The organism is Acinetobacter sp. 826659, from assembly GCF_000588515.1.
GTDB classification, from domain to species: domain Bacteria; phylum Pseudomonadota; class Gammaproteobacteria; order Pseudomonadales; family Moraxellaceae; genus Acinetobacter; species Acinetobacter pittii.
Genome location: NZ_JFYD01000006.1, coordinates 1 through 115343 on the forward strand (window position 1 = coordinate 1; position 115343 = coordinate 115343).

The following is a 115343-nucleotide window of genomic DNA, read 5'->3' on the forward strand; positions in this document are numbered from 1 at the left end:
TTTTTTAAGTAGACCAGAATTATGGCAAGAATGGCAAAAGTTGTTGAACTTCCGTCTATTGCAAAGATTAATAAAAGCCAAGGAAAGATAAGTGCTCAACTGACGCAAGCTTTGCGTGAAGCTGTACAAAGTGGTGATTTACAGCCTGGCGATCCATTGCCTTCTTCACGAGAACTGGCTCAAACACTTGGGGTCGCACGAGGAACGATTATTGAAGCTTATGATCAGCTTTTAGCTGAAGGTGTGTTTGACTCTCAACCACGAACTGGCACTTATGTGTCTCATGCTTTGGTTAAAACGTCTGGAATACAACATTCATCAAAAGAAAATAAGCCTAACTCGATACCTCTGACCAAATCAGCACGTTCTTATGCCAAAGTACTTGATGAATTTAAGCCACTTCCCCATGTTCCTTTTGCGGTATCTGTCCCCGTCGGTCGTACTCAACCAAGTGATATCTGGCGTAAATTTGGTAATAAATATAGATCACGGGGAGCAGGTGTTCCTTCAGGATATGGTGAACCTCAAGGGGTATTATCACTAAGAATTGCTATAGCCGACTATGTACGTCGATCCCGCTCTGTCCACTGCGAACCTGAACAAATTGTAATTACTCCCGGTATTCAGCAATCACTTTATATTTGCAGCCAGATTTTATTTGAAGCAAAAGATGAAGTTTGGATTGAAGATCCAGCTTATCGGGGGACAACGGCCATTTTTGAGCATACTGTACAAAACATTCGTATGGTACGTGTTCCTGTTGATGAAGAAGGCATTCAGGTTGAAACCGGAATTAGATTTTCGAAAAATGCACGTGCTGCTTTTGTGACACCGTCTCACCAATATCCACTTGGCATGCCGATGAGTCTTGCAAGACGTACAGCTTTATTGGCTTGGGCAAAACAGCAAAATGCTTGGATCATTGAAGATGACTATGACAGTGAACTTCGCTATAACGGACAGCCCTTCCCATCTTTGCAAGGCATGGCACCCGACCAAGTCATTTATCTTGGCACTTTCAGTAAAGTCCTATTTCCATCACTTAGACTTGGTTATGCAGTATTGCCTAAAGAGTTGGTAGCATCTTTTTGTGGACTCAGAGTATTAATTGATCGACACCCACCTGCTGCCGACCAGCACGTTTTGGCAGCTTTTATTCAAGAGGGTTATTTGGAACGACATATTCGACGCACTCGAAATGTCTATGCAGAAGTCCGAGAATACATTATTGGCTTGATTGAAAAATACATACCTCAAGAACTGGCTTGGTTACAGCCGGGCGATCAAGGCATGCATATGGTGTTATGGCTTGCTCAGCATATTAATGATATTGACGTTGCAAGCTCGGCAGTCGATGCAGGCATTGCCATTAAAGCAATTTCACCGACATTTTCACAAGAACAACAACGTCCGGGTTTAATTGTTGGCTTAGGTGATTTTGAACCGGAGCTGATGAGACAAGCCATCAAAAAACTATCAAGAATTATTCAACAACATGACAAATCAAGTTAGATAAAATCTACAACAGCAACCATAGATGAATCGCAAATGGCCCAATCAGCACCATTAAAATACCAGCAATGACCATGGTTAAACTGGCAATTACACCTTCTTCGCTATTGCGTTGCTGTGCTCTAACTGTACCAAAACCGTGGGCTGCATTTCCGAAGGCTGCCCCATTGGCCACATTAGAACGAATTTTAGTAATCGCTAAAATTGCATCACCACAAATCATACCGACCAAACCCGTAATGACAGTAAATAAAGAAACCAATGCTGCCGAACCGTGAATATCTTCCGCTAAAATCATGGCAAATGGTGTGGAAATAGAACGTGCCATCAAACTATTGGTCACTTCAGGGCTAAAGTGGAACCACTGCGCCATCTCATAGGCTGACATCACACCTACACTCATGCCCACAATAATTGCAATCGAAAGGACGCCAAGGTTTTTACGAATCGTTTCCCGATAACGATAAATCGGTACAGCGAAAGCAACTGTTGCAGGCCCTAATAAATTAACAATCCACTGCGTATCTTCTGCATAAGTTTGATAGGAAATTCCAAAAATCGTCATCAAAATAATGGTGAGTACAGGTACACTAATCGCGGGTGATAACCAAAGTTTTGGATTTTTCTGATAGATTCGCTTTGCCACAACATAGGCTGACAAAGTCCAGATCAGACAAAGAATTGACCAGATATTCATGTCATTTTCTCTTAGATATGCTTATGTTGAAGACGTTTTCGAGCCTGTAAATAAGCCTTTAAACGATTGTAGTAGTGAATCGTCAGGCACGTACTGAGCATGACCGAAATGGTCCCAACCGCAATGCTCAACACAATTTGCCAGCCTTCGGTCATAAACAAGGTTTTATACTGCACTACAGCGACCACAACGGGCACGAAAAACAGCAACAGTTCACCTAAAACAACGGTTGCTCCTATTGCCACCTGATCCATTTTGATAATTTTAAAGAACAGGCATAAAAGCAATAAAAACATACCTAAAATGCCTGCTGAGACAGGTACGCCAAGCTTTTGATGTAAGAGATATCCGACCCACCAAAATCCAGCCAAAATCAAAATTTGTTTAACTAAAACTAAAAGTGAAGGTTGTGTGGGTGTTCCAGAAGCAGATTCAGTACTCATTTTGCAAATTAAATGGTTAACTACACCATTATGCTATCTTGGTTAAAGCTGCTAAATATGAATTATTCATGCTAATATTATTCTAAAATGGAATAATTTATTCTTTATTATGCTTTCTCTAAAATCACTACAGTGCTTCGTTACGCTGGTAAAAACTAAAAGTTTTACCCGTACTGCTGAAGAGTTGTATCTGACTCAACCCACTATTAGTAAAATATTACAGCAGCTTGAAGAGCAGCTTCAGGTACAGCTTTTGGTTAAACCTGATCATGGACGAAAAAGACAAATTGAACTAACTGAAATTGGAGAACGCATTTATCAACATGCGATCGAGCTTCTTCAGGCAGAACAGAACATCTTTCTTGAAATTGAAAACTACCAACAACTAAAAACAGGAACTTTAAAACTTGGCGTTCCGCCTTTAGGTTCGCAGCTTTTAACAACTGCCCTATTTGATTATCATCAGCAATTACCAGATATTGAATTGGCTTTTATGGAAGTGGGTTCACGTGGTATTGAACAAGCCTTACTCAATAACGAGTTAGACGTTGGCGTTTTATTGCAGCCCTTTGATACACAAATTTTCAATAGCATTGAGCTATGTAACTACCCTTTAATGGTTCTTTTACGTCGGGATGCGACTTGGGCAACCCGCAAAAAAATAAATCTAGAAGAGCTACAACACCAATCGTTTTTAATGTTTCCTGAAAATTTCTCTTTAAACAGTATTATTCTCGATGCCTGTAAGCAGCATGGTTTTTACCCAACCATTGCTTGCCGTACCAGCCAATGGCATCTCTTGGCAGACATGGTACTACAACGCATGGGAATCGCGCTTCTTCCTCAATATTATACTGACATGCTTGACCCCACTTTATTTGCAGCAGTGCCACTCGAAAAACCAAATATTCAGTGGCACTTAGTAATGGCTTGGAAAAAGAATCTTCCTGTCTCACCAGCGGTACAGGCGTGGCTGAACATTGTTCGTCAACATTTCCAGCACATTAAGCCCTAACTTTGAACACTGAAATGGCTTAATTCAAAAACCGATAAAGCTTTTCCACAAAAAAGCTACCCAATCGTGGACTAGCTCACTTAGACTAGATCCGATTGTTTTATGACATGGACAATAACAATGAATAATGAACATTTTAAGCTGTACACAGATTCACAATTTCTAAGCCCCTACGCGTTTACAGTTTTTGTAGGGCTACATGAAAAACAAATTCCATTTGAAATAGCGACCATCAACTTAGGCCAGCAAGGCCAGTTTGAAAAATCTTACGTAGCAAAGTCTTTAACTGCTAAAGTGCCTGTACTTGAGCATAACGATTTTGCCTTATCAGAATCTTCTGCCATTTTGGAATATCTTGAAGAGCTTTATCCAAACATATCTATTTATCCAAAAGATATTCAAGCACGTGCAAGAGCAAGACAAATTCAGGCATGGCTCCGATCAGACTTAGTGGCACTAAGAACTGAGCGTCCAACCGATGTTATTTTTATTCAGCCCAAGTCCACTCCACTTTCAGAAGAAGGCAAAAAAGCAGCCGATAAACTTTTCTTTGTTGCAGAAAAACTTCTTGCGTCTGATACCGAATTTCTTTTTGGTTCATGGAGCATTGTGGATGCTGAACTTGCCCTGATGTTGCAACGCCTTATTCAAAATGGTGATGCTGTACCAGAGCGCCTAAAAAACTATGCATTACAGCAATGGCAACGACCGACCGTACAAAAATGGCTTGCCTTGCGACATAACTAAGCCCTTTATTTACACCAAACATGAGATAAAAAATGAGTGATTCAAACTATATTCCTCCACAAGTTTGGCAATGGACTGGAGAGAAAACCGATTTAAACCAACCTACCTCAGGTGCGCGTTACGAGCATACACTTTCAGTAGGGAAACATCCGCTCCAGCTCTACTCTTTAGCAACGCCTAATGGTCAAAAAGTCACTATTTTATTAGAAGAGCTTTTAGCTCTAGGACACCAAGATGCTGAATATGATGCATGGCTGATTAAAATCGGTGAAGGACAGCAATTTGGTAGTGGCTTTGTAGAAGCTAATCCAAACTCTAAAATTCCAGCATTGGTTGACCATAGCCAAAACCCGCCATTAAGAGTATTTGAGTCTGGCTCAATTTTGCTTTATTTAGCTGAAAAATTTAAGGCTTTCATTCCCACTGATATTGCTGCACGTACTGAATGTCTCAATTGGTTATTCTGGCAAATGGGCAGTGCACCTTACTTAGGTGGTGGTTTTGGACATTTTTATGCTTATGCCCCTGTTAAAATTGAATATGCAATTAACCGCTTTGCCTTGGAAACGAAACGTTTACTTGATGTGTTAGATCAGCATCTAGCAAAGCATGAATATTTAGCTGGTTCTGAATATAGCATCGCTGATATTGCGGCGTTCCCTTGGTATGGCGGTCTTGTTAAAAACTGGGTGTATAACGGCGCGGAGTTTTTAGGTGTCGATCAATATAAAAATGTTCAGCGCTGGGCAGATGCGATTTTAGCGCGCCCAGCGGTACAACGTGGCCGTATGGTCAACCGTACCTTTGGTGATTTAGCCACACAGTTGCATGAACGTCATGATGCGAGCGATTTTGAGACCAATACTCAAGATAAATTACAGAATCAGTCTTAAAAATATCATTCAGTTTTTTGACTTACCCGCAAGATATTTCATTTTTGCGGGTATTCAAAGTTAGCAAAATAACCCGTATATAACTCACTCAGCCAAGCGACAAAAACGCGTACGCGTGGCGAGAGCTGCCGATGCTGCGGATATAAAGCAGAAACTGACATCTTCGGGATTTCCCACTCAGATAAGACCTCAACCAGTTGCCCGTCTTTTAATTCATTCGCCACATGATAGCGCGGGACCTGAATTAAACCTGCCCCACGTAAAGCAGATAATACATAGTTTTCAGCATCATTTACCGCGATCCAGCTTTTTAAAAAATAATCTTGTTTTTTACCGTTCACCATCAATTCAAATGGATAATTCCGCCCGCCTGATGTCGAAAAGAAATTAACACAATAATGTGATAACAAATCCTCTGGTTGTTGTAGTGTTCCATATTTATTTAAATAGTCAGGACTTGCACAAATGACTTGTGGCATATCGACCAAATGTCTAGCAATTAAAGTGGAATCATCCAAACGCCCCGCTCTCACCACACAGTCTATCCCTTCCCGAATCAGATCAACCAAGCGATCACCCGTACTAATTACGAATTCAATGTCGGGGTACAACTCGTGAAATTGATCAATATTAGGTAAAACAATTTTGGTCGCATGCGCACCGGATAAATCGACACGTAGCAAACCACGGGGCTGTGCAATTACATTGCGTAAAGACGATTCGGCATCATCGAGTTCCGATAATATTTGTGTACAACGCTCATAAAATGCCTGCCCATCTAGTGATGGTCTTACATGCCGAGTCGTCCGCTCTAGCAAACGGCACTGTAAATTATTTTCTAGCTCCTTAATGGCATTACTTGCTGTAGCGCGTGGGATATTCAGCTGATCGGCTGCCTGACTAAAACTACCCAGCTCTACGATGCGGGTAAAAAGTTGCAAGGTATCAAATTTATCCATGGTACTCGCTTTTAACCCTATCTATTATTAACAAATATGGAATTATCTTATCCAATTATGAAGATTTATCCCATATTTCTATATTATTAAAATAAGCCATACCTATTCAAACAGGCAATCTAAAAATGAATATTTCAAGAAAAACAGCTCTGGCTACTGGTGCTTCACGCGGTATTGGTCGCGCTATTGCTGAGCGTTTAGCTCAAGATGGCTTTTATGTCATTGTTAACTATGCTGGCAATAAGGTTCATGCCCAAGCCACTGTAGATCATATTATTGAGCAAGGTGGTCAAGCCTCTGCTATTCAAGCGGACGTCGCAAATGAACATGAAGTGAGTCGTTTGTTTCAAGAAGCTAAAGCCATTAACGGTCAATTGGATGTTGTGGTTCATAGTGCTGGTATTATGCCTATGGCAAAAATTACACCTAAAGGTCTGCCAGATTTCGATAAAGTAATTCATACCAATTTACGTGGTACTTTTTTAATATTGGCGTATGCAGCCGAAACAGTTCTGGATGGTGGCCGGATTATTGTCCTTTCAACGAGTGTAATTGCTAAATCTTTTCCGGCATATGGTCCCTATATTGCTTCAAAAGCAGGTGTCGAAGGCTTGGTACATGTGTTAGCAAATGAGTTACGTGGACGCAATATCACTGTAAACGCCGTTGCGCCCGGTCCGACAGGTACTGACCTTTTTTACAATGGAAAAACTGAAGAGCAAGTAGCGGCTATTGCAAAACTTGCTCCATTGGAACGAATCGGAACACCTGAAGAAATTGCTGGCGTAGTGGCCCTGCTGGCTGGCCCAGATGGGGGCTGGGGAAATTCTCAAGTCATTCGAGTAAATGGTGGATTTGCTTAATTTTAAAAACCGTGCGGATTATTTTAATCTGTACGTTTTTTTACTAAATAATAAAATTTCTTAAATCTATTTTATTTTAATAACTTTATAAGATTAACTAATACTGTTTTATATAAAATATTCACCGCTCTTATTTATCAAAATAATATATATAAATAGATATTCCTTATTTTTGCTTATATTTAAAACCGCGTAAATTGAACCTTAACAATCTAAATCAAAGATAAGGATATATTCAATGAACGCTAAATTAAATACTGAAACTCCGCAAAGTTTTATCTCAAATGGTTCAAATACATCCTTTTCAGCCGAAGAAATTCTTTATAAAGCACAGCAATATGCACAAGAACACGAACTAAATTTTAGTGGCAGTTTATCACCTGTTGATGCATGGCAACTCGTACAACAAGGAGAAGCCGTTTTAGTTGATGTACGTACTAATGAAGAACGTAAATTTGTAGGTTATGTCCCTGAAAGTGTTCATGTCGCTTGGGCAACAGGCACATCGTTTAACCGTAATCCACGCTTTTTAAAAGAACTCGAATCAAAAGTTGGTAAAGACAAAACCATTCTTTTGTTATGCCGTAGTGGCAACCGTTCAGCACAGGCAGCAGAAGCCGCATTTAATGCAGGTTTTGAGCACATTTATAACGTTCTTGAAGGCTTTGAAGGTGATCTAAATGAACAGCAACAGCGTAATCAGAAAAATGGCTGGCGCATCCACCAACTTCCTTGGCAACAAGACTAATACTTCAATCAATTTTCAGTGAATCAAGGAAAGTTTGTGACTCAATGGAACATTAATGCGGTTGTACAAGGTTTACAACAAGCAAGGCATGACTGGCGTCAGCAGCAGCACAGAACCAAAGAATTTGGGGGCCGCGAACTTCCATCTAAAGAAGCTTTAAAGGCCATTTTAGATGACCTGTGCGGGATTTTATTTCCAATGCGTTTAGGCCCTGCTGACTTACGCCAGGAAACTGAAGATTCTTATATCGCCTATACTTTAAATCGGGTGCTAACCGCCTTACATGCTCAAGTACAACTGGCTTTAAATTATGAAGCAAAACGACATTTGAGTCATTCAAGCCCAGTGCAGCAGCCACAAGAACTTGCTCAAACTATTGTGCAGGATTTTGCCAACACTTTGCCCTCTATACGGCGCCTTTTAGACGGCGATGTGCGAGCGGCTTATGAAGGTGATCCGGCAGCACATAGTGTAGATGAAGTATTACTCTGCTATCCGGGCATATTTGCGATTATCTATCACCGAATTGCCCATCAGCTCTATGCTCAAGTGCCTTTATTGTCTCGCATTATTTCGGAGTTGGCTCACTCCGCAACAGGTATTGATATTCATCCGGGTGCGCAAATCGGTAAAGGATTTTTCATTGATCATGGTACGGGTGTGGTGATTGGCGAGACTTGTGTGATTGGGGAACGCGTTCGTATTTATCAGGCCGTGACCCTTGGAGCAAAACGCTTTGAAACCAATGATGATGGTGGTTTGAAAAAAGACTATATACGCCATCCGATTGTTGAGGATGATGTCGTGATTTATGCAGGTGCCACTATTTTAGGCCGTATTACCATTGGTCGAGGGTCAATTATTGGGGGGAATGTTTGGCTAACCCATAGTGTTGCTGCAGGTAGCCAGATTTTACAGTCACCGAATGAGTCTTATCAAAAAAATCATATTGTCGGTTAAAAACTATAGATGTGAAATAAATAGATAAGGAGATAAATAAACAAAGAACGTGCAGATTAATAAAATGCTTATTTCTAGTTTAAATATATTTTTATTTAGAAAATAGATAACTCATTAATAAGCTCAGTATTTAAAAAATTTATAACGCGATTTTAATTTTAAAACCAGAACTAATTCTAGTTTATATGCATCCTAGAATTTTTATTTTCAAAAAGCCAATGCAATAAGGAAAAATGATTCATGGCGAAAAATACAGACAAAGCCCAACTTGCACTTGGGGACCACGCAGCTCGCCAACTGGCCAATGCAACAAAAACAGCTCCCCAACTTTCTACAATTACTCCCCGATGGCTGACTCACTTACTTCAGTGGATTCCTGTTGAAGCAGGTATTTATCGCCTAAACCGTGTCAATAATACTGATGATATTCAGGTGGCTTGCACACAACGTGATGAAGCAACTTTGCCACAAACTTTTGTCGATTATGATCCAGAGCCGCGCGAATACTTTTTAAATGGTGTATCTACTGTTTTAGATGTACATACACGTGTTGCTGACCTTTACAGCAGCCCACACGACCAAATTAAAGAACAGCTCCGTTTAACGATTGAAACCATTAAAGAACGTCAAGAAAGTGAGCTTATCAATAACCCTGAATATGGTTTACTGGCAAGTGTGACAGATGACCAACGTATTTCAACTTTAAATGGCCCACCTACTCCAGATGATCTTGATGATTTGCTGCGTAAAGTTTGGAAAGAACCGGGTTTTTTCCTAGCACACCCTGATGCGATCGCAGCATTTGGACGTGAATGTACACGCCGTGGTGTACCACCTCCAACGGTTAGTCTGTTTGGTTCGCAGTTCATTACATGGCGCGGAAATCCACTCATTCCATCAAATAAAATTCCTGTAGAAGATGGCAAAACTAAAATCTTGCTGCTTCGTGTTGGTGAAAAACGTCAAGGGATTGTTGGTTTGTTTCAACCGGGCCTTGCTGGTGAACAGTCACCGGGTCTGTCAGTACGTTTTATGGGAATCAACCGTAATGCGATTGCATCATATCTAATCTCATTATATTGCTCACTTGCAGTATTAACAGACGATGCGTTGGCAGTATTAGATGATGTGGAGGTGGACAAATATCATGACTACCCAGTTAACTACAAGTAATCTGCAAGGTAGTTCAACGGGGCCTGAAGTGACTGGTGCTAACCCAACAGCCAACTTCCCTGATGAGTCCACCATTGCTCGACTTGCTAATGAGTTTTTTTCAGCAGTGCCAAGCTCAAGCAGTTCAGCTTCTCCATCGGGCCTTAACTTGGATTTACCTGTCGGAGCGCCACCGCACCCACCACAACCGGGTGAACCATTTTCTGCACTCGGTGGACGTGCGCCCAATATCGCCTTTCAGAAAAGTCTCAATCCGGAATATCCTGAGCATATTCCAAATTTGCCCGACTACCCTGAACGCCGAATTGTAGCGTCTGCACCTGTGGTTGGTGGAGCTAATTTGCCACGCCCACCATTTGAACCACATTTGCCACAAGCTGCTCATAGTGAACCCAATGTGCCACGCATTGAACCAAACTTACCAACGGGTGCAGGTGAATCACCTTATTATTTTTTAAATGATTTTTCTGCTCCCAATGCAGCAGAACCGTCTGTTAAAGGTGTTGAAGATAATTATTCGGTTGCACAGCCTTTTCAATTGCCACATGGTGACCAGCTGAAATCATTGCTTACGGAAGATCGTTTTGCAACGAACACACCTACCCAAAGTTCGGCAAGCTCTGGATTTTATTTTTTAGACTTGCCTCAAAGTGGACAAAGTTATAGTCACTATCAACCATCGCAACCCACTTTTGTAGCAAGCAGTGCGCAACCATTCGATGTGCATGCCATACGTCGCGATTTCCCAATTTTACAGGAACGCGTCAACGGTCGACCTTTAGTCTGGTTTGATAATGCAGCGACCACACAAAAACCGCAGCGCGTGATTGATCGGATTGCTTATTTTTATCAGCATGAAAACTCGAACATTCACCGTGCTGCCCATGAGTTAGCGGCTCGTGCAACCGACGCCTATGAGCATGCAAGAAATGTAGTTGCCCGATTTATTGGTGCACCCTCTTCTAAAGAAATTATCTTTGTTCGAGGAACAACCGAAGGCATTAATCTGATTGCAAAAACATGGGGTGAGCAAAATATTGGTGAAGGTGATGAAATTATCGTTTCTCACTTAGAACACCATGCCAATATTGTGCCTTGGCATCAACTCACTAAAAAAACTGGAGCGAAATTACGAGTCATTCCTGTGGATGACACGGGCCAGATTATTTTAGAAGAGTTGCCAAAACTGATTAATGAGCGCACTAAACTGCTGTCGATTACTCAAGTTTCGAATGCATTAGGAACAGTCACACCTGTTGCTGAAGTCATTAAAATTGCGCATGCCAAAGGTGTACGTGTTTTAGTTGATGGTGCTCAATCTGTTTCGCACATCCCTACCGATGTACAAGCCCTTGATGCAGACTTTTTTGTGTTTTCTGGACATAAAGTGTTTGGTCCAACGGGCATTGGCGCGGTCTACGCAAAACCAGAACTGCTTGAAAGCATGCCTGTTTGGGAAGGCGGTGGTAACATGATTCAGGATGTTACCTTCGAACAGGTGGTTTACCAACCTGCACCAAACAAGTTTGAAGCTGGAACTGGAAACATTGCCGATGCTGTTGGTTTAGGTGCTGCGCTTGAATATGTCGAAAGTCTAGGCATCCATAACATTGCTCGCTATGAACATGATCTACTCGAATATGGTCAAAATGCACTGAGCAGTGTGTCTGGTTTACGTCTGATCGGAACAGCACATCACAAAGCCAGTGTGATGTCCTTTACTTTACAAGGCTATTCAACTGAACAAGTCGGCAAAGCTTTAAATCAACATGGTATTGCCGTCCGTTCTGGCCATCACTGTGCACAGCCAATTTTACGTCGTTTTGGTGTAGAACAGACCGTGCGTCCGTCTTTGGCTTTTTATAATACGACTGAAGAAATTGATTTATTGGTGTCGGTGTTACATCAACTGACGCGTAATAGGCGTACGAGTTAAATTTATTTCTAGACTAGAAGAGACTGCTTTTGAGCGGTCTTTTTTATAATTAATTTGCCATCATTAAAATTCAATTTTTCAATAAGGAAACTATTAAAACTCAAATAGTCCTAGCACTACATGTACTCGAGCAAAAGTCGTCTGCAACCTGCGTAGCATCAAAAAGATTCTGTTTCTGTGAAATACTAGTTAAATGAAATAAGTCGGCAGGTTTTGCAGATGACAATGCTTTTGTTTACTTTGAGCGAAACCAAAGTAAGTCCAGCCGAAGGCGACTGAAGAAATTAAAACTTTAAGCGATAATACCCTGTCGTGCTATGCAATAGTTCGCAGATGACTTTAGGTTGAGCTAAAAATTATGAGTGGTTATCACGGCGGAGTCTTACCGTTTTATCTCCAAAGAAAGTAGCTAATTCCGTTACTTTTTTAAAAAAGTAACCAAAAACTTTCTCATCCACAGAACCTGTTCTCTGTTTTCATTTTTCAAATAATATTGCAAATACATTATCTTTATAAATTATGGGCAGGCTGTGGATGAAATTTAGCACTAGCAAATGCAAGTATGGACTCCATTATTGTGCTAGTCTAAAAATTTGCAGATGACTTTAACCAGAGGAAATATTAATAGATATTCAACTTAATTAAACAATCCCCAAATCAATCTCAATGCAATCCCAATCAACAACACTCCCATTACCCGCTCAAAATAAACCCCAAACTCCAAAAATCTTTTACGTACAATAGGCTGTGCAAACAGCACACTCACTACCATAAACCAGATGGCATTGACCATACACATCCACACTCCATAAAAGACCTGAACTTTCATTGGTGTGGTCGTACTTACAATCGTCGTAAAAATTGCCAGAAAAAAGATAGTGGCTTTTGGGTTTAACGCATTGGTAAGAAAACCCATAGTAAAAGCTTTAAATAAACTCGGCGTGTCACTGTCTGCTGAACCATTAATCTCAATATTGGTATTCGGCTGGCTACGTAAACACTGCCATCCTAAATACACTAAGTAAGCTGCCCCCGCTGTTCTGATCAGTGACATGAGCCATTCGCTTTGCTGAATCAAGAAGCCAATACCAACCAGTGTATAAAACACATGCACTGAAATCCCAACGCCAATACCAATTGCGGTCAGACATCCAATTAAGTAGCCATAACGTACACTTTGTCTTACCGTAATCACAAAATCTGGTCCCGGTAAAATCACCGCCATAAAGTGAATAAGAGCTAGCGTTAAAAACTCATGTCCATACAACTGCCACATAACAATTTAGTTTCCTGAAAATCACCTAAAAGATTGTATTGCGATTTTTTAGACGCGATAATCCAATTAAAATCCAAATAACTTTTGCCTTATGAGCACAAATCAAAGTCTGGTTCTGTTAAATGAAATGGCGACTTTCGTTAAGGTTGTCGAGTCAGAAAGCTTTTCTGAAACTGCCCGCCAGCTTGGCACCACGCCTTCTGCTGTTAGCCGCGCGATCGCCCGTTTAGAACGTGCTTTAGGCACCCGCTTACTCTATCGGACCACACGGAAACTTCGTTTAAGTGAAAGTGGACAGCAGGTCTATCAACGTTGTTTAGATATGGTGAATGCGGCACAAGCAGTCATGGAAAGCTCGGGTCAATTTCATGTCGAACCAGAAGGTATTATTCGTATGAGTGTTCCAAAAGCTGTGGGACATTTTATGATTCATCCGCATTTACCCGATTTTTTAGAACGCTACCCGAAAATTGATATACAAATGCTTTTAGAAGATCGGTATGTAGACCTGATTGATGATGGCGTTGATTTAGCACTTCGGATTACAGAGCAACCACCGGGTGGCCTTATGGGCCGAAAGCTGATTGATATTGATCACTTAGTTTGTGCTACGCCTGAATATTTAGCAAAGCATGGCACTCCGAACCACCCTCATGATTTAAAGCAGCATGAATGTATTTACTTGGGCGAACAAGCCAGTGACTCAAAATGGAAATTTCAGCAAGGAAATAAATCGATAAGTGTCGCCGTGCGTGGCCGCTATGCTGCAAATCATACGGGTGTGCGTTTGAGTGCTGCATTACAGCATTTAGGTATTGCAAGCTTGCCGTACTTCGTTGCACGCCATGCTCTACAACAAGGTACCTTAGTTCAGGTTTTACCAGATTGGTATTTTAAAACCTATTACAGTGGTGGGCTGTGGTTACTCTACCCACCGACACGGCATGTCCCGCCTAAATTGAGTGTGTTTATTCAATATTTGGCAGATAAACTAGCAGCAGAGCCGACTTTAAAAATTTAGACGGCTCTTAGCTCGAGTAAATACTATCTAGAGTTCTAATCATTAGAGGTTATTAGCACGATTACTCAACCAATAAATCTTTTGGATTAATCGTATCGCCATAGACAGGTTTTAACGTTTTTTCATAAGCCTGATGAATCACACCTTCTTTCGCCAGTTTCTCTAAATCTTGGTTCAACCAGTCCAATAACTCTTTGTCACCTTTTTTCACTGCTGGTGCAATTAAGTCCTGCTCACCTAAATTAGTAATGCCAACGGTGTAATTTGGATTTTCTTTAGCCCAAGCTAAAACCAGCAAGTTATCATGTGCAAGCGCAGCACCACGACCATCTTTTAAAGCATCAAAAGTTTCAGTGTTTTGCTCATACTTTTGTAGTTTAATTTCAGGATGAGTCTTGGTGAAGAATGAATCAGCCGTTGTACCTTTGTTTACCAATAAAGTTTTATCTTTAAGTTGAGCCACATCGGTAATCGGATGACTTTTTGGAGAAACCACACCTAGTGCCACTTTTAAATAAGGTTTAGCAAAATCGACAACTTCTTTACGTTCTGGTGTAACAGTAAAGTTGGCAAAAATAATATCCACTTTATTGGCTTTTAAATATTCGACACGGTTAGCCGCTTCAGTTAAAACAAACTCAACTTTGTTTTCATCGCCCAGCAAATCTTTAGCGACATGCTTAGCAATCTCTACATCAAAACCTTGATTTTTACCTTGAGCATCCAAATATCCAAACGGCGGTTTATCACTAAATACGCCAATTCGTACCACGCCATTCTTTTTAATCTGTTCAATACTCGATACAGTTTGTGTGGTATCGGCCGTTTTTTCAGTAGACTGAGTTCCTTTGTCACATGCAACCAAACCTAAACTCAGTAAAGACGCAGCTAAAATATGCTTCACGTTTTGAAATGTTAATGTTGTCATTATTTCACCCTCTCGTTCTTGTAAAAGTCTTATTTAGAATCGCAGCGCCTACTTTTAGGCACTGCTCTAGCGATATCGAAAATTATTGACCTACATCTAAAAACACATTCGGATTGACTGAGTCACCGTAAATTGGCTTCAAGGTTTCATCATAAATTTTCTTAATTTCACCGCTTGTTCTGAGCTGCTTAATTTCAGTATTGAGCCAATTCAATAGTTGGGTATTGCCCTTTTTAACCGCTGGTGCAATAAACTCTTGATCACCAATAGACTGAATCCCTGCCACATAACTTGGGTTCTTCGCGGCCCAAGCCAAGGCATAAGTACTATCTTGTGAAATCGCGTCACCACGACCGTCGGTTAAGGCTTTAAAAGCATCCGAATTTCTTTCGAACTTGAGTAAATTCACTTTTGGATAATGCTTGGTAAAGTACGTATCTGAACTTGTGCCTTTGTTTACAATTAAGGTCTTACCTTCTAATTGAGCAATATCTGTAATCGGCTTGGCTTTAGGAGATACTATGCCGAAAGCACCTTTTAAATAAGGCTCAGCAAAATCGACAACTTCCTTGCGTTCAGGAGTTACCGTAAATGTCGCGAATACAACATCAGCTCGATTTGATTTTAAAAACTCCACCCGATTTGAAGCTTCAGTCACAATAAACTCAACTTTCTTTTCATCACCGAGCAAATCTTTAGTCACTCGTTTTGCTAAAGCCACATCAAAGCCCTGATTATTCCCCGCACTATCTACAAAACCAAACGGCGGATCATCGGCAAAAACGGCAACTCTTAGAACTCCATTTTTTTTGACTTGTTCTAAAGAATGGTCTGCTTGAGCATTACTTGCCTGTTCAGTTGATGGCGTTTTACTACATGCAGTTAACAACACCCCAGCAACGGCAAGACTGCTTAATATTTTTATTGAATTACGTTTAAACATTCACTTCCTCATGATTCAAATAATAAAAATTTAGTACGACAAAATATTTAAGAAAGCTTTCGCTCGTTCTGTTTTTGGCTGTTCAAAAAATTCTTCTGGTGAAGCCTGTTCAATAATCTTGCCCTTATCCATAAAAATAATGCGGTCAGCAACCTTGCGCGCAAAGGACATCTCATGTGTCACAATCAGCATGGTCATTCCTTCATTCGCCAATTTGAGTACGACATCGAGCACTTCTCTGACCATTTCTGGGTCAAGCGCGGCGGTAATTTCATCAAGTAAAATGACTTTAGGTTGCATAACTAGCGAACGCACAATAGCGATACGTTGTTTTTGTCCACCTGAAAGCTGGCGTGGATAATCAAGTTTTCGCTCAAATAGCCCCACTCGCTTTAATAACTCATCTGCTACTTGTTCAGCTTCATCACGATGACGTTTTTGTACTTTGAGGGGTCCAAGCAAAATATTGTCAATGACATTCATATGCCCAAATAACTCATAGTTCTGAAAAACCATGCCAATTTTTTGACGAGCGTTAGTCCAGTCCACATCTTTACCGAGTACACCTGAGCCAGTTAAACGAATTTCACCACCCTGAATCGGTTCTAAGCCGTTAATACAGCGCAATAAGGTACTTTTCCCACAGCCCGATGGACCTAAAATAACAACCACCTCTCCTTGTTCTACATCCAGATCAATGCCCTGTAAAATATGACTTTGTGCAAATGATTTCTGTAATTGTTGTATCGATAACAAAGACATAATTACTCCCAGACCTTTTCTAAATGTGCCGCCAAACGAGATAAGGGATAGCAAATCAGAAAATACAAAATAAAAATAAAGCCATAAATCCAAAGAGAAGCACTCGGTACGGTCAACAGCGAATTTTCAATAATTTGCTGACCCACTTTAATCACCTCAACCACACCAATCAGGACTGCCAAAGAGCTGGTTTTCACCATTCGAGTAAATAAATTAATCGCACCTGGCGTTACTCGTTTTAGACTTTGCGGGAAAATGACATAGACCAAGGCTTGTACATGGGTAAGTCCGAGCGCATAGGCCGAATCACGTTGATGCTGATCAATTGAAGTAATGGCTGCACGGACCAAATCGCCCATTTCTGCAGTACCCCACAAAACAAATACAACAATGCACACCCACATTGCAGAAAACTGCCAGTTAAACCATGTCGCAAAGCCGAAATAAAACACAAATAGCAAAACTAAAATTGGAATGATTCGAATGGCTTCTAAATACAACCGGCACAGTGCTTTAACGACTATGTTTTTAGAAGTCATAATTACGCCGAAAACTGTGCCGAAAATTGCAGAGAAGAACACCGAAATAAATGCAATTTTTGCAGTTGCCCAGAGTCCCCACATTAAACGTTCAAGGTGACTTGCTTGAAATAGATAATCAAGTTCCATGGCTCACCTTCCGACTTCTGTGCTCCAGATAACTGGTTAAAATAGACACGGGCAATAAAATGATTAGATAGGCCATGATGAGTAAGAACAAAGCTTCGGTGGTTTTATAGTCCATACCAATTAAGTCTTTAGTGACAAAAAGCAGTTCAACGACAGCAATAGCACTAACCACAGAACTTTCTTTAATCAGAAATAGGCAATTTGCCCCTATTGCCGGAATTGAAATGGCAAGTGCTTGAGGAAAAATGACATATCTAAAAATTTGAGTCGGTTGCAAACCAATACTTTTTGCAGAATCAATCTGCCCTTTTGCAACAGATTGCAAACCTGCTCGGAAAGCTTCAGCCATATAGCTTCCACCTAAAAAGGTCAGTCCGATCACACCACAAGCAAAACCATCAATTTTGATACCCAGCTTTGGTAAACCGTAATACAAAAAGAACAGTTGAATTAATAAGGGGGTATTTCGAGATAACTCAATATAGAACTGGGCAATTCTATTTAGCACCCGCACGCGATATGTGATTAAAATGCTGCAAATTAGCCCTACAATAATTGCCAAAATAATACTGATAATTGAAATTTTCAGCGTGGTCAAAGTTGCAGAGAAAAATTGCGGCAACACACTATGGATATACTGCCAGTTCAAGGAAAATTCCAAAAAATAATATTAAAACGTTATAAATATTTAGCTTTCATCAGCTATTAAATATTTGTGTAAGAAGTTTATTTTTTTCCCAATTGGTCTAAAACTATTTTTATTAGATAAGCTTTTCTATAAGTTTGATAAATTCGATATGCCAATCGAAAACCTTCAAATCAGTTGAATACAACTGCTTAAAACATATTCACTAAAACAAAGATGAACAATAAATCCAATAAAAATCGGACACCAATGCCCGATTTTTTTTAAATGATTTTTAATCTATTCTTTACTTTCTCAGTACATCGCCAATGCTTAGGTCTTTATCAAAAACCGATTTAGCATATGGGCAAAGCGGAATCACCTTTACGTCTTTTTCACGAACAAAAGCCACCAAAGCATCCAGTAATTGGCGACCTACGCCTTGTCCCCGATAATTTTCATTTACATCTGTAGCATCAATAATCAGCATGCCTTCGCCTGCCCATGTATAAGTCATTTCACCTGCAACAGTTTCACCATCAAGTAAGCTAAAGCTGCCGTGTTTTGCATCATCTTTTTGTTGAATATTCACAATGAATTCCTCATATTATGGCTCAAATTTATTTAAAAATGACTTTATATATCTTTATCTATAAGAACAAATTTAAGTGTAAAAAAATAGACTATTTTTAGCAGTGATTCTGTATGCTTTTTAAATACAATCATCACTTAAATTAGTGAAACTCTTGCACCAAACTATTAATGTGCGCCACGGCAGCAGTTCGATTTTCAACGCAAAGTTTTTCAAAAACATGTTCTAAATGCTTGTTCACGGTCCGTGGGCTAAGCTCCAATATTTCTGCAATATCTTTATTGGTTTTCCCTAACAATAACCAGTGCATGACTTCTGCCTCACGTTGAGTCAACTGTGGGCAATATTTCAAAATATCAGCCATTTCCAAAGCCGGCGTAGAAGTCTTAATCTGTATCAGATAATTTTTTGCCACACTTGGTTCAGTTTCCCACGGCGTAAGCAATAAAAGCTGTAATTGCTGAGATGGCGTTGAATAAGAACAGCTTGTTATTTTTTTGGGGTCTTTTTCTTGCTCTAAGTCTGAAAACCAAGCTTTTAAGCCTGCTTCAAAGCCCTCTAACTCAGGTAAATATTGATTCAGTAAATCACTGGCTTTTTGGGTTTTCCAAACAATTTTACCGTGAACGTCTAGCGCAAGAATGGCTGTTTCCGTCGCATCAATGACCTGTTTTTGTTGCTGCAATAGTTTGGCATGTGCCAAATGTGTTTTTACCCTTGCTAATACTTCTTCAATATTCAGTGGCTTGGTTACATAGTCTACCCCACCCACCTGAAAACCACGCACAATATGTTCTGTCTCAGATAAACCTGTCATAAAAATGACGGGAATAAACTGCGTAATTGGACTCGCTTTAAGCTGTATGCAACTTTCAAAACCGTCCATATGCGGCATATTGCCATCAAGCAAAATCATATCCGGTAAGCATCGGTGTGCAATTTCAATTGCACTCAATCCATCGGTTGTGACAAGCACGCGATAACCTGCCTGATCCAGACTTTCATGTAACAAGCCTAGATTTTCCGGCACATCATCCACAATCAGAATAACAGCCTGCTCGTTTGGCGAAGCTTGCTGAAAAGAAACATGTTGCGTACTCATTGCTTATCCTGAATTAATCGTTGTGCGTGTTTTAAATCAAACTTTTGAATCGCCTGTTCAAGCTGTTCCCATAACTCGTTATGCTCCGGAAAATTTTGGCGGCATTGCGTTAAAGTCTGTTGAATTCCACGAATGTACCCCTGTCCAATCAAATCATTTAACTGTTGCAAGCTTTGCGGTAAATCAAGCAGATCATTATTTTCTGGTTGCTGGACTGGTGTATGAACAGCAGCTTGCTCCTGCTTAAATACCTTTATATCCATTGCTTGAACTTCATTATTTTGAAGGTTTGCATCTGATTTGGAATCAATCCATACCAAGCCCAACTTATCTCCAATTTTACTCAGCAACAAATTCAGGTCGATTGGTTTTAGCATAAAGTCCTCACTTAAGACAGCATCTTGTGGATTGACTTCGCGCTCGCCTGCATTGGCGGAAATAATTAAGATCGGTACATTGGTAATATTATTCTGACGTAATAATCGTGCTGTTTCCCAACCGCCCATCAAAGGCATATTTAAATCCATCAAAATCAGATTAGGCTGAAAAATAGGTACACGTCTTAAACAATCAATGCCCGACTCGGCTTCTTCAATAATAAACCCCAAAGGTTTGAGAAAATTAGCGACTAAGCCTCGGTCCACAGCTTCATTATCGACAACCAAAATTCGTTTACGCTCGCCTTGATAACCCGTAATTTGGTTGGAGTAGACATTAGAAATTGGATGAACTACTTCTTTTGAAGGTAAGTAAAACTTAATCTTAAATTGTGAACCCTGATTGAGCTGACTAGTCACAGATAACTGGCCACCAAGTAAATCGACTAATAATTTTACAATTGGTAGTCCGAGTCCTGTTCCGGTAAATCCGCCTTGAACCACATTACTGCCCCGTTCAAACGGATTAAAGATTCGCTCTAAATCTGCCTCGGCAATGCCGCAGCCTGTATCTCTAATTTCAAAATAAGCTGTTTGGAAACGGTACTCAACTTTCAAAGTAATTGTTCCGCTCGTCGTAAATTTTAAAGCATTGCCCAGCAAATTGATGAGTACTTGCTCTAAGCGTTTTTTATCGGTACGAACATAGTGCGGTAAGTTCTCTCCAATTTCATAAATAAACTGTAAATTCTTCTGTTCAAACTGTGGCTGAAACATTTGAATAATCTGTTCTATAAAATTTGGAAAATGCACATCCACCACATTTAAAGAAATTTTGCCTGTTTCAATTCGAGCTAAATCTAATAAACCGTCAATCAATGAAGTCAGATGTTGCCCACTACGGCTAATCACCCCGAGCGCCATTTTGCCTTGTTCCGAAAGCTGCTCTTGTTTTTGAAGTAATTGGCTATAGCCCAAAATACTATTTAGAGGCGTTCGTAGTTCGTGGCTAATACCAATGACATAACGACTTTTTGCATCATTTGCCCGTTCTGCTGAAATTCTGGCATCTTGTAAGTCTTTTGAAGTGACTTCATGGGCAGCAATTTCATCAATCAATAATGCTGTTTGCTGATGCGTTTCGATTTCGGCATTACGACGGCTTTCATCGTTTAACACTAACCACCATGCAGCAACACTCATCAATAAAAATAAAATGGTGTAAATTTTGACAAACAGCGTAAATAACTGAGGAACGGCTGCCGCATTAATGGTTTCTAAATAGGTTTTTTCTTGGATATAAACCAGACTTAAACTCACTGCCAGAACAATAGACAGCCCTAAAGTCAGTAATAAATATAAACTGACCCTGCTATTTAAACGGCTCGCCCAACGTTCTGGTAAATAGTGCCAAATAGCTTTTTTGAGTTGTACTGACCAGCGTGCATCAGGTTTACATAAATCGTGGCAGCGTGCTTCAAGTGAACAGCATAGAGAGCAAATCGTACCGTTATAGGCTGGACAGCCAGCCATATCGGCAAGTTCATAGTCCCTTTTACATACCACACAGTTAGCAACCGACGTCGCTTGAATTTTTTCAGGCTGGCGTGCAATGTAATATTTGCCTTTGGTTAAGTAAGCAATAACAGGAACACTTAACACCGCACTCCCCAGAGCAATAAAACTCGCCAATCCTTTTGCTATTAATCCGAAAAAGCCCAAATAACTCAGCATCGATAACACTGAAGCAATCAGTAATGCGCCCACACCTACGGGGTTAATGTCATATAAATAAGCACGGCGAAATTCAATTCCCTTCGGACTTAAACCTAAAGGTTTACAGATAATTAAATCGGCAACAACAGCACCAATCCATGCCAAAGCGATATTGCTATATAGTCCCAAAATGCGTTCAACTGCATGGCTAATTCCCATTTCCATCAAAACAATGGCAATAAACACGTTAAAAAGAAGCCAGACAATTCGCCCCGGATGGCTATGAGTTAAGCGTGCAAAAAAGTTGGACCATGCCAATGAGCCAGCGTAGGCATTAGTCATATTAATTTTAATTTGCGCCAAGCAAACCAGTGCTAGAGTCAATATTAAAGCAAGCTGAGGGTTTGGAATAAACTGTTGATAGGCGACCCAATATAGATAAGTCGGATTGTCTAGTTCAGAGACAGGAATAAACAGCTGAAAAGCCAACACCATCAGCAGCATGCCCATCAAGACTTTTAGAAATCCGAAAATAATCCAAGATGGACCACCTAAAAAAACGGCAAAACGCCATGCAGTTCTATTCTTTTCTTTTTGCGGTAAGAAACGTAAATAGTCAGCTTGCTCACCAATTTGGATCACAAATGAAAAAATAAGAGTGCACGCCGCACCAAAGTAATACAGATTAAAGTCAGTTGAGTTTGAAACTGCCCCAACAAAATGCAGGCTACTACTTAAAATTTGTGGTTGTTTCCAAAGTACAAAAAACCACGGTAACAACAGCAATAAGAGCCAGATTGGTTGTGTGATCGCCTGCACTTTATTAATAAAACCAATGCCTTTGACTACTAAAGGCAAAATCACTAAGGCAGAAATTAAGTAACCAATAACTTGCGGAATACCTAAAGCAAGCTCAAGTGCCATCGCCATAATTGCGGCTTCAAACGCAAGCAAAATAAAGGTAAAGCTCGCATAAATTAGAGATGTAATGGTCGAGCCAATGTAGCCAAAACCTGCACCACGAGTAAGCAGGTCGACGTCCACATTATATTTTGCGGCGTAGTAACTAATCGGCCAACTGGTTAAAAATATGATGGTACATACGACAATTGCTGCCCATAATGCATTGCTAAAGCCATACTGCCAAAGCATGGTCGCCCCAATGGCCTCCATCGCAAGAAAGCTGACTGTCGAGATTGCAGTATTGGTAACAGTCCAAGGTGACCATTTTCGTACTGAGGTAGGTGCATAGCGAAGCGCATAATCTTCGATACTTTCATCTGCCACCCAAATATTATATTCACGGCGTGTTTTGATCACACGTTGTGGGGCTTGTTGGGGGCGTGAAGAATCTGGCATAACACTCATGTTTCGGATGTGGCTGCATTAAACCCAGCAATCCTTATGCCAAAAGTCATTTATCATGGCGATTTTCTCGAATACGCACATATACGCAAAATAACGTATTTTCAATTTTTCCCAAAAATCACACACTCAAAACCATCAAAAAACAATGATCAATATTTGTGTTGATTGACCGAAAATGATTGGGAGATTGATGTTATGAGTGTATCTGAACATCCAAATCTGGACACTGTGCAAGGTACAGATTCACAAAAAGCAGTGAATGAAACCTTAGAAGATTATACTTTACGTTATGCTCCACACAGCTTTCGGCGCTGGAGTCCCAAAGTTGTCGCTATTACTGCTCTTGGTGGTATTGCCTATCTTGCTGACTTTTCTATTGGCGCCAGTATTGGTATGTCTTACGGAACAACCAATGCTGTTTTCTCCATTCTATTTGCAGCGATTATTATCTTCTTAACCGGCATTCCTTTAGCCTACTACGCAGCGCGCTATAACATCGATCTTGACTTGATTACCCGCGGCGCAGGTTTCGGTTATATCGGCTCAGTCCTGACCAGTATCATTTTCGCCAGTTTCACCTTTATTTTCTTTGCCCTTGAAGGTTCAATCATGGCGCAAGGGTTATTGCTCGGTTTAGGCATTCCGCTTTGGGCAGGTTATCTCATCTCAACAGTTATGGTCATACCGCTGGTGATTTACGGCATGAAAGCCTTAAGTAAATTACAAGTCTGGACTACCCCGCTTTGGCTCGTTCTGATGATTGGTCCTGTGGCCTATCTGATTTATCAAGAACCTACTTTAGTCAGTCAATTTGCAACTTTTACTGGTAACGAAGGTTTCGCAACTGTAGACATGGCAGCAATCATGTTAGGTGCTGGTATATGTTTATCGCTAATCATGCAAATTGGTGAGCAAATTGATTACTTACGTTTCATGCCTGCTAAAACAAAAGAAAATAGCAAAGCATGGTGGGCAGCCGTTATTTCAGCGGGTCCAGGTTGGGTGATTTTAGGGGCAATTAAACAAATTATTGGGGCATTTTTAGGGTTCTATTTACTCACTAAAATACCGGGCGTAAACAGTACTGAACCTGTTCAACAGTTTAATGCGGCGTTTCATGACATGCTTCCGGGTTGGGCTGCTTTAACACTTGCAGTGATTTTGGTGGTTATTTCTCAAATTAAAATTAATGTGACCAATGCTTACTCTGGTTCCCTTGCATGGACAAGTGCCTACACACGTATTAGCAAACATTATCCTGGTCGTATTGTGTTTGTGATGGTGAACTTGGCAATTGCGCTTGCTTTAATGGAAGGCAACATGTTTGCGGTATTGGGTAAAATCTTAGGGTTCTATTCAAACTTTGCGATTGCTTGGGTTGTGGTTGTTGCAACAGATATTTCAATTAATAAATATGTGTTAAAACTTTCACCGAAAGAACCAGAATACCGCCGTGACATGCTATACAACGTAAACCCTGTCGGTATGGTTGCATTCCTTGTATCAGCAGGCTTATCAATTGCAGCATTCTTCGGATTACTGGGTAGCTTCTTAGCACCTTACTCACCGCTTATCGCACTTGTGCTTGCCTTTGTATTAACACCAATCATGGGCTTATTAACCAAAGGAAAATACTACATCAAGTCACACGATGACGGTATTAAAGAACCACGTTATGATGCTGAAGGTACTCCTGTAGCAACGGTTTATCACTGCCGCGTATGTGAGCAAGGTTATGAACGTCCAGATATTATGTTCTCTCATAAACATAACGGTACGATCTGTTCTTTGTGTAAAACACTCGATGCTTAAATATTCTTAAAACTAAAAAAGAAGCTTTAAAGCTTCTTTTTTTATATCTGATGATTCTTAGCCAATCGGGAATAAACGTTCAGGCACTACATCTTTCATCACAATGGTTGAGATGAGTCGTTGCACACTTGGAATAGCAGATAATTTTTCATCGTACAAACGCTGAAAAGCAGGTAAATCTTTAGCCACCACATGTAGTAAATAATCTGGCTCACCAAACAAACGCTGTGCCTGAATAATTTGTGGGATGTCTATCACGGCATTTTCAAACTTCTCGACTGCCTGTTTATCGCCCTCTTTAAGCGTAATAAAAACAATCGCTGAAAATTCAAATCCCACTAAGTTTGGGTCGAGTTCTGCCCGATAACCTTTGATAGCTCCTGACTCTTCTAAAGCCTTCACTCGTCTATGACAAGGTGAAATGCTCAAACCGACTTTTTCTGCCAACTCGGTGATAGATAATCGGCCATTTAATTGCAATTCAGCAAGAATCTTTTTATCTGTGCGATCCATTTAGAAAAATTTACCCCAAATGAGTGTGATATGAGCAAACATTTAAAAGCACATTCTAAATACATGAGCATATTATTTTCAACAAGCTCGAATAAATAGGGATTTTTTCTAAACCACGAGTGAAACCTTTGGAAAATAGTTCGCCGAGATAAGCATATGGCTTTTAACATTTTTATTGCATTTTGGAGTGTCTCCATTCTTTTTATTATTACGCCAGGGGCAGACTGGGCCTATGCCATTTCAGCAGGGATTAAAGGCAAAGTCGTCGTACCCGCCGTCGCAGGTATGCTATTTGGACACTTTATTACGATTTTATTGGTAGCGGCTGGTGTTGGTCTGCTTGTAGCAAATAATCCAACTGCTCTAATGATTCTTACTGTTGCGGGTTCTGCTTATTTGTTATGGATGGGTATAAATTTATTACTTACCCCTCCTACTCCGAACGAATCTGGTTCTGAAAAAGCTCAGTCATGGTTGAGCTGGGCAACCAAAGGTGTTTATGTGAGTGGCTTAAACCCGAAAGTTTTTTTGCTCTTTTTAGCCCTGCTTCCTCAATTTATTGACACCACTGCTTCATGGTCAGTAACGACACAAATTCTTGCCTTTGGTGTTGTCCACATGATTAGCTGCGCAATTATTTACTTAATGGTGGGTTATGGTTCAGAGGCTATTTTGAAAACCAGACCACAAGCAGCACAGTTAGTCGGCCGTTTTTCAGGTGGTTTAATGGTCGTTATCGCAACGTGCTTATTGATTGGGCAAATTTAAAAGTCATTCAGCAAAAAGTTACTGGCCTCGATTTCAGGTCAGTAACTTAAATAATAAATATAAGAAAAAATTATCTCATTCGTTTGAGGTTATAAGTCACGACTCCCCAAATAACCAGTTCTTGCCCCTCTTCAATATAAATATTCTGATAATCAGGATTTTCTGCTTTTAGCCAAACTTTAGGTGGATGAAATTGACTATCAATCATTAAGCGCTTAACAGTGAAATCATTGTCGATGAGTGCAATCACAATATCACCCGATTTAGCGGGAATACTACGGTCCACAATAAGCGGATCATTAATATCAATTCCAGCATCTAACATTGACAACGAGTTGGCTTTGACAATAAACGTGGCATTTTCATTTCTAATTAAATATTCATTTAAATCGAGTGCTTGCTCAATATCATCTTGTGCAGGCGAAGGAAACCCTGCCGCAACACGTTCTGTTGCCAAAGGAATGTGGTAAATTTTATCGTTATTCGGGTGGACCTGCTGAACATTAAGTTTTGAGTTAAAGTCGGTCAAGTTATTGGTTTTGACATTATTCAGTAACCAATTTTTGATAAAGTTGACTTGAGATTCAGGAACACGAATGACTTTGGTGGGTTCATTGAACTGTGCTTTACGTCCGGCATTTTCTCGTGCACCGCCATGCTCGAACTCTTTTTTCTTTGGCATATTGCCTCCATTACACTGTTCAAATCCTACACAAACAATGTAACTTGAAAAAGTTACATTTTCAAGTTGACGAAATATTTTTTTTGCATAACAATAAATCTCATGATCAGATTTTAATCCATTTTGCTTTTAACAGGGATGTTTTAACCAAAATGGCAATTTGAAGAAAATCAAAACCTATTTCGAAATAGTCGTTATCGCTGACTGTTTTTTGATTTTTATCAAATGAGATTCTGAACACTTAACATTCTGGTTAAATTCAGTTTTTTGGTATGGAGACATGCGAAATGAAAAATCAACGTGATGCGGTTTTAGGTTATGCAAATGAGCAACATGCTTATTATATCCGCCTAATTGAAAATGATGCAGTTTTAGGTGAAAGCTACGGATTATTTTGTGAAAATCCGGATAGCGAAGCAGCCGAAAGTATTATGACGACACTTTTTTTGAAAAAATCTTTTTGGTTAAACGGTTCTGAATACCTTGATATTGTAAAAGGCCTACAACCTCTCCCTCAGTAAATACAGTAAGTAAGCTAAAAACAAAGGAGGCAAAAGCCTCCTTTGTTTTTAAAACATTCTGCTTAAGACGTAAAACGTCCGTAGGCATCACGTTTTTGATTACGAGAGTTTTGACCACGGCCATCATAATCATCATCGTCATCACGGCTGCGACCACGACCTCGTCCGCCTGAGCGACCACCGCGATCGTCATCGTCGTCATCATCACGGCTGCGACCTCGGCCTCGTCCACCTGAGCGGCCACCGCGATCATCATCATCGTCGTCATCACGGCTGCGGCCACGGCCTCGTCCGCCTGAACGGCCACGATCGTCATCATCGTCGTCATCACGGCTGCGACCACGACCTCGTCCGCCTGAGCGACCACCGCGATCGTCATCATCATCGTCATCACGGCTGCGGCCACGGCCTCGTCCGCCTGAACGGCCTCCGCGATCGTCATCATCATCGTCATCACGGCTGCGACCACGACCTCGTCCGCCTGAACGGCCTCCGCGATCGTCATCATCATCGTCATCACGGCTGCGACCACGACCTCGTCCGCCTGAACGGCCTCCGCGATCATCATCATCGTCGTCATCACGGCTGCGGCCACGGCCTCGTCCGCCTGAACGGCCTCCGCGATCGTCATCATCATCGTCATCGCGGCTGCGACCTCGGCCTCGACCACCTGAACGGCCACCGCGATCGTCATCATCATCATCGTCATCACGGCTGCGGCCACGGCCTCGTCCGCCTGAACGGCCGCGATCATCATCGTCATCGTCGTCACGACTGCGACCTCGGCCTCGTCCGCTTGAACGGCCACCGCGATCATCGTCATCATCGTCGTCGTAACGGCTGCGACCACGGCCACTTGAGCGGCTACCGCGATCGTCATCATCGTCGTCATCATCACGACTGCGACCACGACCATTACGGCCATCATTTTTATGACTTAAGGCACCCGCTTCACGTGCTTCTTCAGACGTAAATTCATGAGCGTTACCACTTGCATGGGCTGCTCGGCCAGCTTCACGAGCTTCTTCAGAGGTAAACTCATGTGCATTACCACTCGCGTGAGCAGCTCGCCCACCTTTGCTGGCTATTTCTCGTACTCTTTCAGGATCCATACTTGCAAATCCACGATTTGAAGTACCTGTTCTATTGTTATCATCATCTTCATATCTAGTATTAGCCATAGTTATATCTTCCTATATTTAATTATAGTCACTACCGCTTTTAGTTAACGGATTTAATAACAATAGAATATCTATAATATTTTCCCACCCAAGTGATGTATCAATCCTTTTAAATGTATATCAATCAAAAAATGATATTTATTATAAACGTATTATTTTTAAAATATTTTAAAAATTTTGATTATTAATAATTTTACTCTTTAAATAATGAACACACTCATTATTACCTAATAGTACACTACAATATAGTTTTACAAACACAGTTAAAATAATTTAACTGATAACAAAAAATTTCAAAATGTACAAAACAGTAAAATAACACAACATCAGGTCTATTGAGAAAATAACAAACAAACAATTATTTTAATTAAAAAACAATAACATATATCATTACATTTTCAGAATTAATTTACTTGAGAGATTAATATGAATATTTAAAACTAATTTTAATAAGATGGTTTGAGTAACTTAACTATGCAATTAAAAAATCAACAGTCAGCTCTACAATATATCCATATTTCTATCCCTGAAATTTTACTAGGACATATTAAGTCGAAAAACTCATGGCAGGACTATGACAAAGAATGGAGTTATAGATTAGACCCACCTCATGCAAGTCATCCCTTCCAAAGAGACTTATATATTATTAAGTCAAAAAATATAGAACATGAAGATATAAAACTATTGCTAGATAATATAGCTATTAAAAATAATAAAAATTCAGAAAATATAGATGGAGCAAAAGAAATTATTAAAAAAATATTAGACTTATCTAATAATATACCGATAGAAAACTGGTTAGAGGATACAGGAAATAGATCTATTATTGAAAGCATGATTGATAAAAACAAAATCAAGTTAATCGATATTATTTAGCCCTCAAATATAAAATATTTTTTTACATCCTTACAAATAAAATAACAAAGACAACTTATTAAAAAATTCATTTTACTCACATTTACGCGGTAACAGCTCACTATATGAAAATTAGATATTACAACCGAGGTATTTAAAAATGGAAAACTCAACAAACCAGTATCCAACATCTGCCCCCGCACAAGTTCAATCTCATCAACCAGGTGATCAGGAAAAAATGCATCCTGAACCTGAGATAATAAAAAGCTCACATAAAGGTAGCGATAAGCTAAAAGGCAAAGTTGCCGTTATTAGTGGTGGCGATAGCGGTATAGGTCGTTCTGTCGCAGTATTGTTTGCTCGTGAGGGCGCTGATATTGCGATACTTTATCTCGAAGAAGATCAAGATGCCGAAATCACTAAACAACTCGTTGAAAGAGAAGGACAACATTGTCTTTTATTAAAAGGTGATATTTCTGATCCAGATGTTGCAAAACTCGATATTGATAAAGTTCTACAACATTACGGTAAAATTAATATTTTAGTGAATAATGCCGGTGTGCAATATCAACAAAAAGAAATTGAAAGCATTAGTAATGAGCAATTAGAAAAAACTTTTAAAACTAATATTTTCCCAATGTTTTATCTTACTAAAGAAGCCATTCCTTATATGGAAGAAGGCGACAGTATTATTAATACGACCAGTATTACGAGCTATCAAGGCCATGATGAGCTCATTGATTATGCAAGTACTAAAGGCGCGATTACTACTTTTACGCGTAGCTTATCGAACAATTTAATGAAGCAGAAAAAAGGAATTCGGGTAAATGGTGTTGCGCCGGGACCCATCTGGACACCATTAATTCCAAGCAGTTTCGATGCAGAAACCGTTAAGGAGTTTGGTAAAGACACCCCAATGGGAAGAATGGGACAACCAAGTGAAGTTGCACCTGCTTATCTTTTCCTTGCCTCAGATGATGCAAGTTACATTACAGGTCAAGTCATTCATGTAAATGGTGGTCAAATCGTAAATGGTTAATCCCTAAGATATAAAAAAGCCCTGAAAGTTAAAACTTTCAGGGCTTTTTTGTTTGTTAAGCCGGTATCTGAGCAGCTATTTGTTCTCGTGACCAAACACGATGAGCCATAATCTGGTTTTTGAAATTTTCAGCAATCGGCTGGAATTCATCTCCAACTAGAGTGCCTTCATCGGGAACTAAACCTAGCGGTTCAAGCAAATCAGATTTATTACCTAAAAACGCAATTGGTTTTAAATGCTTGTAAGCCTCTAATAGATAGTGGCGCGCTACGCCATCTTGCAGCACGGCATTTAAGTTATCGCCATCAGGAATGATTACCGCATCGTAAGCAATTGAAGGTTCAGCCATTTGCATACCATCAGCCACAATAATGTTGTCTTTATGGTCTTTTACAGGAGCTAAGCTTGGCGCTAATAAATGAAGAGTCACCCCTTCTTTAATTGCCCAGTTTTTCATAGCTTCTAATGCATCAGATTTGACTAAATTATGGATGAGTACTGCAACTTTTCGGCCTTGAATATCTTGGGGTGGGAAAGCCAAGAAAGATAATTTAGCCGATTTTTCAACTGCAGTTTTTTTATAATCTAGCGTTAAATCAGGTACTTCAATTCCTAAATTAGCGCCTACTTGTCGTGCTAAGTCGAGATCAATATTTGCCAAAATTTGTTGAACTTGACGCTCACGGATGTGTTTTCGTTGCACTTTACTTAACTCAAAAGTATAGGCATCGACCACATGCTTTTGCTCATGAGGGGCAAGACTCTTGTAGTAAAGGCGCGGTTGTGAAAAATGATCAGAAAAAGTTTCACTTCTTTGGCGAAGTTTATGTCCGCTAATCTGTTCAGGATAGCTTTCAAAACCACCATTTGAAGCAGCAGGTGGCGTTTCGGCTGGCCAATCATTATCAATTGAGTTTGGTTGATATGAAGCCTGCCCTTTATGAATCGTATGCTGGTGAATACCATCACGTTGATTATTATGGAATGGACACACAGGTTTATTGATCGGAATTTGATGGAAGTTTGGTCCACCTAAACGGCTTAACTGGGTATCGGTGTATGAAAATAGACGTGCTTGTAGAAGCGGGTCATTTGTAAAATCAATCCCCGGCACAATATGTCCCGGACAGAAAGCCACCTGCTCTGTTTCTGCAAAGAAGTTATCAACATTTCTGTTTAAAACAAATCGGCCGATTGGTGTCACTGGAACCAACTCTTCAGGAATAATTTTGGTTGGGTCCAATAAGTCGAAGTCAAAGTTCATCTCGTCTTCTTCTTCAACAATTTGTACACCGAGTTCCCATTCAGGATAAACCCCATTTTCAATGGCTTCATAAAGATCGCGACGGTGGAAATCTGGATCTTTACCAGCAAGCTTTTGAGCTTCATCCCAAACTAACGCACTTAAACCTTGTTTAGGGGTCCAGTGGAATTTCACAAAATGTGATTTTCCTTCGGCATTAATAAGACGGAATGTATGAACCCCAAACCCTTGGATTGAGCGTAAATTACGTGGAATTGCACGGTCTGACATAGCCCAAATCACCGCGTGTGCTGACTCAGGTACTAAAGACACAAAATCCCAAAAAGTATCGTGTGCAGTTGCTCCTGTTGGTATTTCTGTATCTGGTTCAGGTTTTACTGCATGAACAAAGTCTGGAAACTTAATCCCATCTTGCACAAAAAACACAGGCGCATTGTTGCCCACTAAATCAAAATTACCCTCTTGGGTATAAAATTTAATGGCAAAACCACGAATATCACGGACCGTATCAGCAGAGCCACGTGGTCCCTGCACTGTTGAGAAGCGTACAAAAATTGGAGTTTGAATGGTTGGGTCAGTCAAAAAACCAGCTTTTGTTAAGCGCTCATTTCCTTCATAAGCCTGAAAGTAGCCATGAGCACCCACGCCACGCGCATGTACAATGCGCTCAGGAATACGTTCATGGTCAAAATGAGTAATCTTTTCTCGTAAAATAAAATCTTCTAATAGTGTCGAACCGCGAATACCTGCCCTTAAACTATTCTGATTATCAGCAATTTTAACCCCTTGATTTGTGGTTAATGCTTCATTGGTTGCATCATCTCTGACTGAGTCTAATTGTTCAGTTTTTTGGGTAGTATTGGCTTTATTTGCAGCGTCAGCACCAGCCATTTCACTTGTTTTATTTGTTGATTTAACATTATCAGTCATGTTCATTACCTATGTTTTAAAGTTAAACGTGGGGTGAATTAAAAACTTCAAGAGTTAGTTTTGTTAAAGGAACTTAAATAGGGGAAAAGGAGTTCGACATATTTACGTGTGCTCCAGAGACCAATGCTTTTATGGTGTGAATCTGGGGCCAAAAACGGAGTCAGCTTGCATATTTTTATGGCAAGATCGGGTGTCTGACGTATACGCTCTTGGAGTGCATCGAGTTCGCCATCAGAAATATAGCTAAACAGATAATCTTGAATACGCTGGCTATTCTTTAGTTCTCTACTGTAGGCCAAGTAGTCAGAAGAATGATCACTACCTGCAATCCAGTCATGAATAATTTGTCGTTCTACAGGGTTAAATACCCCAAACATTTTTCCATTTTCTTCATTAATCATTCGCCAGAACACGCTCTGCTCAGGGTCGGTATTCAATTTAATCCACTTGTGATCAATGAGATGTGTAACTAAGCCTTTAACGTCTTCTGGATTTGATAACCATTGGTTAATGGTTTTGCATCCAAACTGTCTGGTTTCGTTATGTATTAGCTGACCCACGAGCGCTTTTCTTTTTAAAATTTTAAGGACTAAATCTTCAAGATTTAAATTTTTAATAATTTTTGAAGAAGAAACACCATGGTTATTAAGAGCAAAACCACGTTTTAATTTATTAAAGAAAGCTTCTTTATCTCTGTATTTATCGTAAATATTTTCTATAACTTTAATGGCTTTATCTGCATGTCCGTTATCAATATTGTCGATAGTAATGTGCAAATTAAAATATTTAGAATCAATACCCAGTTCAGCAAGTTCATAATTACTGATGAGTAGATGCAGTGGTAGTTGCTCATAACCTAAATTGAAGCCGACAATTTCGGGAATGAACTCTGGTGGAGCATAGCCAAGCGCCAGCTGAATCACAGCATTATGATAGTATTCATCTTCTAAAAGCAGATCAAAACTATCAAGCCCCAGACTACGTAATAAGTCATCATAAATACAGACATGGTTTGCTTTCGGCTCACCGAGTCCCAGCTCTTCTAGATAAGTAATAATAAGGTCATGAAAAACCGGATCGTTCCAGTAGTGAACTGAGCTATAGAGCCATGCACCGTCGACCTTTTTAGTTGGAGAGACCTTAATCAAAAATTCAAATGCCTGTCCGACATTCTGGAAATACTCTCTCTCACCCCCACTTTGTCTACGGTTTAGATAAGCCTGAAATAACTCACAATTTTGTTTATTGTCATTTTCACACCATTCTTTAACTGTATTTATAGTTGCAGGAAAATCAATTTCCTTTTGATCTATTTTATCTATTTCTTCATTAAGAAAATCTCTTGCTTTCTTCTCTTTTTCAAAACTAGAAATATCAGGATCAAGGAAAAAAACAAATAATTCGTAATAGTTCTGTTGATTATCTTGTAATAAGTCTAATAATCTTTTTTTCACTACAACAGGCATTTCTATTCTCCTTTAGTGAGATATAAATTACCATACTTTAACTGAACAATAATCCCAGCCTATCTTTGTTATATTACGTTATTAAGAAACAACTCATAATTTTAAAAACTTTATATTTCAACAACATAAAAAATAACACAAACTTACATTCTAACCTTTAGAATAATTTAACTATATGTTTTTATAAAAAATATATAAACAATAAACTATATTTACAATTAACTTACCTTTAAAATTATAAAGACTAAAAACTTAACAAAAACAAATTAAAAATAATCTTATAACTAAATTAAAAACAATTGCAAGGAGAATACAAATGTTTAACTCATGCTGCAAATTACTAGCACAAGAAAAAATTAAAATCGCTTTTTTTGAAAGTGCTTCGGCAGGTTATTTAGCTTACCGCTTTTCTTTGAGTCCCTATTCAGGTGATATTCTTATTGGGAGCTTAGTCAGTTACGACTTACGTGTTAAAGAAAATACACTTCATATTTCACCTGAACTCATTGAAAAATATACACCTGAGTCGATGCAAGTCACTGTAGAAATGATCAAAAAAGGTAAAGAACTCCTGAATGCCGATCTTTATATTGCGTGTACAGGATTATTAAAAAAAGGAGGTTCTGAAAATAAAGAAAAACCTGTAGGTACCTTTTTTTATTGTATTTATTATAAAAATAATTTTTATAATTTTAGACGTATATTTAAAGGATTACCCTATCTTAAACTTAGACAACTGCTCTATTACATTACTCAAGATATAGAATATATAATATTAGATAATAAAAAATAGCTTTCCTTCATAAAAGATAACAAATACATATTTAGAAATGATCATAGCTTTCATTTAACTTCTGTGTACCCAAATGTAATTTTAACTATATTCATATTAATTATGTTTAATCATTAAAATTACATTTTATAGAAATCAAGGTTTTATTTAATTTTTAAATTTACATTTAAATATAGGGTAACACCCCAAAGCTACACATTAAAAAAATTCATGTTTAAATAAACCTATCTGAAGCTCTCAGATAAAACACACATCATAAATGATATGAGGTAACTAAAGATGAGCACTACTAATAATCAAAGCAATCAACGCGATAATCAACAGCAACAACAACAGCAAAACGACAACCGCAACAACCAACAGCAGCAAGGCAATCAACAGCAACAGAACAATCAGCAACAACAGCAAAATGACAACCGCCGCCAACAACAAGGCTCTAATCAAAAAGATTCAGGCCAACAAAACTCAAATAACAATAATCAGCAACGTTAATCCGTTGCTGACTTAAATGTCATTTGATGCGGTCATTCATTTTATTTAGGAAGGTGCTCTCACCTTCCTAAATTTAACATAAGCATAAAATTAAATAAGAGAAGAGGAAAAACTGATGACAGATCAAAATACAGACCATACTCGACTAGTAGCTGGCGACCATAATTATTCTGACTCTCGCTGGCGAGAAAGTTATCTTACTCGACCTTATTATCAAGAAGCTCAATTAACTACGCCAGATCTGGATTATGATCGTGACTTTTCTGCAGCTTATGAACTAGGTCACCGTGCCCGTTCAGAATCTAAAGAAGGAACTCAGTTTGAAGATATGGAAGGTAGCTTGCAACAAAAATGGGAAGAACTCAAAGCTGAATCCCGATTAAAATGGGAACATGCAAAACAAGCCATTAAAGATGCATGGGATGACATGTAACATCCTTAATTGGTTCAAAGCATATAGCTTATTTCCTATTGGCCCTGGGAAATAAGCTTTTTATTATGGATGTGTGTATTAAACAATACTAACCAATTGATTAATTTTATATTTTCATTTTTTATTATGTTACATAATTTATAGTAAAAAGTTAGGGAAACCCACATAACTATGAGTTTCCTTAAATAAAAAATTATGAGTTTTTATCCATTTGTTGAGAAGTGGTTGGATCATTAGAGCCATGAGTTCCATCATCATCTGTTGAATTTCGATCTTGGCAAGCGCTCATACCCATGGCGATTGCAACAACCATACTCACTGCACAAAAAATTCTTAACATTGAGGCCAACCCTTATAAATCTTAAGATGTAGGCTTATGAATAACATTATCTTATGTTGGCCTACTGCTGTGGTTCTCTTAAGTTTTGTAGATTGTGCAAGCTTTTGTAAAAACTTGAATAAAATAAATGATAAAAAATTACTCTTCTTGCAATTGATATTTTATTTAAAATTTGGCAATAGCTATTTATTTAATTACGCCATATTCATAAAATTAAATTTGGTTACTCTTTTTTGCTTTATGTTTAGTCAAGTCATTGAACACGAACACTATATAAATAAACAATTAATAAATATTTGATATATAAACATTAAAAATTATTTTTATAATCATATTGAACTATTATTCAATAATTCCAATTGTAAATAACTCATTATTTTATTAATGAAAATTTAAAAATATTAATATTTGTTTATATAAACCAATCTTTTATTTTTGCAATTGACCCGCTTTAAGGCTCAGCTTATGATGCTCCGGCTGACCTATTTTGTCAGTCGGTTTTAGCAGACCGTCTACCTAAGCGCACTAAAAACGAGTTTTTTGGTGTGTAGCCCCTCGTGCCTTTGACGGAGGAACGGGAGTGGGACACCTTCGGGTGTGCTGGTTTCTTAGGTATCAGTCTGCTAACCCTCTTTCGTTTCACCACCATAATTAATAGCAGTGATTGGGCGCAACTTCTTTTATCAAGGAGTCTCTAATGACTATTATTTTATATCGTGTTATTTCATCTACTCTTCATTACGTTATCGATTTAGCTGAAACTATTTTCAAGAAAAAGCTCTATTTTTTTATGTTTCTGCTTTCTTCTTTGTTCAGAGTAAATATTTCCATATTTAAAGCTGGATAAAGACTAGAAAATTTCTATAAACAAGACTTAACGATAACAACAACCAATGAAGAGCAATAATGATGTTTTTTTTATATCGTATTGTTTTAGTGTGCACCCTATTAATAAGTTCTATAAATTTATTAGGTTGCAGATCTATTAGTAAAAATGAATTTAATACACATTGTGTTTGGGCCGGTCGTGCACTTTCACAATGCAACTGTATTTATAACTCTTTAGAAAAACATTATTCGCCACAATTTGTTGAGAACTTACCTAAAGTAAGCTTACAAAATATTGATGCGGATATGCACTTTGTGGAAACAATGAATGAAACAATGCACCAATGTCAGTTAAGTGCCAGAAAAAGTTTAATTAACTAATATTCGCATGCTCTACTAAGAAATCTAGAAAAGCCCTTACACGCTTAGGGACATATTTATCATGTCCTATCCAAACAGCATGGAATTCTTCCGAAGCATTGATATTCCAGTCTTCAAGGATTTTGACCAACTGTTTTTGTTCTAAAGCTTTTTTGACTTGGAATTGGTTAAGCTGTGCAATACCAGTACCTGCAAGCGCTAACTGTAAGATGGCTTCTCCATGATTTACCCTTAAAACCTTAGTGGGAGCAAGTCTGATTTCTTGATCGTCTTTTTTAAAAAGCCACGTTTTATTTTGACGTTGGTAACTCACATCTAAAAGCTGATGTTCGTATAACTCTTCTGGATGCTGCGGACAACCATTCTTTTCAATATATGTAGGTGAACATACATAATGTTTCTGAGTGCTTCCGAGTGAACGAGCAACCAAATTTGAGCTTTTCAAAGGTCCTGTACGAATTGCGACATCAATTCTTTGCTCAACTAAATTAATGATTTCATCACTCAAATGAGCCTCTAATTCAATTTGTGGATAGCACTCGTTAAATAAAGAAATACAAGGTAATAAAAAGTGTGTCCAATATGAAAGACTGGTATGAATTCTAATTCGCCCTTGCGGTATATGGTTTGCCGTAACTGATTGTTCTAGTTCATCCAGATTATTAAGTATTTGAATACCTTGCTCATAAAATTGGCATCCCTCACTGGTGAGTTGGAACTGACGTGTTGAGCGATTAAGCAACCTAACGCCAAGTCTTTTTTCCAACCGAGAAATTAACTTACTCACCGCAGACGGCGTCATGTCGCAAGCTCTTGCGACTGCCGAGAAGCTTCCTAATTCAACTACCCGAATAAAAATTGCTAACTCACCAGACCGATTAATATCAAAATATGACATAACAAAATCTATTTATGAATTTCATTCACAAATCTTATTCCGCTTATGTTGCTATAACAAGCCAGTAATTTGTTTCAAGATAACTTTAATTTCTTTTAAAGAGTTTACGAGATGAAACTTTATCAACCCGCCCTATTCTCTCTTGTTTTATTTACGAGCTTTGCACAAGCAGAAGTACAAAAGAGCCAGTGGGTTACCACTTGGGCAGCTAGCCCACAAAAAGTCTGGAATAAAGATTTCGTTTTTCCAACCCTAATTCCAGAGCAAATATCTAATCAGACTATCAAACAAATCAGTCAAATTAGTTTAGGTGGTGAAGCGGTTAGGCTTGTTTTTACAAATCAATATGGGGATCAACCGCTTTATATTGATAAAACTACTGTGGGGTTAGTCAAAGGACAAAGTCTTAAATCAAAAAGTGCTTATCCAGTTTATTTCTCTGGAAAGCTTAAAGCACAAATTTTACCTGGCAAACAATTGATCAGTGATCCAATCCAGCTCCCTGTTCCCGATCATGCGCAGTTAATGGTAAATACCTTTATTCAAAGGCCAACTACATTTAAAACTTTTCATTGGGATGCGAAACAAACCAGTTGGCTCATTACAGGCAACCAGACTACGAACTTAAATACGCCTAGTAGTGCCAAAACTACAACTGCGCGATTATTATTGTCGGCTGTAGAAGTAAAACCAAAGCGTAAAGCCCATGTTGTTGCTGTCATTGGAGACTCAATTACCGATGGAGCAACTGCAACTTTAGATGCAAATACTCGATGGACCGACTTTTTAGCTAAGCGCTTATCGCCACATCAAGTCGCGGTCATTAATAGTGGAATTTCAGGAAATCGACTACTCACAGACGGTATGGGTGACAGTGCTTTAGATCGTTTGAAAAAAGAAATATTTCAATACTCAGGTGTTAAAACTTTAATTGTGTTAGTTGGTATTAATGATATTTCATGGCCCGGTACAGCTTTTGCACCTAAACAACAAATACCGTCGTTTGAAGCCTTAACCGAAGGTTATAAACGTGTTGTAAAGGAAGCTCATGAGCAAGGTATTCAAGTGATTGGGGGGACGTTACTTCCATTTTCAGGTGCCTTACCTAATACACCTTTAGATAATTATTACCAACCGAATAAAGATGAATTACGCCAGCGCATTAACCACTGGATGAGAACCAGTAAAACATTTGATGGGGTTCTTGATCTTGAGCAAGGCTTAAAAGATTCAAAACATTCCGATCGATTAAATCCAATTTATGATTCTGGAGATCATTTACATCCAAATGATAAAGGTAATCAGCAAATGGCAAATCTAGTTGATTTAAACCAGCTACTTAACAAATAAAATTTCCAGATACAGGTAGGAATGATTTCCCTACCTGTATAAATATGGATTAATTACCCTCTAACTCGACATTAAGTTTTGGTGTAATAGGCTGTTTTTCAGCTGCATATCGTCTTAAAACCATGACCGCGAAAAGCGCTAAAATTGCAGGAATTGCGATCATCACAAAATTCATTTTATGTGGTAATTCCAACCCTAATAATAGGCCCGTTAAGATAGGTCCAACAATAGCCCCAATTCGACCTACACCAGAAGCACACCCAATTCCAGTAGAACGCACACTCAATGGATAATATTGTGCAACGTAGCTATAAAGCAGAATTGAGGTCCCAATCGTTGCAGCACCTGCAACAGTCACCAAACCATATAAAACATAGGCTGGAGACTTAAAGCCTAAACCGATTAATGCTAAAACACCCGCCAGTAGCATTCCCATAATTACCGGTTTTAAATGGAATTTATCAGACAAAATACCACCGCCAATTGAACCGATCATTGCGCCAACATTTAGGGCAAGCAAGAATAAAATACTTTTGCCCAATGAATACCCTGCTGCCAGCATGAGTTTTGGTAACCAGCTACTTAAGGCATACACCATGAGTAAGCACATAAAGAATACGAGCCAAAACATGAGTGTATTGAAAGCACGGCCTTGCTGAAATAATCCCTTTACAGAACTACCTGTTGGTACATTATCCTCATTAAGTACTAAGTGCATAGTGATCGTTAGGTTTTGTTCAGGTGAAATCTTTTGAATAATGCGCTGTGCTTGCTCAGTCTTACCCGTCTTAACTAAAAAGGTTAAAGACTCAGGTAAAAACTTCCAAATGACAGGTAATAAAAATAGTGGGATACCGGCAATTAAAAACATAATTTGCCATCCTTGACTTTCAACCAGATAACTACCGATTAATGCTGAAAGAATCCCGCCAATTGCATAACCACTAAACATACTCCCCACCAGCGTACTTCTTATACGTTTAGGTGCATATTCTGATGTAAGTGCAACTAAATTTGGCATGACCCCACCAATACCTAATCCCGCCAAGAACCGAAGTACCCCAAACTCAAGTGGGCTTGATGCAAAAGCACCTAAAAAGGTAAAACCACTAAAAAAAGTCACACAGATTAAAATTACCTTTTTACGGCCTATTTTGTCTGCCAGTGTTCCAAAGAACATTGCCCCAAACATCATTCCGCATAGTGCCGTACTTGCTAACACCCCCGCCTGTACAGCTGTTAACGACCACTCTTGCATTAGCAAAGGCAATACAACGCCATAAATCACCAGATCGTAACCATCAAAAATAATAATTAATAAACACCAAAGTAAAATACTCCAGTGAAAAGGGGTAAATCTGGCCTGATCAATAACTTCATTTACATTTAATTTAGATGTTGTCATTTACTCACCTCCTTTGTGAGATAAATTCATATTCAATTTTTTAAAACGACATACTGCACCCTAAAGAAAAAACAAATTATTCAAGGTTTTATTGAATAAATTAAAAGTCATAACTCGCCATCATATTGAAGCGGTTATCAATCCCGTTACGTCCATCAAAAGTTTCTCGTTCGCCATACACATATTCGACGCCCAAGGTAATTGGTTTGTATGGGTTATACAGTGCATTCACCCAGCTTTGCCAAAGCTCTTTGTTTTGAGTGGTGCTATTACGTTGTAATTCAGCAAAACGGTTATCATCTTTGGCTTTCATATAGCCGTAGCCTAAAGTCGAGCGAATTTGCGGTGTAAATTGATGAGTAATACCTAAAGAAACGGTATCAAATTCATTGCTATGCATATTGTTTTGATCATCTATTGCATAGCCGCTGTTACTCCATAGCAAGAAACGCCCATCTCCTTTGACATGGTAATAATCGGCTTTGAGTAATGTATCGGGCGTAATTTGGTATTTACCGCCCAAGCCTACGCCCCAAGCGACTTCCTCATCATGATTAGTTCTTTTTTCAGCAACAAAACTACGTCCCGATAACATCGATCCATTAGTAAATTTATGATTTAAGCGCCCTACCAAGGCTGGTAAACGCATTTTATTATCTGGATCTGAGGTCGCAGTATATTTCGGATCTTCAACCGATATTGCAAAGCTTGTATTTGCCGTTAAGTTATCGCTATAGCGAACTAGCGGTGATCTTAATAATGCACTGCCTACAAATGTGCCCGCGTCAATCGTTTCCGGATAATATTCAGGTGCAATAAATGTTGACCACGTTTGACCGATAAGCCATTTATCAAACGTTAAATAAGCATGGCGTATTCGAAACTGATCACGAGTGGCTGCCCCAAAGAAGTCCATTTCTAACTTTCCGCCCACCTCACCCGCGGCCGTCGGGGTTTTAAAATTCAGCCCGAAACGTGTCACATTAACGGTGCTGTGCAACTGGTCTTTTTGAGCAGATTCTTCTGGCGTATTTTCGAGTGGAACACCGCTAATATTGTTATACATCGTAGATGCCCCTTTCATTTGATAAGAAGCATCTGCCCGTATATAACCATATAAGTTAAATTCTGCACCAGACTTGGTTAAACCTTGCTGTATTGGTGGTACGGTTGCGGCTTGAGGAGTCGCTGAATTTGCTAGTTCCACTCGTCCTTGCGATAAAGATTTTTGCACCTGCATATTGGCTTGTAACATAGCCCGAAGCTCTTTCACTTCTTGGCGAAGTTGTGCTATTTCAGGATCTGTTTGACCTGCAAAAGCAGAAGACACAAGCAGGGTCACAGAAATAGCCAACAGGCTTTTTTGAACCGTTGTATTTAAAACTTTCATCATGAAATTTTCCTTTTGATCTTTAAATAGACTTAAAGATCTCGACATCCTTTTTGTTATGTACCTATCTAAAATAGGTGCTTAAAATTTGCCTTCCTTTCACAAGAAAGACTTTCGATCATATTTTTTAGACAAAACCTCCTTAAAGCGGCCTGAGAACCACTTTTAATTTGTTTTAAGTAAAGCTAAATCTTCTAATTTTTTTCAGTTTTTATATTCTCTTCCTCATTGAGAATATGCAGGTTTTATATCCGTATTAACGCTTTCCCAAATCCATTATTTTTTTGCAATAAACCCTTGATACGTCAAAATTTGCGTATAAGGATGCACACTTTCAAAACCAGTTTTTTCTAAAAGTTTTATATATCCTTCAGTGGTTAGGCTAAAAAAGTCTTGCGCCATACGCTCTAACATTTTTTGACATTGTTCTTCTGTTAAGCCTTGTGCCAAACATAAATAACGTAAAGCGTGAAGATGCTGTGGATTTACACACGTCATTAAATCGTAGGTCAGCAAAACAGCTTTTTCTTTTAAACGATCATAAATATCTTTAAAAAAAACAGGTTTTATGTCATCTGCAATAAAATGAGCCACGAGAATAGAAAGTGCAGCATCAAAGCAATTCTCAAGAGGTAAAGCTGACGTTTCACCGTGAACAAAAGTGACTTGAGAAGATTTATCTAAAAGTTCAACCTGTTCCTGAGCTTTTTGCAGCATAGTCAAAGATGGATCAACTGCTGTAAATTTCCAGTTTGGATGACGTTTAAGTAAATATTCGAGTTCATATCCCGTGCCACAACCCACAATTAAAATATGAGCATTTGGTGATAACACTGATTGCAAAATGGCATCCACCTGTTGATGGATCACCTCATAACCCGGAATTAATTTACGAATATGTTCGTCATATCCTTCGACTACCTTTGGGCTATTAAAGTCTTTTGCCATTTTGCTTATCCTCTATTTAAGCTGCCTTTCAACTTATAGTTTGCTGCACTTTGACCAAACTTTTAACCTCTTTAGTCAAAGACATTTCCAGTTAAGTTAAGTTCAGCTCGCATAATTTCCTGCAATTTAAACTTCTGCGCTTTGCCTGAAGCTGTCATTGGAAACTCATTAAAGAATCGGACATAGCGCGGCACTTTATTATGAGAAATATGCTCTTTGCAGAATTGGCGAATACTGTCTTCATCAATTTGATGATGTTCATGCAAAATAATACAAGCACAGAGTTCTTCGCCATATCTGGCATCTGGCAAGCCAATGACTTGGACATCGCTTACATCTGGATGAGTGTATAAGAAATCTTCAATTTCTTTTGGAAAGAGATTTTCCCCACCACGAATCACCACATCTTTAATACGGCCTTTAATTTTAATGAAACCGTCTTGATCCATTTCGGCAATATCACCTGTATGCATCCAGCCAGCTGAATCAATGACTTCTTTGGTCTTTTCTTCTTCGCCCCAATAGCCAGCCATCACTGAATAACCGCGAACGCATAGCTCACCCAAAGTTCCTTGTGGAACAATCTGCCCTTCTAAATCGACAATTTTAATTTCAACATGCGGATGAACATGCCCAACTGTGCTTACTCGTTTATCAATCGAATCATTTACCGAACTTTGTACACTCACAGGCGAGGTTTCAGTCATACCATAACAAATCGTGATTTCAGACATGTGCATGCGGTCTATAACCCGCTGCATAATTTCTCTTGGACAAGGACTCCCCGCCATAATGCCCGTTCTTAAGCTCGACAGGTCAAACTCATTAAACTGTTCATGTTCTAAGGTTGCAATGAACATGGTGGGCACACCATAAGCTGCCGTACAACGTTCTTGATGAATCGCTTTTAAAGTTTCTAAAGGATTAAATACCGCCGATGGATAAACCATGGTTGAACCATGCGTAACGCAGGCTAAATTCCCCATCACCATGCCAAAACAATGAAACAATGGCACAGAAATACACACTTTATCTTGAGGGGTTAAGCGAATGCCTTCACCAACAAAATAGCCATTATTTAAAATATTATGGTGGGTCAACATGGTCCCTTTAGGATTACCCGTTGTACCTGAGGTAAATTGAATATTAATGGTTTCATCAAACTGAAGTTGCTTGGTTAATAGTTTTAACTCTTCTAGCTGTTCAGAGGTTGGCGTAGTGACCAAATCACTAAAGCGATGAATACCTGTATGTTGCTGATCATCAATTTTAATAACAAATTTTAAATGTGGTAGTCGTGCTGAACTCAGCAGTTTATCTGGACTGGTCGTTAACTCAGGGGCAATTTTTGTGAGTAGTTCTTGGTAATCAGTCGTTTTGAATTGAGAAGCAATAATCAATCCTTTGCATGAGACTTTATTCAACACATATTCAAGTTCATGGCTTTTATAAGCTGTATTGAGATTGACTAAAATAATCCCTGCTTTAAAAGCTGCAAATTGGGTTACCGTCCATTCCACACAGTTAGGCGACCAAATGGCTAATCGATCACCTTTTTTTAATCCCAATTTTAAAAGGCTACAAGCAAAAGCGTTTACTTCATCCTGTAAAGCTTTATAGGTTAATCGTCTGTTTTGGTGGAAACTAACGATTGCTTCCTTTTCAGCATATTGCCGACAGGCCTGATCAAATTGTTCACCAATGGTCATACCCAATAAGGGCTGTGTGCTTGGTCCCGAGGCGTAGCTTAACCGTTCTTGTTGCATTGAATCATTCTCCTTGATTCTTCTAATTCTCTTCTTACCTGATCTAATTGTTGTTACTGCAACTATTTTTCTAAACCGCCTTCTTTGTGTTGTTTTATCCTTTATATGCCCTATTTCCTCTGCACAGCATCTACACAAAAGTCAGCAATCTGTTTTGAAAAATAGTCTTTATGCGCATGATCAAACTTTGTATTTTGAGCTGGGTCTAGGGGTTCAACCACCACATAGGTCATGGCACCGACAACACACAGTGCTGCTGTATTTAAATCATCCAAGACAAACTCACCACTTGCATTTCCATCCGCAAGTATTTTTTTAATACTTTGTTTAATCAATTGCTTCACACGAAAACGCTCATGTTCAACCGTTGAATCGACGGGTTCAAACATGAGTGAATATGCAAGCTGAGGACTATTCAGTGCCCTTTTTACAAAGGTTGCCACAGCCTTATGTAATTTCTGCTTTGCCGATAAGTCACTTTCAGTAATCGAATCAATCACCAATAGTTCCGTATTAATGGCTTCGGACAAAACCTCAATCAGCACTTGGCTTTTATTATCAAAGTAGCGATAAACCAGACCACTTGATACGCCCGCTTGCTCTGCAATTGTTTGTATTTGTGCGTCTTTAAACCCTCCCTCTGAAATTAACTTTCTGGCTGAACTCAAAATCGACTTACGATTTTGTTCCATCCGCTCTTGCATTAAAGATGATCGTTTATAGCTCATAATTTATTCTCTAACAAATAAAATGAATTGTAAATCATTTTATGAATCAGTATTCACTTTTTTAAAAAATCATTGTATGGTAATTATCAAATACCCACAAAATATTTTATGGACAACAAATATAACCAATAGGATGAAGATATCATGAACCTACGCAGCTTGAATTTCGGTCTAGATGAAACTTTAATTGCGCTTCAAGATTCAGTGGCAGCATTTTGTGCAAAGGAAATTGCACCAATTGCCCAACAAGTTGATCAAGACAACAAATTCCCTGCACATCTCTGGAAAAAATTCGGAGATATGGGCCTTTTAGGCATGACGGTTTCTGAAGAATATGGCGGTGCCAATATGGGTTATTTAGCTCATATTATTGCTATGCAAGAAATTTCCCGTGCTTCGGCAGCCATTGGTTTGTCATACGGTGCTCATTCTAATTTATGTGTAAACCAGATTAACCGTAACGGTAACGAGCAGCAAAAACAAAAGTATTTACCAAAATTGATTTCTGGTGAATATGTGGGTGCCCTCGCAATGTCTGAGCCAAATGCAGGTTCTGATGTCGTCAGCATGAAATTACGCGCTGAGCAAAAAGGCGATCACTTCGTTTTAAACGGTTCAAAAATGTGGATCACTAACGGCGGTGATGCAGATGTACTCGTGGTTTACGCTAAAACTGATCCACAAGCTGGCGCGAAAGGTATGACCGCTTTCTTAATTGAAAAAGGCATGAAAGGCTTTAGTCATGGCAACCACTTAGACAAACTCGGTATGCGTGGCTCTAACACTTACCCCCTGTTTTTTGACAATGTAGAAGTACCTGCTGAAAACGTACTCGGCGGTGTTGGTAACGGTACAAAAGTACTCATGAGTGGTTTGGATTATGAACGTGCAGTTTTAAGTGCCGGACCTTTAGGCATTATGGATGCTTGTCTAGATGTGGTAATTCCTTATTTACATCAACGTGAACAGTTTGGTCAGGCATTAGGTGAGTTCCAGCTTATGCAAGGCAAACTTGCCGATATGTATTCGACTTGGTTGGCATGTAAAGCCCTCGTCTACGCTGTTGGTGCTGCCTGTGACAAAGCTGACCATGACCGCAGTCTACGTAAAGATGCTGCAAGTGCCATTTTATATTCTGCCGAAAAAGCAACATGGATGGCTGGAGAAGCAATTCAAAGCTTAGGCGGCAACGGTTATATCAATGAATTCCCTGCTGGCCGTTTATGGCGCGATGCAAAACTTTATGAAATTGGTGCCGGAACTTCTGAAATTCGCCGCATGCTGATTGGTCGCGAACTCTTCAATGAAACCAAATAATAATTATAAATAAGGACGCATCTTATGAACCAATTACAAAGCAAGATTAATGTTCGAAGTGAAGACTTCAAAACAAACCAGCAAGCCATGCAAACATTGGTCACAGATCTCAAACAAGTTGCCCAGCGTATTGCGTTAGGTGGTGGTGAAAATGCCCGTCAAAAACATTTGGCTCGAGGTAAGCTTTTACCCCGCGAACGTATTGATCAACTGATTGATGTCGGCACGGCATTTTTAGAAATTGGTCAATTGGCAGCGTACAACGTTTATGAAGATGATGTACCTGCCGCGGGTGTAATTGCGGGTATTGGTCAAGTCAACGGCATCACTTGCATGATCGTTGCCAACGATGCAACGGTTAAAGGGGGAACGTATTATCCCCTTACGGTTAAAAAGCATTTACGCGCACAAGAAATTGCTGAACAAAACCACTTGCCTTGTATTTATTTGGTGGATTCAGGCGGTGCCTATTTACCAATGCAAGATGAAGTTTTCCCAGACCGTGATCACTTCGGGCGTATTTTCTATAATCAGGCACGCATGTCGAGCCTAGGGATTGCCCAAATTGCTGTGGTGATGGGTAGCTGTACCGCAGGTGGTGCATATGTACCTGCCATGTCTGATGAAACTATTATTGTCCGTAATCAAGGTACGATTTTCTTAGGCGGCCCTCCTCTGGTAAAAGCTGCAACGGGCGAAGTCGTGAGCAGCGAAGATTTAGGCGGTGGTGATGTGCATACACGTCTTTCAGGCGTGGCTGACCATTTAGCTGAAAATGATGAACATGCAATTGCCATTGCACGTAACATTGTTGCGAACTTAAATAAAAAGCCAAATGACTTAAATAAACAAGTTGATGAACCATTGTTTGATGCATCGGAACTCTATGGCGTAGTGCCAAGTGATGCGCGTAAACCTTTCGATGTACGTGAAGTGATTGCCCGTATTGTAGACGGCTCTCGTTTTGATGAATTTAAAGCACGATTTGGTTCAACACTGATTACCGGTTTTGCTTCTCTCTACGGCATGCCAGTCGGGATTATTGCCAATAACGGAATTTTATTTTCCGAGTCTGCACAAAAAGGCGCGCACTTTATTGAGCTATGCACACAGCGCAATATTCCATTGTTATTTCTACAAAACATTACGGGCTTTATGGTCGGTCGCCAGTATGAAAATGAAGGAATTGCAAAAAACGGCGCTAAATTGGTTATGGCAGTTGCAACCGCAAATGTACCAAAACTCACTCTAATTATTGGCGGCTCGTTTGGTGCGGGTAACTACGGTATGTGCGGACGTGCTTATTCACCACGCTTTTTATGGACATGGCCAAACTCTCGTATTTCAGTGATGGGCGGCGAGCAAGCAGCAAGTGTGCTCTCAACTTTAAAACGTGATCAAATTGAGCAAAAAGGTGCCGATTGGTCAGCTCAGCAAGAAGATGAATTCAAACAACCAATTCGTGAACAATACGAGCGTCAAGGCCATCCTTACTATGCTTCTGCCCGCCTTTGGGATGACGGTGTAATTGACCCAGCGCAAACTCGCCAAGTACTTGGCTTAAGCCTTGCAGCTGCTATGAACGCTCCAATCCAGCCAACCAAATTTGGCGTGTTCCGCATGTAAGAGGTGTATATGAGCTATCAATTTTTACAACTCGAACAACAAGGTCAGGTTGCCTATGTTTGGCTGAACCGCCCTGAATTACACAATGCATTCAATACTACAGTCATTGAAGAACTACATGCTTGCTTTAAGCAAATCAATACACGTGATGATGTTTGTGTTGTGGTTTTAGCGGGTCGCGGCAAAAGCTTTTCGGCAGGTGCCGACCTCAACTGGATGAAACAGGCAGGTCAGGCATCTTCAGCAGAAAATGAAGCAGATGCATTAAAACTTGCGCAAATGTTGGATGCACTTGCAACACTTAAACAACCGACTATTGCCCGCGTGCATGGGATTGCCTTTGGTGGCGGCATGGGTTTAGCGTCGGCATGTGATATTTGTATTGCCAGCACGGATGCCAAGTTTGCAACTTCTGAGGTTCGTTTAGGGCTTGCTCCATCTACCATTAGTCCCTATGTGATCCGTGCGATTGGTGCAAGACAAGCTTCCCGTTACTTCTTAACTGCCGAGCGGATTTCAGCACGTGAAGCCAAACAAATTGGCTTGGCACATGAAGTTGCAGATGCCGAAGACTTAGATAAAAAAGTTCAAGAAATTGTTGATGCTCTATTACTTGGTGGCCCGCATGCTCAAGCGGCCTCAAAACAACTCATTCAAATGGTCAGCAACCAGACCATGAGCAATGACTTGCTGCAACAGACAGCACATCATATTGCTCAAGTTCGTCAAGGCAGCGAGGCAAAAGAAGGTCTGAGTGCCTTTTTAAATAAACAGCAGCCTGCTTGGGTTTCTAACTCGAATAACAACAATTAAGGACGATCATCATGTTTGAAAAGATTTTAATTGCGAACCGTGGCGAGATTGCCTGCCGCGTAATTCGCACAGCTAAAAAATTAGGTATTGCAACGGTTGCCGTTTACTCAGATGCAGACGCAAATTCACAACACGTCAAACTTGCAGATGAAGCAGTTTATATTGGTCAGTCCCCTGCAACTCAAAGTTATTTACAAGCTGACCGCATTATTCAAGCTGCCATTGATACAGGTAGCCAAGCGGTTCATCCAGGTTACGGCTTCCTTTCAGAAAATGACCAGTTTGCACTCGCTTGCCAACAACACAACATTTGCTTTATTGGGCCACCAGTGGATGCCATTTTAGCGATGGGTTTAAAAGCCACCTCGAAAGCGTTAATGGAAAAAGCTGGTGTCCCTTTAACACCGGGTTATCACGGAACCAACCAAGATGCCGACTTTTTAAAACAACAGGCAGACCGAATTGGCTATCCTGTTTTAATTAAAGCCAGTGCTGGCGGTGGTGGTAAAGGCATGAGTCTGGTTGAACGCAGTGAAGATTTTCTGCATGCTTTAGCCTCTTGTAAACGTGAAGCCAAATCGAGCTTTGGTAATGATGATGTCTTGATTGAGCGTTATGTGATTCAACCGCGCCATATTGAAGTGCAAGTGTTTGGCGATACACATGGCAACTATGTGCACTTATTTGAACGCGACTGCTCTGTACAACGCCGTCACCAAAAAGTGTTAGAAGAAGCCCCTGCTCCACAAATGCCAAGCGAGAAGCTCGATGCAATGCGCCAAGCTGCAATCGATGCTGCACGTGCCGTAAATTATGTCGGTGCCGGTACGGTTGAGTTTATTGTGGAACAAGACGGTACGGCGTATTTCATGGAAATGAATACCCGCCTACAAGTCGAGCACCCTGTCACCGAAATGATTACAGGTGAAGACTTGGTTGAGTGGCAACTTCGTGTGGCTTATGGTGAACCTTTACCTAAACTACAAAACGAATTGCAGATTCATGGACATGCGCTCGAAGCACGGATTTATGCTGAGGAACCTGAAAAAGGCTTTTTACCTGCCATTGGTAAAATTGACTATTTGCGTTACCCAACTCAAAACCAATATGTGCGTGTAGACAGCGGTATTGTTGAAGGCGATGAAATCACGACCTATTACGACCCAATGATTGCCAAACTCATTGTATGGGGTAAAAACCGTGAAGCTGCGCTCATTCAAATGCAACACGCTTTAAGCCAATTCCATGTCGATGGCTTAGGCAACAATATTGCCTTTCTGGAAAAGATTGTTCGTAGTGAATCTTTTAAACAAGCCAAGCTTGATACCAACCTGATTCAACGTGAACAAAACTTCTTGTTTAGTCCTGAAGAAATTAAACCGGAACTGGTGGTAGCAGCAGCATTTATTGAGTTTTTAAGCCAACTTAATAACAACAGCTCAAACCAAAAACAGCTTTGGCAAACTCAGCCACTTTGGCGTTTAAATATTGCTTATCAGCACAGCATCAAACTGAATTATTTAAACCAAAATACCCAAATCAAGTTTGCCTCAAATGAACATGGCTTCACCGCAGAACATAACGGTCAAAGCTACCCGATTTCAGGTCAATTGCTTGATGCGCATATGGCATCTGTTCAAATTGGTGGGACTCAGCAAAAGCTATCTTTTAACCAAAGTCAGCAAGGCATTACCTTGTTCCAAAATGGACAAAGCTATAAGTTTGCATATATTCGCCAAGACTTTAATCAAGCAGATAGCCAAGCCGATGAAGGTCACTTAAAAGCACCGATGCCGGGTGTAGTCACGCAAGTACTTGTAAGCGCAAATCATAGCGTAAAGAAAGATGATATTTTAATGACGCTTGAAGCCATGAAAATGGAATATACCATTCGTGCGCCTAAAGACGGCGTGATTGTAGACTCCTATTTCCAAGTCGGTGATCAGGTCAAAGCTGGCGACGAGCTTGTTGAATTTCAGCCTGCACAGGAGGAAGTTGCATGAGTGAGTTTGTCAAAATCGTGGAGGTCGGTCCCAGAGACGGCCTCCAAAATGAAAAGCAGGCTTTGACTGTCGAACAACGCTTAAACTTTATTAATGACCTTATTAATGCAGGTCTGAAATCGATTGAAGTCGGTTCATGCGTTTCGGCAAAATGGGTACCGCAAATGGCTCAAAGTGATGAGCTATTTAAGCTGTTACCCCAAACAACTGATGTGCAATTTAGCCTGCTCACCCCCAATATCAAAGGTTTTGAAACTGCTCAAGCGGTAGGATGCAAAGAGGTTGCGGTGTTTACCGCAGCTTCTGAAAGTTTTACCCGCAAAAATATCAACTGCTCAATTGATGAAAGCTTTGAAAAATTTAGCGATGTCATGAGCGCGGCAAAAGCGCATAACATCCGTGTGCGCGGTTATGTCTCTTGCGTTGTCGACTGTCCTTATGAAGGTGCAATTGCCCCTGAACAAGTGGTAAAAGTTGTTAAACGGCTCTATGACATGGGCTGCTATGAGGTGTCTTTAGGTGAAACTATTGGTACCGCAACACCAGATCGCGTTCAAAAGGTTTGGCAAGCCTGTCTTGCTGAACTCGACAGCAAGGTTTTGGCAGGACATTTCCACAATACCTATGGCATGGCGATTGCCAATATTTATCAGTCTTTACAGCAAGGCATTCGTGTTTTTGACTCGTCCCTTGCAGGACTCGGTGGTTGCCCTTATGCCAAAGGTGCCTCTGGTAATGTATCGACCGAAGATTTGTTTTATTTGTTGTCGCACATGGGGTTTGAAACTGGCATTGACTTAGAAAAACTGATGCAAGCCAGTCAAAATATTAGCAATGTATTAAACCGAAAAAGCTTGTCGAATTATGCAAATGCTTATTGGCAAACCAAGTGTGCGTAGTCATTAATTAAAATAGCTCAGCATCTGGTATAAGGCTTAATATTAGGCTGAGTACCAGATCATCCTATCTCATCTTTATCTCATTTCGTTCAGGAATTGGGACTAATTCCCTTATGCAATTTTTTTAAGATTTATCGTTTATCTCTGTATTAAATGCCTCTTTCAAAAGAAGCATTCTCTACCCTATTTTATTCTAATCTGTATTATTCTTCATCCTTTTTTATCTTAGTCCTTAAAAAATTTATCTCATTATTTATAAAAATAAGATGCATCCATTTCAATTCTTGGAGAAATATATTCTTCCACCCAATCTAACCATGCACGTGTTTTGGCATCGATAAAATGGCGTGAAGGCAACAAGGTATAAACTCCGATATCGGGCGAACGCCACTCTGGCAAGATATGACATAATCTTCCATTTTGAACCGCATCTAAAGCCGAAAACATCGGCAATAATGCGATGCCCATATCTTGTTGCACTACATCTAATAATAACTCAGGGTTATCTGCAATGAGTTGCCCGCCAATGTCGATTTGGTAAGACTCACCACTTGTATTTAATAAGTGCCAATCTGGTGTAATAGACGGGTTTACCAAGCGTAAACAGGCATGATCTTTTAAGTCTTCTGGGGACTTCGGCATACCATGCTTTTCTAAATAAGCAGGTGAAGCACATAAAACAGAAAAGATAGTGCCAATTCTGCGTGCGACAAAACGAGAGTCTGTTAATGATTCAGTCAGATAAAGACTGACATCCACCCCTTTTGCCAACAAGTCTGGAACGTACTGTGAAGTCGTATATTCCACGGTTAATTCGGGGTAATGCTTACAAAACTCGGCCATCACTGGAAAAACATAATGATGCCCAAAGCTGCCCATGCTTAACACACGTAAACGGCCTTTGGGTTTAGATGCCGTTCCTGTTACTTCTGATTCTGCTTCATCCACCATTGAAATGACTTGGCGACAGCGTTCTGCGTAAGTCGCACCAATATCGGTCAGTGCCTGCTGGCGCGTTGAGCGTTGTATTAATTTTGTACCTAAGCGTGTTTCTAGCTCGCTGATAAGACGTGAAACCTGTGCTGTGGTCAGATCCATCTGCTCAGCTGCTGCTGTGAAACTCCCGCTATCAATCACTTTCAGGAATGCATGCATTGCATGCAATAGTCCACCATCGAGATTTTTGCGCATAACGTAAATATGTTTTCCTAAATTACGGATTGTTGCACCAGTTTAGATCAACCACAATGACTAAATGTACATACATTGGCACTAATTCTTTTTAAGAAGAGGAACCGATCTTTTTTTATTTCGTATGTCACTTGCTCCAAATATTCAACTGGATGTTGAAAAAAGAAAGTAGTCCGAGCTACTAAAAATTCTAAGGAGATATAAATGAATATAGCTACAAAAGTCACTCCAAATATTATTGCAACAAAGGATGTGTCACTTGAAGATAAATATGTAAGTGATAACGGTACAGCATATATGACCGGCATTCAGGCGCTTGTTCGTTTGCCTCTAGCCCAAACTCGCCGTGACGCGATTAATGGTTATCATACTGCTGGTTTTATTTCTGGTTATCGCGGTTCTCCTGTTGGTAACTATGATAGTTTCCTTTGGCAAGTTCAAGGATTACTTAAATCCCATAATGTTGTATTTCAACCTGGTGTAAATGAAGACTTGGCTGCTACCGCAATTTGGGGTACCCAACAAGTTAACCTTTCAGGCCAAGGCAAATATGATGGAGTGTCTTCATGGTGGTATGGTAAAGGCCCGGGTGTTGACCGTTCAGGCGATGTACTCCGCCATGCGAACTTAGCTGGTACCTCTGAACGTGGTGGTGTGGTTGCCTTATTTGGTGATGACCACTCATGTAAATCTTCTACAATCCCGCATCAGTCTGAACATGTCATGATTGGTTGCGGTATTCCAATTTTCTACCCAACATCCGTTCAACAAATTTTAGACTTTGGTGTTCACGCCATTGCAGTTTCACGTTTTTCTGGCCTTTGGTCCTCAATGAAGCTAGTCAGTGAAATTGTGGAAACTTCCGCTTCAGTTCATGTCGACCTAGACCGTGTTACTCCAGTTATACCAGAAGATGTCAATTTCCCAGAGGGTGGTGTCAATATTCGTTGGCCAGACCACGGCATTCAGCAAGAAGAACGTCTTTATAAATACCGTTTACCTGCTGTTTTGGCTTATGCCCGCGCCAACAAAATCAACACCGTTACATGGCCTTGTGAAAATGCCCGTATCGGTATTGCTGCAAGTGGTAAAGGTTATTTAGATACCATTGAAGCCTTACGCATTTTAGGTATTGAAGATGAAACTGCCCAACAGCTTGGGCTACGTGTTTATCAAGTTGGTTTGATTTGGCCTTTAGAACCACAAGGCATTCGTGAATTTGCCGAAGGTTTAGAAGAGCTAATCGTTATTGAAGAAAAACGTCCAATTCTTGAAACACAAATTAAAGATGAGCTGTACTCACTGCCTGATGGCAAACGTCCTCGTGTCATTGGTAAAGCAACTGACGGCAAAGGTGAATGGAGTACTTCTATTGAAGAAGCGCCGCTTATTGGTCACTATGAGTACCAGCCTGAACCTATTGCAAAAATGCTGGCTACTCGCTTCTTAAAACTCGATATTCCAGAAAGCTTAAAAACACAAATCCAAAGCAGAATCGACTTACTATTAAAAGCAGAGCAAGAATCAAAACGTGTTATTGATCTTGCAGAACGTAAACCTTATTTCTGTAGTGGTTGCCCTCATAACTCTTCAACCGTAGTTCCTGAAGGTAGCCGTGCATTAGGCGGTATCGGTTGTCACTATATTGCCGTTTCACTTGACCGCGGTACCGAAACGTTCTCTCAAATGGGCGGTGAAGGTGTAAGTTGGGTGGGTGCATCGCCTTTTACAAATGAAAAACACATTTTTGCTAACCTCGGTGACGGAACTTACTTCCACTCAGGTTACTTAGCAATTCGTCAGTCTATCGCTGCAAAAACCAATATTACCTACAAAATCCTCTACAACGATGCAGTCGCTATGACAGGTGGTCAGCATGTAGATGGTCATTTGAGCGTTGCACAGTTAACTCGCCAGCTTGCTGCTGAAGGTATTAAAAAACAAGTCATCGTAACTGATGAAGTTAAGCTATTAAACGAAGAAGATGGTATTGCACCGGGTGTCGAAATTCGCCACCGTAATGAGCTCGACGCAGTTCAACGTGAGCTTCGTGAAGTGACAGGTGTAACCGCTTTAATTTATGTACAAACCTGTGCCAGTGAAAAACGTCGTCGTCGTAAACGTGATGTCTATCCTGACCCAGCTGAGCGTTTATACATTAACAGTGATATTTGTGAAGGCTGTGGCGACTGTTCGAAAAAATCAAACTGTTTATCTATTGAACCAGTAGAAACAGCGTTAGGTACTAAACGTCAAATTAACCAAAGTAGCTGTAATAAAGACTTCACTTGTGCCGAAGGGTTCTGTCCTAGTTTTGTGACTGTTCATACACGTGATATGAAACGTCCTGCTAAATTTGAAGGTATTGGTGCAGGCTGGCCAACATCCCCAGTTATTCCTCAGTTATATGATGTTCCAAGTCGTATTATGGTTGGTGGTATTGGTGGTACAGGTGTTGTGACTATTGGTGCACTGCTTGGTATGGCAGCTCACCTCGAAGGTAAAGCAACCCGTGTTATGGACATGGCAGGTCTTGCCCAAAAAGGTGGTACGGTTTATTCATACGTACAACTTGCAGCAACTGATGAGCAAATTTCTTCTACCAAAATTCCGGCAGGCCAATGTGAATTATTGATTGGTGCAGATGCGGTAGTGGCTGGGGGGAACGCTGCTCTATCTCGCTTAAAAGATGATGCCTTAGTTATTGTGAATGAAGACAGCACCCCTACTTCTGAGTTTATTAAATCTCGTGACTGGTATGCGCCTATTAGTGATTTAATTGATCGTCTTCGTGGTCGTGTTCGTCAAGGTCAACTGGTTTCTTTGCCAGCGGCTCGCATTGCAACACAACTGTTAGGTGATTCAATTTATACCAACCAGTTATTACTCGGTATGGCATGGCAATCTGGTCGTATTCCGTTATTACGTGAAAGCATTGAAAAAGCAATTCGCCTAAATGGTACGGCTGTTGAAAAGAACATCGAAGCTTTCCGCGTGGGTTGTCATCTTGCAAGTGACCCAACTTTAGCTGCACGTTTAGTTGCAGCAATGCCAAAAACTAAAACTCCGCAAACTTTGGCTGAACTTGTTGAAGACCGTTCTGCTCGTTTAACAGACTACTGGAATGAAGCTTATGCAGCTAAATACCGTACGCTTGTAGAACTTGCAGCTAAAAAACTACCAGAAGAGTTAACAGGTACGATTGCAACTCAGCTTTATAGAGTCATGGCGTATAAAGATGAATATGAAGTTGCTCGTCTTTTAACAGGTAAAAGCTTCAAAGAATCGATTGAAACCCAGTTCGGTAAAGGCTTACGTTTAACGTATCATCTTGCTCCGCCAGCGTTACTTGGTGGTCTGAAAAATGTTCGTAAACGTGCGTTTGGTTACTGGATGCGCTTCCCAATGATGATGCTTGCTCGCTTACAATGGCTTCGTGAAACTTTCCTTGACCCATTTGCACGTCAAGAAGAGCGTCAACATGAACAAGCATGGCGTGACCGTTACATCTCATTTGTTGAAGCACTTGTTGAAGCACCAGACAATCATAACTTGGCAGTTGCTGAGCAAATTGCAAAATTACCGGCAGAAGTTCGTGGTTATGGGCACATCAAAATGAAAGCAATGGATGCTGCAAAACAACGTTGGGACGAGCTTACACCAACACTGATTAAAGTTCGTAGCTAAGAAATTGCTTAAAAATTAAATCTCAAAATAAAAAAGTCATCCTTAGGGATGACTTTTTTATTGGCTTAAAATTTATTTAGCCATTTTACGTAAAGTCAAAATCTGCTCACTGCGTCCAAATGGACCATACACGTCATGTAAAACCGCACTGGTTAAACCAATGCCATCCGAACCATATTGCTGAACGGTTTCCAGCCCCAACCATTTTCCTTGCGGATAGCGGTGCATGTGGATTTGTAAATCAAGATTTGGAAAGCCCCAAGTAAATTCTCCTTCTTGTCTTGGCACAATGCCGTTTGCGGTATCTACCATACCAATTAAATGGGCAAAATCTGTCGTCGGCTGCCCTTCAACCATTTCGTTATCATTATTGAGCCAAACAATGCCTTTGCCCGCACGATGCTGATCATTAGTTTTAGTGACGAGTGTCTGGATAAAGCCACCCGGCCATCTTTTCATACCCGTCCATTCGGTAAAGGTATCTGGATGGTGAACTGGTTGATCTTCAAGCCCAGCAATATCGGAACTGTCTTGAGTACACATGCGCCATGCTCTAGCCACAATGCAGGTTTTACCTTGTGCTTGCATTTCAGCTTCAATCAGTTCAATGGTTTTACCAGCACGAATGACATGTGTCTTAATCGTAAACTCACCAAAAGCAATCAATCCAAAAATATCAAAACTAATTCGACCAATTCGCATATCTTGTCGTGGTGAAAATTGCTCTAACTCTGCTGCGATTACACCACTTGCAGGCGCCATGTGCTGTTCATGAGGATTCCAAGCTCCTTGTGCATGAACAGTTGAGCAATAATGAGCAATAACTTCACCTTGAGGACCAATTGTTCTATTCAGTAATTGATAATAAGCATTCATGATTTTCTTTCCGTAGTCCTTGTCCAACATCAATATTTAATGAAAATTCACGTTTTAATGCTTATGTTAACCCTCTATTTCATTGGCTCAACTGGTTTTTCCTACCAAAAACTGATGAGTCTAAAATTACAAATTTAATCACTAGGTAAAATTCCGCACATAAATTTCACCTAGTGATTCTAAAAATGACTATTCACTAAAATGCAAAAGCATCTTGATCGAGCTCCATCACAGCGTCAGCGCCAGACTCAATAGAAGCAGCATGACTCTGTGTACGATGCAAAAGCTTTTGATAGAAAAACTTAGCAGTAGTTAATTTTGGTTTATAAAAAGCTTCCTCTTGTGTACCCGTTTCTAATTTTTCATGGGCAACTTGTGCCATTCGAGCCCACAAATACGCGAACACAACGTAACTGGAAAAATAAAGATAATCTACTGAAGCGGCTCCTATTTCTTCTGGGTTGTGCTTGGCTTTGTCAGCAATCGTTTTGGTCAGTGACAACCATTGTTGCTTGAGCTCAGCTAATTTTTCTAAATAAGGTTTCAAGACTTCATTTGATTGCTGTTGACCAATAAATTGATCAATTAAGTCGGTCATATTTTTTAGAAGTTTGCCTTCTGACTTGAGGACTTTACGTGCAAGTAGATCTAAAGACTGGATTTCTGTGGTTCCTTCATACAATGTTGAGATACGCGCATCACGTACAATTTGCTCCATACCATGCTCAACAATAAAGCCGTGGCCGCCAAATACTTGAACGCCATGCTTGGCAGACTCATTACCTGACTCGGTTAAAAAAGCTTTGGCAATTGGCGTTAAAAAAGCCAGTAATTCATCGGAGTGTTTTTGCTGTTCCTGATCATTTGAGCTTTCCACAATATCGACATGCTGAGCTAAAAAGTAAGCCAGCGCACGACCACCTTCGGAAAAAGCTTTTTGTGTCATTAACATTGAACGTACAGCGGGATGAACAATAATTGGATCGGCATTTTTGTCAGGATATTTAGGACCGGATAACGAACGCATAGCGAGGCGCTCTTTGGCATAACTTAATGCGCCTTGAAATGAAATTTCAGAAGCAGCAAGCCCTTGTACAGCTGTTCCAATACGTGCGGTATTCATAAAGGTAAACATACAATTAAGCCCGCGATTTTCCGGACCAATCAAATAACCTTTGGCGCCATCAAAATTAAGTACACAGGTGGCATTGCCATGAATCCCCATTTTATGTTCAATCGCGCTACAGACGACTTTATTACGGTCCAGCACCTGACCGTCGTCACTCACATTAAATTTAGGCACAATAAATAAAGAAATGCCTTTGGTCCCTGCAGGTGCCTGAGGCAAACGGGCTAAAACAATATGAATAATATTTTCAGAAAGATCATGCTCACCCACCGAGATAAAAATCTTTTCACCTGTAATGGAGTAGCTACCGTCCGGATTTGGTTCTGCTTTCGTTCTAATTAACCCAAGGTCTGAGCCTGCATGGGATTCGGTTAAACACATGGTTCCGGTCCAAGCCCCACTAATGAGTTTAGTCAAATACTGCTGTTTTTGTTGCTCAGTACCATGATGCTCAATGGTTCTCATTGCGCCATGAGACAAGCCGGGATACATCGCCCAAGCCCAATTAGAACCACATAACATTTCAGAAATAGCAATCCGCAGCAATGTAGGCAAGCCTTGCCCACCATATTCCGGATCGGCGGTTAGTGAGGTAAATCCAAGCTCAGCATATTTTTGGTAGGCTTCTTTAAAACCTTTCGGTGTTGTGACTACGCCTTGATTTAAATGACAGCCTTCCTGATCGCCATTTTGATTTATGGGCGCCAATTCATTTTCACAAAAATCTGCTGCTGCCTCTAAGTATTGATCAATTAATTCTCGATTTACGCTTTCCTGATATTTACTTAAACCTTGATAGTTCTGTTCTGTTTGAAGCATTTCATGCAGTACAAATTGCATATCGCGTAATGGAGCTTTGTATAAAGGCATAGTTTTTTTCCTTTCACCTCACTGCCTGTGTCATGGGCAGATATCGTTTTTCCTTAAAAATGGACTTTTATTGTTTCAATCTCACCAAAATATCAAAAAATTTCTTATAGCAAAATATATTTTCACTAATTTAATAAAATTATCGTAACTTAGCCATAGGAATAAAATATAGATATATGTTTTAAATACAAATATAAGATAAAAAGTTATTAGTCTCGTTTTAAGTAGAATAAATTTATATTTTGTATTGCAAAATTTTATTCCGTAAAAAATCAATTTATAGTATGGTGATTAGACTGCTTAATCATGCAAGGACGATTTATGGAAAGCCCGAAATACACAGGTCTTGAATTTTTAACCGCTTTAAAAAATGGTGAAGTTTCTCCATCACCTATGGCTCACACCATACCAATGGAACTCGTTGAAGTTTCCGAAGGTAAAGCAACTTATAAAGTTACTCCTCGCAAAGAACATAGAAATATACAAGGCGGTGTACACGGCGGCTTTTGCGCCACAGCTTTAGATACGGCAACAGGCAGCGCAGCTCATACATTACTTGAACATGGCGTTGGTTATGGAACCATTGATTTAAATGTAAAAATGATCCGTCCCATGCAAGTTGATACTTCGTACTATGCGACAGCCGAATTGATTAATGCGGGCCGTAATATTATTAGTACCGAAGGAAAAATCGTAGATGAGAACGGCAAAGTGTATGCTTTTGCTTCGGCAACCTTAATGATTATTCGCAAATAATAAAATATTGAAGCTCCTGTTTATGGAGCTTTTTCTTGCTTTGCTAACTTGTTCATTTCATAAAAATCTAAGCGATCAATCACGAAACTTAACATTGCCATCGCTAAACCTAAGGCTGCACATGCTTCCCATCCCCAATGTTTCCAAGCATACACCGCAATAAAAGAACCTAAGGCGGCTCCGCCAAAATATAAGGTCATATAAATTGAATTAATACGGGAACGTGCCTCGGCCGAAATTCGATAGACCAAATTTTGGTTAAGCACATGAAATGCTGACAAACCGAAGTACGCCATAATCACACCAACAGCGTAGGCAACCAGAGACTGCTGAGCAAAAAATAGTGGTATCCATGCACTTATTAATAAGCCCATGCAAATCAATGCAATTTTATTTTCAAGTCCTGCCGCAATTTTCTTACCTGCCCAAGGGGTCGCAAATACCCCTGCCAGTCCAACAATCCCAAATAAACCAATCTGGAAATCGTTAAAGTGATAAGGCTCATTCGCTAAAATAAAAGTCATGGTGGTAAAAATGAGGGCCAAAATTCCAAAGCCAATTCCACCAGCAAAACCACGGCGTAGTAAATGAGGCTGATGAACAGCTAATGAAAATAGTGAACCATAAATCTGTAGAATATTAAGTTGGTGAGACTTACGCGCAACTGGTAACTTTATCCACATTACCCAAGCAAACACCAAAATGACAACTCCGCTAATTAAATAAACCGCATGCCAAGACCAAACTGTAGAAAGTAAGCCTGCAATAGAGCGTGCCAATAATATTCCCAAGAACAAACCACTCATGAGAGTGCCTACAACTTGAGGGCTTTTTTTCGGACTAGCTAAACCTGCGGCGAAAGGAACCAAAACTTGAGTCGCAATCGAAAAGAATGTGGCTAAAAAGGTAAAGCCATATAAAGCTGGCAAGGTTTGACTTAAGGATAGCCCTACTTGGGCAAGCCCCGTACAACACATGAGCAAGCAAATATAACTGCGCTTTTCAAAAAAGTCGCCTAAGGGAACCAATATAAAAAGGCCAACTGCGTAGGACAGTTGGCTAATCACAATAGTTAAAGCGACTTGATCGGCATTAACTTTTAATGCTTCAGCAATCGAATAGATTAAGGGCTGGTTATAATAGTTTGAACCCGCACAAATTCCACATGTCATTGCCATGATAAAAATAAAGCTTTTTGACAGTATATTTTCTGCATTGGGCTCAACTATTTTTTCCATTTTTAACTACGCCCCATTTTAGAATTTATACATCGATACGAAGTTTACACGTGATACATCAGCGGTTCTGCCATCAAAAACTTCTCGTTTGCCTTGGTGATATTCCATCCCAATATCCATTTGCTCAATCGGTGAATAAAAGACGTTAGCTGCGTAGTCCGTTAAGCGTTTATTAGCATCTGGATTGAGTTTGGCATACGCCGTGTCGTCATCATAATCAAACATTGAAGCCGATAAGTTTGCACGCCATTGCTCATTAAATTTATATGAATAGCCAATATTGATGCTATTCAACTTATTCATAACCAAATCTGTTTTGTCTTCGTTTAATGAGAAATCACCCGCGGTATTTAAACTTGCTGAATTTGCCAACCCGCTTTGGGTGGTATACGGCATAAATTTTTGATCACCGACAATATATTGATAATTTGCTTGTACTGATTGTTGTGGCGTGAGTTGATATTTTAAACCGCCTCCAGCACCCCAGCTTACTTTCTTCACCGTGGCAGTTGCGACATCTGTAGACTTTTCATTAATAAAGCCTTGAGCAAGTGCTGTTAAAGGACCTTGTTTAAAGGTATAGCGACCCGTTAAAGTCGGAAATGCCGAGACTCTCGAACCTGTATATTCCAAAGCTACTTTTAAATCATTATTGGCATCAATTTTCCAGTCATAGCGAATTTGAGGAGTACGCGTATAGGAAGTTCCCACAAATTGGGTGTAATCGACAGCTTCTGTACGGGTTTCCATGTTAGACATGAGTGACCATGTTTGACCAAAGGTCCAGTCTTTATAGGTAAAAAATGCATGACGGATACGGAATTTACCATCCCCCGTTCCCATGTTAGAGCTATCAAAGAAATCGGCTTCGATATTCCCTGTAACCGCTTTATTTGGGCTATTAAAATAAACACCTAATCGGCTTGCATTAATCATGGCATCGGAACGTGCATGATTTGAACGTTTTTCACTTTCAAAAGGTGTTCGGTACAGACTGCTGGTCGTTCTACCGCCCGAGTCTGGTGATGATTTAAAATCAACCGCTGCATCAATACGGGCAATACCGTAAACCTTCACATTATCTGTCCAAGTCACCCACGAAGGAGCAACAGGCTTCTCTGTTATAGTCGCTTTAGTTTTTTCGATGTTCTCTTCAATCTTTACCTGTTTGACTTGTAAATTATTTTGAGTTTGTTTCTGAGCAGCAAGTTCTGCCTTTAATTTTTGCAGCTCGGTTTCTAGCAAATTAATTCTTTGTTCTGTGGTATCTGAAGAATTTGCAAAAATAGTCCCTGAAGCCGCAGCGCAAGCTGCAGCTAAAATTAATTTTTTCATCTTTTAATCCTTAAAGAAGCGTTTTTTCCGTGTGTAATTTAGGCTACACGTGCATCTATCAATTCACAGTCTGTGACAGCCTGTAATTCATCAAAAGTTAAGCCTTCGACTATTTCCGTGACATAAGCTTTTTGGTCTTTGAGTTCAATAATGCATAAATCTGTATAAATACGATCTACACACTGCTCACCCGTCATTGGATATGTAATTTCCTTTACAATTTTGGGCTCACCTTTTTTAGTGACGTGTTCCATATAGACATAAATCGTTTTTGCGCCGACTGCCAAATCCATAGCACCGCCGACTGCTGGTACATCATCCGCTTTACCGGTATGCCAGTTTGCCAAGTCTCCATTTACCGCAACTTGGAATGCACCAATCACACAAATGTCCAGATGGCCACCACGCATAATGTCAAACGAGTCGCCATGATGCATAAAGCATCCACCATCTAACAAAGTGACAAGTTCTTTTCCGGCATTAACCAAATCTTGATCTTCCTCACCAGGTTGTGGCGGTGGGCCAAAAGCTAAAACACCATTTTCCGAATGTAAAAAGATTTCTTTGTCTTTTGGCAAAAATTTAGCAACGTTGGTCGGTAAGCCAATCCCTAAATTGACATAAGAACCTTCCGGAATGTCATTGGCAATGAGCTTGGCAATATCTTCACGAGAACGCTTTTGAACTGACATTAGATATCTCCTACTTTTACAACGTGCTGAACAAAAATTCCCGGTGTAATAATGCACTCTGGGTCAAGCGTTCCTAGCTCTACAGTATCATTCACTTGAACAATCGTGGTCTTGGCGGCTTTTGCCATAATTGGGCCGAAATTGCGGGCCGCTTTGCGGTAAGTTAAATTGCCCCAGCGATCGGCTTTATCGGCATAAATCAGTGCAAAGTCAGCTTCAAGTGGATATTCAAGTACATAGTTTTTACCGTTAATGGTTCGGGTCTCTTTACCCTCGGCAACTTTGGTGCCATAACCAGTCGGAGTAAAAATAGCGCCTAAGCCTGCGCCAGCTGCCTGAATACGACATGCCAAATTACCTTGTGGAACCAGTTCCAACTCAATTTTTCCTGCTCTATATAAGTCTTGAAAAACGGTTGATCCCGCAGATTTCGGAAAAGAACAAATCATTTTTTTAACACAGCCAGCAATAATAAGCTTGGTTAGGCCACGGTCACCAGAAGCCGCATTGTTATTTACAATGGTAAGTTCTTTTTTTCCTAAATCGATTAAGGCTTCAATTAATTCAGCAGGTTGCCCCGTCACACCGAACCCGCCTGTCATGACGGTTGCACCATCAGGAATAGCTTTTAAAATCGGTTCAATGTCACTGGTGATTTTATTTATCATCTCACTTGTCCCTTTTCATCCTTAATTTAAGGTGACAGATTGATCTGTCACTCTGCCTTTTGCGGGTTAAATAGTCGGTCTTTAATAAATAACAATGGGATTACACCGCAGATAAAATAAGCAGCAGCCATCACCAAGAGCCCTAAACCAATAGAACCGTTTTGCGATAGATAACCAATTGTTAATGGAGAGAAAATTGAAAGTACTTTGCCAATGTTATAAGCACCACCCACTGCCGAACCTCGAATCGAAGTCGGGAAGCTTTCTGTCATGTAAGTGGCATTAATTGCGTATGGAATACCGTAAAGGAAACCGAAGAACAACATCATCCATAAAATGTTGGTTGGTGTATTTAAATAGACAATGACCGGAATAAATAAAGCTGTACCAATAGTTCCAAAAGCGAATACAGCGCGTCGTCCTAATTTATCGGCAACGATTCCTGCGATCACTTTAGCAAACATCATAATCAGGAAAGTACCGACCATATACATGGCCATTTCTTTAAACTTGATGCCAAGATCAGACTCTAAATAAGCAGGTAACCAGTTACTTACACCGTAATAACCAAACTGCAATGCACCCGTACTAATAATCCAGAGAACAAACATGGTGCCATGTTTTTTGTCTCTTAAAATCTCAAAATATGGATTTTGACGTTTTTTAGGTTGGTTACTTTGAGCAACTTCTAACGCTTTTAATTGACGCGCTTTTTTCCAAGACTCAGGTTCAGGTACACAAAAGTGCATCAAAACTGACAACACCACAGGCGCAATTGCAATCCAGTATAGAAAACGCCAGCCATGTTCAGGAATAATATGACCTGCTAGTAATGTCGCCAATAAAGAACCTAGGGTATAACCTGTCATCAGCGTTGCTAAAACGGTCGAGCGATGTTTGGTTGGCACCATTTCAGACATTAAAATATTACAGGCAATATAAAGTGCGCCTAAACCCATCGCTCCAAATGTTCTTAAAACTGCAAATTGCATATAAGAATCAGTAAAACCCAGCGCACTGGTTAAAACTGAAGAATAAGCAATAAAGAACACAATAATGCGAACTCGCCCAAAACGGTCACACGCCCAGCCGCCAATCAGACCACCCACAGCGGAACCGAAAAGCGTTAAGCTACCTAGCGTTCCAGCTTGTACACCCGTTAAATGAAATTCTGTTTTAAGACTGGTCAGGCTCAATGCCAAAAAACCTAAGTCTGCCCCATCACACAACAATGTTAAAAAAGCGAATATAAATGCGGTAATCCAAATCTTTTTTGGTGTTTGGATAGCTTCACTGCTAGCCGTATTTTGGGTAACTGTTTCTGTTGTCATGTCCATATCCTCAGAAGGAACATGAGGCATCCCATGCCTCATGGCATTTGATTTTTTATTAGGCTGTAGCTTCCCTAATCATGTTTTTGGCAATAATAAGTTGTTGAACTTGCGTGGTTCCTTCATATAAACGGAACAAACGCACATCTCGATAAAAACGCTCGATGGCATATTCACTGATATAGCCCGCACCACCGTGAATCTGTACACAGCGGTCAGCAACACGTCCGCACATTTCAGTCGCAAACATTTTTGCGCAAGATGCTTCTGTACTAATGTTTTCGCCATTATCACGGCGGCGAGCTGCATCTAGGACCATACATTTAGCTGCATAAATCTCGGCTTTTGAGTCGGCAAGCATGGCTTGAATAAGCTGAAAGTTCGCAATAGGCTGACCAAACTGCTTACGCTCAATCGCATAGTGCAATGCGTCGTTTAACATGCGTTCGGCAACACCCACGCTATAGGCACCAATGTGCAAACGCCCTTTATCCAGCACTTTCATGGCCGTTTTAAAACCGACACCTTCTACGCCACCAATCAGTGCAGAAGCAGGTACACGGCAATTTTCAAAAATCACATCACAGGTATGTGAACCCTTTTGCCCCATTTTTTGGTCAATTTTGCCTAATGTAATGCCCGGTGTATTGGCCTCGACAAAAAAAGCTGAAATGCCCCCCGCCCCTTTAATTTCAGGATTCGTCCGAGCCATTACGGTAAAAGTTGCAGCATGGGGTGCATTGGTAATAAAACGTTTGGTACCGTTTAATACATAAAAATCGCCGTCTTTTACAGCACTGGTTTTTAAAGAGGCAGCGTCAGAGCCAGATTCAGGCTCGGTTAAACAAAATGATCCAATAATTTCGCCACTTGCGTAACGTGGTAAATATTTCTGCTTTTGCTCTTCTGTACCATCAATCAAAATTGCACTTGAGCCAATCCCGTTATTGGTGCCAATTAAAGAACGAAAAGCCGGTGAAGTTTGTCCAAGTTCAAATGCAACTCTGACTTCCTCTTCCATAGTGATGCCTAAGCCACCATATTCTTCGGGAATTGTAAGACCGAACAAACCAAGTTCACGCATTTGCTGCACAATGTCATCTGGAATTTTGTCTTTCTCTACCACTTCGTTTTCACGAGGGATCAATTCATTTTTTACAAAATCTCGAATTGTTGAAAGTAACTGCTCCAACATCCCTTCATCACGGATCATCTGTGATCTCCCTTTTTATGTATTTCCATCGTATCCATCAGCCATCTCCAGCTAATCTGGATACCATGTTTTAAATCTTGTTTACTGCGGATGTGTTTCATAGTACGAGAACAAAAATACAAATTTCAAGCTTTTTTGAAAATTAATTTCGTTTAACGAAATTTAAAATTAGAGCAATACGTAATATCAATAACTTAGCTATTTTAAAAGATAACAACTACGCTCTTAAAAGAAATAAGACTTGAAATAAATTCCAAAATAAGCATCATAAAAGGAATATAGTTTTGATATGCGAAACAAGGAATTCAAAAATGAGTATGTCAACAGGGAATAATTTCGTAGAAGTCGACTTTTCTATTCAAAAAATAGCGGTTGTTAAAATTAACCGCCCAGAAGCAAAAAATGCTTTAAACGGTGAAGTTCGCAAACAACTCGCACAAGCTTTTACCGAGTTAAGTTTTAACGATGAGATCAATGCGGTTGTGCTCACGGGCGGTGAAGAAGTCTTTGCTGCAGGTGCAGATCTAAAAGAAATGGCAACCGCAACTTCCACAGAAATGTTATTGCGTCATACAGAACGTTATTGGAATGCGATTGCCCAGTGCCCTAAACCCGTGATTGCTGCCGTAAATGGTTATGCATTAGGAGGTGGCTGCGAACTTGCAATGCACGCTGACATTATTATTGCAGGTAAAGGCGCAACCTTTGGCCAGCCGGAAATTAAAGTTGGTTTAATGCCGGGTGCTGGTGGTACACAACGTTTATTCCGTGCTGTGGGTAAATTCCATGCTATGCGCATGATTATGACAGGTGCCATGGTAAAAGCCGAAGAAGCTTATATCATCGGTCTTGTTTCACAAGTCACAGAAGATGACCAAACCATTCCAACTGCGATTCAAATGGCACAAAGCCTCGCAAAAATGCCTCCTATTGCCCTGCAACAAATTAAAGAAGTTGCACTGATGAGCGAAGACGTTCCATTAAATGCAGGCTTAACTCTAGAACGAAAAGCATTCCAGTTGTTGTTTTCTACGGAAGATAAAAATGAAGGCGTTCAAGCTTTTATCGAAAAGCGTAAGCCGTCGTATCAAGGTAAATAATTTAAAACCATAATAACAAAGGAATGAAAATGGCCAGGAAAGTATTAATTAGTGCAGGTGGTTCAGGGATTGGACGATGCATTGCTGAAGTTTTTTTAAACAATCAGGATGAAGTTTTTGTTTGTGATATTAATGCTAAAAGCCTAGAACAATTTCAACAAGATTATCCAAAGCTACATATATATACCTGTGATTTGGCTGATCATGAGCAAATTAAACTCATGTTTAGTCAAGCCATTCAGAAACTTGGCGGTATTGATATTTTAGTCAATAACACAGGCATCTCCGGCCCAACCGTTGCAGCAGATGAGCTAAGTTTTGAAGATTGGAACACGGTGATTAATTTAAACCTGAATAGCACTTTTTTAATTACCCAGTTAGCCATTCCCTATTTAAAGCAAGCACAGGCAGGCGTGATTATAAATATGTCATCTATTGCCGGACGCTTAGGCTATCCATATCGATTGGCCTATTCCACTTCAAAATGGGGACTGATTGGTTTTACCAAAACGCTTTCTATGGAACTCGGTGCAGATAATATTCGAGTTAACGCTATTCTTCCGGGTGCAGTCGATGGTGCTCGGGTTCAACGCGTATTACAGGCCCGTGCCGATGTAGCGCAGACCTCACTTGAAGAAGTGACTCAAAATGCACTGAAAAATCAGTCGCTCAAATATTTTGTCAATCCAAAGCATATTGCAGATTTATGCCTATTTTTAGCGTCAGACAGTGGTCGCTCAATTTCAGGACAAATCTTACCAATTGATGGTGATAAACAATGCTTAAGCTAAATCACCCAACCCTATTTTTCCGTTTAATTTCAAATATAGATCAATAATCAGGATGATCGACATGACTTATGATATTAAAAGCATGGCTGTGATTGGTGTAGGTGTTATGGGCAGTGGTATTGCTCAAATTGCTGCACAGTCAGGTCATACCACTTATTTATATGATGCCAAAGCAGGTGCAGCAGAACAGGCTAAAGAAAAACTGGCTGCTACATTTCAAAAGTTAGTCGACAAAAATAAAATTACATCTGAGCAAGCAGCAGCGGCAAATAACCATTTAATTGTTGCTCATCAAATTGAAGATTTAAAAAATTGCGACCTCATTGTAGAAGCAATTGTTGAACGTCTTGATATCAAACAAAGCTTGATGCAGCAGCTTGAAGATATTGTTTCGGATAATACTATTTTAGCCTCAAACACCTCTTCTCTTTCTATTACAGCCATTGCTGCAAATTGCAAAAAGCCTGAGCGTGTTGTGGGTTATCACTTTTTTAACCCCGTTCCACTCATGAAAGTGGTCGAAGTCATTCGTGGTTTAAAAACAGACCCACTTATTATTGATGCTTTAAACGATCTGTCTCGTGCATTTGGTCATCGCCCTGTTGTAGCGAAGGACACCCCTGGATTTATTATTAATCACGCGGGCCGAGCTTATGGCACCGAAGCGCTCAAAATCTTAAATGAGAATGTCTGTGATATCAGTGAAATTGATCGAATTTTACGTGACGGCGTAGGATTTAGAATGGGTCCTTTTGAATTACTCGATTTAACAGGCCTTGATGTTTCGCATCCAGTTATGGAGTCGATTTATCATCAGTACTATGAAGAAGCCCGCTACAAACCAAACCCGCTCACCAAACAAATGCTAGATGCTAAACAACTTGGACGTAAAGTTAATCAAGGTTTTTATAACTATGAAACTGGTTCAAAAACAGGTGAACAACCTGCGAAGTTTGTAGAGCGTTTAGCAAAATATCCAAAAGTTTGGATCGCTGCCGATTTTTTAGATGATAAGAAACAGCTCGAAGATTATTTAACTCAGCAAAATATTACCCTAGACACCAATTCTGAACCACAAACAGATAGCTTATGTTTACTTGCTTGTTACGGTGAAGATACCACTCAAGCGGCTACTCGCCTTGGGGTTAATCCAGAACATGCTGTTGCTATAGACATGCTTTATGGCATTGCAAAGCACCGTACCTTAATGCCTTCACTTGTTACCAAACCTGAATATCGTCAAGCAGCTCACTCTATTTTCAATCTAGATGGAAATCTGGTCAGCATGATTAATGAAAGTATTGGCTTTGTTGCTCAGCGTGTTTTAGCGATGGTCATTAATTTAGGTTGCGATATTGCCCAGCAAAATATTGCAACGGTAGATGACATTAATGCTGCAGTACGTCTTGGCTTAGGCTATCCATTTGGTCCAATTGAATGGGGCGATCAAGTCGGCAGTGAAAAAATCTTACTTATTCTGAACCGTATAACAGCACTTACGCATGACCCGCGTTACCGCCCTAGCCCATGGTTACAGCGTCGTGTCGCACTTCATTTACCACTTACTTTTACTCACGAGTCTTGAAAAGGAATTTCTCAATGTTAAATGCATATATCTATGATGGTTTACGTAGTCCATTTGGTCGTCATGCAGGTGAACTTGCCTCAATTCGCCCTGATGATTTAGCCGCAACTGTCATTCAAAAACTACTAGAAAAAACTGGTGTGCCGGGTGCGGATATTGAAGATGTGATCTTAGGCGACACCAACCAAGCGGGTGAAGATAGTCGTAATGTGGCACGAAATGCATTATTACTTGCAGGTCTACCTGTTACTGTACCGGGCCAGACAGTAAACCGTCTATGTGCGAGTGGTTTAGGCGCTGTGATTGACTCAGCACGTGCCATTACTTGTGGTGAAGGCGAACTGTATATTGCAGGTGGTGTAGAAAGTATGTCTCGCGCACCTTTTGTCATGGGTAAAGCCGAAAGTGCTTATAGCCGTGATGCAAAAATTTATGACACTACCATTGGCTCTCGCTTTCCAAATAAAAAAATTATTGCTCAGTACGGCGGACATTCAATGCCTGAAACGGGCGATAACGTTGCAGCCGAGTTTGGGATTAGCCGTGAGCAAGCTGATTTATTTGCAGCTCAATCACAAGCCAAATATCAAAAAGCCAAAGAAGAAGGTTTCTTTGCCGATGAAATTACGCCGATTGAGGTTTTCCAAGGCAAAAAATTGCCACCTAAACTCGTTTCTGAAGATGAACACCCTCGTCCAAGCTCAACTGTTGAAGCACTCACAAAGTTAAAACCGCTATTTGAAGGTGGCGTGGTTACAGCTGGTAATGCCTCAGGTATTAATGATGGTGCAGCAGCACTTTTGATTGGTTCAGAAGCAGCAGGTCAAAAATATGGCTTAAAACCAATGGCAAAAATCTTGTCAGCGGCGGCTGCAGGTATTGAGCCACGCATTATGGGTGCAGGTCCGATCGAAGCCATTAAAAAAGCGGTTGCACGTGCTGGCCTTACTTTAGATGACATGGACATTATCGAAATTAATGAAGCCTTTGCTTCACAAGTTTTATCTTGTTTAAAAGGTTTAAATGTTGATTTTAATGATCCACGTGTGAACCCGAACGGTGGTGCGATTGCTGTTGGTCATCCACTTGGTGCTTCAGGCGCTCGTCTTGCGTTAACAGTAGCGCGCGAGTTAATTCGCCGTAAGAAGAAATATGCCGTGGTGAGCCTATGTATTGGTGTAGGTCAAGGTCTTGCGATGGTGATTGAAAACGTTTCATAACCATTGAACCGGATATCCATTCATCACAACAGCGCAGTGATGAATGGATTTATTTTGCAGAGCGAAATATAATGGCAAAACTATTGCTTTAATTATATTTGAGGATCGAATGTCTCAAAACACGGAAACTGAAAAACCAATAAATTTTGATGAGATACGTTTAGATCCTATTTCGCATATACATCGGGAAAATAACCCGCAATTTATTGCTTCTTTAGCGCGCGGTTTAGAACTTTTAAGATGCTTTTCTGCAAATAATCAGGTGCTTGGCAACCAAGAATTAGCAAAAATGACAGGTTTACCTAAACCGACCATTGCACGTATTACCAATACCCTTGTGTCATTAGGCTATTTAAAACAATTGCCTAACTCGACCAAATATACATTAGATATTGGTGTCTTATCTTTAGGATATGCAGCATTATCTAACATCTCGATTCGCAATATTGCTCATCAATATATGGAAGAGATGAGCCAGTATGTTCAAGCGCCTGTAGCGATGGCAACGCGTGATCGCTTAAATATGGTGTATATCGATGTTGTGCAAATTGAAACTGCATTAAATATGCGCCGTCCAATTGGTTCGACTTTACCACTGCATAGCAGTTCTATGGGACGAGCATGCTTGGCTGCGACTCCTGAACGTGAGCGCAATTTTCTACTTGATGCGTTGAAACAAAAAAACCCCGAAAACTGGCCAGCCATAAAACGCTCATTAGAACGAGCTTTCCGTGATTACCAAGATTATGGATATTGTTTGTCTTTAGGTGAGTGGCATAAAGAAGTGAACTCAGTGGCTGTACCTTTGGTCAGCTCGAAACACGGTCTTTATGTTTTTAACTGTGGTGCGCCAAGTTTTCATTTAAATCCGGAAAAACTTGAAGGTGAAATTGGACCACGTTTAATCCACATGGTGCACAATATTCAAGATGCTTTGAATGAAACGCACTAACAGTCGTGCTTAAAACAATCATGGTTGTGTTGATTAAAGTTCCACTTTCATTATGACTAAGGCATGATGAAAAACGCACTCTATACCCCAACCATTATTTTAATGGCGATTGCCGCAGGCATTTGTACAGGTGGAAATTATTTTAGTCAGCCACTTATTCATTCAATTAGTGTAAGCCTAGATTTAACTGAAACAACTACAGCGTGGGTGCCAACTCTAGCCCAAATCACCTACGCATGTGGCTTACTCTTTTTAATGCCGTTGGGTGACATATTAGAAAAGCGCAAGCTGCTATTTATCTTTATGTTATTGGCTTCAAGCGGATTAATTATTAGCGGGTTTTCGCACAATATTTATCTTTTACTGCTTGGTACTGTCATTACTGGCCTATTTTCTAGTGCAGCCCAACTGTTGTTACCGCTTGCTGCAAGTCTGGTTCCAATTCAACAAAGCGGTCGTGTCGTTGGCTTTCTACTGAGTGGACTGATGATGGGGGTTTTACTCGCCCGCTCTCTTTCAGGGCTGATGTCTACACTTTTCGCTTGGAATATTATTTATCTGGTCAGTGGCTTTCTATTACTCATCATTGCCATTATTTTGCATCGTAATATTGGATTATTCCAACCAACCAAATCTGAAAACTATGTAAAAACTATTCGCTCTCTTCCACAGATTTTTATTCAAAATCGACGGTTAAGAACCAGAACTTATATTGGTGGTTTTACATTTGCTTGTGTAAGTTTAACCTTTACCACCATGTCTTTGCTTCTGGCTCCAGCGCCCTATTTTTTTAGTGACTTTACCATTGGCCTTTTCGGTTTTGTTGGCGTGTTAGGAACTTTCGTTGCCAATTTTTCAGGCAAATTTATTGACCAAGGCTATATTCATAAAATTTCAATTTATTGCGGCGTTGGCCTTATTTTAAGTTGGGTTCTGTTTTCACTTTTACCCTACCATTTCGCCTTTTATATTATTGCCTTACTCATTCTCTACGCTTCTCTTTCTGCGGTACATGTCACCAACCAAAGTATTGTATTTAAACTTAATCAAGAACTACGCTCACGTTTTAACGCGATTTATATGACGGGTTACTTTGCTGGCGGCGCTTTAGGCACAACGGCAGGAAGTTATGCTTGGAAACACTTCGGATGGACAGGTGTCTGTATTTTAGGTTTAATTTTTGCCGTGCTATGTCTTTATTATTGTGTGCGTGATGCAAAAAATCAGCACAATTAAAGCTTGTGCTGATCTTATATAAAGTAGGCTAATGGTTCGTTATAAAAGCCCTAATAACCGACCACGAATAATATCTTCTGCATCTTTGACAATTCGAGTTACCAGTTCATCGCATGTTGGAATATCATGAATCAAGCTTGCCACTAAACCGCATGACCATGCACCTGCATTTACATCGCCATCAATCATGACTTTTGGATAAACGCCAGCCACTTCTTCAATAATATCTTCAAATTTAATGTTATCGCCAAGTGCTTTTTCTTTTGCTACGATTTTTTCGACGGCCGCATTATTCATGACACGTTCTGTATTTCGCAAAGCACGCATAATTAAACGCGTGTCTCGTTCGGTTGCATTCAAAATCGCCTGTTTCACATTTGCATGTACGGGAGCTTCCTGAGTCGCAATAAAACGCGTTCCCATGTTAATTCCATCGGCTCCCATCGCTAATGCAGCAGCGAGTGAGCGTCCGTCTGCCATTCCACCTGAAGCAACAAACGGAATTTCTAATGCATCGGCTGCTAAAGGCAATAAAATCATATTTGGCACGTCATCCTCACCAGGGTGACCACCACACTCGAAACCATCTACAGAAACTGCATCGCACCCAATTTGCTGAGCTTTTAAGCTATGTCGAACCGAAGTACATTTGTGAATTACTTTAATGCCAGCAGCTTTTAAATACGGCATGACTTGTTCAGGATTACGCCCTGCTGTTTCTACGACCTTGACTCCACCTTTAATAATTGCTTCTACAAAACCCGGATAATCAGGGGTATTCACCGTAGGCAAAAAGGTTAAATTTACCCCAAAAGGCTTATCAGTCATTTCACGGCAACGTGCAATTTCTTTTGCCAGATTTTCAGGTGTACGCTGAGTTAAGCCAGTAATAATACCTAACCCACCCGCGTTAGAAACCGCAGCAGCAAGCTCTGCAAAACCAACATAATGCATACCACCTTGAATAATTGGATGCTCGATTTCAAATAGTTCTGTAATTTTGGTCTTCATATTCTTTCCACTCACTGTTCTATAGCTAGCTTCTCATTTCCTTAGCAGAGCTAGATGCTTATTTACTCATAAATCCTATCAGCATTTAAAGTAATTTAAGTTAAAAATTTCACAATACAAAATTATGCACCACAATATAAAACAAAATAATTGATAACGGAATTATTTTTCGATAGCATTATTTTAATGAGTTTAATTTTTAGACAGAAGTTATTTAAAGGAATGAATCATGGATCAGAACAACAAAACTCAAAACGAGCTTAAAACAGGCACAATTCATGAATATTTTGATAAAAATATACTAACGCTCACCATAAGTAATCCAACTAAAAAGAATGCGATTAATTATGAAATGTATGCGGCCCTAAGTCAGGCCTTAGATCAAGCTGCAACTAATCAAGACATTCATGTCGTTGTGCTGACTGGCGAAGACTCCGCATTTACGAGTGGTAATGATGTCAATGCATTTGAAAAACGCGATACCACCAGTTCCGAACCACCCGCTTCGATTGTTTTCTTAAAAAGCTTAGCAACGTTTCCAAAACCGATTATTGCTAAAGTAAATGGCGTGGCAATTGGTATTGGTAGCACTATGCTTTTACATTGCGACCTTGTGTATGCAAGCCAAAACGCTATTTTCCAATTCCCCTTTGTAAACTTGGGACTTGTACCTGAAGCGGGTTCAAGTTACATCTTGCCAAGATTATTGGGCTTTGCTCGAGCTTCGGAAATTATTTTACTCGGTGAAAAGTTTTTGGCAGACCAAGCAAAAAATTATGGTCTGGTAAATGAAATATTTGAGGCAACTAAGCTGGATCAAGCGGTTGAAGATGTGGCTATTAAACTTGCTCACAAACCAAGCCAAGCCTTACAACTGAGTAAAAAGTTACTAAGAGATATGCCAATTGATGATCTACTCAATCGTATTGACCATGAGTCGACTATTTTCTCGCGTTGTTTACAAGGTTCCGAGTTTAAAGAAGCATTAAGTGCTTTCAAAGAAAAACGGAAACTGAACTTTCACAACCAAACAGCCTAAAGCTTACCCACTAAAAAGCCAGCCTTGAAAAAACAAAGCTGGCTCCTATAAATGAATCAAATAGGTTTAGCTAATCTCAGTGCGAATATTATTCACCATGTGTAAAAGACGTGGTGCAATATCTTCTTCAAGTTTTTCACGATTCATAATGAAACTTGGGCCACCACAGTTGAACACCAGTAAACCATGTTGTTCATGAATCAGTGGAACTGCAACAGAATTGACATCTTTATGCCATTCGCCAATTGAAAAACAATAACCAAAATCTTGGTAATCTTTAAAGGCTTTGTCTAAATCACGGTTAATTTTGATCCAGTCTTCTTTGTGTTTGCTACGGATGGCATCAAGTAAAAATTCTCTTTCGTCTTCAGGCATTGCAGCTAAACATGCACGCCCCATAGAACTTAAATGAATCGGTAAATAGGTTCCAACTTGACGGCGCATGGTCATATTGCCTTTGCCTTGCACCACATCAAGATAAATCATGTTCAATCGATCACGTGTTGCCATGGCTACAGCAGCGCCAGCATAGTCTGCCAAATTTTTCATATATGGATGAGCAATAGAGCGAATCGATACGTTAGACAACATGGAATAACCAAACGCAAGAACCCCTACTGAAAGCTGGAATTTGCTTGAGTTAGGTACTTGTTTGATATAACCCAAACGCGACAAGGTATGTGTAAGGCGAGTAATGGTTGGTTTTGGCAAACCGGTCATCTGAGCAAGCTCTTGGTTACCCAAATGCTGATGCTTAGGCGTAAAACAACGTAATAGCTCTAAACCACGTGCTAATGCAGTAATAAATTGGCGATCATTTTCATCTTGCATGTCTTCAATCGGATGTAATAATTCATGCCTTAAAGGCGCTAATAATTTTTCTGTCTGTTCTGCATCAACTGCGTCGTTCATTGTCATACCAATCCATATTTTGTTTCGCACTGCGAAAATTATAATCTATTTTTTCTATAAATAGCAAAAGAGCAAACATCCGAGTCTGCATCTAAAAGATAACTTCATTTAACTCATTAAAGCGAAAGATTAAATATTTTATTTTCTGATTTTAAATATAATTTTAACCTTCCGCTTTTAAGCCACCTACCCAATTACACCTTTTTCTTTGAGCTCAGCTAGTTTTTCAGGAGAAACTACTCGACCTAAAACCGCCTGCGTATGTTCACCCAACAGCGGAGGTGCTGTTTTGTATTCAACGGGTGTTCTAGAAAGTTTGATTGGTGAGCCAATTACCTTCAATTTTTCACGTTGAGGATGATTCATCTCGATCAGCATTTCTCGGGCAATGACTTGCGGTTCTTGAAAAGCTTGTTCTAAGTTATTAATCACACCGACGGGAACTTTAGCGGCATAAATTGCATCGACCCATTCATCTGCTGTTTTTGTTAAAAAGTGAGTTTGTAAAATTCCGATAATTTCATCACGATGCTTGATTCGGTCTGCATTTCGGGCAAAACGTACATCATTTGGTAAATCAGGTAACCCAATACTACGACAGAGTTGAATAAACTGAGTGTCATTTCCACATGCAATAATAAAATCACGGTCAGAAGCTTTGAACACTTGATAAGGCACAATATTGGCGTGTGCATTGCCATAACGCTTAGGGATATTACCCGATGAAAGATAGTTCATTCCCTGATTTGCCATTGTAGCAATTTGAACATCAAGCAAAGCCATATCAATGTATTGACCTAAACCCGTCACATGGCGGTTGAGTAAAGCAGCCTGTATGGCAATCGTAGAATAGAGTCCCGTGGCTAAATCGGAAAATGCGACCCCTACTTTTTGTGGACCACCGCCCGGCAAATCATCGCGCTCACCTGTGACCGACATGAGTCCACCCATGCCCTGAATAATAAAGTCGTAACCAGGTTCCTCTGCTCTTGGGCCAGTTTGACCAAAGCCTGTAATTGAGCAATACACCAGTTTAGGGTTAACCGCAGATAAAGACTCATAGTCCAAACCGTACTTTTTCAAAGAACCCGCTTTGTAGTTTTCAATCACGACATCGGTGTCTTGAATGAGGGCTTTAATCAATTCTTGGCCATCAGGACTGGCAATGTCGATGGCAACCGATAGTTTATTGCGGTTGGTGGACTGATAATAAGCAGCTTCTTGAGTGTCTTGGCCTGAGTCATCTTTCATCCAAGGTGGCCCCCAAGAACGGGTGTCATCACCGACTTTCGGTCGTTCAATCTTGATTACTTCTGCGCCTAAATCGGCAAGAATCTGTCCACACCAAGGCCCAGCCAATACCCGACTTAAGTCAAGTACCCGAATTCCATTTAAAGCACCCATCTTCATCCCACTATATTTTGTGACTCATTTCCTATAGGAAAACTTATCCATTTAAAATTTCGCATAGCGATATATATTTTTAATATACACAGCTCTTTTGAAAAATCAAACTTTAATTTTTCACTAAAAATAATGATTTTTTATAAGGAAATATAGCTTAAATAAATCAATAAATTAGCCAAAGACAAAACAATAACATAGTATCGCATTGCGAAATTAATTTTCAAAATATATTGTTTTGCATTCATCCTTTGATTACTATCGCTTCAAATATTGGTGATTTTACGAACATCACATTGATGTTTTCTGCATGTAGTAAAAGGACGAGACTATGATTCGAGATCAGGAAACCTTAAATCAACTTGTTGATATGATTCGACAATTTGTTGAAGGTGTATTAATTCCTCATGAGAATGAAGTCGCTGAAACGGATGAAATTCCTCAAGATATCGTTGAGCAAATGAAAGCTCTCGGTTTATTTGGTTTAACCATTCCTGAAGAGTACGAAGGTCTTGGCCTAACAATGGAAGAAGAGGTCTATGTCGCTTTTGAATTAGGTCGTACCTCTCCTGCTTTTCGCTCTCTCATTGGAACCAATAATGGCATTGGCTCAAGTGGCCTGATTATTGATGGGACCGAAGCACAAAAATCATTTTTCTTGCCACGTTTAGCACGTGGTGAAGTGATCAGTTCTTTTTGCTTAACCGAACCGGATGCAGGTTCTGATGCTGCCTCTTTAAAAACCACCGCTGTAAAAGACGGTGACTTTTACATTTTAAATGGTACTAAACGCTTTATCACCAATGCTCCTCACGCTGGTGTATTTACAGTCATGGCACGTACAAACCCTGATATTAAAGGCACTAGTGGTATTTCTGCTTTTATTGTCGATAGCCAAACTCCGGGCATTTTTCTTGGCAAACGCGATAAAAAAATGGGGCAAAAAGGCGCACATACCTGTGATGTGATTTTTGAAAATTGTCGTATTCCTGCTTCGGCACTCATTGGTGGTGTTGAAGGTGTTGGTTTTAAAACTGCTATGAAAGTACTCGATAAAGGCCGTTTGCATATTGCGGCTTTGAGTGTCGGCGCAGCAACACGAATGCTAGACGATTCTTTAAATTACGCCATCGAACGCAAGCAATTTGGACAACCGATTGCCGAATTTCAACTCATTCAAGCCATGCTTGCCGACTCAAAAGCTGAAATTTATGCAGCTAAATGTATGGTCTTAGACGCTGCACGCCTACGCGATGCAGGTCAAAACGTTAGCACCGAAGCCTCATGCGCAAAAATGTTTGCAACAGAAATGTGTGGCCGCGTTGCTGATCGCTGCGTACAAATTCACGGCGGCGCGGGTTACATCAGTGAATACGCCATTGAACGTTTTTATCGAGATGTTCGTTTGTTCCGTCTCTATGAAGGGACCACTCAAATTCAACAAATGATTATTGCCCGAAACATGATTCGCGTTGCGTCTTAATCAAATTTTAAGCGCTTCAAAACGACTTGAAGTGCTTTTTATCAAATGTAGGTAATGGATTATGGCTACAAATTACAAAGAAGGTCTTTCCCGTATACAGCCTCATACGTGGAAAATAGCATTTATTTTTGCATTTCTAGCACTGTTGGTAGATGGGGCAGATTTGATGCTACTGTCTTATAGCTTAAATAGTATTAAGGCAGATTTTGGATTAAGTTCAGTACAAGCAGGTATGCTTGGCAGTTTCACATTGGCAGGCATGGCTGTTGGTGGAATTTTTGGGGGATGGGCGTGCGATAAATTTGGTCGCGTGCGCATTGTGGTTATTTCTATTTTAATTTTCTCACTCCTCACCTGTGGCTTAGGTTTCACCCAAAGCTTTCTTCAGTTTGGTATTTTAAGATTTTTTGCATCACTGGGTTTGGGTTCACTTTATATTGCCTGTAATACCCTCATGGCCGAATATGTCCCAACCCGTTACCGCACCACAGTACTGGGTACCCTACAAGCTGGCTGGACGGTTGGCTATATTGTTGCGACCTTACTTGCAGGCTGGATTATTCCTGATCATGGCTGGCGCATGCTGTTTTATGTTGCGATTATTCCTGTTGTTATTGCTTTCCTCATGCATATTCTTGTACCAGAACCAGAAGCATGGCAAAAGTCTCGACTACAACAACCTGTTGTGGCTCAAAATGCTCTAAAAACCTCGGCATTTAAGCTTATTTTCCAAGATAAACGAAACCGTAATATGTTTATCCTATGGGCGCTAACGGCAGGCTTTTTACAGTTTGGCTACTATGGCGTAAATAACTGGATGCCTTCATACCTTGAAAGTGAACTCGGTATGAAATTTAAGGAAATGACTGCCTATATGGTAGGTACATATACCGCGATGATTTTGGGTAAAGTTCTTGCGGGCATGATGGCCGATAAATTAGGACGTCGTTTTACCTATGCTTTTGGTGCAATCGGCACTGCTATTTTCCTACCTTTAATTGTTTTTTATAACTCTCCAAGCAACATTTTATATTTACTGGTGACCTTTGGTTTCCTCTACGGCATCCCGTATGGCGTAAATGCCACCTATATGACCGAAAGCTTTGCAACAGCAATCCGCGGTACAGCCATTGGTGGTGCTTATAACGTCGGACGTTTAGGTGCTGCTTTAGCCCCTGCAACGATTGGTTTCTTAGCCTCTGGCGGTTCAATTGGTTTAGGTTTTGTCGTGATGGGTGCTGCCTACCTAATTTGTGGCGTGATACCAGCCCTATTTATTAAAGAAAAATTATATGACCCTCAAAAGTCATAAAAAGATCTATCACATAGGTCATATGCCTATCTGATTGATGGTGCTAACAATCGAAACATGTGTTTTAAATCGTTAGCCGGAAATAAGGAATTTACTCCTCAAAGTTACTCCTTATTTCCACATATGTAGAGTGTATCTACTCTTCATTTTAATTTTTTAGGTAAGCTTAGCTCCCAAGGGAGCTAAGCTTAAAAATATATAAACCTAAACTTTGTTTAAGGTCGTTCACCCTGCCCCAAACGGCGTTCAATATCATCGAGTACATTTGGCAAATCAGCGACACTATCAATCACATAGTGAGCACCCGACGCATTCATTTTTTGGTATGCCTTATCTTTTAGCACAATCTGTTCATCAGCCGATAATGCACTCCACTCTTCATAGCTCAAGCCGACTTCATTACCACTAATCGCAAGTCCTACTGTCCAGCACCCTGCGTTTAAACCTTCGTCAATACCCACCACGGTATCATCTACTTTTACAACGGTTTTAATATCAGATACATCGAGTTGAATTAAGTTTTTCCATAGCATTTCAGGATATGGACGGCCATATTTCACGTCGCTGGCAGTAACAATACAATCCGGTCGGTAACCCTGATCGGCAGCATCTTTGACCAAGCGGCCAATCATCATGGATGCATAACCCGTGTTACTGCCGATTTTTGCACCACGCTTTTTAATATTCTCAAACGTTTCTAATGCGCCTGGAATTAAAGCAGAACATGTTGGAATCGATTTTAATTGATAAGGAATAAAATCTTTATATAAACGATCAATATCTGCTTCAGTTGCCGCCTGACCATATACTTCCTGCCATACAGCTGCCACACGCGGCATTTTTAAAACTGCTGCAATATGGTCACGTTTTTCTAAACCCATTGGTGCACGTGCTTCTTCAACTGTAATTTCAATTTTATTGTCTTTAAATAAAGCCATAAAAGCCAAAATCGGTGCGCGTGAACCAAAATCTACAGTTGTGCCAGCCCAGTCAAAAACCACAGCCTGAATTTGTGTATTGTTGGTCGTCATGGTGTATTCCCTTTAATTCAAATGTTTTAATAAAAGTTATGCTGTTACAGCTTGATTGAGATGGCTTTCGCAGTAGCTGGCAATCGCAGCAAGAAGCCCTTCAATGTCTTGAATATAAACTTCGCCAATATTGCCAATACGGAAGCAGTTGAGATCTGTGACTTTGCCCGGATAAATCACATAGCCTGATTTTTTCAGGGTTTCGTAGAAAGACTGAAAGCTAAAAGACTTGGCTGTTGGGTAAAGAAAAGTGGTAATGATGGGTGATTGTGGGCACTCTTCACCGAGTACCAATTCAAAGCCCAGTTGTTGCATACCTTGCGATAAAGTTTGTTGGTTTTGTAAATAACGTTGATAACGTGCAGCAACACCGCCTTCTGCCTCAAGCTCAAGTAATGCTTGATAAAAAGCACGTACCACATGGGTTGGCGAAGTAAAACGCCATTTACCATTATGCTGCTCCATCGTATTCCACTGGTCATACAAATCGAGACTGACCGAACGAGCTAAACCTTTACATGCTGCTAGGCAATCACGCTTTGCCAAAATAAAACCAAAGCCCGGAACACCTTGAATACATTTATTTGCACTTGAAATTAGAAAATCAATTTCAAGCTCAGCAATATCCATAGGCACACCACCGAATGAACTCATGGCATCCACAATCCAGATTTTTCCTGCTGCTTTAACTAAACGGCCTATCTCTTGAATTGGATTTAAAATACCTGTGGTGGTTTCACAGTGCACACAAGCAACATGGCTAATGGTTTTATCTTCTAAAACGCGCTCAATCTCTTGTAAATCTGGTGACTGGGTTTCTAAATAGTTCAGTTCTACAACTTCAATATTTAGGCAACGTGCCATTTGCACCATACGTACACCATATGCGCCATTATTAATGATCAAGATTTTGCCATCACGTGGAATAGCTGAACCAAGCACAGACTCCACAGCAAAACTTCCACTGCCTTGCATTAACACAGCCGTATATTTTTCAGGTTCGCTGGTTGCCAAGTTGACCAGTCGATTACGAATATCTTGTACCAGCGAGTTGTATTCTTGGTCCCAAGTACACCAGTCTTTTTGCATGGCACGGCGTACTGTTGCCGATGTTGATAATGGTCCTGGAGTAAGAAGCAAATACTTGTTCTCTAAATCCATATCGAGTTGGGGTTGCATGTTCATAATGTTACTCATTTCTTTCGCGTTCATTTCAATATACACCAATCTGGTTTAAACCAGATTACAAACTAGTAAATATTTTGTTCTAATATTTCTTTCATAAAGCCAGCCCCTGTAGTCATGCCCTTACCCGCAATCGCACTCACCAGAAAGATATTTTTTTCGGCTTCAGTGACACAGGCCAACTCATGTTCATGAGTCAGGTAATAACCATTCCAACGTTTTTGAATTGGAGGTAAAGTCAGCCCTAGTTTTTTGTAGCAGTAAGCTTGAATAAACTCATTAATCTCTTCACGCTGCTCGAACTGAGGCGCTTCATTAATCGGATGGTATTCGTGACTATCGCCCACGATCAGTTCACCAAATTCGTTTTGTTTAATCAAAATATGAATACCGAATTCTTTAATGAAACCTTGTTGTGACGCTTTAATTAGCTCAGCATGACTTGGGCAAATTTCAAAAGCCGGATAACGTGAAATAGATAAGCCTGAATAAAGAGAAGCATTTAATTTTTGGTAAAACCGTTGAGTTAGGGCCATTTGTAAGCCACAACGTTTCAAGTTCAAACTTTGTAAGAGATCTGGATATAAAACATCGATGATTTCACCGTGACAGATCAAAACTTTATTTGCCCGATATGCCTCGCCACTTGCCAAACGAACCAGACAACTTTCATGCTGATATTGGGTTTGAACAACACAGGCATTGGTATAAATCTCCACACCGTTTTTTTCGGCATATGCCAATAGTCGCTGCCCAATCACATGCGGTTCAACCGAATAATCTTCTTCAAAAACCAAGCCGCCTTGAAAATGCTGCGAAGGATTTAAATAAGAAAATTGAGTGACCAGTTCCTGATGGCTAAGCAAATGAACTGGAATTTGGTAATTATTTGCACGCTCGGCAAACTCATTTAAAACCTGCCATTCAAGTGCAGTGTTTGCGAGATAAACACCTTGGCGTTGAGCAAATGAAATATCGGTTTCAGCCTGAATACGCTGATAAAAAGAACGCGTTTCAAGCGCGTACTTTCGCCACTGTTGCTCTGGATGGGTTAATGTCGAAGTTCCGACCATGCCGAAATTACGACGAGTTGCCCCCACAGGCTTGGCATTTTTCTCGAAGATACAGACTTTTAGGCCTTGTTCTTGTGCCTGTATGGCAGCGGACAAACCTAAAATACCGGCTCCGACAACAATTAAATCAAACTGTGCGTTATTCATAGGACTTCCAATTCGCGAAATTTAGGATGAATAAACCCTTGCCTTGTTGAACAAAGCATTTTCATTTCAGTCGGTTAAATAAAAATTGTGTTTAGCTAAAACTTAGTGAGCGCTTTCACGCCATTGCTGACTTCTTGCCATAATTTTTCTGGTAAATAACCAGTGAATGAGTTTTACAATACATGAGGTGGTTAAAATTAGAATGCTCATGGCAACAGCAGCAACCGTGTCTCCCGCATCATCCATATTTAAAACGGCTACCGCCGCTAAACTAGTGTCTGGTGAATAGAGGAAAATGGCAGCTGACACAGTGGTCATGGCATTCACAAAAACATAGACCGACACATCGCATAGCGCTGGAAAACACATAGGCAAATACACTTTCCAAAAGGTTTTCCACTTTGATGTTCCTAGAGTTTGTGCTGCCTGATCGAGCTGTAGCGGAATCTGTTTAATGGCATTGGTTAAAGTGAGATGTGGCACGGTGTAATAATGCACGATGGTTGAAATCACCAAAATGGTCATGGTTCCATACATCACATTTAACGGGTTACTTTGCTGGTTAAAAAACAAAATGTAGGCAATACCTAGAACCAATCCGGGCACAGCGAGTGGCAGTAAAACCAAAGCTTGTACATAATTTTTAATAAGTGGATGTGCTTTAAAACGTTCGGTTAATAGCGCCACCATAAAAATCAGTGCTGTTCCAAAAACCGTACTAAAGAGTGCCATGCGAACCGAGTTAAAGTACGCTGCCCAACCGCCGCCATCGACATATTCAAAACTGTAATGTGCTAAGGTCAAAGACAAATCATAAGGCCAAGACTGAATGAATGAAGCCAGCACTGCCGTAAAGATAATCAGTAAAATCGCACCTGAAACTAAACCACAAAATAAGCCCAGAACGACTTCAAGTTTTTTATTCGATGCTGAAACATAAGGTTTAGCCTGAAAAGCTTGAAACCGTGCATGGCGTTTGCTTTGAATACGATCGAAAATAAAGACGAACACTGCTGGTAGCAATAACAAGATGGAAATTACCGCACCCATGCTCATATTTTGCTGACCAATAATCTGTTTATAGACATCAAGCGCCATCATGTTAAATGAACCGCCAATGACTTTTGGAATACCAAAATCGGTCAACACATAAATAAAAGCCACCAGACTTGCACTAATAAGCCCATAGCGAATTGCAGGTAGCGTGACGTGGTAATGTGTATTCCAGATATTTTTACCTAGCGACAAAGAGGCTTCAATTAAACGCTGATCGACACTGCGAAAAGACACCATCATCAACATCAACATTGCTGGAAATAGCCAAAAGCAATAACTGATTAAAATACCGATTGGGCCATAAATTTGTATATCGCCCAGTAAAGGTTTAAACACACCTTGCTTACCAAACAAATAAACCAATGCCAAAGAGGGCAAAAGTGACGGCGCTAAAATCGGTAAAAAAGCGACCAGTTTAAAGAAGCCTTTGCCTTTTATATTCACATTGGTGAGAGCAAAAGCATAAATACTGGCAAGAAATACTGTAATGACAGTAGCAGCACAAGCAACCCACACCGAGTTAAATATAGAGCTGAGTAAAGCTGGACTTGCAAAATAATTATAAAAATTTTCAAGGCCAACAAAATTTTGATTTTCATCAAAAAATGCGGTTTCAAACAGCATCATTAAAGGAGCAATAATTGCTAAAGTCAAAGCGATTGCAACGCTTGCTAAAGCAATATTTGATCTTAATGAATATTCAGTTTTTCGACGCGGCTGTGTTTTTAAAACCGCTGAAGCAGCTTCATTTAACATAGTGCGTACCCTTGTTCGTCAAAGACATGAATGAGCTGATTAGGCACTTTTATAAACATGAGTTCTTGCAAAGATGTAAACTTCGTATTTTCAATTTCAATTTGCAACAGGTGTTTTGCCTGCTCAATTCCATCGATATGAATAGCGCAAAACAAACGACGTTTTGCGCCTAAAAATTCAGTGCTTATTACTTTAACTGGCAAATACAACGACTCTTTATCACTACAAAAATCATCAACCAACTCGACTGCTTCGGGTCTAAAACCAATGCTGTAGTTTTCCCCAGCTTTAAGTTTTTGCTGTTCCAAATTTAGAGCAATAAAACCTAAAACCTCGAGCTGATTAACGACCGAACAAGTGGCTACCAAAAAGTTCATCGTACCAATAAACTTAGCAACGAATTGGGTTTGTGGCTTGTAGTAAATATTATGCGGCGTATCAATTTGCTCAATGACGCCATGATTCATCACCACAACACGATCAGAAATGCTTAATGCTTCTTCTTGGTCGTGCGTGACCATAATGGTTGGCAAGTTAAGCTGCGATTGAATCGAACGGATCTTCTGTCTTAGGTTTAGACGTACCTGAGCATCGAGTGCAGACAATGGTTCATCCAGCAGTAAAATATCTGGATTCGGCGCAATTGCCCGAGCAAGCGCAACACGTTGCTGCTGCCCACCCGACAATTGATTTGGATATTTTTTAGCAATATCGGGTAATTCAATCAGCTCTAATAATTGCTGAACTCTTTGGCTACGCTGTGCCTTATCCCATTTCTTTTTATCTAAGCCAAAAGTAATATTTTCTTCAACGTTTAAGTTTGGAAATAACGCATAGTTCTGAAACACAATGCCACAGTGACGCTTCTCAGCACTTAACAACGTAATGTCTGCGCCTTTTTTTATAACCTTTCCATAATCAGGTTTTTCTAGACCCGCAATTATGCGTAGCAAAGTGGTTTTACCGCATCCAGAAGGTCCCAAAAAGCTCACGAACTCGCCAGCTTTCAGGTCTAAGTTGATATGCGTTAGAGCCTGAAAGTGTTGGAACTTTTTTTGAATATCCACCACTTCTAAAACCGAAGGTCCATGTTCAGGATATTTATAGGTCGTTAAGGTCGACAATAAATGCCCTGCTAACTCACCCTTTTGGTTTTGACCTAGCAGCGATGATTGCAACGACGAAGGAATTTGCATAATGAGGCCCTTATCCAAAAGATCACTTTTCAAAACGCTTTGACCATTCAGCCAAAATACGTTCACGCTGCTCTGCCGCCCAATAAAAATCATTTTTTACGAGCATTTGGGGAAGGTTTTTCGGGAAGTCCATAGTGGTATTTTCAATGCCTTTGTAGGCCACCATTGAAAAGTTATGGGCATAGGCTTCATTTGCCGCTTTGCTTACCGACCAATTTATAAATTTCTGTGCGCTACTTAATTTCTTAGTTCCTTTCACAATTGCTGAGGCTTCCATTTCCCAGCCTAAACCTTCAGTTGGATAAACCACTTCTAAAGGTGCACCCTCTGCTTTTAATTTAAAGGCTGGATAACCGAAAGAAATTCCAATTGAGATTTCGCCTTGTGCAGCCATCTTGCAAGGTTTTGAGCCCGAATGAGGATATTGTGAAATGTTTTTATCTAAAGCCTGCATATAGTCCCATGCCTGCTTTTCCCCCCAAATTTGCATCCAAGCCGTGACATCCAAATAGCCTGTGCCACTCGAAGCCGGATTTGGCATCACAATTAAGTTTTTATAAATGGGGTTGGTTAAATCTTTCCAAGTTTTTGGAATCGGTAACTTACGTTTTTCTAATTCGACTTTATTGACACAAATTGCAGATTCCCATGCATCCATACCCGTCCAAGTTGGTACAGATTTTTGACTTACAAATTCCGATTTTAGATTTTGCACGCCTTCAGGTTTAAAAGGCTCAAGCATGTCTTTCTTTTCCATGACCAGCAAACTGGTTAAAGCCACACCAAAAACCACGTCCGCTTGTGGGTTTTTCTGCTCTGCCAAAAGTTTAGCGGTGATTACACCAGTTGAATCACGTACCCATTTTACTTTGAGTTCAGGATAGGCTTTGTGCAATTCTTCTTGGTATTGCTTAAGCTGGTCGGCTTCCACTGCCGTATAGACTGTAATTTCTTCTGATTGTTTTGATGTTGCTGATGAACATCCCATTTGAATAGCGACCACTACACCTAAAACTGATGCAGTGCCAAGTTTAATTGTCTGTTGAACGTACTGTTTCATCTGCAAACCATCGAATGCAATTATTTGATGATCGTATTTCAACAGCTTTATATGACAGTTTAATTAATCTGGTTTAAACCAGATTGTATTTTATGCTCGCGCTTCGAAATGTAAATCTAAAACATCATGTAGCCAATATTCTTGGTCGACATCAGTAATTACGCCTTCTTCATTTCTGTTACTACGACGAATATATAAACCCAGTGCACCTACATTGACATGCAGTGCTTTGGCCTGCTGTTCCGATAAAGCGGTTGGATACAGATTAATGTCGGCTCTAGTGATATGGCAGTTATATTGATTTGCCATCAGTAAAGTAATCGATTGCTTAAGATCATGAGTTAAAAACTCAGGGAAAAACTTGGCGTTAACACGTAAATGCTCCACCAAAACAGGTCGACCATTAATACAACGACGTCGCCAAACTGAATAAATCGGATGCCCTTTTTCAACTTTTAAATGCTTGGCATCCCAAGAAGTAGCCTGAGTCAGTTCACTCGAAATCACTTCTGTAGAAGGTTCATAGCCTTGTTCAATCACAAACTGATTAAAGTTTTTTGTAGATTGCGGGTGATAAATGATACGAGGAGAACGAACATACCAACCACGACGGTCCAATCGATAAATCAGGCCATCAGTTTCCAAAGCCAACAAAGCTTCACGTGCAGCCACTCGAGTGGTTTGGAATTGTTCAGAAAGCACTCTTTCCGAAGGGAGTTTTGCGTGGGCTTTTAATACGCCAGATTCAATATCGTGGGCAATTGCATCGCGGATAGGAATATATTTAGGTATGCGAGCTTGATCCTGTTCCATACAAACTTAGAATTTATAAATAAAGAAATTAATAGCAATATACTGAAAAAATGTGACAAAAGCTTTTATTAATGCTGATCTTTTAAGCAAAACGCGTCCTATTCCCCGCTTTTTCCAATTCATTTTTTCATAAAAAATGGTGGGTTTACCGATGGCTTCGCAAAACTTTCCGTAGCTCATTTGTTCATCAAGAAAAATCGGCATGACCTATCCATTACCTCATATTTAATTAGACACTTTTTAAGATAAAAATTCATATTTCTGTACGGACTCTTACACAGGAATTGATGGTTTGCACTAAAAATCAATATCAGCCCTCCTATATTCCATCCTTGTAGAATTAGAATAATATGATCAAGAAAAAGCCAAACTATTCTGAGCAATAAAAAAATACACTCATCATCTTATATTTACAAAGTCTTAATATAAAATTATTTATTTAATAAAAACTAAAATATCAATAAAATTACTTAACCTCAAAACAAACATAAAATTTTAATTTAACTAAAACCTTAACCAATAAATCGAATTAAAAAAAGAATATAAGACATACTAGCTTATTTATTGCACAAAACAAAAACTAAAAACTTGCGGTTAAATACCATCCAATTATTCATTCAATCTAATTAATATTTTATTTATCAAATTTAAATTAACTTATTAAAAACTATTAAACATGACATTAGACGCTTAAAAATTGACTCAAAATAATTCATAACTTCTAAACAGCTTTAATAAGTAACAAACAAACCAATGAAAAATATAGTTATTTTAATTTTTTGAATTCTATTGAATAAAATTATGGATATTTATTCACCCAATTTTTTTATATTTTACCAACTGATAAAAATCATAATCCAACACATTTAAAAAATAAAAAAATCTTTTGTAATAATAAAGTTAATTATTTACCAAATGTTATATTTTTAAAAATTTTATTAAAAACAGCACCAATAAATAGATTAAAAAAATAACATTCAGGAAATTATAATAATTTTTCTTCTTGTTTTTTTATGAATGTATATTTAGATTTAATTAAGATTAATTGAAATTAGATTTGTATTTTTTCAATTTAGTTTAAGCAAAATTAAACTTTACTTAATAGCGACTATAATATTTTAAGGAGAAAGTATTATTAAGACCAAATCGTGTGACATTTTAAATCAATTATATTTCAGTACTTAACCATAAAAATCCACCCAGTATTAAATTATATTTAGCCAGGAAAGATTAAAAAACTCATGAAACTTAAAACAAAATTTTCTCATCTCGCTTATAGCTGTGCATTAATATTATTCGGTTCGGTGCAATTTGCTCATGCAGCTCCTTTACTTACTCCCCATGTTACAAATGAAGTAAGCCCTGCTCCTACAGCAAATGCATGGATTGAAATTGATACTCAAGCTTTTGAAGATAATATTAAAAGGACAAATCAGTTACTTAATGGCAAAACACAACTTTGTATAGTCATGAAAGCTAACGCATACGGCCATAGTATTGATCTACTTATGCCAAGTGTTATGAAGTTAAACGTATCTTGTATTGGCATTACCAGTAATGCTGAAGCGGCTATGGTGCGTAAACATGGCTATAAAGGCAAAATTACACGTTTACGTACCGCCACAGATAGTGAAATTATCAATGCACAAGCTTTAAATATTGAAGAGCTTTTAGGTAACTATGACCAAGCAGTTCGTATGTCTAAATGGGCAGAAGCGAACAATACAACTGTTCATTACAGCTTGGCTTTAAATTCAGGCGGTATGGATCGTAATGGTCTTGAAATGTCTACGGCTCTAGGCAAAGAACAAGCTGTGGCGATCACCAAACTTCCCCATCTTAAAATTGACGGCATTATGACCCACTATGCCGTAGAAGATGAGAAATTTGTCCGTGAGCGTCTGGCGCAATTTAATGAACAAACCGCATGGTTGATTAAAAAAGCCAAACTGAATCGTAAAGAATTAACATTACATACTGCTAATTCATTTGCTACCGTAAACGTTCCTGAATCACATTTAGATATGGTTCGTGCAGGCGCAATTATATATGGTGATTTTCCTAATCACCCTGAATTTAAAGGTATGATGGCATTTAAAACACAAATTGCCGCAGTGAATAATTACTTGAAAGATTCAACCGTAGGTTATGACCAAACTTATACTTTAAAACGTGACTCTAGACTCGCAAACCTCCCTGTAGGTTATTCGGATGGCTACCGTCGTAGTTTTAGTAATAAGGCTTTTGTATTAATCAATGGACAAAAAGCGCCAGTGGTTGGTCGAGTATCAATGAATACTGTTATGGTTGATGTAACAGATATTCCAGAGGCCAAAGCAGGTGATGAAGTTGTATTATTTGGTCGTCAAGGCAATGCAGAAGTTAAAACGAGTGATTTAACCAGCCTTACAGGCCATATTTTGACAGAAGCCTATATCCCGTGGAGTAACTCTAACCCACAAGTGATTAAACCCCTTCAGTCTCAGCAACAAGTGATATTAACCAATAATAAAGTTGCGGCAAAGGCCAACTAAACTTTAGGTGAATTGATAGGTAGCCCTATATTTTGAAAAGTATCGGGCTACTTTTAGCCGAATCACATCTTTTAACCGATCTCATTCCATCCAGTTTTTTTACATAAAAAAAGAGCATTTGCATGCTCTTTTTATTTTTACTTAGTCTTTAGCTTGCGTGCTTAAAACTATCAATTTGCTTAATCTCATAAGGCAAACCGACATAGTTTTCGGCCAATGTGGTTTTACCTGCAATCGATCCAAGCACATAACTTAACTCGGCTTGTTTAATCTTATGATCAAACTCACTTTCAGTTTCAAAACGATGCAATAAATGAGTCATCCACCAAGAAAAACGCTCAGCTTTCCATACACGTTGTAGGCATTTTTCTGAGTATTCATTTATACCTTGCTCGGATCCTTCGACATAATATTCAACAAGCGCACTTGATAAATAAGCAATATCAGAAGCCGCGAGGTTTAGACCTTTAGCTCCTGTCGGTGGAACAATATGCGCAGCATCACCTGCTAAAAATAGTTTTCCGAAACGCATTGGCTCGGTCACAAAGCTACGTAACGGCGCAATACTTTTTTCAATAGAAGGTCCTGTGACTAGCTTTTCACGGCTTTCAGGGTCTAGACGGTTTTTTAGCTCATCCCAGAACTTTTCATCTGACCAATCTTCGACGTGATCTGTTAAAGGAACTTGTAAATAATAACGGCTACGCGTTTCTGAACGCATACTACATAAAGCAAATCCACGCTCTGACTGTACATAAATGAGTTCATCAGCTACAGGTGGCACATCGGCCAACACCCCTAACCAGCCAAACGGATAAACTTTTTCAAAGGTCTTAATTTTATCTTCTGGCACGCTAGCACGGCAGACACCATGGTAGCCATCACACCCTGCTATAAAATCACACTGAATTTGAAAAGCTTTACCTTGGTGCTCAAACTCAACTTTTGGTGCAGTGTAAAAATCTTTCACTTGTACATTTTGAGCTTCATAAAATGAAGTGAGCTGCTCTGCTTCACGCGCAGTCATTAAATCTTTAGTGACTTCGGTCTGACCATATACGGTTACTTGTTTGCCACCAGTGAGTGCAGCCAAATCAACTCGATGCAATTCACCATTGGTTAAGATTTCGATGCCCGAATGCGGTAATCCTTTGTCTTTTAGGTTTTGATCAACGCCTGCTTGTTCCAGTAAGTCGACCGAAACTTGCTCTAAAATTCCTGCACGAATCCGTGAAGCCACATATTCAGCACTACGCTGCTCAACAATAATATGATCGATGCCAGCTTTATATAAAAGTTGTCCAAGCAATAACCCTGCTGGTCCAGATCCAATAATTGCAACCTGTGTCTTTAAAATATCCATAACTTCATCCTTGTTTCATCCTGACTTTTAAATTACTGGCTTTAAGTTTTGTGCACTATGTATCCAAGACGAAAATAACCGTTTATCATTTAGTTTGTCCGAATAGCGGACAGAAACAACCAAAATAACAGGAATGAAAGGATGCCTTCTCTCAATGCTTTTTTAGAGCACCCAAACTCGCATGAGAAAATTCGTCAAGAAGACTACATTGCAGGGTTAGCAAAAGGCTTAGCTTTACTCGAAGCTTTTGGAACGGATCGCCAGCGGCTTAATGTCACTCAAGTAGCCGAGCGAACAGGCATCAGTCGTACAGCGGCAAGGCGTTATCTAAAAACTTTAAAATACTTAGGTTATTTAGAAACCGATGAACATTACTTTTGGCTCACTCATCGCGTGCTGCGCTTTTCGAGTTCTTATTTAAGCTCTGCGCACCTGCCTAAAGTTGCTCAATCATTTCTAAATCTTTTGTGTGCGCAGACATCTCTGACTTTCTCAATTGTGGTGTTAGACGATAACGAAGTGGTGCCGATTGCGCGTAGTTATTTACCGCAGCAAGATAATTTACGTGTTAGCCCTTATGGCATGCATTTAGGAAACCGACTCCCTGCGCATGCCACGTCTACAGGTAAAGTATTGCTGGCAGCACTACCCGAAGAAGCTCAACATACGTGGGTAAAAAATTATGGTTTAAAGCGCTTAACCCCTTTTACCATTGTAGATGAGTCAAAGTTTTTTGAAGTGCTTAAGGGTATTTCGTTATCGGATTATTGTCTTTCTAAAGAAGAACATGAGCTTGGCGTGATTGCGATTGCAGTGCCCGTTTTTAACGCACAAGGTCAAGCCATAGCAGCGCTTAACTGTATGTCTCAAACCAACCGTGTACAAGAAGATTATTTGGTTCAGCAAATTTTGCCATTGCTGCGCAACACAGCAAATGAACTCAGAAATGTAATTTAAATAGAATTAGAAACTCTTGTCATCAATTAGAGGTACAAGAGTTTCGACTCATAATTTTAAAACAACGGGGTCTTTAACTCGCTGGTTTAGCAGAACTTATGAAAGAACTCATACGAACCAATTGAGCAGCTAAACAATATTGGAAAAATGACTTACAGCAATTTTAGGCATTGGTCTGTTGATGAAGATTTTGTTCAATAGACATGGCTTTTTTCCAGCTTTCTAGGTTTTCTAGACCTTTTACATATTGTTCAATATTGAGATATTTTGACCGAATATTTAAAGAATTAATTAGACCATAGACTACGAAACCAATCATAAAATCTGCACCCGTTAAGCAATCGCCTACTAAGAATTTTTTGCCTACTAATTGTTGATCTAAATATGAAAATACTTTATCCAACTCAGTCTGCGCATATTGATCTAAGAACTTTAATTGAGTGCCATTTTTTAACTCAATCGAATTAAAAATATTTAATAAATATGGAACCATAGCCGAACTTTCTGAAAAATGAACCCATTGTAAATAATCAAGATAACTGTCTGAATCTTTCGCGGGCATCAGTTGAGGAGCAAACTTTTCAATCAAAATTTCTACAATGGCACCTGATTCAGCAATTACTTTTCCATTAAGTTCAATCACAGGTGATTTTCCTAAAGGATGTATGTTTTTTAATTCTTGAGGTGCAAGATTTGTAGTTTTATCTCGAAAATAACTTTTTAATTCATATGGTTGATTAATTTCTTCAAGTAACCACAGAATGCGAAATGAGCGTGAAGCATTTAAATGATGAAGAATAATAGACATTAATTTTCTCTTTTAAACTAGAAGGTCAACAAAGTAAGGCCTAACTATATAGCTTGATAGACGACCGGTCTAATATTTTTTGTTATCAGCCACGCATTTGTCTGATCAAGCAATAAAGTAAATGTCTTAAAAGTATAAAAACCAGATCCGTAGATATGGTGACAAACTGGCTTTTGATTTTATCGATTGCCTAGCACATTCTGCGGCATCAAATTACATCACATACCTAAACTGCAAAAAAAACAATCTAGTACCTTTTCCTGATCAATTGCCCCATCTGAACTTAAAAGCTGAATAATTGTGCCCTCCACCATATATAAAAATAGTTTTGCGTCCTGAAAAGTCGCATCAGTTTTTATTTTTATAAGCTGGCTATAGATTTCATTCAGCAGCCATGTGCGATATCTCACTGCGGTGATATAAGCTTTTGGATAGCTCAGTTTCGTTTCGAACATGGCTTTAAATAAGAGGTAATACATCCTCTCTACATCGGTATGTAAGAAATAAAGCTGTTTGAGTTTATCGGCCGCGCTTGTGCCTTGGCCATACTCTACAATTGAGACCACTTTTTCTTTTAAACGTTCTTTTTGTACGATCAAACAGATTTCAATAAACCGCTCTTTTGAATGAAAAAAGTTATAAAAAGTCGCTTTGGTAATTTCGCATTCTTTCACAATTCTATCTACCCCAACGGTATGAAAGCCACGATGGTGAAACAGATCAATTGCTTTATTTACAACATATAAGGTACGTGTTGGGAGAACTAAATTTGGCATAGTTTTACCGTTATAAAAATTTTTGTTGTATGTAGAGATAAAAAAGCCTGTGCCCCTTTTGGGAGAAAAAAAGGCACAGCAAAGCCACAAAGACTGTGCTTGGCACATCTCAAGTTTTGTTGTTGCTAAGTTTTAAGTAAAAATGACTTTAAGCCTGACAACCTTAAGGCATTCAAGCTGCTTTAATTTTTAAGCTGTGTCGTTATAGCTTTTGGCATTGAGAGCCAAGAAATAATGGATGTGCAAAGCCAACTCCTTTTTATTGGGAGTTCTGCCGACATTTAAATTATGGTGGCAGAACGAGAAAGGGTTCGCGGACTGGTACAACAACCAGCACACCCGAAGGTGTCCCTCTCCCGTCCTACCGCTACGGGAGGAGACGAGGAGATGCTCACACAAAATTATCCCTCAGAAAGGAATAATTCTGATGCTGTTGTAATCGGTCCGCGACGACCGTCTGGCAATGTAGGCCAGCAGGCAAAGAATAGTGCCCAACCCTATTGCAGTCAAGCACGTAAAATGCCATTTGTTTTAAATTAAATCATTAGAAAAGTAAGGCTAAATAATGAGTGGGTTATTGTTAAGTGGGGCGTTATAAAGAAAGATAAAACCATTGATTTTTTTGAAAATATATTAGTTAAAAATAAAAAATGACTATTACCAAAATAATAGTCATTCTTTTAATAACAAAAGGAAAAATTATAAAATATTAGTTTTTAAGTAAAAATTATATTAAATACTGTATCTGGATTTAAAAGTGCTTGTTTTCTACTCTCTAAATCCAAATTAATTGCACCTTCTAAATCCAAGTGAAACTTATTAGTTTTTTTAAATATTTCGTCATCAACGAGACATGACAGTAATAAATGCTCCTCATCTTCCTCAAAATATTCTTCAATATTTATATCAATACTTTTACTAAATCTAATAATTCTATTTTCAGGTTTTATATCATATTTTAAATAATCCCTATACATATCTAATAAATAATAATCATCAAGGTTATGCAAAACATAATTATTATTTTTAAATTTCTTAGAATTTTCAGCCGACCTTTTAAAAACCTCTTTTGTTTTATCATAATTATATTCATCAAACATTTTTAAATACATAGGCATTTCAATTTCATCTAAAAACCTATATTTATTTAGCTCTTCTCCGGAAATTTTATCCCACATATTAAAAATAAAAAAAAGAGGTTGTTTTTTTACTAAATCGATTAAATATTTCTTTTTATGTCTATTATAAGGATGATTAATAAATTCATATGATCTTAAAATCGTATGAAAAGCTAAAATATGTCTAAGTTGATTTCGACAAAGATCTGCTTTAACACAATATTTAAGTTTGGAACCAATATATTCAAATATTCTATTAGCTAGTATCGATATTCCACTCGAATAAAGATTAAATGTAAATCCTGCTACAGCAGAAAAGAATGCAAGAATTTCTTTTCTCTTCAACCCAAACCTTTCCATATGTATAGTTGAGAGAATCAAAAGTATATTATACTCATGATTATTTATATCATTGAGATATGAATAATACTCTTTTTCAATAAAATCAATAAACTTAGATTTAACTTCTCTATTAGTAATTATTTTTATATCATTAATTCTTCTAAGCTCTTCATTACTAAAGGCATGCCCCTCAAATAGTGACAATATAGTTACAGGAACTTTTTTTTGAATACCATTTTTATCAGTTAAAATAATGAATAGTAATACTCCAAACTTTTCGGAATATTCATATATATGTTTAAAGCTTTCCACATCTTTATAACTAAAATTTTCAAAAGATATATTATATTCATTATGCATACATTGTAGTTCTGAATAATTTAATTTAAAAACCTCTACTCTTTCTGTTGTTATTTCATCCAACACTCTAATTTTTCTTAAATTATATTCAATTCCCCAAAATGTAGCTGTTAAATCTAAAAAATGTGTCTGCTCATGTACAATTAACGCTCTAAAATCTGAAGCCCGCATAAAACTATAATAATTATCACTAATTTCCTTCAAATAATTATCATAATTAGAGCTTTTAATCGCCTCAAGTTCTCTGTCAAAATCAAATTCCTCATATTTAAATATATTACCCACAAAAGTTATTAAGTCAATTTCCCCATCTTTTCTTACACTTTTTGCTGTAGGCATTTTACACCTCTTTAGTCATAATTTAAATTCAGCATAATAACTAATTGATAAATAATAGTAAAATATTTTTATACAGATAATTTTAGCTGCTAATAAAAAAGTAATCAAATCTAAATTAGCAATATCATTTACATAAATATCCTAAAAATTTAAAAGAAATATTTTTTATAATTAAAAATAGAAAGTACCCCAAATAATACAATTAAAATAAAAATAAGAGAAAAAGGTAATTTATCTCTTAAAAATTTAAAATTCAATTGCTCATCAATCCAATCAATTTGATGCTCCCAAAAAAATTTGTAATGGGCATACCAATTACTGAAAAGTATCTGTTTACTTATACAAAGAGGTAAATATCTTTTCTCTATATCATGTACCTTAACTTGATAAGTTGACACATCTGAATTATCAGGTAAAGATTTAACATCAAAATATAATGATTTCAATTCATTAAAAAGACTTGTTAAAGCTGAACCAGCTTTTTCATATTCCTTTTTATCTCTATCATAAAAACTAATATATAATCCACTAATTCCAACTATGACAAAGATCGCTGAAACTAATTTTGTTGAAAAAGCATCTATTATTAGCCCAAGAATACCTACCGCTGTTGATACAAAACCAATCCAGCCCGGCATTTTCTCAAGAAGGTCATAAGTTGCTAAATGTTTTTTTGCTCCAAATCCAACGTTATAGCCTGTCTCTGCAATATACCTAAGAAGCTCGGCTTTATTCATTTTTATTCCCCAATTGGCACATGAATACGATCACGAGCTACAACTACACCATTTTGGATAATATAACATTCAACTAAGTGCTCACCGTTAAAGCTCGAATATTCATTAATACTTTTGCTTCCATCATCCCAAATAATTTGCCCTCGAATACAGTTTCGACGTTTGGCCTCTTCTCCTCTATTTAAAACTTTCCATTTCACTGAATAATTCTGTAAATTTGTTGGAGTAGTATTTTCATCAATATAGAAACTTAACCTACGTCCATGATTTAATTTTTTATTTCTACGTTTGAAACCTCTCAAAAACTCTACAAATTGCCCATCCTGAAATACTCTAGACTCAATTTTTAGTTTGTAACGAATATCAATTGGATACTGATCTTCAATAAATTGTTCTGTATGTTCATAACGTATATCTTCGATACGGATAGACATACTTGCTTGTTGATTAGGCGCTTTAGGAAAATTACGACCATAGATCATCCGCCACTTAGAATATGCTTTAGTATCAGACCCTAATGGTATTGCTTCAAGACATAATTCATAAGCATCTTGTGCAGCCTCTTGAAACTTACTTTTTACCTTAACATCTTGGTTACTACCCAACGCTTGATAATGATCACGGTCAGGTTGATCAGCTAAAAACTTAAAAAAATCTCGGCTTAACAAGTCATAATATAAATAGCTTTTATCATCATATTCTGTTGTAGACTTCATAAAATTATAAGCTAGAGTATCAATGAGTAATCCACCCATTGATATTCCATGTTTATTTTTCCAAGCTCGAGCCATTTTGCATAAACGACGCAAATTCCTATTTTTTGCATCATTCATACTTTTCATTTCATCTATTTCATCTTGTGGTTTCGTTATCTTCCAACTGCCGCCATTATATGTATCTGGATACTTATAAGATCCATCATCCATTTTAAATACAGGCTGTACTTCAACATGAAAGTTAGTGTATTGAACGCAGACCACTAAACGATCTACAAAAACTGTAGTGCGGGGGTATCTATCTAAAATAGCTTCTTTAGTGTCTTTTAATAATGTTGACTGTCCCCCATCTTTATTGTAATCACTCCATTTAGAAGCCGGCATAATATATAACATATCTAAATCTGAGATACCTTTAATTGCACTCCAGCGTCCATAAGACCCTACCTGTAAGCAATTATCAGTCTTAGATTCTGTATTACGGAATTTTTGATTTAAAGCTTTAGTAATTTCTTGATATCGAGTTGTAATTTGCGCTTCGTTATCAACTTTAATATTACTCAAGAAATCTTGAAACATTTGAGAAACTGACATTAATTTATCCTTTTTATTCAAGGCAATTATTAACTTATTAATTATAATTTACCATATTTGAATCTATATAAAATACATTCAAATGAATTGTGCGACAGATTAAGTCGTAGGATTAATTGTTATATAGTTCATACTGAAACAGCCAAAAGAATGATTATAAAAGAGCCCCTATTTTTGCAGGGGCTCTTTTACAAAAACAACCACACATCCCGGCGCAAGCCTGTAACAGGTAGATGTAAATAAAGCGACTCTATTATTCAAACCGTCTGTTATTAACACTTCATAATGGGCAAATTTTTTACTACTGCCGACCTTGGTAGCCGTTGCAAATAACACCTTATCTTTCGCACCGCTCATATAGCGAATATCAGCCTGTAGGCCAGTATATGGCGCATCCCCTGCATTACAAGCCATTGCAAAAGCGATATCAGCTAAAGAAAATATGACCCCACCATGCACGCCGCCCAATGCATTCATATGTTCGTCTTTTACATCAAGCTGACAACGCGCTTCATCAAAACTGCGATGCAGCACTTGAACACCCAATAGCTCTGCGAATTGATCAACCGCAGTAGTTTCCATTTTTTGCACAAACGTCTCCCTACTCGTGCGAGTATTCCTTAACTGTTATGAACCTATCTATATTGAAATCGACTGATTAAAAGCCGTTAAACACTATCTTGTTTAATTTGATAGTTTGAAGAATTAAAGTCCTTATAGGTCAGGCGGTCATCTGACTCTGAGCTTAAAGGCTGAACTTCTTGCATTGAGTTTAAGCATCGCTGTGCAAGCTCCATGTATTCTTGCGTGCCTATGGTTTTCCACTTTTTTTCTTGTTCTGATAAATCACGTGCAACCTTGGCAGGACTTCCCATTGCCAACACATTTGCCGGAATAATATCTTTGGTTTTGACCAGACTATTTGCCCCAATAATGGTGTTTTCACCAATTTCGGCATAGTCCAAAATCACGCTGTTCATGCCAACCAAAACATTTTTTCCAATGCGGCAACCATGCAAAATTGCCCCATGCCCAATGTGCCCCATTTCCTCAACTAAAGTCACGCTTTGCGGAAAGCCATGTACGGTGCAGCTATCTTGTATATTGGCATTTTGCTTAATATGGATACGGCCAAAATCGGCACGCAATGACGCAAATGGTCCTACATATACGCCCGCTTCAATAATCACATCACCAATTAAAACAGCCGTTGGGTGTACAAAAGCATCTGGGCTAACCACCGGAATAACACCGTCAATACTATAACAAGGCATGACTTAACCTCTCATTTGTTGCCACCAAACCTCCGAAACGGCGCCAATAATGTGCTGTAGCATTTGGCATAGGTCCTTCTGCTGTTGCGGCAACAGACAAGAAGTATTCATCGGCAGGTTCAAATACTTTTTTATAAATATTCATTGATAACGTTCGTGCACTAATCGCGGGCCAGTCAGTTGGCAACAATTCAAGCGGTAATGCAGGGTCTTTCAATAAAATCCGTCGATAATAATGAATCAGCAAAGTTCTAATTTGAAAGGCCTGAACGGGTTCGAGTTGTTCGTTTTCCTGCATGAGTAACACGCCAATTTCTCTAAAAATATCGAGAAACTGTAGGTATCTTTGGCGCAATTCATCGATGGGCCAGTTGGTTCTGAGCATACGACCAATGGTATCGACCGAATTATTAAAGAGTTGCAAGGTTTCGGCTTTAAACACCACCACTTGCTCACTCATATTTAAGTCAACCAACAAGCGTTGCAGTTCAATACGATTACAACCCGGATAAGCCATTAAGTTTGTAGAAATATTGGCAAATCCTAACCATTCGAGTTCTTTCTTTAGCAACGCTTTATTTTCAGTGTCGAGACTAGACATCAGAATAAGATCCCAATAATGGTCCCACTCTTTCATCTGGTCGTTATAAATGCGTTGCTCGGCCTGCAAATAAGTCGAACGGCTTGAATCGGTAATTCGATAAAAACTGGTTCTGCCGATTTTGTCTGAGCATAACCAATCATTTTTAACTAAACGAAAAACAGAGGTTCTTACAGCGCGGTCATTAAAACCAAATAGCTCTAATAACTGAATCAGGCTTGCAAGACTAATGTTTCCACCCCGATGAAGTACTGAATCTCCAAAAATTGTCGAAATAAGCGAAGTTCCACTTAAGGTTTCATTCTTTACAACAGAATCAATTATTTGCTGTATTTTTGCACTCATACTCATGTCTTGGCGTTTAGTTTCAGGGTATAGATTCTATACCCTGAATGATCTTGATGTTAAGCAATCTGACGCATATCGATTACCCGCTTTGCCTTACCTTCCGAACGAGGTAAGGTTGCTTCTGTCACAACTTCTACAGTAACGCTAATCCCAATCATGGTTTTAATGCGTTTCATCAACTCCTGAGCAAGTTGATTGGCCTGTATAGTACAGTTATGACACATCTCTGTACGAATATGCAAAGTATCCATATGGCCTTTTTTAGTCACCAAAATTTCATAATTTGGAACTAAATGCGGAACTTGCAAAATTTGCTCTTCAATCTGGGTCGGGAAAACGTTCACGCCGCGAATAATCAGCATGTCGTCGCTACGACCCACAATTTTATCCATCTTACGCATTACCAGATTTTCACCCGGTAGTAAACGGGTCAAATCACGAGTACGGTAACGAATAATCGGTAAGCCTTCTTTGGTAATGGTGGTAAAGACTAGCTCGCCAAGTTCGCCATCTTTACAGACTTCACCTGTTTCAGGGTTAATAATTTCAGGGTAGAAATGATCTTCCCAAATGGTTAATCCCTCGCCCTCACCTAAGCACTGCATCGCAACACCCGGTCCCATCACCTCAGACAAACCATAAATATCGAGTGCTTTAATATTGAGACGTTCTTCAATTTCACGGCGCAGTTCGTTAGTCCACGGCTCGGCACCAAAAATACCGACTTTTAAAGACGTATTACGTGCACTACCAAATTGTTGCTCAAGCTTTTCAATAATGCTCACGCAATACGATGGCGTAACCATAATTGCAGTCGGTTTAAAGTCTTGAATAAGCTGAACTTGCTTTTCAGTTTGACCGCCAGACATTGGAATAACCGTTGCACCTAAGCGTTCGGCGCCATAATGCGCACCTAGACCACCTGTAAATAGTCCATAGCCATAAGCCACCTGAACCATATCTTTTGCGGTTAAACCTGCCATGCGTAAGCAACGCGCAACAATATCTGACCAAGTGTTAATATCTTTTTGGGTATAACCCACCACGGTCGGTTTACCCGTTGTGCCTGATGACGCATGTAAACGCACAATTTGCTCTTGCGGTACGGCAAACATCCCAAACGGATAGTTGTCTCTTAAATCCTGTTTCGTTGTAAATGGAAACTTCGCCAGATCGTCTAAAGTCACGAAGTCGTCAGGATGAACACCTGCTTCATCGAACTTTTTCTTATAGACCGGACTATTTTCATATACAAAAGTCAGGGTTTGTTTTAACCGTTTAGTTTGCAGCTCTCTAAGCTCTGCAAGTGTTAATTGTTCAACATTATCCGTTGTAAGGCTGTCCATCGCCTATCTCCTCATTATGTAATTTTTAAAACCGTCTAAATTAATTTAAATTTTCCAAAATCAGTGCAACGCCTTGTCCAACACCCACACACATCGTGCAAAGTGCATAGCGTCCACCTCGTTTTTTTAGCTCACGTATTGCGGTAATCACTAAACGTGTACCGCTCATACCGAGCGGATGGCCTAACGCAATCGCACCGCCATTTGGGTTAACGCGTTCATCGTCATCTTTTAGACCGAGTTCACGCATACAAGCCAAAGATTGAGCCGCGAATGCTTCATTCAGTTCAATCACATCTATCTGATCTAGCGTTAAACCTGTCTGCTTTAAAATTTTCTGCACAGCCGGAACAGGACCTATACCCATATATTTGGGTTCAACCCCTGCACTTGCAATGCCAATTACACGTGCTAAAGGTTTTAAACCATGTGTATCTGCAAATTCACGGTTAGTAATTAACACACACGCGGCGCCATCATTTACACCAGAGGCATTTCCGGCAGTCACCGAGCCACCTTCTTTTTTAAATGGGGCTTTTAGTTTTGCGAGTGCTTCAAGTGTCGTTTCACGTGGATGTTCATCGCGGTTCACCACAACTACGTTTTTCTTACGGTCTACAATCTCGACAGGCAAAATCTCATCGTTAAAGAAACCGTTTTGTTGGGCAGCAGCGGTTTTTTGTTGGCTACGCAATGCAAACGCATCTTGGTCTTCACGACTAATCTGGTATTTTTCAGCTACATTTTCGGCAGTTTCAGGCATGCTGTCGGTGCCGTATTGCGCTTTAAGTTGCTTATTTACAAAGCGCCAGCCAATGGTGGTGTCGTAAATTTCAGGTGTACGGCTAAAAGCTTCTGTTGGTTTAGCTTGTACAAATGGTGCACGGCTCATTGACTCCACACCACCTGCCAACACAAACTGTGCTTCACCTGCTTTAATTGAGCGTGCCGCAAGGCCTACCGCATCTAGACCAGAAGCACACAAACGGTTGACTGTCATCGCTGGTACTGTATCAGGTAAGCCTGCCAAGAGTGTTGCCATACGTGCAACGTTACGGTTGTCTTCACCTGCTTGGTTAGCACACCCTAAAAACACTTCGTCTACCGTATTCCACGGTAAGTTCTGGTGTTTATCTTTTAAATATTTGATGGGCAATGCAGCTAAATCATCTGCACGTACAGCACTTAGGGCACCTGCATATCGTCCAATTGGGGTACGAATAAAATCGCAAATTAAAACGTCTTCCATGTTGACTCCTGATTATGCAAATTCGGTCATATCACGTGAATATTGAGTAGCAATGTTTTGAGTTTTCGCTACATATTGCTTGAGGTAGATACTCGCGCGATATTTTTCCTCTCCATACAGTGCATATAAGTTATTTAAAGTTTGGAGCACATAAGCGCCGCCCATTTGTGTCAACCACTGGTAAGGACCCTTAGGATAATTCACTCCATATTTCATGGCATTATCAATATCTTCCAGACTCGCAACACCATGTAAACTTGCTTCACAGGCTTCATTAATGAGTAAAGCGATGGTGCGTAAGGTTAACAGTGCCGGATGGTCTTTAATCCACATCACGCTGATACCAAACTGCGCAAAGTAAGCCTCAACTTTAGCCAGATCACTTGCTTCACATAGTTCGTTATGACTGAGTACTAAAGTCTGAGCTTTTTCAAAATCATGGTGCCAATCCATCAAAACCACTTTACGGCTCAGGTAATGGATATTGGCTGACTCACCTTGGCTTAAACGTAAGTCGATATCATCAATTTGAAGAATATTGTCGTCACTCGCAGATCCGCTTTTTAAACCTAAACGCGTTAAAAATGCAGGTATTTGAGACCAAGTCCCTTTTAGCTGAATATGAGCATCGACTGGCTTGGCAACCACAGCTTGAGGTTGAAATGTCTCGTACTGATTTTTTTCGTTATAGGTATAAAAGCCTTGTTTTGACTTACGACCCCAAGCACCTGCATCGACTAATTCTTTTTGAATGAGGCTTGGGCGGTAGCGCGGCTCGTAAAAAAACTCTTGGTAAACGCTTTGGGTCACTGAAAAGTTAACATCTTGCCCAATGAGGTCAGTAAGTTCACACGGTCCCATCGCAAAACCGCCGCATTGCTTCAAGGCATAATCTAGCTGGTCATAGCTGGTAACTTGTTCTTGCAGTGCTCTAAAGCCTTCTGCATAAAACGGACGTGCAATTCGGTTAACAATAAAACCAGGAGTCGACTTAGTGAGTACTGGAATTTTTTTCCAATTCAACATCAAGTTTTTTAAAGCCAAACATAAGCTGTTTGGGGTTTTTAAGCCTTGTACAATTTCAACCAGTTTCATGACTGGCGCAGGGTTAAAAAAGTGTAAACCCACTACGCGCTCAGGATGAGCAATGCCCGCCGAAATTGCAGTCACTGAAATTGAAGATGTGTTACTTGCAAAAATGGTTTGCGCACTACAAATTTCAGCAAGTTGCTTAAATAAAGACTGTTTAACTTCTTTTTTCTCAATGACTGCTTCAATCACCAAGTCAGCATCACGGAGTGCTTCAATTTGATTGACCACCGTTAAACGCGCTAAGGCTTCATCCGCTTGCTGTTGTGTGAGCTTGCTCTTTTCAACCAGCTTTTTAAAAGTCTGCTCTAAGCCGTGGGCGGCTTGTTGCGCTTTTTGAGCGTCCAGATCATATAAAACAGTCGAGTGCCCATTGACGATGGCTAACTGGGCAATGCCGATGCCCATGGTGCCAGAACCAATGACGGCAATTCGGGCACGAGATAAATCTAAATCTGTCATGCTTAGCGCCCTTTAAAGTTTGGTTCACGTTTATTCATAAAGGCTTGTACCCCTTCACGATAATCTTCTGAACGACCCGCAATACGTTGTAAATCTCGCTCTAACAACACTTGCTCATCAAAGGTGTTATTGCTTGATTGATGAATGGCTTTTTTAATGAGAGATAGACCAAATGTAGGCTGTTTCGCTAAACGCTCTGCGAGTTCAGTCACTTTTGTTTTAAGCTCAGCGTCTTCTACAACATCCCAAATCATGCCCCACTCTTTTGCGGTTTCTGCTGGTAGCTTGTCACCTAACAAAGCCAATCCCATCGCACGCGCATGGCCTACGGCACGTGGTAAAAACCATGTCCCCGCCGAGTCTGGAACCAAACCTAAGCGGCAGAATGCTTGTACGAAGTTTGCCGATTTAGCTGCAATCACCAAATCACACGCCAGTGCAATATTTGCCCCTGCACCTGCTGCCACACCATTTACCGCGCAAATTACAGGCTTTGGCATATTTACAATCGTTTTAATGAGCGGGTTATAGTAAGTTTCAATGGAATATCCTAAATCTGGAGCTTCAGCGTTTGGGTCTACTACACGGTCACCTAAATCTTGCCCTGCACAAAAGCCACGGCCTTCGCCACTAATCACCACACAGCGAACATCTGGATTTTTGGTCCACAGGTTTAAAACCTCAGCCACTTCACGATGCATATCAACATTAAAGCTATTCAGTGCTTTTGGGCGGTTAAATGTCAGGTAGCCAACACCATTTTTTTCTTCAGCAATAATATTTTGATAGTCCATCACTCACCTCTAAACACTGGCTTTCTTTTCTCAAAGAAAGCATTAATCCCTTCGTTTCGATCTTTTGTAGCCGCCAGCCAGACAAAGTTTTGACGTTCAAACTTGAGTCCCTGACTTAATGTTGTTTCATGAATACTTTTAATTGATTGTTTAATCACGCGAATCGCTAAAGGCGCTTGTTTCGCAATTTTGGCTGCAAGTTGAACGGCGTATTCGACAGTTAATTCGGTCGGCACCACTTGACTGCAAATGCCATGTTGCTCTGCCTGTTTTGCCGAAATCATCTCACCTGTCATGGCCCAGCGCATGGAGAGTTGTTGCCCAACCAAGCGTGCTAAACGTTGTGTTCCGCCTGCACCCGGCAACATTCCCAAGGTAATTTCAGGTAATGCAAAACGGGCATTTTCACCGCAAATCACCATATCTGAATGCAAAACCAACTCGAACCCAGCGCCTAAGGCATAACCATTGACTGCACTAATCAGTGGCTTACTAAACGCATCAATTTTTTGCCAAAGCTTCGGACGAATATCGAGTTGTAAAATCACGGCGTCCATTGCAGCCAGCTCGCTAAGATCTGCTCCAGCAGCAAAACATTGTGAGTTACCTGTTAAAACCACTGCTTTGACTTGAGCATTATGTTCAGCTTCTTCGAGCAACTCGCACAAACACTGCAATGTTGCATTGTTTAAGGCATTTCTTTTTTCTGGACGGTTTAAGGTTAATAACAAAACACCGTCAGCAGCTGTACTGGCTTTGATCAACTCTTGCATGACAGCCTCTATTCATCAAAACTCAAGCGAACATTTGGGCCTTTTGGTAAGGTCTGACAGCTCAGCACATAGCCCTTTTCAACTTCATCTTCTTCAAGACTATAGTTAAGGAACATATCAACTTCGCCTGAAAGTACCTTACAGCGACAGGTCGCACACACCCCACCTTTACATGCATACGGTAAGTCAGCACCTGCACGTAAAGCCGCATCAAGAATACTTTCATCATCTTGAGCCACAGAAACAATCAGTTCACGACCATCTAAAATGATGTTTACTTTTTCTTCTTTACGGTTTGCATCCGCTTCAACACTACGTTTACGCGCTTGTCCTGTATGGAAACGTTCGGTGTGAATGCGCTCTTTGGCAATACCAAAGTTCGGTAAAGTATTTTCTACGGCATTCATCATTTCGTCTGGGCCGCAGGCAAAAACATGGTCGAAGTTTGTTTCAAGCACTTCAAAATCAAAAAGCTGTTTTAGCTTTTCTGCATCAATACGACCGTTCATCAGTTCACTATCGTTGAACTCACGAGAAAAAATATTGATGAGTTGAAAGCGTTCTTTAAACTGATCTTTCAAATCCATAATTTGCTCGGCAAACATGGTTTGTTTCCATGAGCGATTGCCATAGAGCAAGGTAAATTTAGCTTCAGGTTGTTCAAACAACACCTGCTTAACTATCGATAAAATCGGAGTAATACCACTCCCCGCAGCAACACCTAAATAGTTTTGTCCACCGATCTTGGCTGCTTTTTGAAAAAACACACCTTGTGGTGGCATCACTTCAAGTACATCGCCTACTTTTAAATGATCATTGGCCCAGTTTGAGAATTGACCCTGATCAATTTTTTTAACCGCAATACTGATGTCTTCTTTGCCCGCATAGCTACAAATTGAATAACAACGGCGGATTTCACCAGCTTCGGTTAAATGGCGAATGGTTAAGTGTTGACCTGGTTGAAATTGAAATTGTTCTTGTTGTTCAGGTACAACGTCAAATGCAATACAAATTGCCTGATCGGTTTGAGGCGTAATACTTTTTACTTTTAATGGTACAAATTGGCTCATGGCTGATTTCCTTATCTAAAGACTTAAATACATTTGAAGTAATCAAAAGGCTCAAGACAGTCCTGACATTTATAAAGTGCTTTACAGGCGGTAGAACTAAACTCTGTTAACAGTCGGGTATGTCGGCTTTTACAACGTGGGCACTCGACACCATCATTTAAATGAACGTGAGTTCCACACTGATGCGCCAATCCTTCAGGTGGTGCAATGCCATAAACTTGCAGTTTCTTTTTACCCGCTTCAGACATCCAGTCCGTGGTCCATGCTTCTGATAAATCGACCATGACTTTGACTGGTGTCAAAGCTTCTGAGGTAAATGCCTCAACAATTTGTGCTTTGAGCATATCTGTTGCTGGGCAACCGCTATATGTTGGAGTTAGACGAACAATAATTTCTTGTTGATCGTTAATCTCTACACCGCGAATCATGCCCAAATCGACAACTGATAAAACCGGAATTTCAGGGTCACTTACCGTTTGTAGCACATCCCAACATTGGTCGATGCAATGACGAATCATTTGCATGGCTCACCTCCTTGTCTTACCAGGTCATTCCCGGATAAGTTCTTTGAATACATTGCATTTCAGCCAACAAATAACCTAAATGCTCGGTATGCAATCCTTGTTTCGCACCACGGCGATAAGCACCGTTCACGGCAACATTTAATTCAAAGCGCTTAAGCTCATCTGCAATGGTTTGGTTCCATTGTTCTTTTTCATTTGAAAAATCTGGAATTACACCTTGTTCGACTAATGCTTGTTCATCTGCATTAAGTTCAAATAACTCAGCGGTAAAGCGCCATAAATTATTTAATCCGTCTTGCACACGTTGATGTGCTTCATCTGTGCTTAAACTTAAACGTTCCATCCAGCTTGTCGAAAAGCGGATGTGATACTTCACTTCTTTTAAAGATTTGACAGCAAGCGCACTGACTTCAGGAAGCGAGCTTTGGGTTAACGCCGTAAATAAATGAAGATGGTAATGGTCCATCAACCACTGGCGTACAATCGTTTGAGCAAAATCACCATTGGGTTGTTCACACAACAAGAGGTTTAAAAACTCACGTTCTGTACGGAAATACGCAAGTTGGTCTTCATCACGTTGAGCTTCATCATATTGACCAGCCAACGTCAGAAAGTTTCTTGCCTGACCTAACAAGTCCAAACCGATATTTGCTAAGGCAATATCAATTTCAAGCTCAGGTGCATGCCCGCACCATTCAGCCAAACGCTGCGATAAAACCAGTTGGCTGTCGCCAATATGTAATAAGAATTTAGATAAAACTGAATGATTCATTTGCCATTCCCCTTACATGTGCTCAATGCCATCTGGGATATGGTAAAAAGTCGGATGACGATAAACCTTGTCTAAAGAAGGATCGAAAAATTCAGCTTTTTCATCTGGCTGTGATGACTTAATCAGTTCTGAACGAACTACCCAAATGCTAATTCCTTCATTACGGCGTGTATAAACATCACGAGCATGTTGCAGTGCGATTTCATCATCAGGTGCTCTTAAGCTGCCTACATGACGGTGGCTTAAGCCTTGTTTACTACGTACAAATACTTCGTAGAGCGACCAGTTATTTTTATCTTCCATTTTGATTTCCTCAAATTTTTCCATAAATCTTGTTAAGCCACTTTGTTCGCTTCAAGCTGCTGTTTTTTCGCGTAGACCACTGCTGCATCACGAACCCATTTGCCGTTTTCCCATGCTTTACGGCGTGCTTCGATACGCTCGTGATTACATGGTCCACGTCCGGCAATCACTTCATTAAATTCGTGCCAGTCAATCTCGCCAAACTCATAATGGCCTGTTTCTTCATTGAACTTTAAATCTGGGTCCGGTACTTCCAAGCCAAGTTGCAGTACTTGTGGCACGGTGTTATCAACAAACTTTTGACGTAATTCATCGTTACTAAAGCGTTTGATTTTCCACGCCATGCTTTGTGCGCTGTTTGGAGAATGCTCATCACTTGGACCAAACATCATGAGCGCTGGCCACCAGTAGCGATTTACTGCATCTTGTGCCATCTGTTTTTGTTCTGGCGTTCCGTTTGCCAAAGCCATCATGGCTTCAAAACCTTGACGTTGGTGGAAACTTTCTTCTTTACAAATGCGTACCATTGCACGTGCATATGGCCCATATGAAGTACGGCAAAGCGCAACTTGGTTCACAATGGCTGCCCCATCGACAAGCCAGCCAATTGCAGCGACATCTGCCCAAGTCAAAGTTGGATAGTTAAAGATTGATGAGTATTTCATTTTCCCATCAATTAATTTTTCCATCATGTCATCACGGTCTGCACCTAAGGTTTCTGCTGCGCTATACAGATATAAGCCATGACCCGCTTCATCTTGTACTTTCGCAAGCAAAACCGCTTTACGTTTTAAAGTTGGTGCGCGAGTAATCCAGTTTCCTTCAGGCAACATACCTACAATTTCAGAATGGCCATGTTGCCCAATTTGACGAATCAATGTTTTGCGATAGGCATCGGGCATTTGATCCTTAGCCTCGATCGTAATTTCATTGGCAATATTTTGTTCAAATTTCTGGTAATTGTTTTCCATTCTTTCATTCCCTGTAGGTATCACCCTTGAATCTATTTTTCGATACACTAAAAACAAAGTCAATCACTTTTTTAGTATCAAATTAAATCCAACCAAAAAACAAGAATTAAATAACTGAAATTAATAAATATTAATTAAAAACAAAAAATCTTTTTACGTTTACAAATCAAAATAAAGTTGACTTTTAGACAAATTAATCTGAAATTATGAATCATATTTTTGCAATTTTTATAATTGATGTATCAAATAAAAAAGGAGTTTGGTCATGCTTGAACAAGCACACCTAGAAGGAACCTCAACTGACACAGATTTTCAGCAGTCTGAGCATCAACTGCCTCATCTTGCTTCTTCTGTCTATGGAACATGGCATTCGACGAGTGAAGAACTGCGCCCTGTTTATCATGCTATTACAGGTGAAGCGATTTATGCCGTAAGTAGTCATGGCATAGATATGAAACGTGTTGTTCAATATGCCAAACAAAATGGTTCAGAACTGGCTAACTGGACGTTTCATCAACGCGCTAATGCTTTAAAACAAATTGCCCAATATTTACTTGAACGTAAGGAAGAGTTTTACAAACTTGCTTATGCAACAGGTGCAACTCGTAAAGATGCATGGATTGATATTGAAGGCGGTATTCAGACCTTATTCGCTTATTCGAGTCTGGTTCGCCGTGAACTCAATGACGAAAAAATTATTACTGAAGATAGCTGGATTCAACTCTCTAAAAATGGCACTTTCGGCGCTAAACACATTTTAAGCCCTAAAGCGGGTGTTGCCGTTCACATTAACGCTTTTAACTTCCCAATTTGGGGAATGCTTGAAAAAATTGCACCGACGCTACTTGCGGGTGTGCCATGTATTGTTAAGCCTGCAACCGATGGTGCCCAATTAACTCAAGCGGTTGTAAAAGCCATTGAAGAGGCACATGTATTACCAAAAGGCTCGCTACAACTCATTTGTGGTCAGACTTATGACTTGTTCGACCACTTAGGCCCTCAAGACTGTGTGACATTTACAGGTTCTGCTTACACAGGTCAAAAACTACGTAACCACCCTCACCTCAATAAATATTCGATTCCATTTAGCATGGAAGCCGACTCGGTAAACAGTGCAATTTTAAGCCCTGATGCAAATGAAGAAACTGTCGATTTATTTGTGCGTGAAGTCTTCCGTGAAATGACCACAAAAGCAGGCCAAAAATGTACAGCAATCCGTCGTGCATTCGTTCCTTCAAGTTTGTTAGCGACTGTACAAGAGAAGCTAACTGCCAAACTTGCTAAAGTTGTGGTGGGTGACCCTCAAAAAGAAGAAACCACCATGGGCGCTTTAGCGAGCATTAAACAAAAACATGACGTTGCAGAAAAAGTTGCTGAACTCAGCAAAGACGCAAAAATTGTTTTTGGTGGCAATAATAGCTTTACATTTAATGCCGACCATCCTGAAAAAGGTGCTTTTTTTGCTCCAACTTTATTGTTATGTGAGCAACCTTTACAAGCGACACATGTTCATACCACAGAAGCTTTCGGTCCGGTATGTACACTCATGCCATATCAAAACATTGAAGAACTAGCTGACCTTGTTTCACGTGGCGAAGGCAGCCTAGTGGCTTCTGTCGTTAAAAATAACGATGAGAATATTGAACAGATTATTCAAAAAATTGCCCCTTGGCATGGCCGTGTACATGTACTCGATGCAGAGTCCGCAAAAGAAAGTACAGGACATGGTTCTCCACTTCCGCATTTAGTACACGGCGGACCTGGTCGTGCAGGTGGCGGTGAAGAGTTAGGCGGTATTCGCGCCGTTAAACACTACATGCAGCGTACTGCAATTCAAGGTTCTCCAAATAGCCTGACGCAAATTACCCACTCATGGACTGCTGGCTCGAAAGTTAATGAAGACCGAGTACATCCATTTAAAAAGTCTTTTGATGAGTTAGTAATTGGTGAGCGTTTATTAACGGCGCGCCGTACAGTCACCGAAGCAGATATTGTCAATTTTGCTTGTTTAAGCGGTGACTACTTCTATGCACATACTGACAAAATTGCAGCTGCCGAGTCTTTCTTTGGTGAACGTGTGGCACATGGATATTTCATTGTGTCTGCCGCAGCAGGTCTATTTGTAGATGCAGCACAAGGCCCTGTAATTGCCAATTATGGTATGGACAACTTACGTTTTGTTGAACCGGTTAAAATTGGTGACTCAATCCAAGTTGAACTCACCTGTAAACAAAAAACACCTAAACCACAAAAAGACCCGTCTCAGCCTGCACATGGCGTTGTGGTATGGGATATTAAAGTCAAAAACCAACGCGGTGAACTTGTCGCAACTTACGACATTTTAACTTTAGTTGCTCGCGAGGCTTAATGTTTAAAATGAGATGGGGTCACCTCGTCCCCATCTCATTTTTTTAACACTCAATGGCGTTAACAGCGAGACCGCCTTTTGAAGTCTCTTTATATTTCTCAGACATATCTTTACCTGTTTCCTTCATAGTCTGAATGACTTTATCTAGTGTGACAAAGTGTTCATCGTCATCATGAAGTGCCATTTGGGCTGCATTAATGGCTTTTACGGCTGCAATTGCATTTCGTTCAATGCAAGGCACCTGAACCAAACCACCAATCGGGTCACACGTTAACCCTAAATTATGTTCAAGCCCAATTTCAGCCGCATGCTCCACTTGCTCAGGTGATGCTCCTAAAATCTCGGCTAAACCCGCCGAAGCCATCGCACACGCCGAGCCGACTTCGCCCTGACACCCTACTTCTGCACCAGAAATAGAAGCATTGAGTTTGCATAAAATGCCAACGGCTGCCGCACTTAAAAAAAAGCGAACCACTTTATCTTCGGAAAAGTCTTTAGAGAAAGTCACGTAGTAATATAAAACCGCCGGAATAATTCCTGCGGCCCCATTTGTAGGTGCCGTCACTACTCGACCGCCAGCAGCATTTTCTTCATTTACCGCTAAGGCAAATAAATTGACCCATTCCATCGCATGAAAAGTCG

The 115343-nt window shown here is 39.7% G+C and carries 105 protein-coding genes (1 of these 105 running past the window's edge); 41 read left to right on the plus strand and 64 right to left on the minus strand.

Annotation, left to right across the window (positions count from 1 at the left end; all coding sequences use genetic code 11):
• The first annotated feature begins 21 nt into the window (after positions 1-21).
• A complete protein-coding gene (locus tag J663_RS12950) occupies positions 22-1512 on the plus strand; it encodes a PLP-dependent aminotransferase family protein (protein WP_033850197.1) in 1491 nt (496 codons plus the stop codon).
• 7 nt (positions 1513-1519) lie between these two features.
• Here J663_RS12950 and J663_RS12955 read toward each other — a convergent pair whose 3' ends face one another.
• Positions 1520-2209, minus strand: a complete 690-nt coding sequence (locus J663_RS12955) for an LrgB family protein (protein WP_033850199.1) — start codon at positions 2207-2209, stop codon at positions 1520-1522.
• An 11-nt stretch (positions 2210-2220) separates the two neighbouring features.
• Positions 2221-2652: a CidA/LrgA family protein gene (locus J663_RS12960; RefSeq protein ID WP_033850201.1), complete on the minus strand. Its 432-nt coding sequence runs from the start codon at positions 2650-2652 to the stop codon at positions 2221-2223.
• Positions 2653-2761: 109 nt separating this feature from the next.
• Between J663_RS12960 and J663_RS12965 the strand changes: the two genes are divergently transcribed.
• The 3 genes from J663_RS12965 (at position 2762) to yghU (ending at position 5307) form a co-directional block, all read left to right on the plus strand.
• Positions 2762-3667: a LysR family transcriptional regulator gene (locus tag J663_RS12965; protein WP_033850202.1), complete on the plus strand. Its 906-nt coding sequence runs from the start codon at positions 2762-2764 to the stop codon at positions 3665-3667.
• Between the two features lie 120 nt (positions 3668-3787).
• Positions 3788-4414 (plus strand): glutathione transferase, encoded by a 627-nt coding sequence (gene yfcF, locus J663_RS12970; RefSeq protein ID WP_033850204.1) that lies wholly within the window; start codon positions 3788-3790, stop codon positions 4412-4414.
• Between the two features lie 32 nt (positions 4415-4446).
• On the plus strand, positions 4447-5307 hold the full coding sequence (gene yghU / locus J663_RS12975; protein ID WP_033850206.1) for a glutathione-dependent disulfide-bond oxidoreductase: 861 nt from the start codon (positions 4447-4449) through the stop codon (positions 5305-5307).
• A gap of 38 nt (positions 5308-5345) precedes the next feature.
• On the opposite strand, the gene J663_RS12980 is transcribed toward yghU, so the two are convergent.
• Positions 5346-6266 (minus strand): LysR family transcriptional regulator, encoded by a 921-nt coding sequence (locus J663_RS12980; RefSeq protein ID WP_033850207.1) that lies wholly within the window; start codon positions 6264-6266, stop codon positions 5346-5348.
• 125 nt (positions 6267-6391) lie between these two features.
• Here J663_RS12980 and J663_RS12985 point away from each other — a divergent pair, with 125 nt between their 5' ends.
• The 5 genes from J663_RS12985 (at position 6392) to J663_RS13005 (ending at position 11946) form a co-directional block, all read left to right on the plus strand.
• Positions 6392-7129 carry an SDR family oxidoreductase gene (locus tag J663_RS12985; RefSeq protein ID WP_033850208.1) on the plus strand — a complete coding sequence of 246 codons (738 nt, stop codon included), beginning with the start codon at positions 6392-6394 and terminating at the stop codon, positions 7127-7129.
• Between the two features lie 238 nt (positions 7130-7367).
• Positions 7368-7877 (plus strand): rhodanese-like domain-containing protein, encoded by a 510-nt coding sequence (locus tag J663_RS12990; protein ID WP_032003417.1) that lies wholly within the window; start codon positions 7368-7370, stop codon positions 7875-7877.
• An 18-nt stretch (positions 7878-7895) separates the two neighbouring features.
• Positions 7896-8837 carry a serine O-acetyltransferase EpsC gene (gene epsC / locus J663_RS12995; protein ID WP_081404749.1) on the plus strand — a complete coding sequence of 314 codons (942 nt, stop codon included), beginning with the start codon at positions 7896-7898 and terminating at the stop codon, positions 8835-8837.
• Between the two features lie 240 nt (positions 8838-9077).
• Positions 9078-10010: a family 2A encapsulin nanocompartment shell protein gene (locus tag J663_RS13000; protein WP_033850211.1), complete on the plus strand. Its 933-nt coding sequence runs from the start codon at positions 9078-9080 to the stop codon at positions 10008-10010.
• Entirely contained in the window at positions 9985-11946 is a 1962-nt protein-coding gene (locus J663_RS13005; RefSeq protein ID WP_033850213.1) for a family 2A encapsulin nanocompartment cargo protein cysteine desulfurase, read from the plus strand. The genes J663_RS13000 and J663_RS13005 overlap by 26 nt, the downstream gene beginning before the upstream one ends.
• A 637-nt stretch (positions 11947-12583) precedes the next feature.
• Here the strand turns inward: J663_RS13005 and J663_RS13010 are convergent.
• Positions 12584-13222: a LysE family translocator gene (locus tag J663_RS13010; protein ID WP_000267774.1), complete on the minus strand. Its 639-nt coding sequence runs from the start codon at positions 13220-13222 to the stop codon at positions 12584-12586.
• Between the two features lie 91 nt (positions 13223-13313).
• On the opposite strand from J663_RS13010, the gene J663_RS13015 reads away from it, so the two are divergent.
• Positions 13314-14243 carry a LysR family transcriptional regulator gene (locus tag J663_RS13015; protein ID WP_033850214.1) on the plus strand — a complete coding sequence of 310 codons (930 nt, stop codon included), beginning with the start codon at positions 13314-13316 and terminating at the stop codon, positions 14241-14243.
• Between the two features lie 61 nt (positions 14244-14304).
• Here J663_RS13015 and J663_RS13020 read toward each other — a convergent pair whose 3' ends face one another.
• The 5 genes from J663_RS13020 to J663_RS13040 form a co-directional block, all read right to left on the minus strand.
• Positions 14305-15171 carry a cysteine ABC transporter substrate-binding protein gene (locus tag J663_RS13020; protein ID WP_000209985.1) on the minus strand — a complete coding sequence of 289 codons (867 nt, stop codon included), beginning with the start codon at positions 15169-15171 and terminating at the stop codon, positions 14305-14307.
• An 82-nt stretch (positions 15172-15253) separates the two neighbouring features.
• On the minus strand, positions 15254-16114 hold the full coding sequence (locus J663_RS13025) for a transporter substrate-binding domain-containing protein (RefSeq protein WP_000476783.1): 861 nt from the start codon (positions 16112-16114) through the stop codon (positions 15254-15256).
• 30 nt (positions 16115-16144) lie between these two features.
• Complete coding sequence (locus J663_RS13030; RefSeq protein WP_033850216.1) at positions 16145-16876, minus strand: amino acid ABC transporter ATP-binding protein; 732 nt, start codon at positions 16874-16876, stop codon at positions 16145-16147.
• Positions 16877-16878: 2 nt separating this feature from the next.
• A complete protein-coding gene (locus J663_RS13035) occupies positions 16879-17544 on the minus strand; it encodes an amino acid ABC transporter permease (RefSeq protein ID WP_000418065.1) in 666 nt (221 codons plus the stop codon).
• Positions 17534-18193 (minus strand): amino acid ABC transporter permease, encoded by a 660-nt coding sequence (locus J663_RS13040; RefSeq protein ID WP_001104465.1) that lies wholly within the window; start codon positions 18191-18193, stop codon positions 17534-17536. The genes J663_RS13035 and J663_RS13040 overlap by 11 nt, the downstream gene beginning before the upstream one ends.
• 64 nt (positions 18194-18257) lie before the next feature.
• Between J663_RS13040 and J663_RS19015 the strand changes: the two genes are divergently transcribed.
• Positions 18258-18371 (plus strand): hypothetical protein, encoded by a 114-nt coding sequence (locus J663_RS19015; RefSeq protein ID WP_081404750.1) that lies wholly within the window; start codon positions 18258-18260, stop codon positions 18369-18371.
• A gap of 105 nt (positions 18372-18476) precedes the next feature.
• Here J663_RS19015 and J663_RS13045 read toward each other — a convergent pair whose 3' ends face one another.
• The 3 genes from J663_RS13045 to J663_RS13055 form a co-directional block, all read right to left on the minus strand.
• Positions 18477-18761 carry a GNAT family N-acetyltransferase gene (locus tag J663_RS13045; RefSeq protein WP_033850219.1) on the minus strand — a complete coding sequence of 95 codons (285 nt, stop codon included), beginning with the start codon at positions 18759-18761 and terminating at the stop codon, positions 18477-18479.
• 142 nt (positions 18762-18903) lie between these two features.
• Positions 18904-19863: a response regulator transcription factor gene (locus J663_RS13050; protein WP_033850221.1), complete on the minus strand. Its 960-nt coding sequence runs from the start codon at positions 19861-19863 to the stop codon at positions 18904-18906.
• Positions 19860-23324 (minus strand): ATP-binding protein, encoded by a 3465-nt coding sequence (locus J663_RS13055; protein WP_033850223.1) that lies wholly within the window; start codon positions 23322-23324, stop codon positions 19860-19862. The genes J663_RS13050 and J663_RS13055 overlap by 4 nt, the downstream gene beginning before the upstream one ends.
• A 195-nt stretch (positions 23325-23519) precedes the next feature.
• Here J663_RS13055 and J663_RS13060 point away from each other — a divergent pair, with 195 nt between their 5' ends.
• Positions 23520-25136, plus strand: coding sequence for a purine-cytosine permease family protein (locus tag J663_RS13060; protein WP_002114289.1), 1617 nt, complete (start codon positions 23520-23522; stop codon positions 25134-25136).
• 57 nt (positions 25137-25193) lie between these two features.
• Here J663_RS13060 and J663_RS13065 read toward each other — a convergent pair whose 3' ends face one another.
• Complete coding sequence (locus tag J663_RS13065) at positions 25194-25649, minus strand: Lrp/AsnC family transcriptional regulator (RefSeq protein WP_000376211.1); 456 nt, start codon at positions 25647-25649, stop codon at positions 25194-25196.
• 156 nt (positions 25650-25805) lie between these two features.
• Here J663_RS13065 and J663_RS13070 point away from each other — a divergent pair, with 156 nt between their 5' ends.
• Positions 25806-26417 carry a LysE family translocator gene (locus J663_RS13070; RefSeq protein WP_000885232.1) on the plus strand — a complete coding sequence of 204 codons (612 nt, stop codon included), beginning with the start codon at positions 25806-25808 and terminating at the stop codon, positions 26415-26417.
• A 70-nt stretch (positions 26418-26487) separates the two neighbouring features.
• On the opposite strand, the gene J663_RS13075 is transcribed toward J663_RS13070, so the two are convergent.
• Complete coding sequence (locus J663_RS13075) at positions 26488-27099, minus strand: LexA family protein (RefSeq protein ID WP_005069871.1); 612 nt, start codon at positions 27097-27099, stop codon at positions 26488-26490.
• A 287-nt stretch (positions 27100-27386) separates the two neighbouring features.
• Here J663_RS13075 and J663_RS13080 point away from each other — a divergent pair, with 287 nt between their 5' ends.
• Positions 27387-27620, plus strand: a complete 234-nt coding sequence (locus J663_RS13080) for a hypothetical protein (RefSeq protein WP_002114518.1) — start codon at positions 27387-27389, stop codon at positions 27618-27620.
• 62 nt (positions 27621-27682) lie between these two features.
• On the opposite strand, the gene J663_RS13085 is transcribed toward J663_RS13080, so the two are convergent.
• On the minus strand, positions 27683-28801 hold the full coding sequence (locus J663_RS13085) for a KGG domain-containing protein (RefSeq protein WP_033850227.1): 1119 nt from the start codon (positions 28799-28801) through the stop codon (positions 27683-27685).
• Between the two features lie 474 nt (positions 28802-29275).
• Between J663_RS13085 and J663_RS13090 the strand changes: the two genes are divergently transcribed.
• Complete coding sequence (locus tag J663_RS13090; RefSeq protein ID WP_002114331.1) at positions 29276-29677, plus strand: DUF6367 family protein; 402 nt, start codon at positions 29276-29278, stop codon at positions 29675-29677.
• Between the two features lie 139 nt (positions 29678-29816).
• Complete coding sequence (locus J663_RS13095) at positions 29817-30695, plus strand: SDR family oxidoreductase (RefSeq protein WP_032056399.1); 879 nt, start codon at positions 29817-29819, stop codon at positions 30693-30695.
• 55 nt (positions 30696-30750) lie between these two features.
• On the opposite strand, the gene katE is transcribed toward J663_RS13095, so the two are convergent.
• Both katE and J663_RS13105 read right to left on the minus strand, forming a co-directional pair.
• Positions 30751-32895 (minus strand): catalase HPII, encoded by a 2145-nt coding sequence (katE, locus tag J663_RS13100; protein WP_081404751.1) that lies wholly within the window; start codon positions 32893-32895, stop codon positions 30751-30753.
• A 41-nt stretch (positions 32896-32936) separates the two neighbouring features.
• Positions 32937-34355 carry an iron-containing redox enzyme family protein gene (locus tag J663_RS13105; protein ID WP_033850231.1) on the minus strand — a complete coding sequence of 473 codons (1419 nt, stop codon included), beginning with the start codon at positions 34353-34355 and terminating at the stop codon, positions 32937-32939.
• Positions 34356-34671: 316 nt separating this feature from the next.
• Here J663_RS13105 and J663_RS13110 point away from each other — a divergent pair, with 316 nt between their 5' ends.
• The 3 genes from J663_RS13110 (at position 34672) to surA1 (ending at position 36073) form a co-directional block, all read left to right on the plus strand.
• Positions 34672-35148, plus strand: coding sequence for a CinA family protein (locus J663_RS13110; protein WP_033850233.1), 477 nt, complete (start codon positions 34672-34674; stop codon positions 35146-35148).
• 279 nt (positions 35149-35427) lie between these two features.
• Positions 35428-35640, plus strand: a complete 213-nt coding sequence (locus J663_RS13115) for a hypothetical protein (RefSeq protein WP_033850235.1) — start codon at positions 35428-35430, stop codon at positions 35638-35640.
• A gap of 115 nt (positions 35641-35755) precedes the next feature.
• Positions 35756-36073, plus strand: a complete 318-nt coding sequence (gene surA1 / locus J663_RS13120; RefSeq protein ID WP_033850237.1) for a surface antigen protein 1 — start codon at positions 35756-35758, stop codon at positions 36071-36073.
• A 193-nt stretch (positions 36074-36266) separates the two neighbouring features.
• Here surA1 and J663_RS19420 read toward each other — a convergent pair whose 3' ends face one another.
• Entirely contained in the window at positions 36267-36413 is a 147-nt protein-coding gene (locus J663_RS19420; protein WP_033850239.1) for a hypothetical protein, read from the minus strand.
• 906 nt (positions 36414-37319) lie between these two features.
• Between J663_RS19420 and J663_RS19610 the strand changes: the two genes are divergently transcribed.
• The gene (locus tag J663_RS19610; protein WP_068972722.1) at positions 37320-37622 is read left to right on the plus strand and encodes a hypothetical protein; all 303 of its coding nucleotides are present in this window, start codon (positions 37320-37322) and stop codon (positions 37620-37622) included.
• Here J663_RS19610 and J663_RS13135 read toward each other — a convergent pair.
• Positions 37615-38520 carry a LysR family transcriptional regulator gene (locus J663_RS13135; RefSeq protein ID WP_033850241.1) on the minus strand — a complete coding sequence of 302 codons (906 nt, stop codon included), beginning with the start codon at positions 38518-38520 and terminating at the stop codon, positions 37615-37617. The genes J663_RS19610 and J663_RS13135 overlap by 8 nt on opposite strands.
• Before the next feature lie 111 nt (positions 38521-38631).
• Here J663_RS13135 and J663_RS13140 point away from each other — a divergent pair, with 111 nt between their 5' ends.
• On the plus strand, positions 38632-39870 hold the full coding sequence (locus tag J663_RS13140; protein ID WP_033850243.1) for an SGNH/GDSL hydrolase family protein: 1239 nt from the start codon (positions 38632-38634) through the stop codon (positions 39868-39870).
• Between the two features lie 49 nt (positions 39871-39919).
• Here J663_RS13140 and J663_RS13145 read toward each other — a convergent pair whose 3' ends face one another.
• The 5 genes from J663_RS13145 to J663_RS13165 all read right to left on the minus strand — a co-directional run bounded on the left by J663_RS13145 (position 39920) and on the right by J663_RS13165 (position 46107).
• A complete protein-coding gene (locus J663_RS13145) occupies positions 39920-41275 on the minus strand; it encodes an MFS transporter (protein WP_033850245.1) in 1356 nt (451 codons plus the stop codon).
• A 100-nt stretch (positions 41276-41375) separates the two neighbouring features.
• On the minus strand, positions 41376-42665 hold the full coding sequence (locus tag J663_RS13150; RefSeq protein ID WP_081404765.1) for a DcaP family trimeric outer membrane transporter: 1290 nt from the start codon (positions 42663-42665) through the stop codon (positions 41376-41378).
• 276 nt (positions 42666-42941) lie between these two features.
• Positions 42942-43613 (minus strand): class I SAM-dependent methyltransferase, encoded by a 672-nt coding sequence (locus J663_RS13155; protein WP_033850249.1) that lies wholly within the window; start codon positions 43611-43613, stop codon positions 42942-42944.
• A 71-nt stretch (positions 43614-43684) separates the two neighbouring features.
• Positions 43685-45379 (minus strand): AMP-binding protein, encoded by a 1695-nt coding sequence (locus J663_RS13160; protein WP_033850251.1) that lies wholly within the window; start codon positions 45377-45379, stop codon positions 43685-43687.
• A gap of 110 nt (positions 45380-45489) precedes the next feature.
• On the minus strand, positions 45490-46107 hold the full coding sequence (locus J663_RS13165) for a TetR/AcrR family transcriptional regulator (protein ID WP_002114305.1): 618 nt from the start codon (positions 46105-46107) through the stop codon (positions 45490-45492).
• Positions 46108-46251: 144 nt separating this feature from the next.
• On the opposite strand from J663_RS13165, the gene J663_RS13170 reads away from it, so the two are divergent.
• The 5 genes from J663_RS13170 to J663_RS13190 are packed head-to-tail and all read left to right on the plus strand — an operon-like array spanning position 46252 to position 52765.
• Entirely contained in the window at positions 46252-47424 is a 1173-nt protein-coding gene (locus J663_RS13170; protein ID WP_029424157.1) for an isovaleryl-CoA dehydrogenase, read from the plus strand.
• A gap of 24 nt (positions 47425-47448) precedes the next feature.
• Entirely contained in the window at positions 47449-49050 is a 1602-nt protein-coding gene (locus J663_RS13175) for a carboxyl transferase domain-containing protein (RefSeq protein WP_033850254.1), read from the plus strand.
• Positions 49051-49059: 9 nt separating this feature from the next.
• Complete coding sequence (locus J663_RS13180; RefSeq protein WP_033850255.1) at positions 49060-49863, plus strand: enoyl-CoA hydratase/isomerase family protein; 804 nt, start codon at positions 49060-49062, stop codon at positions 49861-49863.
• 11 nt (positions 49864-49874) lie between these two features.
• On the plus strand, positions 49875-51866 hold the full coding sequence (locus tag J663_RS13185) for an acetyl/propionyl/methylcrotonyl-CoA carboxylase subunit alpha (protein ID WP_033850257.1): 1992 nt from the start codon (positions 49875-49877) through the stop codon (positions 51864-51866).
• Positions 51863-52765, plus strand: a complete 903-nt coding sequence (locus J663_RS13190) for a hydroxymethylglutaryl-CoA lyase (RefSeq protein ID WP_002114272.1) — start codon at positions 51863-51865, stop codon at positions 52763-52765. The genes J663_RS13185 and J663_RS13190 overlap by 4 nt, the downstream gene beginning before the upstream one ends.
• 249 nt (positions 52766-53014) lie before the next feature.
• Here J663_RS13190 and J663_RS13195 read toward each other — a convergent pair whose 3' ends face one another.
• On the minus strand, positions 53015-53956 hold the full coding sequence (locus J663_RS13195; protein ID WP_002114430.1) for a LysR family transcriptional regulator: 942 nt from the start codon (positions 53954-53956) through the stop codon (positions 53015-53017).
• Positions 53957-54160: 204 nt separating this feature from the next.
• Here J663_RS13195 and J663_RS13200 point away from each other — a divergent pair, with 204 nt between their 5' ends.
• On the plus strand, positions 54161-57643 hold the full coding sequence (locus J663_RS13200) for an indolepyruvate ferredoxin oxidoreductase family protein (RefSeq protein WP_033850259.1): 3483 nt from the start codon (positions 54161-54163) through the stop codon (positions 57641-57643).
• A 72-nt stretch (positions 57644-57715) separates the two neighbouring features.
• On the opposite strand, the gene J663_RS13205 is transcribed toward J663_RS13200, so the two are convergent.
• On the minus strand, positions 57716-58519 hold the full coding sequence (locus J663_RS13205) for a thioesterase family protein (protein WP_033850261.1): 804 nt from the start codon (positions 58517-58519) through the stop codon (positions 57716-57718).
• 196 nt (positions 58520-58715) lie between these two features.
• Positions 58716-60518, minus strand: a complete 1803-nt coding sequence (locus tag J663_RS13210; RefSeq protein WP_033850263.1) for an acyl-CoA dehydrogenase C-terminal domain-containing protein — start codon at positions 60516-60518, stop codon at positions 58716-58718.
• 306 nt (positions 60519-60824) lie between these two features.
• Here J663_RS13210 and J663_RS13215 point away from each other — a divergent pair, with 306 nt between their 5' ends.
• Positions 60825-61274, plus strand: a complete 450-nt coding sequence (locus tag J663_RS13215) for a PaaI family thioesterase (RefSeq protein ID WP_079284144.1) — start codon at positions 60825-60827, stop codon at positions 61272-61274.
• Positions 61275-61294: 20 nt separating this feature from the next.
• Here the strand turns inward: J663_RS13215 and J663_RS13220 are convergent, their stop codons facing one another.
• From J663_RS13220 to J663_RS13245, 6 genes are read right to left on the minus strand one after another with little or no spacing between them, the layout of a single operon-like run.
• The gene (locus J663_RS13220) at positions 61295-62512 is read right to left on the minus strand and encodes an MFS transporter (RefSeq protein ID WP_033850265.1); all 1218 of its coding nucleotides are present in this window, start codon (positions 62510-62512) and stop codon (positions 61295-61297) included.
• A gap of 18 nt (positions 62513-62530) precedes the next feature.
• Complete coding sequence (gene dcaP / locus J663_RS13225) at positions 62531-63847, minus strand: outer membrane trimeric porin-like protein DcaP (protein WP_033850266.1); 1317 nt, start codon at positions 63845-63847, stop codon at positions 62531-62533.
• A 38-nt stretch (positions 63848-63885) separates the two neighbouring features.
• The gene (locus tag J663_RS13230; protein WP_017399132.1) at positions 63886-64539 is read right to left on the minus strand and encodes a 3-oxoacid CoA-transferase subunit B; all 654 of its coding nucleotides are present in this window, start codon (positions 64537-64539) and stop codon (positions 63886-63888) included.
• Positions 64539-65207: a 3-oxoacid CoA-transferase subunit A gene (locus J663_RS13235; RefSeq protein ID WP_033850268.1), complete on the minus strand. Its 669-nt coding sequence runs from the start codon at positions 65205-65207 to the stop codon at positions 64539-64541. The genes J663_RS13230 and J663_RS13235 overlap by 1 nt, the downstream gene beginning before the upstream one ends.
• Before the next feature lie 47 nt (positions 65208-65254).
• Entirely contained in the window at positions 65255-66538 is a 1284-nt protein-coding gene (locus tag J663_RS13240; protein WP_197970761.1) for an MFS transporter, read from the minus strand.
• A gap of 58 nt (positions 66539-66596) precedes the next feature.
• Positions 66597-67751, minus strand: a complete 1155-nt coding sequence (locus J663_RS13245; RefSeq protein WP_032023716.1) for an acyl-CoA dehydrogenase family protein — start codon at positions 67749-67751, stop codon at positions 66597-66599.
• Between the two features lie 311 nt (positions 67752-68062).
• Between J663_RS13245 and J663_RS13250 the strand changes: the two genes are divergently transcribed.
• The 6 genes from J663_RS13250 to J663_RS13275 all read left to right on the plus strand — a co-directional run bounded on the left by J663_RS13250 (position 68063) and on the right by J663_RS13275 (position 74635).
• Positions 68063-68851, plus strand: a complete 789-nt coding sequence (locus J663_RS13250) for an enoyl-CoA hydratase (protein WP_002133255.1) — start codon at positions 68063-68065, stop codon at positions 68849-68851.
• Positions 68852-68880: 29 nt separating this feature from the next.
• The gene (locus tag J663_RS13255; RefSeq protein WP_033850272.1) at positions 68881-69642 is read left to right on the plus strand and encodes an SDR family oxidoreductase; all 762 of its coding nucleotides are present in this window, start codon (positions 68881-68883) and stop codon (positions 69640-69642) included.
• Between the two features lie 61 nt (positions 69643-69703).
• Positions 69704-71227 (plus strand): 3-hydroxyacyl-CoA dehydrogenase, encoded by a 1524-nt coding sequence (locus J663_RS13260; RefSeq protein WP_033850274.1) that lies wholly within the window; start codon positions 69704-69706, stop codon positions 71225-71227.
• 14 nt (positions 71228-71241) lie between these two features.
• Positions 71242-72447 (plus strand): 3-oxoadipyl-CoA thiolase, encoded by a 1206-nt coding sequence (locus J663_RS13265; RefSeq protein WP_000930801.1) that lies wholly within the window; start codon positions 71242-71244, stop codon positions 72445-72447.
• A gap of 109 nt (positions 72448-72556) precedes the next feature.
• Entirely contained in the window at positions 72557-73399 is an 843-nt protein-coding gene (locus J663_RS13270) for an IclR family transcriptional regulator (protein ID WP_000081482.1), read from the plus strand.
• A gap of 63 nt (positions 73400-73462) precedes the next feature.
• The gene (locus J663_RS13275; protein WP_033850276.1) at positions 73463-74635 is read left to right on the plus strand and encodes an MFS transporter; all 1173 of its coding nucleotides are present in this window, start codon (positions 73463-73465) and stop codon (positions 74633-74635) included.
• 39 nt (positions 74636-74674) lie between these two features.
• Here J663_RS13275 and J663_RS13280 read toward each other — a convergent pair whose 3' ends face one another.
• Positions 74675-75646: an NAD(P)H-dependent flavin oxidoreductase gene (locus tag J663_RS13280; RefSeq protein ID WP_033850278.1), complete on the minus strand. Its 972-nt coding sequence runs from the start codon at positions 75644-75646 to the stop codon at positions 74675-74677.
• Between the two features lie 229 nt (positions 75647-75875).
• Here J663_RS13280 and J663_RS13285 point away from each other — a divergent pair, with 229 nt between their 5' ends.
• Entirely contained in the window at positions 75876-76685 is an 810-nt protein-coding gene (locus tag J663_RS13285; RefSeq protein WP_033850280.1) for an enoyl-CoA hydratase, read from the plus strand.
• Positions 76686-76751: 66 nt separating this feature from the next.
• Here the strand turns inward: J663_RS13285 and J663_RS13290 are convergent, their stop codons facing one another.
• Positions 76752-77597: an IclR family transcriptional regulator gene (locus J663_RS13290; protein ID WP_000996082.1), complete on the minus strand. Its 846-nt coding sequence runs from the start codon at positions 77595-77597 to the stop codon at positions 76752-76754.
• A gap of 186 nt (positions 77598-77783) precedes the next feature.
• A complete protein-coding gene (locus tag J663_RS13295) occupies positions 77784-79001 on the minus strand; it encodes a CaiB/BaiF CoA transferase family protein (RefSeq protein WP_033850282.1) in 1218 nt (405 codons plus the stop codon).
• Positions 79002-79332: 331 nt separating this feature from the next.
• On the opposite strand from J663_RS13295, the gene J663_RS13300 reads away from it, so the two are divergent.
• Positions 79333-80484, plus strand: coding sequence for an acyl-CoA dehydrogenase family protein (locus J663_RS13300; RefSeq protein ID WP_017385556.1), 1152 nt, complete (start codon positions 79333-79335; stop codon positions 80482-80484).
• Positions 80485-80545: 61 nt separating this feature from the next.
• The gene (locus tag J663_RS13305; protein WP_017385555.1) at positions 80546-81796 is read left to right on the plus strand and encodes an MFS transporter; all 1251 of its coding nucleotides are present in this window, start codon (positions 80546-80548) and stop codon (positions 81794-81796) included.
• Positions 81797-82011: 215 nt separating this feature from the next.
• Here the strand turns inward: J663_RS13305 and phnX are convergent, their stop codons facing one another.
• From phnX to J663_RS13345, 8 genes are all read right to left on the minus strand, one after another.
• Positions 82012-82827 (minus strand): phosphonoacetaldehyde hydrolase, encoded by an 816-nt coding sequence (gene phnX / locus J663_RS13310; RefSeq protein ID WP_033850283.1) that lies wholly within the window; start codon positions 82825-82827, stop codon positions 82012-82014.
• A 36-nt stretch (positions 82828-82863) separates the two neighbouring features.
• Positions 82864-84051 (minus strand): 2-aminoethylphosphonate--pyruvate transaminase, encoded by a 1188-nt coding sequence (gene phnW, locus J663_RS13315; protein WP_033850284.1) that lies wholly within the window; start codon positions 84049-84051, stop codon positions 82864-82866.
• Between the two features lie 26 nt (positions 84052-84077).
• Positions 84078-85232, minus strand: a complete 1155-nt coding sequence (locus tag J663_RS13320; protein ID WP_033850286.1) for a TIGR03364 family FAD-dependent oxidoreductase — start codon at positions 85230-85232, stop codon at positions 84078-84080.
• Between the two features lie 102 nt (positions 85233-85334).
• A complete protein-coding gene (locus J663_RS13325; protein WP_033850289.1) occupies positions 85335-87044 on the minus strand; it encodes a putative 2-aminoethylphosphonate ABC transporter permease subunit in 1710 nt (569 codons plus the stop codon).
• Positions 87038-88240, minus strand: a complete 1203-nt coding sequence (locus J663_RS13330) for an ABC transporter ATP-binding protein (RefSeq protein ID WP_033850291.1) — start codon at positions 88238-88240, stop codon at positions 87038-87040. The genes J663_RS13325 and J663_RS13330 overlap by 7 nt, the downstream gene beginning before the upstream one ends.
• A 22-nt stretch (positions 88241-88262) precedes the next feature.
• Positions 88263-89300, minus strand: a complete 1038-nt coding sequence (locus tag J663_RS13335; protein ID WP_033850293.1) for a putative 2-aminoethylphosphonate ABC transporter substrate-binding protein — start codon at positions 89298-89300, stop codon at positions 88263-88265.
• Between the two features lie 90 nt (positions 89301-89390).
• Positions 89391-90113: a UTRA domain-containing protein gene (locus J663_RS13340; RefSeq protein WP_033850296.1), complete on the minus strand. Its 723-nt coding sequence runs from the start codon at positions 90111-90113 to the stop codon at positions 89391-89393.
• Between the two features lie 6 nt (positions 90114-90119).
• Positions 90120-90317, minus strand: coding sequence for a hypothetical protein (locus J663_RS13345; protein WP_033850298.1), 198 nt, complete (start codon positions 90315-90317; stop codon positions 90120-90122).
• A gap of 1037 nt (positions 90318-91354) precedes the next feature.
• Between J663_RS13345 and alr the strand changes: the two genes are divergently transcribed.
• Complete coding sequence (gene alr, locus J663_RS13350) at positions 91355-92647, plus strand: alanine racemase (protein ID WP_033850299.1); 1293 nt, start codon at positions 91355-91357, stop codon at positions 92645-92647.
• A 148-nt stretch (positions 92648-92795) separates the two neighbouring features.
• Here the strand turns inward: alr and pobA are convergent, their stop codons facing one another.
• Positions 92796-94010, minus strand: a complete 1215-nt coding sequence (gene pobA, locus J663_RS13355) for a 4-hydroxybenzoate 3-monooxygenase (RefSeq protein ID WP_033850301.1) — start codon at positions 94008-94010, stop codon at positions 92796-92798.
• A 141-nt stretch (positions 94011-94151) separates the two neighbouring features.
• On the opposite strand from pobA, the gene pobR reads away from it, so the two are divergent.
• Positions 94152-94967, plus strand: a complete 816-nt coding sequence (gene pobR, locus J663_RS13360) for an IclR family transcriptional regulator PobR (RefSeq protein ID WP_033850304.1) — start codon at positions 94152-94154, stop codon at positions 94965-94967.
• Positions 94968-95130: 163 nt separating this feature from the next.
• Here pobR and J663_RS13365 read toward each other — a convergent pair whose 3' ends face one another.
• Together J663_RS13365 and J663_RS13370 are read right to left on the minus strand one after the other, a co-directional pair.
• The gene (locus J663_RS13365; RefSeq protein ID WP_033850306.1) at positions 95131-95775 is read right to left on the minus strand and encodes a glutathione S-transferase family protein; all 645 of its coding nucleotides are present in this window, start codon (positions 95773-95775) and stop codon (positions 95131-95133) included.
• Between the two features lie 218 nt (positions 95776-95993).
• Positions 95994-96551 carry a TetR/AcrR family transcriptional regulator gene (locus tag J663_RS13370; protein WP_081404753.1) on the minus strand — a complete coding sequence of 186 codons (558 nt, stop codon included), beginning with the start codon at positions 96549-96551 and terminating at the stop codon, positions 95994-95996.
• A 387-nt stretch (positions 96552-96938) separates the two neighbouring features.
• Between J663_RS13370 and J663_RS19615 the strand changes: the two genes are divergently transcribed.
• Positions 96939-97091, plus strand: a complete 153-nt coding sequence (locus tag J663_RS19615; RefSeq protein WP_226381279.1) for a hypothetical protein — start codon at positions 96939-96941, stop codon at positions 97089-97091.
• A gap of 176 nt (positions 97092-97267) precedes the next feature.
• Here the strand turns inward: J663_RS19615 and J663_RS13380 are convergent, their stop codons facing one another.
• The 16 genes from J663_RS13380 to paaA form a co-directional block, all read right to left on the minus strand.
• On the minus strand, positions 97268-98710 hold the full coding sequence (locus J663_RS13380; protein WP_033850310.1) for a hypothetical protein: 1443 nt from the start codon (positions 98708-98710) through the stop codon (positions 97268-97270).
• 149 nt (positions 98711-98859) lie between these two features.
• Positions 98860-99447: an SLATT domain-containing protein gene (locus J663_RS13385; RefSeq protein WP_033850311.1), complete on the minus strand. Its 588-nt coding sequence runs from the start codon at positions 99445-99447 to the stop codon at positions 98860-98862.
• A gap of 2 nt (positions 99448-99449) precedes the next feature.
• On the minus strand, positions 99450-100757 hold the full coding sequence (locus tag J663_RS13390; protein ID WP_033850312.1) for an SMODS domain-containing nucleotidyltransferase: 1308 nt from the start codon (positions 100755-100757) through the stop codon (positions 99450-99452).
• A 168-nt stretch (positions 100758-100925) separates the two neighbouring features.
• Complete coding sequence (locus J663_RS13395; RefSeq protein ID WP_050598822.1) at positions 100926-101348, minus strand: PaaI family thioesterase; 423 nt, start codon at positions 101346-101348, stop codon at positions 100926-100928.
• Positions 101349-101425: 77 nt separating this feature from the next.
• Entirely contained in the window at positions 101426-102031 is a 606-nt protein-coding gene (locus tag J663_RS13400) for a DapH/DapD/GlmU-related protein (RefSeq protein WP_033850314.1), read from the minus strand.
• Entirely contained in the window at positions 102018-102983 is a 966-nt protein-coding gene (gene paaX / locus J663_RS13405; protein WP_081318642.1) for a phenylacetic acid degradation operon negative regulatory protein PaaX, read from the minus strand. The genes J663_RS13400 and paaX overlap by 14 nt, the downstream gene beginning before the upstream one ends.
• Positions 102984-103036: 53 nt before the next feature.
• Positions 103037-104326: a phenylacetate--CoA ligase PaaK gene (gene paaK / locus J663_RS13410; protein WP_033850319.1), complete on the minus strand. Its 1290-nt coding sequence runs from the start codon at positions 104324-104326 to the stop codon at positions 103037-103039.
• Positions 104327-104366: 40 nt separating this feature from the next.
• A complete protein-coding gene (pcaF, locus tag J663_RS13415) occupies positions 104367-105575 on the minus strand; it encodes a 3-oxoadipyl-CoA thiolase (RefSeq protein WP_033850321.1) in 1209 nt (402 codons plus the stop codon).
• Positions 105576-105587: 12 nt separating this feature from the next.
• Positions 105588-107126, minus strand: coding sequence for a 3-hydroxyacyl-CoA dehydrogenase (locus tag J663_RS13420; protein ID WP_033850323.1), 1539 nt, complete (start codon positions 107124-107126; stop codon positions 105588-105590).
• A gap of 2 nt (positions 107127-107128) precedes the next feature.
• The gene (gene paaG, locus J663_RS13425; protein WP_033850325.1) at positions 107129-107920 is read right to left on the minus strand and encodes a 2-(1,2-epoxy-1,2-dihydrophenyl)acetyl-CoA isomerase PaaG; all 792 of its coding nucleotides are present in this window, start codon (positions 107918-107920) and stop codon (positions 107129-107131) included.
• The gene (locus J663_RS13430; RefSeq protein WP_033850327.1) at positions 107920-108693 is read right to left on the minus strand and encodes an enoyl-CoA hydratase-related protein; all 774 of its coding nucleotides are present in this window, start codon (positions 108691-108693) and stop codon (positions 107920-107922) included. The genes paaG and J663_RS13430 overlap by 1 nt, the downstream gene beginning before the upstream one ends.
• A gap of 8 nt (positions 108694-108701) precedes the next feature.
• On the minus strand, positions 108702-109763 hold the full coding sequence (paaE, locus tag J663_RS13435) for a 1,2-phenylacetyl-CoA epoxidase subunit PaaE (protein WP_033850329.1): 1062 nt from the start codon (positions 109761-109763) through the stop codon (positions 108702-108704).
• A 23-nt stretch (positions 109764-109786) separates the two neighbouring features.
• The gene (gene paaD / locus J663_RS13440; protein ID WP_033850331.1) at positions 109787-110287 is read right to left on the minus strand and encodes a 1,2-phenylacetyl-CoA epoxidase subunit PaaD; all 501 of its coding nucleotides are present in this window, start codon (positions 110285-110287) and stop codon (positions 109787-109789) included.
• A gap of 16 nt (positions 110288-110303) precedes the next feature.
• Positions 110304-111059: a 1,2-phenylacetyl-CoA epoxidase subunit PaaC gene (gene paaC / locus J663_RS13445; protein ID WP_033850333.1), complete on the minus strand. Its 756-nt coding sequence runs from the start codon at positions 111057-111059 to the stop codon at positions 110304-110306.
• A 12-nt stretch (positions 111060-111071) separates the two neighbouring features.
• Positions 111072-111362 (minus strand): 1,2-phenylacetyl-CoA epoxidase subunit PaaB, encoded by a 291-nt coding sequence (gene paaB / locus J663_RS13450; protein ID WP_000389648.1) that lies wholly within the window; start codon positions 111360-111362, stop codon positions 111072-111074.
• Positions 111363-111394: 32 nt separating this feature from the next.
• Positions 111395-112333 (minus strand): 1,2-phenylacetyl-CoA epoxidase subunit PaaA, encoded by a 939-nt coding sequence (paaA, locus tag J663_RS13455; RefSeq protein WP_014206395.1) that lies wholly within the window; start codon positions 112331-112333, stop codon positions 111395-111397.
• Positions 112334-112598: 265 nt separating this feature from the next.
• Between paaA and paaZ the strand changes: the two genes are divergently transcribed.
• Positions 112599-114701, plus strand: a complete 2103-nt coding sequence (paaZ, locus tag J663_RS13460) for a phenylacetic acid degradation bifunctional protein PaaZ (protein ID WP_033850334.1) — start codon at positions 112599-112601, stop codon at positions 114699-114701.
• Between the two features lie 43 nt (positions 114702-114744).
• Here paaZ and J663_RS13465 read toward each other — a convergent pair whose 3' ends face one another.
• A protein-coding gene (locus J663_RS13465) for an L-serine ammonia-lyase (RefSeq protein WP_033850335.1) crosses the window boundary here: on the minus strand, positions 114745-115343 show its 3' end. 781 nt of this gene lie beyond the right edge of the window; 599 of the gene's 1380 nt are visible here — the last part of the coding sequence; its start codon lies off the right edge, out of view — the gene reads right to left on this strand; it ends in the stop codon at positions 114745-114747.

Excerpts from the sequence above, each read along its gene's own strand:
- J663_RS13175 (WP_033850254.1), top strand. The coding sequence starts at position 47,449 with ATGAACCAATTACAAAGCAAGATTAATGTTCGAAGTGAAGACTTCAAA.
- J663_RS13145 (WP_033850245.1), bottom strand. The coding sequence starts at position 41,275 with ATGACAACATCTAAATTAAATGTAAATGAAGTTATTGATCAGGCCAGA.
- J663_RS12965 (WP_033850202.1), top strand. The coding sequence starts at position 2,762 with ATGCTTTCTCTAAAATCACTACAGTGCTTCGTTACGCTGGTAAAAACT.
- J663_RS13305 (WP_017385555.1), top strand. The coding sequence starts at position 80,546 with ATGGCTACAAATTACAAAGAAGGTCTTTCCCGTATACAGCCTCATACG.
- J663_RS13210 (WP_033850263.1), bottom strand. The coding sequence starts at position 60,518 with ATGCCTTTATACAAAGCTCCATTACGCGATATGCAATTTGTACTGCAT.
- J663_RS13430 (WP_033850327.1), bottom strand. The coding sequence starts at position 108,693 with ATGCAAGAGTTGATCAAAGCCAGTACAGCTGCTGACGGTGTTTTGTTA.
- alr (WP_033850299.1), top strand. The coding sequence starts at position 91,355 with ATGAAACTTAAAACAAAATTTTCTCATCTCGCTTATAGCTGTGCATTA.
- paaA (WP_014206395.1), bottom strand. The coding sequence starts at position 112,333 with ATGGAAAACAATTACCAGAAATTTGAACAAAATATTGCCAATGAAATT.
- J663_RS12955 (WP_033850199.1), bottom strand. The coding sequence starts at position 2,209 with ATGAATATCTGGTCAATTCTTTGTCTGATCTGGACTTTGTCAGCCTAT.
- J663_RS13010 (WP_000267774.1), bottom strand. The coding sequence starts at position 13,222 with ATGTGGCAGTTGTATGGACATGAGTTTTTAACGCTAGCTCTTATTCAC.
- J663_RS13365 (WP_033850306.1), bottom strand. The coding sequence starts at position 95,775 with ATGTCTATTATTCTTCATCATTTAAATGCTTCACGCTCATTTCGCATT.
- dcaP (WP_033850266.1), bottom strand. The coding sequence starts at position 63,847 with ATGAAAAAATTAATTTTAGCTGCAGCTTGCGCTGCGGCTTCAGGGACT.
- J663_RS12950 (WP_033850197.1), top strand. The coding sequence starts at position 22 with ATGGCAAGAATGGCAAAAGTTGTTGAACTTCCGTCTATTGCAAAGATT.
- J663_RS13160 (WP_033850251.1), bottom strand. The coding sequence starts at position 45,379 with ATGCAACAAGAACGGTTAAGCTACGCCTCGGGACCAAGCACACAGCCC.
- J663_RS12990 (WP_032003417.1), top strand. The coding sequence starts at position 7,368 with ATGAACGCTAAATTAAATACTGAAACTCCGCAAAGTTTTATCTCAAAT.
- J663_RS13065 (WP_000376211.1), bottom strand. The coding sequence starts at position 25,649 with ATGGATCGCACAGATAAAAAGATTCTTGCTGAATTGCAATTAAATGGC.
- J663_RS12985 (WP_033850208.1), top strand. The coding sequence starts at position 6,392 with ATGAATATTTCAAGAAAAACAGCTCTGGCTACTGGTGCTTCACGCGGT.
- J663_RS13400 (WP_033850314.1), bottom strand. The coding sequence starts at position 102,031 with ATGCCTTGTTATAGTATTGACGGTGTTATTCCGGTGGTTAGCCCAGAT.
- J663_RS13115 (WP_033850235.1), top strand. The coding sequence starts at position 35,428 with ATGAGCACTACTAATAATCAAAGCAATCAACGCGATAATCAACAGCAA.
- J663_RS13385 (WP_033850311.1), bottom strand. The coding sequence starts at position 99,447 with ATGAATAAAGCCGAGCTTCTTAGGTATATTGCAGAGACAGGCTATAAC.
- J663_RS13195 (WP_002114430.1), bottom strand. The coding sequence starts at position 53,956 with ATGCGCAAAAATCTCGATGGTGGACTATTGCATGCAATGCATGCATTC.
- J663_RS13390 (WP_033850312.1), bottom strand. The coding sequence starts at position 100,757 with ATGTCAGTTTCTCAAATGTTTCAAGATTTCTTGAGTAATATTAAAGTT.
- J663_RS13325 (WP_033850289.1), bottom strand. The coding sequence starts at position 87,044 with ATGTTAAATGAAGCTGCTTCAGCGGTTTTAAAAACACAGCCGCGTCGA.
- J663_RS13085 (WP_033850227.1), bottom strand. The coding sequence starts at position 28,801 with ATGGCTAATACTAGATATGAAGATGATGATAACAATAGAACAGGTACT.
- J663_RS13135 (WP_033850241.1), bottom strand. The coding sequence starts at position 38,520 with ATGTCATATTTTGATATTAATCGGTCTGGTGAGTTAGCAATTTTTATT.
- J663_RS13035 (WP_000418065.1), bottom strand. The coding sequence starts at position 17,544 with ATGGAACTTGATTATCTATTTCAAGCAAGTCACCTTGAACGTTTAATG.
- J663_RS13380 (WP_033850310.1), bottom strand. The coding sequence starts at position 98,710 with ATGCCTACAGCAAAAAGTGTAAGAAAAGATGGGGAAATTGACTTAATA.
- surA1 (WP_033850237.1), top strand. The coding sequence starts at position 35,756 with ATGACAGATCAAAATACAGACCATACTCGACTAGTAGCTGGCGACCAT.
- J663_RS13370 (WP_081404753.1), bottom strand. The coding sequence starts at position 96,551 with ATGCCAAATTTAGTTCTCCCAACACGTACCTTATATGTTGTAAATAAA.
- J663_RS13015 (WP_033850214.1), top strand. The coding sequence starts at position 13,314 with ATGAGCACAAATCAAAGTCTGGTTCTGTTAAATGAAATGGCGACTTTC.
- pcaF (WP_033850321.1), bottom strand. The coding sequence starts at position 105,575 with ATGGAAGACGTTTTAATTTGCGATTTTATTCGTACCCCAATTGGACGA.
- J663_RS13005 (WP_033850213.1), top strand. The coding sequence starts at position 9,985 with ATGACTACCCAGTTAACTACAAGTAATCTGCAAGGTAGTTCAACGGGG.
- J663_RS13140 (WP_033850243.1), top strand. The coding sequence starts at position 38,632 with ATGAAACTTTATCAACCCGCCCTATTCTCTCTTGTTTTATTTACGAGC.
- paaZ (WP_033850334.1), top strand. The coding sequence starts at position 112,599 with ATGCTTGAACAAGCACACCTAGAAGGAACCTCAACTGACACAGATTTT.
- J663_RS13255 (WP_033850272.1), top strand. The coding sequence starts at position 68,881 with ATGGCCAGGAAAGTATTAATTAGTGCAGGTGGTTCAGGGATTGGACGA.
- J663_RS13055 (WP_033850223.1), bottom strand. The coding sequence starts at position 23,324 with ATGAGTGTTATGCCAGATTCTTCACGCCCCCAACAAGCCCCACAACGT.
- J663_RS13290 (WP_000996082.1), bottom strand. The coding sequence starts at position 77,597 with ATGAACGACGCAGTTGATGCAGAACAGACAGAAAAATTATTAGCGCCT.
- J663_RS13260 (WP_033850274.1), top strand. The coding sequence starts at position 69,704 with ATGACTTATGATATTAAAAGCATGGCTGTGATTGGTGTAGGTGTTATG.
- paaC (WP_033850333.1), bottom strand. The coding sequence starts at position 111,059 with ATGAATCATTCAGTTTTATCTAAATTCTTATTACATATTGGCGACAGC.
- paaE (WP_033850329.1), bottom strand. The coding sequence starts at position 109,763 with ATGAGCCAATTTGTACCATTAAAAGTAAAAAGTATTACGCCTCAAACC.
- J663_RS13275 (WP_033850276.1), top strand. The coding sequence starts at position 73,463 with ATGATGAAAAACGCACTCTATACCCCAACCATTATTTTAATGGCGATT.
- paaK (WP_033850319.1), bottom strand. The coding sequence starts at position 104,326 with ATGGACAGCCTTACAACGGATAATGTTGAACAATTAACACTTGCAGAG.
- J663_RS13250 (WP_002133255.1), top strand. The coding sequence starts at position 68,063 with ATGAGTATGTCAACAGGGAATAATTTCGTAGAAGTCGACTTTTCTATT.
- pobR (WP_033850304.1), top strand. The coding sequence starts at position 94,152 with ATGCCTTCTCTCAATGCTTTTTTAGAGCACCCAAACTCGCATGAGAAA.
- J663_RS13235 (WP_033850268.1), bottom strand. The coding sequence starts at position 65,207 with ATGATAAATAAAATCACCAGTGACATTGAACCGATTTTAAAAGCTATT.
- J663_RS13335 (WP_033850293.1), bottom strand. The coding sequence starts at position 89,300 with ATGAAACAGTACGTTCAACAGACAATTAAACTTGGCACTGCATCAGTT.
- J663_RS19610 (WP_068972722.1), top strand. The coding sequence starts at position 37,320 with ATGATGTTTTTTTTATATCGTATTGTTTTAGTGTGCACCCTATTAATA.
- J663_RS13215 (WP_079284144.1), top strand. The coding sequence starts at position 60,825 with ATGCAAGGACGATTTATGGAAAGCCCGAAATACACAGGTCTTGAATTT.
- J663_RS13190 (WP_002114272.1), top strand. The coding sequence starts at position 51,863 with ATGAGTGAGTTTGTCAAAATCGTGGAGGTCGGTCCCAGAGACGGCCTC.
- J663_RS13165 (WP_002114305.1), bottom strand. The coding sequence starts at position 46,107 with ATGAGCTATAAACGATCATCTTTAATGCAAGAGCGGATGGAACAAAAT.
- J663_RS13150 (WP_081404765.1), bottom strand. The coding sequence starts at position 42,665 with ATGAAAGTTTTAAATACAACGGTTCAAAAAAGCCTGTTGGCTATTTCT.
- J663_RS12980 (WP_033850207.1), bottom strand. The coding sequence starts at position 6,266 with ATGGATAAATTTGATACCTTGCAACTTTTTACCCGCATCGTAGAGCTG.
- J663_RS13245 (WP_032023716.1), bottom strand. The coding sequence starts at position 67,751 with ATGATCCGTGATGAAGGGATGTTGGAGCAGTTACTTTCAACAATTCGA.
- J663_RS13295 (WP_033850282.1), bottom strand. The coding sequence starts at position 79,001 with ATGGGTGCTTTAAATGGAATTCGGGTACTTGACTTAAGTCGGGTATTG.
- paaX (WP_081318642.1), bottom strand. The coding sequence starts at position 102,983 with ATGAGTATGAGTGCAAAAATACAGCAAATAATTGATTCTGTTGTAAAG.
- J663_RS13280 (WP_033850278.1), bottom strand. The coding sequence starts at position 75,646 with ATGAAGACCAAAATTACAGAACTATTTGAAATCGAGCATCCAATTATT.
- J663_RS13205 (WP_033850261.1), bottom strand. The coding sequence starts at position 58,519 with ATGAATGCTTATTATCAATTACTGAATAGAACAATTGGTCCTCAAGGT.
- J663_RS13110 (WP_033850233.1), top strand. The coding sequence starts at position 34,672 with ATGTTTAACTCATGCTGCAAATTACTAGCACAAGAAAAAATTAAAATC.
- J663_RS19420 (WP_033850239.1), bottom strand. The coding sequence starts at position 36,413 with ATGTTAAGAATTTTTTGTGCAGTGAGTATGGTTGTTGCAATCGCCATG.
- J663_RS13340 (WP_033850296.1), bottom strand. The coding sequence starts at position 90,113 with ATGGAACAGGATCAAGCTCGCATACCTAAATATATTCCTATCCGCGAT.
- J663_RS13020 (WP_000209985.1), bottom strand. The coding sequence starts at position 15,171 with ATGACAACATTAACATTTCAAAACGTGAAGCATATTTTAGCTGCGTCT.
- J663_RS19615 (WP_226381279.1), top strand. The coding sequence starts at position 96,939 with ATGCTCACACAAAATTATCCCTCAGAAAGGAATAATTCTGATGCTGTT.
- J663_RS13105 (WP_033850231.1), bottom strand. The coding sequence starts at position 34,355 with ATGCCTGTTGTAGTGAAAAAAAGATTATTAGACTTATTACAAGATAAT.
- yghU (WP_033850206.1), top strand. The coding sequence starts at position 4,447 with ATGAGTGATTCAAACTATATTCCTCCACAAGTTTGGCAATGGACTGGA.
- J663_RS13095 (WP_032056399.1), top strand. The coding sequence starts at position 29,817 with ATGGAAAACTCAACAAACCAGTATCCAACATCTGCCCCCGCACAAGTT.
- J663_RS13075 (WP_005069871.1), bottom strand. The coding sequence starts at position 27,099 with ATGCCAAAGAAAAAAGAGTTCGAGCATGGCGGTGCACGAGAAAATGCC.
- J663_RS13070 (WP_000885232.1), top strand. The coding sequence starts at position 25,806 with ATGGCTTTTAACATTTTTATTGCATTTTGGAGTGTCTCCATTCTTTTT.
- J663_RS13220 (WP_033850265.1), bottom strand. The coding sequence starts at position 62,512 with ATGGAAAAAATAGTTGAGCCCAATGCAGAAAATATACTGTCAAAAAGC.
- J663_RS13090 (WP_002114331.1), top strand. The coding sequence starts at position 29,276 with ATGCAATTAAAAAATCAACAGTCAGCTCTACAATATATCCATATTTCT.
- J663_RS13180 (WP_033850255.1), top strand. The coding sequence starts at position 49,060 with ATGAGCTATCAATTTTTACAACTCGAACAACAAGGTCAGGTTGCCTAT.
- paaD (WP_033850331.1), bottom strand. The coding sequence starts at position 110,287 with ATGCAAATGATTCGTCATTGCATCGACCAATGTTGGGATGTGCTACAA.
- J663_RS13265 (WP_000930801.1), top strand. The coding sequence starts at position 71,242 with ATGTTAAATGCATATATCTATGATGGTTTACGTAGTCCATTTGGTCGT.
- J663_RS13170 (WP_029424157.1), top strand. The coding sequence starts at position 46,252 with ATGAACCTACGCAGCTTGAATTTCGGTCTAGATGAAACTTTAATTGCG.
- J663_RS13155 (WP_033850249.1), bottom strand. The coding sequence starts at position 43,613 with ATGGCAAAAGACTTTAATAGCCCAAAGGTAGTCGAAGGATATGACGAA.
- J663_RS13030 (WP_033850216.1), bottom strand. The coding sequence starts at position 16,876 with ATGTCTTTGTTATCGATACAACAATTACAGAAATCATTTGCACAAAGT.
- paaB (WP_000389648.1), bottom strand. The coding sequence starts at position 111,362 with ATGGAAGATAAAAATAACTGGTCGCTCTACGAAGTATTTGTACGTAGT.
- J663_RS13200 (WP_033850259.1), top strand. The coding sequence starts at position 54,161 with ATGAATATAGCTACAAAAGTCACTCCAAATATTATTGCAACAAAGGAT.
- J663_RS13230 (WP_017399132.1), bottom strand. The coding sequence starts at position 64,539 with ATGTCAGTTCAAAAGCGTTCTCGTGAAGATATTGCCAAGCTCATTGCC.
- J663_RS13060 (WP_002114289.1), top strand. The coding sequence starts at position 23,520 with ATGAGTGTATCTGAACATCCAAATCTGGACACTGTGCAAGGTACAGAT.
- J663_RS13000 (WP_033850211.1), top strand. The coding sequence starts at position 9,078 with ATGGCGAAAAATACAGACAAAGCCCAACTTGCACTTGGGGACCACGCA.
- J663_RS13320 (WP_033850286.1), bottom strand. The coding sequence starts at position 85,232 with ATGAATAACGCACAGTTTGATTTAATTGTTGTCGGAGCCGGTATTTTA.
- katE (WP_081404751.1), bottom strand. The coding sequence starts at position 32,895 with ATGAACATGACTGATAATGTTAAATCAACAAATAAAACAAGTGAAATG.
- J663_RS13285 (WP_033850280.1), top strand. The coding sequence starts at position 75,876 with ATGGATCAGAACAACAAAACTCAAAACGAGCTTAAAACAGGCACAATT.
- paaG (WP_033850325.1), bottom strand. The coding sequence starts at position 107,920 with ATGGACTATCAAAATATTATTGCTGAAGAAAAAAATGGTGTTGGCTAC.
- J663_RS13240 (WP_197970761.1), bottom strand. The coding sequence starts at position 66,538 with ATGACAACAGAAACAGTTACCCAAAATACGGCTAGCAGTGAAGCTATC.
- J663_RS12960 (WP_033850201.1), bottom strand. The coding sequence starts at position 2,652 with ATGAGTACTGAATCTGCTTCTGGAACACCCACACAACCTTCACTTTTA.
- yfcF (WP_033850204.1), top strand. The coding sequence starts at position 3,788 with ATGAATAATGAACATTTTAAGCTGTACACAGATTCACAATTTCTAAGC.
- J663_RS13080 (WP_002114518.1), top strand. The coding sequence starts at position 27,387 with ATGAAAAATCAACGTGATGCGGTTTTAGGTTATGCAAATGAGCAACAT.
- phnX (WP_033850283.1), bottom strand. The coding sequence starts at position 82,827 with ATGACGACCAACAATACACAAATTCAGGCTGTGGTTTTTGACTGGGCT.
- J663_RS13025 (WP_000476783.1), bottom strand. The coding sequence starts at position 16,114 with ATGTTTAAACGTAATTCAATAAAAATATTAAGCAGTCTTGCCGTTGCT.
- J663_RS13300 (WP_017385556.1), top strand. The coding sequence starts at position 79,333 with ATGATTCGAGATCAGGAAACCTTAAATCAACTTGTTGATATGATTCGA.
- J663_RS13185 (WP_033850257.1), top strand. The coding sequence starts at position 49,875 with ATGTTTGAAAAGATTTTAATTGCGAACCGTGGCGAGATTGCCTGCCGC.
- J663_RS13050 (WP_033850221.1), bottom strand. The coding sequence starts at position 19,863 with ATGAGTACGCAACATGTTTCTTTTCAGCAAGCTTCGCCAAACGAGCAG.
- J663_RS13330 (WP_033850291.1), bottom strand. The coding sequence starts at position 88,240 with ATGCAAATTCCTTCGTCGTTGCAATCATCGCTGCTAGGTCAAAACCAA.
- pobA (WP_033850301.1), bottom strand. The coding sequence starts at position 94,010 with ATGGATATTTTAAAGACACAGGTTGCAATTATTGGATCTGGACCAGCA.
- J663_RS13420 (WP_033850323.1), bottom strand. The coding sequence starts at position 107,126 with ATGACAGATTTAGATTTATCTCGTGCCCGAATTGCCGTCATTGGTTCT.
- J663_RS13270 (WP_000081482.1), top strand. The coding sequence starts at position 72,557 with ATGTCTCAAAACACGGAAACTGAAAAACCAATAAATTTTGATGAGATA.
- J663_RS13345 (WP_033850298.1), bottom strand. The coding sequence starts at position 90,317 with ATGCCGATTTTTCTTGATGAACAAATGAGCTACGGAAAGTTTTGCGAA.